The sequence below is a fragment of the Microbacterium sp. F01 genome (genome assembly GCF_056156365.1).
This window is the reverse complement of the sequence record NZ_CM149592.1, coordinates 3,361,439-3,476,781: the sequence shown is the minus strand read 5'-3', so window position 1 is coordinate 3,476,781 and position 115,343 is coordinate 3,361,439. Positions and strand designations below refer to the sequence as shown.

91 protein-coding genes and 3 tRNA genes (1 of these 94 cut by a window edge) are annotated in these 115,343 nt (G+C 68.5%); 67 read left to right on the top strand and 27 right to left on the bottom strand.

The features are described 5' to 3' along the window. Positions 1-51: 51 nt before the first annotated feature. From ACVN90_RS16000 to ACVN90_RS15990, 3 genes are all read right to left on the bottom strand, one after another. Entirely contained in the window at positions 52-552 is a 501-nt protein-coding gene (locus ACVN90_RS16000) for a nitroreductase/quinone reductase family protein (RefSeq protein ID WP_475099195.1), read from the bottom strand. A gap of 110 nt (positions 553-662) precedes the next feature. Further along, complete coding sequence (locus tag ACVN90_RS15995) at positions 663-2,690, bottom strand: YhgE/Pip family protein (protein WP_475099194.1); 2,028 nt, start codon at positions 2,688-2,690, stop codon at positions 663-665. Next, entirely contained in the window at positions 2,687-5,593 is a 2,907-nt protein-coding gene (locus ACVN90_RS15990; RefSeq protein ID WP_475099193.1) for an MMPL family transporter, read from the bottom strand. Before ACVN90_RS15990 ends, ACVN90_RS15995 begins: the two co-directional genes overlap by 4 nt. 135 nt (positions 5,594-5,728) lie before the next feature. Here ACVN90_RS15990 and ACVN90_RS15985 point away from each other — a divergent pair, with 135 nt between their 5' ends. Further along, a complete protein-coding gene (locus ACVN90_RS15985) occupies positions 5,729-6,367 on the top strand; it encodes a TetR/AcrR family transcriptional regulator (RefSeq protein WP_475099192.1) in 639 nt (212 codons plus the stop codon). Between the two features lie 4 nt (positions 6,368-6,371). Here ACVN90_RS15985 and ACVN90_RS15980 read toward each other — a convergent pair whose 3' ends face one another. Beyond that, positions 6,372-7,367 carry an o-succinylbenzoate synthase gene (locus tag ACVN90_RS15980; protein ID WP_475099191.1) on the bottom strand — a complete coding sequence of 332 codons (996 nt, stop codon included), beginning with the start codon at positions 7,365-7,367 and terminating at the stop codon, positions 6,372-6,374. A 138-nt stretch (positions 7,368-7,505) separates the two neighbouring features. Here ACVN90_RS15980 and ACVN90_RS15975 point away from each other — a divergent pair, with 138 nt between their 5' ends. The 4 genes from ACVN90_RS15975 (at position 7,506) to metH (ending at position 13,515) form a co-directional block, all read left to right on the top strand. After that, complete coding sequence (locus ACVN90_RS15975) at positions 7,506-7,859, top strand: PadR family transcriptional regulator (RefSeq protein ID WP_475099190.1); 354 nt, start codon at positions 7,506-7,508, stop codon at positions 7,857-7,859. A 1-nt stretch (position 7,860) separates the two neighbouring features. Further along, entirely contained in the window at positions 7,861-8,835 is a 975-nt protein-coding gene (locus ACVN90_RS15970; RefSeq protein WP_475099189.1) for a permease prefix domain 1-containing protein, read from the top strand. Between the two features lie 104 nt (positions 8,836-8,939). Beyond that, positions 8,940-9,737: an LLM class F420-dependent oxidoreductase gene (locus ACVN90_RS15965; protein ID WP_475099188.1), complete on the top strand. Its 798-nt coding sequence runs from the start codon at positions 8,940-8,942 to the stop codon at positions 9,735-9,737. 145 nt (positions 9,738-9,882) lie between these two features. Further along, positions 9,883-13,515 (top strand): methionine synthase, encoded by a 3,633-nt coding sequence (gene metH / locus ACVN90_RS15960; protein ID WP_475099187.1) that lies wholly within the window; start codon positions 9,883-9,885, stop codon positions 13,513-13,515. A 30-nt stretch (positions 13,516-13,545) separates the two neighbouring features. Here metH and ACVN90_RS15955 read toward each other — a convergent pair whose 3' ends face one another. The 4 genes from ACVN90_RS15955 to ACVN90_RS15940 are packed head-to-tail and all read right to left on the bottom strand — an operon-like array spanning position 13,546 to position 17,693. Beyond that, positions 13,546-13,941 (bottom strand): type II toxin-antitoxin system VapC family toxin, encoded by a 396-nt coding sequence (locus ACVN90_RS15955; protein WP_475099186.1) that lies wholly within the window; start codon positions 13,939-13,941, stop codon positions 13,546-13,548. Further along, positions 13,938-14,132 (bottom strand): type II toxin-antitoxin system VapB family antitoxin, encoded by a 195-nt coding sequence (locus ACVN90_RS15950; protein WP_475099185.1) that lies wholly within the window; start codon positions 14,130-14,132, stop codon positions 13,938-13,940. The genes ACVN90_RS15955 and ACVN90_RS15950 overlap by 4 nt, the downstream gene beginning before the upstream one ends. Positions 14,133-14,176: 44 nt before the next feature. Then, the gene (locus ACVN90_RS15945) at positions 14,177-17,146 is read right to left on the bottom strand and encodes an ATP-binding cassette domain-containing protein (RefSeq protein ID WP_475099184.1); all 2,970 of its coding nucleotides are present in this window, start codon (positions 17,144-17,146) and stop codon (positions 14,177-14,179) included. 1 nt (position 17,147) lies between these two features. After that, positions 17,148-17,693 carry a hypothetical protein gene (locus ACVN90_RS15940; RefSeq protein ID WP_475099183.1) on the bottom strand — a complete coding sequence of 182 codons (546 nt, stop codon included), beginning with the start codon at positions 17,691-17,693 and terminating at the stop codon, positions 17,148-17,150. Positions 17,694-17,769: 76 nt separating this feature from the next. Here ACVN90_RS15940 and ACVN90_RS15935 point away from each other — a divergent pair, with 76 nt between their 5' ends. Both ACVN90_RS15935 and ACVN90_RS15930 read left to right on the top strand, forming a co-directional pair. Further along, positions 17,770-18,684, top strand: a complete 915-nt coding sequence (locus tag ACVN90_RS15935) for a 1,4-dihydroxy-2-naphthoyl-CoA synthase (RefSeq protein WP_475099182.1) — start codon at positions 17,770-17,772, stop codon at positions 18,682-18,684. Positions 18,685-18,775: 91 nt separating this feature from the next. Then, on the top strand, positions 18,776-19,930 hold the full coding sequence (locus ACVN90_RS15930; RefSeq protein WP_475099181.1) for an AMP-binding protein: 1,155 nt from the start codon (positions 18,776-18,778) through the stop codon (positions 19,928-19,930). Positions 19,931-20,001: 71 nt separating this feature from the next. On the opposite strand, the gene ACVN90_RS15925 is transcribed toward ACVN90_RS15930, so the two are convergent. Beyond that, on the bottom strand, positions 20,002-20,385 hold the full coding sequence (locus ACVN90_RS15925; RefSeq protein ID WP_475099180.1) for a VOC family protein: 384 nt from the start codon (positions 20,383-20,385) through the stop codon (positions 20,002-20,004). 89 nt (positions 20,386-20,474) lie between these two features. Between ACVN90_RS15925 and ACVN90_RS15920 the strand changes: the two genes are divergently transcribed. Continuing rightward, positions 20,475-21,458 carry a 1,4-dihydroxy-2-naphthoate polyprenyltransferase gene (locus ACVN90_RS15920; RefSeq protein WP_475099179.1) on the top strand — a complete coding sequence of 328 codons (984 nt, stop codon included), beginning with the start codon at positions 20,475-20,477 and terminating at the stop codon, positions 21,456-21,458. A 19-nt stretch (positions 21,459-21,477) separates the two neighbouring features. Here ACVN90_RS15920 and ACVN90_RS15915 read toward each other — a convergent pair whose 3' ends face one another. Then, positions 21,478-21,786 carry a DUF4229 domain-containing protein gene (locus tag ACVN90_RS15915; RefSeq protein ID WP_475099178.1) on the bottom strand — a complete coding sequence of 103 codons (309 nt, stop codon included), beginning with the start codon at positions 21,784-21,786 and terminating at the stop codon, positions 21,478-21,480. Positions 21,787-21,888: 102 nt separating this feature from the next. Between ACVN90_RS15915 and ACVN90_RS15910 the strand changes: the two genes are divergently transcribed. The 7 genes from ACVN90_RS15910 (at position 21,889) to ACVN90_RS15880 (ending at position 28,343) form a co-directional block, all read left to right on the top strand. Further along, complete coding sequence (locus ACVN90_RS15910) at positions 21,889-22,383, top strand: PLDc N-terminal domain-containing protein (RefSeq protein WP_475099177.1); 495 nt, start codon at positions 21,889-21,891, stop codon at positions 22,381-22,383. Position 22,384: 1 nt separating this feature from the next. Next, on the top strand, positions 22,385-24,208 hold the full coding sequence (menD, locus tag ACVN90_RS15905; RefSeq protein WP_475099176.1) for a 2-succinyl-5-enolpyruvyl-6-hydroxy-3-cyclohexene-1-carboxylic-acid synthase: 1,824 nt from the start codon (positions 22,385-22,387) through the stop codon (positions 24,206-24,208). 27 nt (positions 24,209-24,235) lie between these two features. Next, on the top strand, positions 24,236-25,102 hold the full coding sequence (locus ACVN90_RS15900; RefSeq protein ID WP_475099175.1) for a polyphosphate kinase 2 family protein: 867 nt from the start codon (positions 24,236-24,238) through the stop codon (positions 25,100-25,102). A gap of 101 nt (positions 25,103-25,203) precedes the next feature. Then, entirely contained in the window at positions 25,204-25,557 is a 354-nt protein-coding gene (locus ACVN90_RS15895) for a PadR family transcriptional regulator (RefSeq protein ID WP_475099174.1), read from the top strand. Beyond that, the gene (locus ACVN90_RS15890) at positions 25,554-26,444 is read left to right on the top strand and encodes a permease prefix domain 1-containing protein (protein WP_475099173.1); all 891 of its coding nucleotides are present in this window, start codon (positions 25,554-25,556) and stop codon (positions 26,442-26,444) included. The genes ACVN90_RS15895 and ACVN90_RS15890 overlap by 4 nt, the downstream gene beginning before the upstream one ends. Before the next feature lie 67 nt (positions 26,445-26,511). Further along, positions 26,512-27,540, top strand: a complete 1,029-nt coding sequence (locus ACVN90_RS15885) for an ABC transporter ATP-binding protein (protein WP_475099172.1) — start codon at positions 26,512-26,514, stop codon at positions 27,538-27,540. After that, the gene (locus ACVN90_RS15880) at positions 27,537-28,343 is read left to right on the top strand and encodes an ABC transporter permease (RefSeq protein ID WP_475099171.1); all 807 of its coding nucleotides are present in this window, start codon (positions 27,537-27,539) and stop codon (positions 28,341-28,343) included. Before ACVN90_RS15885 ends, ACVN90_RS15880 begins: the two co-directional genes overlap by 4 nt. A gap of 178 nt (positions 28,344-28,521) precedes the next feature. Here the strand turns inward: ACVN90_RS15880 and ACVN90_RS15875 are convergent, their stop codons facing one another. After that, positions 28,522-29,820, bottom strand: coding sequence for an isochorismate synthase (locus ACVN90_RS15875; protein ID WP_475099170.1), 1,299 nt, complete (start codon positions 29,818-29,820; stop codon positions 28,522-28,524). 86 nt (positions 29,821-29,906) lie between these two features. Here ACVN90_RS15875 and ACVN90_RS15870 point away from each other — a divergent pair, with 86 nt between their 5' ends. Beyond that, positions 29,907-30,215: a hypothetical protein gene (locus ACVN90_RS15870; RefSeq protein WP_475099169.1), complete on the top strand. Its 309-nt coding sequence runs from the start codon at positions 29,907-29,909 to the stop codon at positions 30,213-30,215. 1 nt (position 30,216) lies between these two features. On the opposite strand, the gene ACVN90_RS15865 is transcribed toward ACVN90_RS15870, so the two are convergent. From ACVN90_RS15865 to ACVN90_RS15850, 4 genes are read right to left on the bottom strand one after another with little or no spacing between them, the layout of a single operon-like run. Continuing rightward, a complete protein-coding gene (locus tag ACVN90_RS15865; protein WP_475099168.1) occupies positions 30,217-31,536 on the bottom strand; it encodes a lanthionine synthetase LanC family protein in 1,320 nt (439 codons plus the stop codon). After that, complete coding sequence (locus ACVN90_RS15860; RefSeq protein ID WP_475099167.1) at positions 31,533-32,534, bottom strand: T3SS effector HopA1 family protein; 1,002 nt, start codon at positions 32,532-32,534, stop codon at positions 31,533-31,535. Before ACVN90_RS15860 ends, ACVN90_RS15865 begins: the two co-directional genes overlap by 4 nt. Continuing rightward, the gene (locus tag ACVN90_RS15855) at positions 32,519-33,586 is read right to left on the bottom strand and encodes a phosphotransferase (protein ID WP_475099166.1); all 1,068 of its coding nucleotides are present in this window, start codon (positions 33,584-33,586) and stop codon (positions 32,519-32,521) included. Before ACVN90_RS15855 ends, ACVN90_RS15860 begins: the two co-directional genes overlap by 16 nt. Beyond that, positions 33,583-35,343, bottom strand: coding sequence for a S8 family serine peptidase (locus ACVN90_RS15850; protein ID WP_475099165.1), 1,761 nt, complete (start codon positions 35,341-35,343; stop codon positions 33,583-33,585). The genes ACVN90_RS15855 and ACVN90_RS15850 overlap by 4 nt, the downstream gene beginning before the upstream one ends. Positions 35,344-35,435: 92 nt before the next feature. Between ACVN90_RS15850 and ACVN90_RS15845 the strand changes: the two genes are divergently transcribed. From ACVN90_RS15845 to ACVN90_RS15825, 5 genes are all read left to right on the top strand, one after another. Then, a complete protein-coding gene (locus tag ACVN90_RS15845; RefSeq protein ID WP_475099164.1) occupies positions 35,436-36,074 on the top strand; it encodes a DUF402 domain-containing protein in 639 nt (212 codons plus the stop codon). 10 nt (positions 36,075-36,084) lie between these two features. Then, positions 36,085-36,819, top strand: a complete 735-nt coding sequence (locus ACVN90_RS15840) for a demethylmenaquinone methyltransferase (RefSeq protein ID WP_311292474.1) — start codon at positions 36,085-36,087, stop codon at positions 36,817-36,819. 55 nt (positions 36,820-36,874) lie between these two features. Continuing rightward, entirely contained in the window at positions 36,875-37,930 is a 1,056-nt protein-coding gene (locus tag ACVN90_RS15835; RefSeq protein WP_056368931.1) for a polyprenyl synthetase family protein, read from the top strand. Between the two features lie 109 nt (positions 37,931-38,039). Continuing rightward, positions 38,040-39,413, top strand: coding sequence for an FAD-dependent oxidoreductase (locus tag ACVN90_RS15830; RefSeq protein WP_475099163.1), 1,374 nt, complete (start codon positions 38,040-38,042; stop codon positions 39,411-39,413). A 24-nt stretch (positions 39,414-39,437) separates the two neighbouring features. After that, positions 39,438-40,529, top strand: coding sequence for an alpha/beta hydrolase (locus ACVN90_RS15825; protein WP_475099162.1), 1,092 nt, complete (start codon positions 39,438-39,440; stop codon positions 40,527-40,529). A 160-nt stretch (positions 40,530-40,689) separates the two neighbouring features. On the opposite strand, the gene ACVN90_RS15820 is transcribed toward ACVN90_RS15825, so the two are convergent. Then, positions 40,690-41,166: a hypothetical protein gene (locus tag ACVN90_RS15820; protein WP_475099161.1), complete on the bottom strand. Its 477-nt coding sequence runs from the start codon at positions 41,164-41,166 to the stop codon at positions 40,690-40,692. Positions 41,167-41,213: 47 nt separating this feature from the next. On the opposite strand from ACVN90_RS15820, the gene ACVN90_RS15815 reads away from it, so the two are divergent. Then, positions 41,214-42,371, top strand: coding sequence for a MalY/PatB family protein (locus tag ACVN90_RS15815; protein WP_475099160.1), 1,158 nt, complete (start codon positions 41,214-41,216; stop codon positions 42,369-42,371). Between the two features lie 27 nt (positions 42,372-42,398). Here the strand turns inward: ACVN90_RS15815 and ACVN90_RS15810 are convergent, their stop codons facing one another. Beyond that, positions 42,399-42,887 carry a YajQ family cyclic di-GMP-binding protein gene (locus tag ACVN90_RS15810; protein ID WP_475099159.1) on the bottom strand — a complete coding sequence of 163 codons (489 nt, stop codon included), beginning with the start codon at positions 42,885-42,887 and terminating at the stop codon, positions 42,399-42,401. Positions 42,888-43,151: 264 nt separating this feature from the next. On the opposite strand from ACVN90_RS15810, the gene ACVN90_RS15805 reads away from it, so the two are divergent. The 10 genes from ACVN90_RS15805 (at position 43,152) to ACVN90_RS15760 (ending at position 53,537) form a co-directional block, all read left to right on the top strand. After that, the gene (locus ACVN90_RS15805; RefSeq protein ID WP_475099158.1) at positions 43,152-44,381 is read left to right on the top strand and encodes a sugar ABC transporter substrate-binding protein; all 1,230 of its coding nucleotides are present in this window, start codon (positions 43,152-43,154) and stop codon (positions 44,379-44,381) included. A gap of 82 nt (positions 44,382-44,463) precedes the next feature. Then, positions 44,464-46,080, top strand: a complete 1,617-nt coding sequence (locus ACVN90_RS15800; protein ID WP_475099157.1) for an ABC transporter permease subunit — start codon at positions 44,464-44,466, stop codon at positions 46,078-46,080. Between the two features lie 115 nt (positions 46,081-46,195). Then, the gene (locus ACVN90_RS15795) at positions 46,196-47,092 is read left to right on the top strand and encodes a sugar ABC transporter permease (protein ID WP_475102140.1); all 897 of its coding nucleotides are present in this window, start codon (positions 46,196-46,198) and stop codon (positions 47,090-47,092) included. 24 nt (positions 47,093-47,116) lie between these two features. Next, the gene (locus ACVN90_RS15790; protein ID WP_475099156.1) at positions 47,117-49,141 is read left to right on the top strand and encodes a glycoside hydrolase family 13 protein; all 2,025 of its coding nucleotides are present in this window, start codon (positions 47,117-47,119) and stop codon (positions 49,139-49,141) included. 65 nt (positions 49,142-49,206) lie between these two features. Next, positions 49,207-50,118, top strand: coding sequence for a bile acid:sodium symporter family protein (locus ACVN90_RS15785; RefSeq protein ID WP_475099155.1), 912 nt, complete (start codon positions 49,207-49,209; stop codon positions 50,116-50,118). A gap of 96 nt (positions 50,119-50,214) precedes the next feature. Further along, a complete protein-coding gene (locus tag ACVN90_RS15780) occupies positions 50,215-50,715 on the top strand; it encodes an FBP domain-containing protein (protein ID WP_374975415.1) in 501 nt (166 codons plus the stop codon). Then, on the top strand, positions 50,712-51,623 hold the full coding sequence (locus ACVN90_RS15775) for a PfkB family carbohydrate kinase (protein ID WP_475099154.1): 912 nt from the start codon (positions 50,712-50,714) through the stop codon (positions 51,621-51,623). Before ACVN90_RS15780 ends, ACVN90_RS15775 begins: the two co-directional genes overlap by 4 nt. Positions 51,624-51,712: 89 nt before the next feature. Then, positions 51,713-51,797: transfer RNA gene (locus ACVN90_RS15770), tRNA-Tyr, on the top strand. A 67-nt stretch (positions 51,798-51,864) separates the two neighbouring features. Further along, on the top strand, positions 51,865-52,422 hold the full coding sequence (locus ACVN90_RS15765; protein WP_475099153.1) for a YbaK/EbsC family protein: 558 nt from the start codon (positions 51,865-51,867) through the stop codon (positions 52,420-52,422). 113 nt (positions 52,423-52,535) lie between these two features. Beyond that, positions 52,536-53,537: a hypothetical protein gene (locus tag ACVN90_RS15760; RefSeq protein WP_475099152.1), complete on the top strand. Its 1,002-nt coding sequence runs from the start codon at positions 52,536-52,538 to the stop codon at positions 53,535-53,537. A 10-nt stretch (positions 53,538-53,547) separates the two neighbouring features. Here the strand turns inward: ACVN90_RS15760 and ACVN90_RS15755 are convergent, their stop codons facing one another. Beyond that, positions 53,548-55,140, bottom strand: a complete 1,593-nt coding sequence (locus ACVN90_RS15755; RefSeq protein WP_475099151.1) for a phytoene desaturase family protein — start codon at positions 55,138-55,140, stop codon at positions 53,548-53,550. A 103-nt stretch (positions 55,141-55,243) separates the two neighbouring features. On the opposite strand from ACVN90_RS15755, the gene ACVN90_RS15750 reads away from it, so the two are divergent. The 5 genes from ACVN90_RS15750 (at position 55,244) to ACVN90_RS15730 (ending at position 64,984) form a co-directional block, all read left to right on the top strand. Continuing rightward, positions 55,244-56,050, top strand: a complete 807-nt coding sequence (locus tag ACVN90_RS15750) for an inositol monophosphatase family protein (protein ID WP_475099150.1) — start codon at positions 55,244-55,246, stop codon at positions 56,048-56,050. A gap of 367 nt (positions 56,051-56,417) precedes the next feature. After that, complete coding sequence (locus ACVN90_RS15745) at positions 56,418-58,205, top strand: M23 family metallopeptidase (protein WP_475099149.1); 1,788 nt, start codon at positions 56,418-56,420, stop codon at positions 58,203-58,205. A gap of 62 nt (positions 58,206-58,267) precedes the next feature. Then, positions 58,268-58,339, top strand: a tRNA-Thr gene (locus ACVN90_RS15740). A 34-nt stretch (positions 58,340-58,373) separates the two neighbouring features. Beyond that, positions 58,374-58,447 (top strand) — tRNA-Met (locus ACVN90_RS15735). Positions 58,448-58,765: 318 nt separating this feature from the next. Next, a complete protein-coding gene (locus ACVN90_RS15730; protein ID WP_475099148.1) occupies positions 58,766-64,984 on the top strand; it encodes an Ig-like domain-containing protein in 6,219 nt (2,072 codons plus the stop codon). 81 nt (positions 64,985-65,065) lie between these two features. On the opposite strand, the gene ACVN90_RS15725 is transcribed toward ACVN90_RS15730, so the two are convergent. From ACVN90_RS15725 to ACVN90_RS15715, 3 genes are all read right to left on the bottom strand, one after another. Further along, positions 65,066-66,016, bottom strand: coding sequence for a glycoside hydrolase family 43 protein (locus ACVN90_RS15725; RefSeq protein WP_475099147.1), 951 nt, complete (start codon positions 66,014-66,016; stop codon positions 65,066-65,068). Beyond that, positions 66,013-67,779, bottom strand: coding sequence for an ABC transporter ATP-binding protein (locus ACVN90_RS15720; protein WP_475099146.1), 1,767 nt, complete (start codon positions 67,777-67,779; stop codon positions 66,013-66,015). Before ACVN90_RS15720 ends, ACVN90_RS15725 begins: the two co-directional genes overlap by 4 nt. A gap of 91 nt (positions 67,780-67,870) precedes the next feature. Next, positions 67,871-69,139, bottom strand: coding sequence for an IS256 family transposase (locus ACVN90_RS15715; protein WP_475098597.1), 1,269 nt, complete (start codon positions 69,137-69,139; stop codon positions 67,871-67,873). A gap of 393 nt (positions 69,140-69,532) precedes the next feature. Between ACVN90_RS15715 and ACVN90_RS15710 the strand changes: the two genes are divergently transcribed. After that, complete coding sequence (locus ACVN90_RS15710; RefSeq protein ID WP_475099145.1) at positions 69,533-70,534, top strand: aldose 1-epimerase family protein; 1,002 nt, start codon at positions 69,533-69,535, stop codon at positions 70,532-70,534. A gap of 62 nt (positions 70,535-70,596) precedes the next feature. Here the strand turns inward: ACVN90_RS15710 and ACVN90_RS15705 are convergent, their stop codons facing one another. Continuing rightward, on the bottom strand, positions 70,597-71,388 hold the full coding sequence (locus ACVN90_RS15705; RefSeq protein ID WP_475102139.1) for an AraC family transcriptional regulator: 792 nt from the start codon (positions 71,386-71,388) through the stop codon (positions 70,597-70,599). A 253-nt stretch (positions 71,389-71,641) separates the two neighbouring features. Here ACVN90_RS15705 and ACVN90_RS15700 point away from each other — a divergent pair, with 253 nt between their 5' ends. The 5 genes from ACVN90_RS15700 (at position 71,642) to ACVN90_RS15680 (ending at position 80,360) form a co-directional block, all read left to right on the top strand. Continuing rightward, positions 71,642-74,590, top strand: coding sequence for a DUF5107 domain-containing protein (locus ACVN90_RS15700; RefSeq protein ID WP_475099144.1), 2,949 nt, complete (start codon positions 71,642-71,644; stop codon positions 74,588-74,590). A gap of 222 nt (positions 74,591-74,812) precedes the next feature. Continuing rightward, positions 74,813-76,129 (top strand): extracellular solute-binding protein, encoded by a 1,317-nt coding sequence (locus tag ACVN90_RS15695; RefSeq protein WP_475099143.1) that lies wholly within the window; start codon positions 74,813-74,815, stop codon positions 76,127-76,129. Further along, entirely contained in the window at positions 76,126-77,121 is a 996-nt protein-coding gene (locus ACVN90_RS15690; RefSeq protein WP_475099142.1) for a carbohydrate ABC transporter permease, read from the top strand. Before ACVN90_RS15695 ends, ACVN90_RS15690 begins: the two co-directional genes overlap by 4 nt. A 5-nt stretch (positions 77,122-77,126) precedes the next feature. Further along, a complete protein-coding gene (locus ACVN90_RS15685) occupies positions 77,127-78,050 on the top strand; it encodes a carbohydrate ABC transporter permease (RefSeq protein ID WP_475099141.1) in 924 nt (307 codons plus the stop codon). A 105-nt stretch (positions 78,051-78,155) separates the two neighbouring features. Next, entirely contained in the window at positions 78,156-80,360 is a 2,205-nt protein-coding gene (locus ACVN90_RS15680) for a beta-galactosidase (protein WP_475099140.1), read from the top strand. Positions 80,361-80,425: 65 nt separating this feature from the next. Here the strand turns inward: ACVN90_RS15680 and ACVN90_RS15675 are convergent, their stop codons facing one another. Then, entirely contained in the window at positions 80,426-82,135 is a 1,710-nt protein-coding gene (locus ACVN90_RS15675; protein ID WP_475099139.1) for an acyltransferase, read from the bottom strand. A 34-nt stretch (positions 82,136-82,169) separates the two neighbouring features. Between ACVN90_RS15675 and ACVN90_RS15670 the strand changes: the two genes are divergently transcribed. The 6 genes from ACVN90_RS15670 to ACVN90_RS15645 all read left to right on the top strand — a co-directional run bounded on the left by ACVN90_RS15670 (position 82,170) and on the right by ACVN90_RS15645 (position 87,002). After that, a complete protein-coding gene (locus ACVN90_RS15670) occupies positions 82,170-83,297 on the top strand; it encodes a hydroxyacid dehydrogenase (protein ID WP_475099138.1) in 1,128 nt (375 codons plus the stop codon). Between the two features lie 24 nt (positions 83,298-83,321). Next, entirely contained in the window at positions 83,322-84,005 is a 684-nt protein-coding gene (locus ACVN90_RS15665; protein WP_475099137.1) for a ThuA domain-containing protein, read from the top strand. Continuing rightward, positions 83,995-84,150, top strand: coding sequence for a hypothetical protein (locus tag ACVN90_RS15660; RefSeq protein WP_475099136.1), 156 nt, complete (start codon positions 83,995-83,997; stop codon positions 84,148-84,150). The genes ACVN90_RS15665 and ACVN90_RS15660 overlap by 11 nt, the downstream gene beginning before the upstream one ends. Positions 84,151-84,193: 43 nt before the next feature. Then, a complete protein-coding gene (locus ACVN90_RS15655; RefSeq protein WP_475099135.1) occupies positions 84,194-85,363 on the top strand; it encodes a hypothetical protein in 1,170 nt (389 codons plus the stop codon). A 104-nt stretch (positions 85,364-85,467) separates the two neighbouring features. Then, positions 85,468-86,316, top strand: a complete 849-nt coding sequence (locus ACVN90_RS15650; RefSeq protein ID WP_475099134.1) for a 5-deoxy-glucuronate isomerase — start codon at positions 85,468-85,470, stop codon at positions 86,314-86,316. Beyond that, positions 86,313-87,002 (top strand): RraA family protein, encoded by a 690-nt coding sequence (locus ACVN90_RS15645; RefSeq protein ID WP_475099133.1) that lies wholly within the window; start codon positions 86,313-86,315, stop codon positions 87,000-87,002. The genes ACVN90_RS15650 and ACVN90_RS15645 overlap by 4 nt, the downstream gene beginning before the upstream one ends. A 69-nt stretch (positions 87,003-87,071) precedes the next feature. On the opposite strand, the gene ACVN90_RS15640 is transcribed toward ACVN90_RS15645, so the two are convergent. After that, entirely contained in the window at positions 87,072-88,160 is a 1,089-nt protein-coding gene (locus tag ACVN90_RS15640) for a glycoside hydrolase family 88 protein (RefSeq protein ID WP_475099132.1), read from the bottom strand. A gap of 182 nt (positions 88,161-88,342) precedes the next feature. Here ACVN90_RS15640 and ACVN90_RS15635 point away from each other — a divergent pair, with 182 nt between their 5' ends. The 8 genes from ACVN90_RS15635 (at position 88,343) to ACVN90_RS15600 (ending at position 96,528) form a co-directional block, all read left to right on the top strand. After that, positions 88,343-89,065 carry a FadR/GntR family transcriptional regulator gene (locus tag ACVN90_RS15635; protein WP_475099131.1) on the top strand — a complete coding sequence of 241 codons (723 nt, stop codon included), beginning with the start codon at positions 88,343-88,345 and terminating at the stop codon, positions 89,063-89,065. Further along, positions 89,062-89,838: an SDR family oxidoreductase gene (locus ACVN90_RS15630; RefSeq protein ID WP_475099130.1), complete on the top strand. Its 777-nt coding sequence runs from the start codon at positions 89,062-89,064 to the stop codon at positions 89,836-89,838. The genes ACVN90_RS15635 and ACVN90_RS15630 overlap by 4 nt, the downstream gene beginning before the upstream one ends. A 355-nt stretch (positions 89,839-90,193) precedes the next feature. Then, positions 90,194-91,408: a sugar ABC transporter substrate-binding protein gene (locus ACVN90_RS15625; protein ID WP_475099129.1), complete on the top strand. Its 1,215-nt coding sequence runs from the start codon at positions 90,194-90,196 to the stop codon at positions 91,406-91,408. Between the two features lie 183 nt (positions 91,409-91,591). Then, entirely contained in the window at positions 91,592-92,842 is a 1,251-nt protein-coding gene (locus ACVN90_RS15620; RefSeq protein ID WP_475099128.1) for a carbohydrate ABC transporter permease, read from the top strand. Next, a complete protein-coding gene (locus tag ACVN90_RS15615) occupies positions 92,842-93,684 on the top strand; it encodes a sugar ABC transporter permease (RefSeq protein ID WP_475099127.1) in 843 nt (280 codons plus the stop codon). Before ACVN90_RS15620 ends, ACVN90_RS15615 begins: the two co-directional genes overlap by 1 nt. A gap of 9 nt (positions 93,685-93,693) precedes the next feature. Beyond that, on the top strand, positions 93,694-94,563 hold the full coding sequence (locus ACVN90_RS15610; RefSeq protein ID WP_475099126.1) for a sugar kinase: 870 nt from the start codon (positions 93,694-93,696) through the stop codon (positions 94,561-94,563). Between the two features lie 10 nt (positions 94,564-94,573). Continuing rightward, positions 94,574-95,191, top strand: coding sequence for a bifunctional 4-hydroxy-2-oxoglutarate aldolase/2-dehydro-3-deoxy-phosphogluconate aldolase (locus ACVN90_RS15605; RefSeq protein ID WP_475099125.1), 618 nt, complete (start codon positions 94,574-94,576; stop codon positions 95,189-95,191). 56 nt (positions 95,192-95,247) lie between these two features. Continuing rightward, positions 95,248-96,528: a cellulase-like family protein gene (locus ACVN90_RS15600; RefSeq protein WP_475099124.1), complete on the top strand. Its 1,281-nt coding sequence runs from the start codon at positions 95,248-95,250 to the stop codon at positions 96,526-96,528. A 17-nt stretch (positions 96,529-96,545) separates the two neighbouring features. Here ACVN90_RS15600 and dgoD read toward each other — a convergent pair whose 3' ends face one another. Next, complete coding sequence (gene dgoD / locus ACVN90_RS15595) at positions 96,546-97,691, bottom strand: galactonate dehydratase (RefSeq protein ID WP_475102138.1); 1,146 nt, start codon at positions 97,689-97,691, stop codon at positions 96,546-96,548. A gap of 112 nt (positions 97,692-97,803) precedes the next feature. Here dgoD and ACVN90_RS15590 point away from each other — a divergent pair, with 112 nt between their 5' ends. The 5 genes from ACVN90_RS15590 to ACVN90_RS15570 all read left to right on the top strand — a co-directional run bounded on the left by ACVN90_RS15590 (position 97,804) and on the right by ACVN90_RS15570 (position 106,261). Further along, positions 97,804-98,550, top strand: a complete 747-nt coding sequence (locus ACVN90_RS15590) for a FadR/GntR family transcriptional regulator (protein WP_475099123.1) — start codon at positions 97,804-97,806, stop codon at positions 98,548-98,550. A gap of 40 nt (positions 98,551-98,590) precedes the next feature. Then, positions 98,591-101,575 (top strand): glycoside hydrolase family 2 TIM barrel-domain containing protein, encoded by a 2,985-nt coding sequence (locus ACVN90_RS15585; protein ID WP_475099122.1) that lies wholly within the window; start codon positions 98,591-98,593, stop codon positions 101,573-101,575. Between the two features lie 363 nt (positions 101,576-101,938). Next, positions 101,939-102,904 carry a hypothetical protein gene (locus ACVN90_RS15580; RefSeq protein WP_475099121.1) on the top strand — a complete coding sequence of 322 codons (966 nt, stop codon included), beginning with the start codon at positions 101,939-101,941 and terminating at the stop codon, positions 102,902-102,904. Between the two features lie 197 nt (positions 102,905-103,101). Beyond that, positions 103,102-103,440 (top strand): acyltransferase, encoded by a 339-nt coding sequence (locus ACVN90_RS15575; protein WP_475099120.1) that lies wholly within the window; start codon positions 103,102-103,104, stop codon positions 103,438-103,440. Positions 103,441-103,864: 424 nt separating this feature from the next. Continuing rightward, complete coding sequence (locus tag ACVN90_RS15570) at positions 103,865-106,261, top strand: polysaccharide lyase family protein (protein WP_475099119.1); 2,397 nt, start codon at positions 103,865-103,867, stop codon at positions 106,259-106,261. 86 nt (positions 106,262-106,347) lie between these two features. On the opposite strand, the gene ACVN90_RS15565 is transcribed toward ACVN90_RS15570, so the two are convergent. Next, positions 106,348-107,367 (bottom strand): LacI family DNA-binding transcriptional regulator, encoded by a 1,020-nt coding sequence (locus ACVN90_RS15565; protein WP_475099118.1) that lies wholly within the window; start codon positions 107,365-107,367, stop codon positions 106,348-106,350. A 121-nt stretch (positions 107,368-107,488) separates the two neighbouring features. Here ACVN90_RS15565 and ACVN90_RS15560 point away from each other — a divergent pair, with 121 nt between their 5' ends. Further along, positions 107,489-109,321 carry a substrate-binding domain-containing protein gene (locus ACVN90_RS15560; RefSeq protein ID WP_475099117.1) on the top strand — a complete coding sequence of 611 codons (1,833 nt, stop codon included), beginning with the start codon at positions 107,489-107,491 and terminating at the stop codon, positions 109,319-109,321. Between the two features lie 16 nt (positions 109,322-109,337). Here ACVN90_RS15560 and ACVN90_RS15555 read toward each other — a convergent pair whose 3' ends face one another. Next, complete coding sequence (locus ACVN90_RS15555; RefSeq protein WP_475099116.1) at positions 109,338-110,654, bottom strand: Gfo/Idh/MocA family protein; 1,317 nt, start codon at positions 110,652-110,654, stop codon at positions 109,338-109,340. 322 nt (positions 110,655-110,976) lie between these two features. Here ACVN90_RS15555 and ACVN90_RS15550 point away from each other — a divergent pair, with 322 nt between their 5' ends. From ACVN90_RS15550 to ACVN90_RS15535, 4 genes are all read left to right on the top strand, one after another. Beyond that, a complete protein-coding gene (locus tag ACVN90_RS15550) occupies positions 110,977-112,281 on the top strand; it encodes an ABC transporter substrate-binding protein (protein WP_475099115.1) in 1,305 nt (434 codons plus the stop codon). A gap of 194 nt (positions 112,282-112,475) precedes the next feature. Then, positions 112,476-113,471 carry a carbohydrate ABC transporter permease gene (locus ACVN90_RS15545; RefSeq protein WP_475099114.1) on the top strand — a complete coding sequence of 332 codons (996 nt, stop codon included), beginning with the start codon at positions 112,476-112,478 and terminating at the stop codon, positions 113,469-113,471. Then, positions 113,468-114,406, top strand: a complete 939-nt coding sequence (locus tag ACVN90_RS15540; RefSeq protein WP_475099113.1) for a carbohydrate ABC transporter permease — start codon at positions 113,468-113,470, stop codon at positions 114,404-114,406. Before ACVN90_RS15545 ends, ACVN90_RS15540 begins: the two co-directional genes overlap by 4 nt. Positions 114,407-114,459: 53 nt before the next feature. Continuing rightward, positions 114,460-115,343, top strand: the 5' portion of a protein-coding gene (locus tag ACVN90_RS15535) for a family 43 glycosylhydrolase (protein ID WP_475099112.1). It continues 16 nt past the right edge of the window; the window shows 884 of its 900 coding nt (coding positions 1-884); its start codon is at positions 114,460-114,462; its stop codon lies off the right edge, out of view.

Genomic DNA, 115,343 nt, shown 5'->3' with positions numbered 1-115,343 from the left:
GTCCGCAACGCGTGCGCGTACGGATGGATCGCAGCGATTCCCGCTGTCGGGTCAGGCCGCGGCGGGACTCAGGACGACCACGGGCGTCTCGCGGTTGCGCAGCGCCGCGTACGCGTCGAGGTCCGCGTCGCCCTCGAGGGTGCGCCACACCGCCCAGAGGCGTTCGCGCTCCGCACCCGTCGCCTCGTGCGCGAGCACGTCGCGCGTGCCGTCGGGAAGATCGACGGATGCCGCGGGCCGGGCCTGCAGGTTCAGCCACCACGCCGGCGGCGGGTCGCCCCAGCCGTTCATCGCGAGGGTGACGAGGTCGGGGCCGTCTTCGAAGTAGCCGAGGATCGCGACGCGGGGACTGCCCGAGCGGCGGCCGACCGTGTGCAGGCGCATCATCCCGTAGACGGTGGGGGACGGAGGCCGCAGCCCCACGCGCCCGCCGGTCACCCGGTAGAGCCCGCGATGGACGACCCATGCGGTGCGGATGAACCAGCGCGGCGGGATCCGGGCCGGGTTACGCCGCGCCTCGGACGGACGAGGTGAGGGGTCGGGGGCCTTCATGGCTCCGATCCTGACGCGCCGCCGCCCCGCGGGCAATCGGCCGATCGGCCAGGATCTCCGGCCGATCGGCCGAGGCGCCCGGCCGAGGTTGCGCCACCCGAAGCTGCAGGTCAGGCGGTGGCGGGGGCCGCCTTCAGCAGGGCCCGGGCCGACGTGCTGCGCCGACGTGCGACCGCCAGGATCGTTGCGCCGAGGCCGAGCAGCGTCCATACGGCGAGGCCGGCGATCGCGGCGCCGAGGCCTGACGCAGAGGTGAGCGCGGCGAGCATGCCGTTGTACGCGGGGCCGGTCGGCAGGAGGGCCGCGACGCTCGAGAGCACGCCCGGCACCGTCGAGACGACGCCGGTCGCGACGGCGAACACGCCGATGAGCGCGGCGATCCAGCGCCCGGCGCCGCCGAACAGGGCGATGAGCGCCTGGTTCACCGCGGCGAAGGCGATGCCCGCGACGACCGAGACCAGGGCGAACAGCCACCAGTCCGCCCACGCGTACGACGCGGCGAGCTGCACGACGCCGGCCACCAGCATGCCCTGCACGGCGCCGAGCGCCGCCGCGGGGGCGAACGAGCGCAGCGCGAGCAGCGCCGAGGGCTGGCGCGACGTGAGCGCGCGGCGCGACACCGCCTGCAGCGCGACGAACGTGCCGAGTCCGCCGAACCACAGCGCGAGGGTCGAGAGCAGCGGGATCGCGGAGGCGCCGAACAGGGACGTGCCCACGCCCTCGGCCTCGACGGGGTCCGCGACAACGGTCGCGAGGTCGGTCGCCTCGGCATCGGTGTACGACGGGAGGGACTCGGATGCTGTGGCCAGGCCGGTCGCGAGTTCGCCGGTGCCGTCCGCGAGCTGGGCCACGCCGTCGGCGAGGCTCGTGGCGCCGTCGGCGGCCTGGGTCGCGCCGGACGCCAGCTGGGACGCGCCGTCGGAGAGGCCGCTCGCACCGGTGGCGGACTGGGTGGTCGCCGACTGGAGCTGCACGAGACCGCCGGAGAGGTCGCGCGTGCCGTTCGCGGCCTGCGTCAGACCGGCGCTGGTCTCGTCCATGAGCTTGGTGAGGCCCGTCAGGGTGCCGTTCGCGTAGCCCGCGGCCGTGCCGGCGCTCGTTGCGACCTGGCCGGCGCTCTGTGCAGCGGCCCCCGCTGCTCCTGCCGCTGCAGCGAGCTGCCCGCAGAAGTCGGAACCCACGGGCGTGCACTGGGCAGCGAGCGCACCGAGCTGCTGCGTGAGGCCTGGTGCGCCCTGGCCCGAGTCGTTGTACAGCGCGCCCGCGAGTGCGATGGCCTGCGTCGTCGCCTGAGCCGCGTTGCTCGCGGAAGTGCTCGCGGCATCCTTCAGCTCCTGGCTCTGCACGCCCGCCGCCGCAGCGTCGAGCCCGGACGCGATGGTGTTCGCTCCGGTAGCGGCGCCGCCGATGCCCGATGCGATCTGGCCCAGCCCGCCCGCGAGCTGCGAGGCGCCGTCCGCAAGCTGCTCGTTGCCGTCGGCGAGCTGCGAGATGCCGTCGGGCAGCTGCGCCGCGCCGTCGGCGGCCTGGGTCGCGCCGTCGGCGAGCTGCTGCGCGCCGTCGGCCGCGGTGCCGAGCTGGTCGCCCAGCGTCGTGAAGCCGAGGAACACGTTCTCGAGGTAGACGGTCGACAGCTGCGTGCCCATGGTCGAGGCCGCGGCCGACGCGACCTGCGCGGTGATGGCGTCGTCGACGATGAGGCTGTCGGGCGGCGTCGTCACCTCGATCGTGGCCTGCTCGGGAGTCTCGCCCGGGCGGGTCGACAGGGCGGCTGCCGTGAAGTTCTCGGGGATCGTGATGACGGCGGCGTACGTGCCGTCGGCGAGACCCGCGGCCGCGTCATCCGCGTTCGACAGCGTCCAGGTGAGGTTGCTGTCGAGGTCGTCCGAGCCCTCGACGAGTCCGGCGGTGAGCTGACGGCCGAGCGGCACCAGCTGCCCGTCGACGGTGACCGGCTCGTCCTCGTTCACGACGGCGGCGGTCAGGTTGTCGAGCCGCTCAACGGGGTTGTACAGGGCCGCCACCAGGATGCCGCCGATGACGACAGGCAGCAGCAGCACGCCGATCAGCGTGAGCCACGTGACGGGCCGGGTCGAGCGGGCGCGCTCGACGGCCGTGGTGATCCAGTTCGGGGTCATGCGTTCACCTCTGCGGTGGGGGTGGTCTGGGCGGTGGCGGAGCGCAGCGTGATCGATGTCACGTCGGGGCGGTGCGCGTCCGCGAGGAGGGCGAGGGCGGCGCTCTCGGTGCGACCGGTCACGACGAGCGTCAACCGCTCGTCGCCGGCCGCGAGGGCGGCCGCGGCGTCGCGCAGCAGCGCGGCGGCCTGGTCGCGCTCCGCGTGATCGAGTGCATCGACGCCTTCGATCACCACGAGGCTCGCCTTGCCGGCGAGCGCGCGGCGCAGCGCCGGCACGCGATCGTCGGCGTCGGCGAGGAGCGCGAGCCCCACGTGCGCACGCACCCACGCCCCGCGTTCCGGGAGCAGGTGACCGGCGACGCGGAGGCGTCCGTCGGTGGGCGCGATTCGCGCGGCGATCGTCAGCGCAAAGGCTCGCGCCGCACGGGGGTCGCCGGTCGCGATGAGCGTGCCGCCCGGCTCCACCCGGAACGCGGCATCCTCGAACAGCACGACCTCGCCGGCCGAGCCGCCCGCGTCCGCGCGCACCGCGACGTCGTCGCCGACGACCACGGCTGTCGTGTTCGGCTCCGGCCACTCGGCGAGCGACAGCTCGCGCTCGACGGCCTCACCCTCGATGTCGAAGTGGGGGAGGACCCGCTCGAGCCAGCGCGGCATCCACCACGCCTTGTCGCCGAGGAGGGTCATCACGGCCGGGACGAGCGTCATTCGCACGAGGAACGCGTCGACGGCGATGCCGACGGCGAGGCCCAGTGCGATGGGCTTGATCGACGAGTCGCCCTCGGGCACGAAGGCCGCGAACACGGCGAACATGATGACGGCCGCCGCGGTGACCACGCGCGCCGAGGCCGTGAATCCCGAGCGCACGGCGCCGACCGCGATGTCGCGGCCGCCACGCGTCGTGTGGCCGCCGGCGGCGCGACGGGCGTGCACGTAGTCCTCGCGCATGCGGCTGACGAGGAACACCTCGTAGTCCATCGCCAGGCCGAACAGCACACCCATGAGGATGATCGGCATGAAGCTGATCACCGGGCCTGTGCGGTCGACGTGCAGCAGCTCGGCGCCCCAGCCCCATTCGAACACCGCCGCGACGACGCCGAACGCGGCCATCACCGACAGCAGGTAGCCGAGGGCGGCCTTGATCGGCACCCAGATCGAGCGGAACACGATCATGAGGAGCACGAGCGACAGGCCCACGACGAACACGCCGAACGGCAGCAGGGCAGCGCCCAGGCGGTCCGAGATGTCGATGCCGACCGCGGTGAATCCGGTCACCTTGAGGTCGACGCCGTACTCGTCCTCGAGCTCCGGGGCGAGCGTGCGCAGGTCGCGGACGAGCTGGGCGGTCGCCGGGTCGTCGGGCGCGGTCTCGGGCACGATCTGGATGAGCCCGGTGTCGGCCGTCTCGTTCGGCGTCGCGAGCGCGACCTCCTTGACGCCCGGCACCTTCTCGATCTCGGCCTTCAGGTCGGCCATGAGCCCGAGCGGATCCGTCGACGTCACGATCGTGCCCGTCATGATGAGCGGACCGTTCGACCCCGGCCCGAAGTGCTCGGCCGTGAGGTCGTACGCCTGCCGCGCCTGGCTCGACTCCGGCTGCTGGCCGGCGTTCGGCAGCGCCAGCGCGAGGCTCGCGGCGGGGATCGCCATGACGCCGAGGGTGAGCACGACGGCGATGGTGGTGACGATCGGGTGCTTGGTGACCAGCTGCACCCAGCGATTCGTCCGCTTCGCCGGCGCGTGGTCCGCGGGTGCCGCTTCGGCGCCGTCACCGGCCTCGAGGTCGGCGTCCGCAGTCCCCGCCTCGCTCTCGGTTCCGGGCGTCGTGGAGCGGCGGGCGCCGGGAAGCGGCATCCCTCTCCGCTTCTTGCCGTGGCCCCAGCCGGCGACGCGGTGCTTCGCGAAGCCGAGGAGGGCGGGCGTCAGGGTGATGGCGACGACGACAGCGATCGCGACGGCGACGGCCGCGGCGATGCCCATCGTGGTGAGGAAGGGGATGCCGGCGAAGCCGAGGCCGATGAGGGCGATGAGCACCGTGATGCCGGCGAACACGACGGCGGACCCCGCGGTGCCGGTCGCGCGCGCGGCGGACTCCTCGGGCTCGACCCCGGTGCGCACCTGGTCCTGATGTCGCGCGACGATGAAGAGGGCGTAGTCGATGCCGACCGCGAGCCCCAGCATGATCGCGAGCATCGGGGTCGTCGACGACACCGAGACGAACGCGGTGGCGACGAAGATGAGGGCGATCGCGAGGCCGACGCCGATGAGCGCCGAGACGAGCGGGAACCACGCCACCGCGAACGAGCGGAACGTCACGATGAGCACGAAGAGCGCGATCAGCACGCCCACCGCCTCGATGAGGGAGAGCGCCGGCACCGACGTCGAGAAGAGGTCGCCGCCCATCGCGACCTGAGAGCCCTCGGGGAGCGTCTCGCGAAGGTCGTCGGCGACGTCCTCGAGGCCTTCCTTCGTCTCGTCCGAGACATCCGTGGCCTGGCCGTCGAACTGGAGGCGGATGATCGCGGCGGACTCGTCGTCCGACACCATGCCCGTGACCATCTCGTTGAACGGATCGGTCACCGCGATGACCCCGTCGAGGTCTTCGAGGTGCGCGACGGTGTCGTCGATCGCGCCGGCGTAGGGTTCCTCGTCGATCCGGTCGCCGTCGGCCGTCACGATGACGAGCTGCGCGCTCGTGCCGCTCGCCTGGGGGAAGCTGCGGTCGAGCAGCTCGATGCCCTCCTGGGCCTCGGTGCCGGGGATCGAGAACGAGTTGTCGGTGCCGCCCAGGTGCGGGATCGCGAAGCCGAGGGCGATGCCGAGCAGCATCAGCCACGAGACCAGCACCCGCCAGGGGTGGCGGTAGGTCCAGCGGCCGAGGGCATACAGAAGAGTCGACAACAGCGCCTCCGGTTACGGGTGGAGAGTTCGGGAACCGTCGATACAGCGCTGTATCGGATACATGAGTGTATCGTAGGGCGGGTTTCCCGCCCGAACCTGAGTACTGCGTGTGAGACTGGACGAGATGGAGGACCGATGACCGACACCCCCGTGGCCGAAGCGACCGGCACCTCGCGGCGTCGCGAAGCGACCCGGCAGAAGCTGCTGGATGCTGCCGCCTTGGTCTTCGCGGAAGTCGGCCTGGACGCAGCATCCGTCGAAGCGATCTGCGAGCGCGCAGGTTTCACGCGCGGTGCGTTCTACTCCAACTTCGAGACCAAGGACGAGCTCATGCTCGCCCTCACCGAACGGGTCGCCGGCGAGAAGATCGACGAGGTCGCCGAGCGGGTCGCGGTGCTGCAGGAGCGCGGCGAGGACCTCGATCCCGGCGCCCTCGTGCGCCAGCTGCTCGACGTCGCGTTCGACAAGAAGCAGGGCATCCTGCTGACGAGCGAGATCCGCACGCGCGCCATGCGCGATCAGCGGCTCGCCGAGACCTACCTCGCATGGCAGACGGGCATGGTCGAGCGCGTCGGGTCGTTCATCGAGGAGCTCGCGCTCACCTACCGCTTCCGCTTGCGCGTGCCCGCGCAGGAGTTCGCCGGCCTCGTCCTCCAGACCTTCGAGGACACGTCGGCCTTCGCGATCATGTCGGGCCTCAGCACCCCCGAGATGCACCAGCTGGTGAACGAACGCACCGCCCGCCTCGCGACGGCGCTCGTCGACCCGCTCTGATCAATTAGGCACCGAGCACCTCGTAGCAGCGCGCCACGCGGTCGAGCCACCACTGACGGCGGTCGACGGATGCTGCGTGCTCGGCGAGCAGCGCCGGGTCGGGGGTGACCCGACCCACCGCGAGCACGCCTGCGCGCGGCACCAGTGGAGGGTCGACGACGTCCGCCGTGAACAGCAACGCCGTGCCGAGTCCGCAGTCGTAGTCGAGCTCGGGAAGCGCCGCGGCCAGCGCGACGCCCAGCGACAGCCCCACCGAGGTGTCGAGCGCGCTCGACACGATCGCGGGGAGCCCCGCCTCCTCGACGATCTCGAGCGCTCGCCGCACGCCGCCGAGCGGCTGCGCCTTGATCACCAGCAGGTCGGCGGCCCCGGCGCGGGCGACCGCGAGCGGATCGGCCGCCTTGCGCACGCTCTCGTCGGCGGCGATCGGGATGCCCATGTACTTCACGCGTCGCCGGAGCTCCGCGAGCTCCTCGACGCTCGCGCACGGCTGCTCGACGTACTCGAGGTCGAATTCGGCGAGCGCGTGCACCGCGTGCTCGGCCTCGTCGACGTTCCACGCGCCGTTGGCGTCGATGCGCACGCGACCCTCCGGCCCCATGGCCTCGCGCACGGCGCGCACGCGCGCGACGTCGTCCGCGAGCACCTGACCGGGCTCGGCCACCTTGACCTTCGCGGTGCGGCAGCCGTCGAACCGCGCGAGCACGGACGGGACGGATGCTGCGGCCACGGCCGGCACGGTGGCGTTGACGCCGATGAACTCCCGGCGGGCGGCGGGTCGCGGCATCCGTGAATCCTCGATGGCGGCAGCCAGCCACGTCGATGATTCGGCGTCGTCGTACTCGGCGAAGGGCGAGAACTCCGCCCAGCCCGCGGGGCCCTCGAAGAGCAGCGCCTCACGCACGTCGATGCCGCGGAATCGCGTCACCAGCGGCAGGGCCACGACGTGCGCGGTCCCGAGGATCTCGTCGAGGTCGGGCCAACCTGCTGCGCTGCTCACCCCTTCATCCTGTCCTTCCCTCGCTGACTTGGCGTATATGCGCGCGACACGCCAGCGTGTCGCGCGCATATACGCCAAGTCACCGGAATAGCAATGTGTCATTGACGATAGTGTGTGAGGCACAGTATGGTGTGAGACATGAGCGAATCCGAGATCCTCGAGACGCACCTGCAGGAGCTGCGGCGTGGCACGGTCGTGCTCGCGTGCCTGCGGCTGCTCGAGACGCCGGGGTACGGGTACGGGCTGCTCGAGGAGCTGGGGCAGCGCGGCTTCCCCGCCGACGCGAACACGCTGTACCCGCTGCTGCGGCGCCTGGAGAAGCAGGGCCATCTCACGAGCGAGTGGAACACCGACGAGTCCCGTCCGCGCAAGTTCTACCGCACCAGCGACGCCGGCCTCCGCCTGGCCGGCGCCCTCACCGACGACTTCCGCGCGATCGCCGTCGCGATCGACGCCCTCCCTGATTCAACGATCAGCACTGAGGAGAACTGACATGACCGCCACCGCCACCCTCACCGACCGCTACGTCGACGCCGCGATGCGCACCGTGCCCGAGGCGCAGCGCGCCGACCTTGCCGCCGAGCTGCGCGCGTCCATCGATGATCAGGTCGAGGCCCGCGTCGAGCAGGGCGAGCAGCAGGGCGACGCCGAACGCGCCGTGCTCACCGAGCTCGGCGACCCCGACAAGCTCGCCGCGGGGTACACGGACCGCCCGCTGTGGCTCGTGGGGCCGCGCTACTTCCTCGACTGGTGGCGGCTGCTGAAGCTCCTGCTCTACATCGTCCCCGCGTGCGCCGCGTTCGGCGTCTCGCTCGCGATGGTGATCGACGGCGCCTCGTTCGGCGAGATCATCGGCGCGCTCGTGCCGCTGCTGCTCTCGGTGGTCGTGCACCTCGCGTTCTGGACCACGCTCATCTTCGTCATCCTCGAGCGCACCGGCAACGAGGCAATGCGCGGCGAGCCGTGGACGCCCGATCAGCTCCCCGAGCCGCGGCAAAAGGGCGTCGGGCTCGGCGACATGATCACGTCGCTGGCATTCCTCGGGATCATGGCCGGGGTCGTGCTCTGGGATCTGTTCGTCGGCTTCGTCCCGACCGAGCCGGGGCTCTCGTTCCTCGACCCGGGCCTCTGGCCGTGGTGGATCCTCGCGCTGTTCCTCGTGATGGCCCTCGAAGCCGTGCTCGCGATCGTCGTCTACGCGATCGGGCGCTGGACCATCGGTCTGGCGACGGCCAACGGCATCCTGAACTTCGTCATCGCCGTGCCGGCGCTGTGGCTGCTGTTCGAGGGCCGGCTCATCAACCCCGCGTACTTCCCGACGATCATCCCCGACAGCGGCGACGAGGTGGGCCAGATCCTCTCGATCATCGTCGGCTTCGTGATCGCGGGCGTCGCGATCTGGGACACGGTGGATGCCTCGCTCAAGGCGGCGCGTGCGCGCCGGCGCTCGTCACCCGTCCTCGGCTGAGGAGCTCAGCCGAGATGCGGACCGAACCCCCCGGGTGCGATCCGCATCTCGGCGCATTCCCTCGATCGAGGCCGACCCCCTCGGGCCGGCCGTACGCTTTCCCCATGCCCCTCCTCGACACTCCCGTGCGCCTCGGCGTGCAGCTGCAGCCCCAGCACGCCCCCTACTCCGCCTTCCGCGACGCGGTGCTCCGCCTCGAGGAGATGGGCGTCGACATCCTCTTCAACTGGGACCACTTCTTCCCGCTGACGGGCGACTCCGAGGGGCTCCACTTCGAGTCGTGGACCATGCTCGCCGCGTGGGCCGAGCAGACCGAGCGCGTCGAGTTCGGCGCCCTGGTGAACTGCAACAGCTACCGCAACCCCGATCTGCAGGCCGACATGGCCCGCACCATCGACCACATCTCGGCGAAGGACGGCGTCGGCCGCTTCATCTTCGCCACCGGCTCGGGCTGGTTCGCCCGTGACTACGAGGAGTACGGGTACGACTTCGGCACCGCCGGCTCGCGCCTCGATGACCTCGCTGCCGGCCTCGAGCGGATCGAGGCGCGCTGGCAGAAGCTCACCCCGGCGCCCACGCGCGAGATCCCCGTCATGATCGGCGGCGCGGGTGAGCAGAAGACCCTGCGCCTGGTCGCCCGTCACGCCGACATCTGGCACAGCTACGTGCGCGCGACCGACCTGCCCCACAAGCTCGAGGTCATCGAGCGCTGGTCCGAGCGCGAACAGCGCGACACCTCGAACCTCGTCATCTCGAACGAGCTGCACCGCCGCGACGAGGCCCACGCCGACGGCCTCTACGACGCCGGCGTGCGCCTGTTCACCCTCGGTTTCCAGGGCCCCGACTGGGACTACGACCTCATCCGCTCGTGGCTCGCCTGGCGCGACGCCAAGAACGCCTGACCCCTCTTGCTGACGGATGCTGCGGCCCGGCGCACCGCGCCGGGCCGCAGCATCCGTCATCCCGTCTCTTGGAAGCGCGACAGGGCAGAGATCCGCATCGTCACGGGCGGGAACAGCAGGGCGACGCGGGACTAAAATCGCGGAGGTGACCGCAGCACCGCCCGCACCCCGGTTCAGCCTCGACATCGACGGGGTTGCGAGACCCGAGCGCTCGCAGCAGCTGCTCGACGGCGTGCGCGAGCGGGTCGTGATCGCCGACGGCGCGATGGGCACGATGCTGCAGCGGTACGACCTGTCGATCGACGGCGACTTCCAGGGCCTCGAGGGCTGCAACGAGATCCTCAACGTCTCGCGTCCGGATGTCGTGGGGGAGATCCACGACGCCTACCTCGCGGTCGGCGTCGACGCCGTCGAGACGAACACGTTCGGCGCGAACTGGTCGAACCTCGACGACTACGGCATCGTCGACCGTATCGCCGAGCTCGCCGAGAAGGGCGCCCGTATCGCGCGCGACCGGGTCGAGGCCGCGGAGGCCGCCGACGGCCGCGTGCGGTGGGTGCTCGGCTCGATGGGGCCGGGCACGAAGCTCCCGAGCCTCGGGCACACGACCTACGACAACCTCAAGCAGACGTTCGCGCTGCAGGCCGAGGGCCTCATCGACGGCGGGGCCGACGCGTTCCTCGTCGAGACGAGCCAGGATCTCCTCCAGACCAAGGCTGCCATCAACGGCTGCCGTCAGGCGATCGTGAGCCGCGGCATCCGTCTGCCGATCTTCGTCGAGGTGACCGTCGAGACCACCGGCACCATGCTCATGGGCTCCGAGATCGGCGCGGCGCTCACGGCCATCGAGCCGCTCGGCGTCGACGCCATCGGCCTCAACTGCGCCACCGGCCCGACCGAGATGAGCGAGCACCTGCGGCACCTCTCGAAGCACGCGACGGTGCCCATCGCCTGCATGCCGAACGCCGGGCTGCCCGTGCTCGGCGCGAACGGCGCGCATTACCCGCTCACCCCCGTCGAGCTCGCGACGGCGCACGAACAGTTCGTGCGCGAGTTCGGGCTGGGACTGGTGGGCGGATGCTGCGGCACCACGCCAGAGCACCTCGCCGCGGTGGTCGAGCGCCTGCGTCCCGTCGGCGGCGCCGCGGCGCGTCGTCCGGAGCTCGACGCGGGCGTCGCGTCGCTCTACCAGCACGTGTCGTTCCAGCAGGACGCGTCGTACCTCGCGATCGGCGAGCGCACCAACGCGAACGGCTCGAAGGCGTTCCGGGAGGCGATGCTCGAGGAGCGCTGGGACGACTGCGTCGAGATCGCCCGCGACCAGATCCGCGTGGGCGCGCACCTGCTCGACGTGTGCACCGACTACGTGGGCCGCGACGGCGCCGCAGACATGCGCGAGGTCGTCTCGCGCCTCGCCAGTGCGTCGACGCTGCCGCTCGTCGTCGACTCGACCGAGCCCGCGGTCATCGCGGCGGGGCTCGAGCTGATCGGCGGCCGTCCGGTCGTGAACTCGGTCAACTACGAGGACGGCGACGGTCCGACCTCGCGGTTCGGACGCATCATGCCCCTCGTGAAGGAACACGGCACCGCAGTCGTCGCCCTCACGATCGACGAGCACGGCCAGGCGCGCACGACCGAGGGCAAGGTGCAGATCGCCACGCGGCTGATCGATGAGCTGGTCGGCGAGTGGGGCATGCGCGTCAACGACATCATCGTCGACGCGCTCACCTTCCCGATCGCCACCGGTCAGGAGGAGACCCGCCGCGACGCCATCGAGACGATCGAGGCGATCCGGCAGATCACCGCGAAGTACCCGGGCATCAACACCACGCTGGGTGTCTCGAACGTGTCGTTCGGTCTCAACCCGGCCGCGCGCAGCGTGCTGAACTCCGCGTTCCTCCATGAGGCGGTGCAGGCGGGCCTCACGAGCGGCATCATCGACGCCGCGAAGATCGTGCCGCTCGCCTCGATCTCGGAGGAGCAGCGCAAGGTCGCCCTCGACCTGGTGTGGGACCGCCGCGAGTACGACGCCGACGGCAATGTCACCTACGACCCGCTGGCGCGGATGCTGGACCTCTTCGCCGGCGTCGACACCGCGGCCCTGCGCAACCAGCGCGCGGCCGAGCTCGCCGCGCTGCCGGTGGGCGAGCGGCTCGAGCGCCGCATCATCGACGGCGAGGGCAAGGGCCTCGAGGCCGACCTCGACCTCGCTCGCGAGGGCGGCCTGTCGCCGCTCGCGATCATCAACGACCACCTGCTCGAGGGCATGAAGATCGTCGGCGAGCGGTTCGGCGCCGGCGAGATGCAGCTGCCGTTCGTGCTGCAGTCGGCCGAGGTCATGAAGAACGCGGTCGCCCTGCTCGAACCGCACATGGAGAAGTCGGATGCCTCGGGCAAGGGCCGCATCGTGCTCGCGACCGTCCGCGGCGACGTGCACGACATCGGCAAGAATCTCGTCGACATCATCCTGACCAACAACGGGTACGACGTCATCAACCTCGGGATCAAGCAGCCGATCGCCGACATCATCGCGGCGGCCGAGGAGCACGACGCCGATGTCATCGGCATGTCGGGCCTGCTGGTGAAGTCGACAGTCGTGATGAAGGAGAACCTCGAGGAGCTCACCTCGCGCGGCCTCGGCAAGAAGTGGCCGGTGATCCTCGGCGGTGCGGCGCTCACGCGCGCCTACGTCGAGGACGACCTCGCCTCGCTGTTCGACGGCGAGGTGCGCTACGCCCGCGACGCGTTCGAGGGACTCGCACTCATGGAGCCGCTCGTGAAGATCGCGCGCGGCGCCGATCCGGCGTCGGTCGGGCTGCCCGCGCTGAAGAAGCGCCGCCACGCGGCCGGTTCCAAGCTCACGCTCACCGAACCCGAGGCGATGCCCGCGCGTTCGGATGTCGCATCCGACAATCCCGTTCCCGCCCCGCCGTTCTGGGGCACCCGCATCGTGCGCGGCCTCGCGCTGCACGACTACGCGGCGTTCCTCGACGAGCGCGCGACCTTCATGGGCCAGTGGGGTCTCAAACCCGGCCGCGGCGAGGACGGCGCCACGTACGAGCAGCTCGTCGAGGCCGAGGGCAGGCCGCGGCTGCGCTACTGGCTCGACCGCATCCTGGGCGAGGGCATGCTCGACGCCTCGGTCGCTTACGGGTTCTTCCCTGTCGTGTCGGAGGGCAACGACGTCGTGGTGCTGCACCACGGCGACGACCCCTCTGGCGCTCTCGGGTCCGCGGGGCTGCTCGCCCCCGACGGCGGCTCGGGCGGCACGCTCGGCAGCGACCGCCTGCGGTTCCACTTCCCGCGCCAGCGCCGCGACCGGCACCTGTGCCTCGCCGACTTCGTGCGCTCGCGCGAGTCGGGGCAGGTCGATGTGCTCCCGGTGCAGCTCGTGACGGCGGGCGCGAACATCGACTCGGTCACGGCGAAGCTGTTCGCCGAGGACAAGTACCGCGACTACTACGAGCTCAACGGTCTCGTGATGCAGCTGACCGAGGCGCTCGCCGAGTACTGGCACGCACGGATCCGCTCCGAGCTCGGCTTCTCGCACGAGGACCCGACCGACACCGCCGGCCTCTTCAAGCTCGAGTACCGCGGCGCCCGCTTCTCGCTCGGCTACCCCGCGTGCCCCGACATGGAGGACCGTCGCAAGGTCGTCGAGCTCCTCCGCCCCGAGCGCATGGGCGTCGAGCTCAGCGAGGAGCTGCAGCTGCACCCCGAGCAGTCCACCGACGCGTTCGTCTTCCACCACCCCGAGGCGAAGTACTTCTCCGTCTGACGGATGCTGCGGGCCGCGGCATCCGTGCATCTATGCAGTGAAGCCCACCCCGTGCTCGGCGGCGGCATCGGCGAGACGCTTGTCGCGCGTCCAGAGACGCGCGCCCGCCGTGATGATGACGGATGCGAGCAGATGCACGTCGACAGCGCTGAGCCCGCGCCCCCAGAGCGGGGTCGAGTCGACCAGATGCAGGACCTCGGCGTGGGTCGCGGAAGACAATCGGCGCAGGCTCTCAAGGGACTCGACCACGTGGTCGCGTCGGGAGAGTGAGCCGAGCGCGAGCTCTTCGATGACCAGGCTGTGCGACGCGACGAGGTCCAGCTCGAGCAGTGCGACGAGGCGGGCGTCGGGCCGATGGAGGTGGTCGATCCAGATCGACGTGTCGACGAGCACCGTCATCGCGGCAGGCGTGGCGCTCCCGCTCACGCGACGCGGTTGCGTGACGGGGCCGCTGCGGCTGGATCTGTGCCGCCGAGGGCGGCGAGGCGGCGCGCGCTTTCGAGTCTGACGAGGGCCTCGAGGCCCGACCTCAGCAGCGTCGTACGGTCGAGGATGCCCGTCAACTCGGACGCACGGGCGAGGAGCTCGTCGTCGAGTGTCACCGTCGTGCGCATCATGCCGCCTGCATCACTTCTCGCATCATTTGATGCACTCTGAGATTCTAGGCGCGAACCGCATCCGCGTCGAGGGGCTGCAAGGAAGCACCATGGGTCGCCGACGCTGCGAGCGGCTTGGTGCGGCGCAGCGCGGCGAGGATCGGGCGGCCGACGACGACCAGTCCGATGACGGTGGTGATCGCGCGGAGGGTGTCCCAGCTGAGGGTCGAGGTGACGAGCGAGTACAGCAGGAAACTCGAGAGGTTCACGTCGAGCGGCGCGCTGCCGTCGTACGAGATGCCGGTGCCGTAGCCGACGGCGAACGGCCAGAACCACAGGTTCATCAGCAGGCCGAACGCGTACGAAGCGACGACGCCGTACACGCTGAGCATCGCGATCTCGCCCAGGCGGGACACCCGCCGGGGGAGGAGCCCGGCGATCGCGCCGACCCACGCGCACGCGAACATCTGGAACGGCGTCCACGGTCCGAACGTGCCCGTGATGAGGGTGGAGAGGGCGATCGTCGCCATGCCGAGGAGCATCCCGAACCGCGCGCCGTAGGCGCGGCCGGCGAGGATCAGCAGGATGAACACCGCCTCGACGCCGCCGACGCCCGTGCCCGCGATGCGGACGGCGGCGCCGATCGCGGCGAGCGTCCCGAGGAGGGCGAGCATGTGCGCCGACCGCACGCTCCCGTCGAGTGTCGCGACCACGACGAGCGCGGCGAGCGGCACGAGCGCGAGCGCCGCGATCGGCACCGCCGCGTACGCCTGCTCCGGCACCGCCGTCGCGACGAGCGGCCAGCAGAACGCCCCGAGCGCGACGAGGTTCGCGGCGGCGAGCGCGAGGAGGGCGGCACGGCCTCGGAGGCGCGGCCCGCGTGCGGAGGGGACGGATGCTGCGTCCCCGGCCCGGATCGCGTGCCACGACTCCGCCGGGCTCAGCGAGCGACCTCCAGCCGTCACGACACGGGGTTCATCCGCTTGGCGGGCAACCGCGAAGTTCCGGGCCGTCGGGCCACCGGTCGTGCGCTCGGCGCCGTGCGCACGTGCGGGGTCGCCCATGTCAGGCGGAGTTGTGACCCGCTCGGTGAGGACGCCCGCGCGCATCGCGAGCTCGCGGTCCGCCCGGGCGGTGAAGTCGGGCTCGTGCGACGCCGCCAGCACCGCGGTGCCGGACGCGGCGAGCGATGTCAGCGCCGCCCAGACCATGTCGCGGGCCTCGGGGTCGAGGCCTCGCGTGGGCTCGTCCACCATGAGCACGCCCGGGGAACCCGCGAGCTGGATCGCCAGCGCGAGGCAGCGCCGTTCGCCCGCCGAGAGGTCGCGCGGGTGCCGTGCCAGCCGCGCCGCGAAGGCCGGACCGTCGGGGTCGAGACCCAGGAACCCCGCGAACATCGCGGCAGTCCCCGCGGCCGCACCCGAGTCGCGGCGGGCGGCCCGGCGGTCGGCCCGACGGCACTCGGCGGCGACGGTGTCGGAGACGAAGAGGTCGTCCGAGGCGTCGGGCACCAGCGCCACACGTCCGGCCGACTCGATCTCCATCCCGCGCGCCGGAAGAGCGAGCGCCGCGAGGAGGCTCGACTTGCCGGCGCCGTTGGGTCCGCCGAGCGCGACGATCTCGCCGGCCCGCAGCCGGACGTCCGCCCCGGCCACGGCGACAGTGTCGTGGTGGCGCACCGTGATTCCGCGAGCGCGCAGCACGACATCCCGCGGTTCGGGGCGCGTCCCGCACGTTCGGGGCGCACGCGGCGCGCCCCCAGCGTCCGTGGTGCGCCCCGAACCCGAGAGAGACTCCACGGCGGCGACCACCCCGTCGTCGATCCGCAGCACCGTGTCGGCGATCCCCGCGAGCGCGTCGACGCGGTGCTCGGCGACCACGACGCACATCCCGGCCTCGTGTGCCAAGGCATCGAGCAGCCCGGCGATCCGGATGCGCGCGTCGGCGTCGAGGTCGGCGAGCGGCTCGTCGATGAGCAGCAGGATCGGATGCTCGACGATCGCGGCCGCGATCGCCACCAGGGTCGCCTCGCCCGCCGAGAGCCCGCGCGTCGGGCGATCGAGCAGCGCCGTCACCCCGACGCGGTCGGCGATCTCGGCGACGCGCGCGGCGGTGATCACGGGCGCGACGCCGCGCAGCTCCAGCGACAGCCCGATCTCGTCGCGCACGCGCTCGGTGGCGAACGCCTCACGCGGGTGCTGCAGAACCACGCCCACGCGCTGCGCGAGGTCGCGCGGAGGCACGGCCGCGCGGTCGTGCCCGACGACCCGCAGCGACCCGGAGATCCAGCCGCCGTCGGTGTGCGTGTGCAACCCCGAGACGGCACGCAGCAGTGTGGACTTGCCCGATCCTGTCGGCCCCGACACGAGCGTGAGCGTGCCCGCCTCGAGCACGAACGAGGCCGGCAGACGGATGCCGCGTCCCGCAGCCCCGTCACCCGCAGCCCCGTCTGCTGCACCGCGGTCGCCGAACCCGACTCCCACGCCCTCCACCTCTACCGGCGCGAGGCAGTCCCCGTCGAGCCCGCGTCCCGCGAAGCCGCGCAGCTCGAGCGCCGCGGCGACGGCACCGGCGCGCTCGAGCGTGCGCTCCAGGAGGGGCAGCAGCATCCGTGCCCCGCCGCGCTCGCCGCGGAGTCGCTGCGCGAACCGCACCGCTCGGGCGCCGTCGGCCAGGGAGGGGAGGGTCGCCGCCGCGATCGCGAGCGCACGTGCGATGCCCCGCAAGGGTCCCCGTCGCGACGCCCGCGCGAACGCTCGATGCAGGTCGACGACGGCGTTGACGACCCCGAAGGCGAGGATCGCGAGCGCGATCGGCAGGGCGCTGGCCGCAGCATCCCACAGTCCGTCGACCGTGACGGGGCCCAGCAGCACCACATGCGCGAACGGTGACGGCAGTCGCACCGCCGGAAGATCCAGCAGGACGAAGCCGTCGCCGTCGGCGCCGTGGAAGAGGATGCGGTAGACGACCCGGGCCGCCACGAACCCTGCGGCGAGGATCGCCGCGGCTCGCAGGGGACCGGGTCGGAAGGTCATGTCAGGTCGTCGGCGCTGCCGGCTCTCCGTTCAGGGTGAAGAGCAGCTCGAGCGATTCGCCGGGCTCGAGCTGGAGGGTCGACAGTCCTTCCTCGGCGTAGCCCCACTCGCCGCCGGCGGGCTTGATCCACAGCGACCAGTAGGCGAAGGCGGCGGGCATCGACTCGCAGGTCTCGAAGTACTCCGAGCCGTCGTCCGCGGTGATCGCCTGGTCTTCGGCCGGGACGCCGTTGACACGGCACACGACCTGGTCGCCGTACTCCTCCGTGCCCTCCGTCTCGACGCCGACCAGCGTCAGCGCATCGGCGGCGGCGAGCGTTTCGTCGGTGTCGATGCACCACGCCTTGCTGTCCTCCTCGAGGGCCGACGCGTCGACGGCCACCGTGATGCCGGCGTCGTCCGCGCACGCCTCGTCGAGAACCTGCACGGCCTGCGTCTCGGAGGCCGTGGGCGATGCCTCAGGCGCCCCGGACGAGCAGGCGGCGAGGGCGAACAGCAGGGCAGCGGATGCCGCGGCAGCCGCCACGGTGCGAAGAGTCGAAGTCACCGATCCAGGCTAGGCCCCGGTCCGGGGTGTCCGGTTGCACATGACGCCCACGCGGAGCCCACCGTAGGCTGGCCGGGTGAACGTTTCGGAACTCTTCGACGACAGCGAGTGGCAGCAGGCCCCCGGCCGGCCCGAAGGTGGCTACACCGACATCACCGCCCACGTCTCGAAGGACGGCCGCATCGCGCGCATCGCGTTCGACCGGCCGGAGGTGCGCAACGCCTTCCGCCCGCACACCGTCGACGAGCTCTACCGCGCCCTCGACATCGCCCGCCAGGATCCGCGCGTCGGCGTCGTGCTGCTCACGGGCAACGGACCGAGCCCGAAGGACGGCGGATGGGCGTTCTGCTCAGGCGGCGATCAGCGCATCCGCGGGCGTGACGGTTACAAGTACTCCGAGGACGAGACCGCCGTCCCGGCCGAGGCGCAGGCCCGCGCGGGCCGGCTGCACATCCTCGAGGTGCAGCGGCTCATCCGGTTCATGCCGAAGGTCGTGATCGCCGTGATCCCCGGCTGGGCCGCGGGTGGCGGCCACTCCCTCCATGTGGTGTGCGATCTGTCGATCGCTTCCGCCGAGCACGGCCGGTTCAAGCAGACGGACGCCGACGTGGGCTCGTTCGACGCCGGCTACGGCTCCGCATACTTCGCCCGGCAGATCGGGCAGAAGTTCGCCCGCGAGGTGTTCTTCCTCGCCGAGGAGTACTCGGCCCAGCGCGCGTACGAGATGGGCGCGGTCAACCGCGTCGTGCCGCACGCCGACCTCGAGCGCGAGGCCGTGGCGGTGGCCCGCACGATCCTCACCAAGTCGCCGACCGCGATCCGCATGCTGAAGTTCGCCTTCAACGCCGTCGACGACGGCATGGTCGGGCAGCAGGTCTTCGCCGGGGAGGCCACGCGCCTGGCCTACGGCACCGACGAGGCGGTCGAGGGCCGCGACTCGTTCCTCGAGAAGCGCGACCCCGACTGGTCGCCCTACCCCTGGCACTTCTGATGCGCACCGACTCCTCCACGTCCCGTGCTCTGGGCCTGGGAGCGCGGCGAAACCGCCTGGGCCGGCCGGTTCTGGAGGAGTTGATGCCCGCATGAAGCTCGTACCCGTCGTCGGCGACGATCCCCGCGAGATCCTGCGGGGGCTCCGCGGCGCGCTCCACGGCGCCGGACCCGCGCTCGGGCTCGGGCTCGTCAGCGGGCTGCCCGGCGAGGTGCGGGCGGGCACCGCGGTCGTCGTGACGACCTCGGGCTCCACCGGCGTCCCGAAGAGCGTCGTGCTCAGCCGCGACGCGCTCACCGCGAGCGCGATGTCGACGGCCGACCGCATCGGCGACGGCGCGTGGCTGCTGGCGCTGCCCGCGAGCTACGTCGCGGGCCTGCAGGTGCTCGTGCGCTCGCTCGTCCAGGGTCGCGAGCCCGCGATCCTGGCGGGGGCGTTCACCCCGCAGGCGTTCACGGCCGCCGCGCTCACGATGGTGTCGACCGAGGGTGGGCAGCGCGTGCCCAGCTACACGTCGCTCGTTCCGGCGCAACTGTCGAAGCTCCTCGACGCGGCCGAGCACGACCCGTCGGTGCTCGCCGCGCTCCGCTCGTTCGAGACGATCCTCGTCGGCGGCCAGGCGCTCCCCGCCGCGACGCTCGAGCGCGCCGAGGCGGCGGGGGCGCGGATCGTTCGCACCTACGGCTCCACCGAGACCAGCGGCGGGTGCGTCTACGACGGCGTGGCCCTCGGCAACGTGCGGCTGCGCATCGAGCGCGGCGAGGTGCAGGTCTCCGGCCCGATCCTGGCCGACGGCTACCTCGGTGACGAGGAGCGGACGGATGCTGCGTTCCTCCGCGAACGCGACGGCTCGCGGTGGTACCGCACGGGCGACGCGGGGCTCCTCGAGGACGGGGTTCTTCGCGTGCGCGGCCGCCTCGACAACGTCATCGTGTCGGGCGGCATCAACGTCTCGCTCGACCGCGTCGAGCGGATCGTCAGGGGGATCCCCGGCCTCGCACTGGCCGTCGTCGTCGGAGTTCCGCACGAGCGGTGGGGCGAGGCATCCGTCGTCGTCGCCTCCCGGGGTGAGGCGCTGCGCCGGAGCGAAGCAGTCCAGCTCGAAGAGGCGCGCGCCGCCGTGCAGGCCGAGATCGGCCCCCACGCCCGCCCGGCCCGGCTCGTTCTGGTCGACGAGCTCGCGACGCTGCCGTCGGGCAAACCCGACCGCGAGGCGATCCGCCGCGCGGTGATGTCGCTGCACTGACACGCTCGAGTCGGCCCCCGCTGTCGTTTCCTGCGCCCGACGCGACGACGACAGCCGACTGCGGCGGCCGATCAGCCCGGCGGGTACGGGCCGGTGTCGACGACGCAGAAGCGGTTGCCCTCGGTGTCTTCGAGGACGACCCAGTCGGCGTCGTCGGGGTAGTCGTGCCAGTCGACCTCGCGCGCGCCGAGGCCGAGGAGACGCTGGACCTCGGCCGCTTGATCTTCGGCGTACAGGTCGAGGTGGATGCGCGGCGGGTAGTGCTGCGGGTAGCCCGTGACGGACAGCGCGAGGCTCGCGCCGGGCGCGGACCAGTCGGCCTTCCCCGGCGGATCGAGGATCACCCAGTCGTCGCCCGGTTCGCTGCGGTTCACGTACCCGAGGGCGGCGCGCCAGAAGTCGCCGGCGCGACCGATGTCTTCCACGGTGAGGACAGTGGATCCGATGCTCAGCATGCGCCCATCCTCGCCCGCGGCGCCGACATGCGTCAGGGGGGTTGACCGATGCGCGTGGCTCATCGACGCGGCCCCTATGATGTGCATTCGTGGCAGGAACCCCCAGCAAGAAGCGCACCAACGGCGCACGCAAGAAGCAGCAGTCGCGCGGAAACCCGCAGAAGGCGCATGTCTCGCGCGACCCCGCGCACGTCGAGAAGCCCACGGCGCGCGACTGGATCGGAGCCGCGCGGCTGCGCACGCTGCCGCTGGCGATCACGCCGATCCTCGTCGGCACGGGCGCCGCGATCCTCGTGGTCGACGTCTTCCACTGGGTGATCGCACTGTTCTGCCTCATCGTGTCGGTGTCGCTGCAGATCGGCGTCAACTACGCCAACGACTACAGCGACGGCATCCGCGGCACCGACGATCACCGCGTCGGCCCCGCCCGCCTCACCGCCGGCCGCAAGGTGAAGCCGCGCACCGTGCTGATCGTCGCGCTGGCGTTCTTCGCGATCGCGGCGCTCGCGGGCCTCGCGATCACGATCCGCACGCAGCAGTGGTGGCTCATCGCCGTCGGCGCCGTGTGCATCATCGCGGCGTGGTTCTACACCGGCGGCAAGCGCCCGTACGGCTACTACGGTCTCGGCGAGCTCTTCGTCTTCGTGTTCTTCGGCCTCGTCGCGACGCTCGGCACCACGTGGGTGCAGGCGTTCGCCCTCCCGCAGGAGGCCTGGTTCGGCGCCGTCGGGGTCGGCCTCATCGCGTGCGCGGTGCTGCTCGCCAACAACCTGCGTGACATCGACCAGGACCGCGCCGCGCACAAGCGGACGCTCACCGTGCTCATCGGCCGCACCGCGACGCGCTGGCTGTTCACGGTGTTCGTGTTGATCGCGTTCGCCATCGCCGCGTTCCTCGCGTGGATCGGGTACCCGATCGCGTGGCTGACGCTGCTGGCGCTGCTGGCCGGCGCGCCCGCGATCCTCATCGTGTGGACGTACCGCGACCCCCGCGAACTCGTCGTCGCCCTGGGCCTCACATCACTGACGTCGGTCGCCTACGGCGCCTTCCTGATGTGGGCCTTCATCGGCTGACGGATGCTGCGCCCCTGAGTCAGGCGCGGGAGTCCGGCGCGTCGCCGTCGGGCGTCGCCGGGGCGGCGGCGTCGGCCGCGGCATCCTCCGCATCCTCATCGCTCGCGGCGGCGCGAGCCTGGGCGCGGCGCTCCGCGAGGCCCGAGGTGACGTCGTCGAGGGGCTTGCGCAGGAACAGCACGGAGAGGCTGAGCCCGATGAGGGCGGCGAAGATGGCGGCGAGCCAGTAGTACTCGCGCATGATCGGGAACAGCATCAGGATGCCGAACGGCACGAGGAACGCCAGCAGCCGCAGCACCGAGTAGACGATGGCAGAGCGCGCTTTCACCCATCCATCCTACGTTCTGTGCCGAGGGCGGCTTCGGCGACGGTTGCGTCACGGAGCGCCCGCGACCACCCACTTGCGGCCCCGCCCGCCTAGGATGGGAAGATGCCTCGGGTGCTGCTGATTCTGGCCCTGGTGGCGACCGCGTTCTGGGTCTTCACCATCGTCGATTGCGCGGTCCAGCCCCCGACCCGCCACCGCGGCGTGAGCAAGCCCGTCTGGATCCTCATCGTCGTCCTGCTGCCCGTCCTCGGCGGTCTTCTCTGGCTCATCGTCGGCCGCGGGCGTGCGTCGTCCGTCGCCTCGCGCCGTGCCCCCGACGACGACCCCGAGTTCCTCGGCCGCATCGGCACGATCAGCGACCAGGACGAGCGCATCCGCCGCCTCGAGGAGGAGCTCGCGCAGCTCGACGCCGAGGGCGAAGACCCGCGGTACAACCCGCCGGCCGGGCCCGCGGCATCCGACGACACCACCGCACCCGGCAGCGCCGCCGCCGCGGGCGGCACCGCGACGCCGGGCACCCCGCCGCAGCCGAAGCCGCCGACCCGCCCCGCCGACGGCGACGACGACGCCCGCGGCCAGCGTGGGGTCATCGGCTGACGTGACCGACTCGGACAGCGCCGGGGGCGCGCTCGATCCCGCGCCCGCGACCGACGCCGCCGCGGCGCTGCTGTGCCGCCTCGTCGAGCTGGGCGTGCGCCACGTCGTGCTGAGCCCGGGCTCGCGCTCGCAGGCGCTCGCCCTGGTCGCCGCTGAACTCGAGCGGCGCGGCACCATCCGCCTCCACGTGCGCATCGACGAGCGCGTCGCGGGCTTCACCGCCCTCGGGATCGGGCGGGAGACACGGATGCCGGCGGCCGTCGTCTGCACGTCGGGCACCGCGGTCGCGAACCTGCTGCCTGCCGCGCTCGAGGCCCACCACGCCGGCGTGCCCCTGCTGCTGCTCACCGCCGACCGCCCGCCGGAGCTGCGCGGCGTCGGAGCGAACCAGACGACGCGCCAGCCGGGGATGTTCGCGCCCACCGTGCGGCTCGAGGCCGACGTGCCGGTGCCCGAGTGCATCGACCCCGACGGCACCCACGAGCAGAGCGCGATGCTGCGCCTGCTCGCCGAGGACGCCGTCGCCGCCGCGCTGGGCGCGGGCACGCGGTCGCCGGGACCGGTGCACCTGAACCTGCCGTACCGCGAGCCGCTGTCGGGGACCCTCCCCGCGTGGATGGGCGTTCCCGCCGCCGAGCTCGAGACCGCGGTCGTCGACGACCCCGACGGGCCCCCTGTGGTGGTCGACGCCGAGGACGAGGCATCCGGTGCGCTCTATCAGGGCGGTGGCGGCATCGGCGAGGCCGACCTCCCGACCGAGCCGGAGGACGCACCGCTCGTGCTGGAGCGCGGTCCCCTCACCATCGTGCTCGCGGGAGCCGACGCCGGTCCCGACGCCGAGGAGCTCGCCCACGTAGGCAACTGGCCGCTCATCGCCGAGATCGTGAGCGGCGCGCGCTTCGGGCGACACCTCGTGCACGGGTACCGCGAGCTGCTGCACGACCCGCAGCTCGGCGGCCGTATCGAACGCATCGTCGTGCTGGGCCACCCGACCCTCAGCCGGGAGACCGCCGCGCTGCTCTCCGACCCCGACATCGAGGTCGTCGCGGTGCGGGGGCCGGGCGAGCCGCTCAATCTCAACGGCGCGACGATCGCGGCCGACAGCATCGCCGTCGCGACCGGCGACCCCGATCGCGAATGGCTCGGGCAGTGGCTGCAGGCGTCGCGCGCAGCATCCGTCGATCTCACCCCACCCGCTCCCGACGCCGACGGCCTCTCGTCGGCGGTGCCGGGGGAGCGGCTCGGCGCGATCGCGGCGGAGCTCGGCGTGATCCGCGCGCCCGTCGACCGTGCCGCGCTCGTCGACGCCGTGTGGCGCGCGACGTGGCCGCACGACCGCCTCGTGTTCGGGTCGTCGCGCCTTGTGCGCGTGGCCGACCAGGTGCTGCCGGGCAAGAAGGTGCCGGTGCATGCCAACCGCGGACTCGCCGGCATCGACGGCACCATCGCGACAGCGACCGGCATCGCCCTGGCGAGCCAGTCGGGCGGGGGTGCGGGCGTCACGCGCGTGATCCTCGGCGACCTGGCACTGCTCCACGACGCGGGTGCGATGCTTCTGCCGCCGCAGGAGGACGAGCCGCGCATCCAGCTCATCGTCGGCAACGACGGCGGCGGCACGATCTTCGACGGGCTCGAGGTGGCCGCCGTCGCTGGCGCCGAGGTGATGGACCGGGTGCTCCTCACCCCGCACACCGTGCGCCTCGAGCAGCTCGCGCTCGCGTTCGGCTGGGAGTACCGCCGCATCACGACGCGCGCGGCCCTCGACCAGGCGCTCACATCGCCGGTCGGCGGGCGGCAGCTCATCGAGGTTCCGCTCGAGCGCTGAGCCCGCGGCATCCGCCATGATGTCTCCATGACAGCCTCGAGTCAGAAGCACTGGATCGGCGACGTCGCCGATCTGCTCTGCGTCCGCAGCGGATTCCTCCTCTCCCATGTCGACCCCCGCTCGACTCCGGGCTACGAGAAGGACAAGGTGCACGCGGCGGAGGATCTGAAGACGGGCGCCGCCCAGCTGGACGAGTATCAGGAGCGCTTGTTCGCGCAGAGCCGCGTGGATGCGACGGATGCTGCGGTGCTGCTGGTGCTGCAGGCCATGGACTCCGCGGGCAAGGGTGGGATCATCCGCCATGTGGTCGGATCGGTGGACCCGCAGGGGGTCGTGCTGGCGGCCTTCAAGAAGCCGACTCCCGAGGAGCTCGAGCACGACTTCCTGTGGCGGGTGGAGCAGCGCCTGCCGGCGCCCGGGCTCATCGGGGTCTTCGACCGGTCGCACTACGAGGACGTGCTGATCGGCCGCGTGCGGCAGCTGGCGCCCGTCGAGGAGATCGAACGCCGCTACGGCGCCATCAACGAGTTCGAGAAGCGTGTGGCGGAGTCCGGCACGCGCATCGTCAAGGTCATGCTGCACATCTCGCCAGAGGAGCAGAAGGGCCGCCTGATGGAGCGGCTCGACCGCCCCGACAAGCACTGGAAGTACAACCCCGGCGACGTCGACGAGCGCGAGCTGTGGCCCTCGTACATGGACGCCTACCAGACGGTGTTCGAGCGGACGTCGACCGAGCATGCGCCGTGGCACGTCGTCCCCGCGGATCGCAAGTGGTACGCGCGCCTCGCGGTGCAGCACCTGCTGCTGGAGGCACTGGAGGACATCGACCCGCACTGGCCTGCGGCGACCTTCGATGTCGACGCCGAGAAGAAGCGCCTCGCCGCGAGCTGGTAGTCCCGCGCCACTGACTGCAGCAGTCGCGATGTGGGAGGACAGTCCTCACGCACGCAAAGTAGTTGATGCTTGCGAGTACTTGACGTGATACAGTACTCGACATGACAAAGGACGACGCGTTCGCAGCCGACCTGCTGCGCGGCCACACCGACACGATCGTGCTCGGTGTGCTGCGGCGCGGCGACGCCTACGGCTTCGAGATCTACAAGGCCATCCGCGATGCGACCGGCGGCGATCACGAGATCAAAGAGGCGACGCTGTACGCCACGTACCGCCGCCTCGAGAAGGACGGGCTCGTCGAGTCGTACTGGGGCGACGAATCCCAGGGAGGCCGCCGCAAGTACTACCGCATCACCGACGCCGGCCGCGCGGTCTTCCGCAGCAACGTCGCGGCCTGGACCGCGACCCGGCGCATCATCGACGCACTGCTCGACGTGAAGGAGAGCCAGCAATGAACACCGACATCCATCGCCTCCTCGACGAGGCGTTCCAGGGCATCGAGATGACGCCCGACGCCCAGGACCTGAAGGAGGAGGTGCGCGCCAACCTCGTCGCCCGCACCGACGAGCTCGAGGCGGCGGGCGTGGCGCCGACCGAGGCCGCCCAGCGTGCGATCGCCGAACTCGGCGACGTACGTGCCCTTCTCGACGAGACGACGGATGCTGCGCCCCGCCCGCACGCGGACGGCTATGCCGCCCTGCAGCAGCGCCACCGCGTGCGTCCGAAGCCCGGTTTCGTCGTGCGAGCAGTGGTGTGGTCGATCGCGGCGGTGACAGGCATCACGCTCGGGATCCTCGGGGCGGCAGGGGTGTGGCCGATCCCACTCGGCGCCCAGATCGGCGCCTTCGGCTTCGCAGCCACCGCTCTCGGTCTCCTCGTGGGCGACTCGCTCTCGCAGGAGACGACCACCAACCATCCGATGCCGCAGAACCGCGCTGCCGGTTACTTCCTCGCCACGATACTCGGCGCTTTCGGGCTCGGCTTCGTCGCGCTCGTCGCCTTCGGTTCGATGCCGGTGTGGGGCGTGGTGTTCGCCGCGCTCGGGATCATCGCGTCGATCATCCTGTTCGCGTTCCTCGGGGCGAGTCAGACGAATCGCCACAAGGCCTGGACACGTCAGGCCCACACGAGTGAGCCGCCGCACCGGTTCGAGCGCGAGCCCGAGACCGCCGCGCGCTTCGGCATCTACAGCGCCGTCATCTGGCTGGTGACGTTCGCCGTCATCGCGGTGCTGGTCTTCACCGTCGGCTGGTGGTGGGCGCCGGTCGCCTTCGTCGGCGGGTTCGCGGTCATGATGCTGGTTCTCGCACGGATGCTCTTCAGCCCCGAGAAGAAGTCCTGAAACGTCGGGCGGCGCCCCGTGCCGCCCGACCCCTCAACAACCCATTCGCAGGAAGGGATGCTTCGCCATGCCTGAAAACCCCATCGCCGGCGATCGCGCGATCGTCGCCACCGATCTCGTCAAGGTCTATCCGGGGCGCGGCAGGAAGCCCGCGGTCCGAGCTCTCGACGGCCTCGGGTTCTCCGTGCCCGCCGGCCGCGTCTTCGGCCTCCTCGGCCCGAACGGCGCCGGCAAGTCCACCACGACCAAGATCCTCACGACGCTGTCGCGCCCGACGAGCGGCACGGCCGTCGTCGCGGGGCACGATGTCGCGACCGACCCGGCGTCGGTCCGCGCCGCCATCGGCTACGTGTCCCAGGGGGCGAGCACGGATCCGCTCCTCACCGCCCGCGAGAACCTCGAGATCGCCGCGCGACTGCGCGGAGTCGCACCGGGCGAGGCCCGGCACCGCACGGCGCGTCTGCTCGACGACTTCGGGCTGGCCGAGGCATCCCGTCGTCCTGTCGGGACGTTCTCCGGCGGCATGCGCCGGCGTCTCGACGTCGCTGCGGCGCTCGTGCACCGGCCGCGCGTGCTGTTCCTGGACGAGCCCACCACCGGGCTCGACCCCGAGGCGCGCGCCGCGATGTGGGCCGAGATCCGGCGGCTGTCGGGCGAAGAGGCGCTCACGGTGGTGCTGACGACCCACTACATGGAGGAGGCCGACCGCCTCGCCGACGAGCTGCTCCTCGTCAACCGGGGTCGCGCGGTCGTGCAGGGCACGCCCGACGAGCTCAAGGCGGCGCTGCACGGCGACTCGCTGCGGGTGTCGCTCGTCGAGCCCGACGCTGCCGCGGTGCGCGCGGCGATCGGCCGCGTTCCGGGTCTGCGCGACGTCGTGATCGAGGCCTCCGGTGTCGACGGCGTCCTCGCCGCCCGCACCGATGACGCCTCGGCCGCGGTCGGCGCGGTGATCGGAGCGCTGGATGCCGCGGGCATCCGCTTCGGCCAGGTCGCGGCATCCCATCCCACCCTCGACGACGTGTATCTGCACTTCGTCGGCCACATCTTCGGCGACGCGGCAGCGCCTGCCGTCACGGAAGGGGTCGCAGCATGACGACTGTCGCCCTCACCGGCACCGCACCACGCGCGGGCTGGTTCACGCAGGCCGGCCAGGTGCTGCGTCGCTGGCTGATCGCGACCCTGCGCCAGGTGTGGGGACCGGTCATGTCGTTGATCCAGCCGGTCATCTGGATCGTGCTGTTCGGGCAGGTCTTCCAGTCGCTCGGAGCCCTGCCGCAGTTCGGCGGCGCCGGCTACATCGACTACCTCGTGCCCGGCATCCTCATGATGACGGTCCTGTACTCGGGCGCGTGGGCGGGGACCGGATGCATCGACGACATCCACTCCGGCGTCATGGATCAGTACCTGACCTCTCCGATATCGCGCTCGGCGATCATCACGGGGCAACTGACGCAGCAGCTGATCATCAACGTCGCCCAGTCGCTCGTCGTGCTCGGTATCGGCTGGCTCGCCGGGGCGCGGTACCCCGGCGGCGTCGGCGGCATGCTCGCCGCGCTCGGCGTCGCGACGCTGCTCGCGACGATCTTCTGCTGCGCCTCGACGGCGGTGGCCCTGATCTCGCGCAGTCAGATCGCGCTGATCAGCTTGTCGCAGCTCATCGTGCTGCCGGCGACATTCCTGTCGACCACGATGATGCCGGCCGACCTGATGCCCGAATGGGTGCAGGACGTCTCGCGCTGGAACCCGATGACCTGGGCCGTCGAGCTCGGCCGCGGCGGGCTGACGGGCGACTATCCCGCGAGCGGGTGGTGGCAGCTCGGCGGCCTCACCGTGCTGGCGGGACTGGCTTTCGCCTGGGCGGTGCGGTCGATCCGCGCCTACCAGCGCTCGGTGTGACGGCCTCCGCACCGTCGGCCACTCCCTCCAGAGCCCAATGAACTTCCGGCTCACACATGACACCCTCTTGAGGTGTCGTGTGAGCCGGAACTTCATCGGCGTGCGTGGGGGGTCGTGTGAGCCGGAAGTTCATCGGGCACTTTGGAGAACGTCTGCCGGCGGCGCCGCGGGCACGACCTCAGGCGAGGGCGTCGACGATGGGGCGGAACTTGACCCGCGTCTCGAGCAGCTCCTTGTCGGGGTTGCTCTGCGCGACGATCCCGGCGCCCGCGTGGGCGACGACCGGGATCGTCGCGCTGTACGTCGCGACGTTGCGCGGTGGTGGCCCGCCGATCTGCGCGCAGCGCAGGGCGATGGCCCACTCGCCGTTGCCGTCGCCGTCGACCCACCCCACCGGGCCGGCGTAGCGGCCGCGGTCGAACGGCTCGAGCCGGCGGATCAGGTCGAGCGCAGCCTCCGTGGGGGTCCCTGCCACCGCCGCCGTGGGGTGCAGTGCCGCAACGAGGTCGAGGGCCGACGCGTGGTCGGCGAGGTCGCCCGCGACGTCGGTCGCGAGATGCCACAGGTTCGGGAGCTTCAGCGTGAACGGCTCAGGGTCGGCGCGCAGGTGGCTGACGTGCGGGCCCAGCGTCGCGAGCACGCTCTGCACGGCGTACCGGTGCTCGTCGAGGTCCTTCGTGCTGTGCGCGAGGGCGGTGGATGCCTCGGTGTCGTCGTGTGCGTCGGTGCCGCGCGGGATCGTCCCGGCGAGCACCCGCGCGGTCACGACGCCCCGCGAGGCGGTGACCAGCGTCTCGGGACTCGCGCCGATGAGTCCGTCGACCGCGAAGGTCCAGGTGTCGGGGTAGTCGTCGGCGAGGGCGCGGACGAGGCGGCGCAGGTCGGCGCCGGCGGGGATGGTGCCGACGAGGTCGCGCGCCAGCACGACCTTCTCCAGCTCGCCGCGCACGATCGCGTCGACCGCCTCGCGCACCGCGGCCTGGTACCCGGCGGGGTTGAGCGTGCCCGGGCCGAGCGTCGCCGACCAGTACGGGCCGTACGGCTGGGGCTCGATGGCCGCGTCGGGGCGTGAGACGTAGGTCTGTCGGATGCGCGTGACCCACGACCGGCCGCGGTGCCGTCCGATCACCGCTTGCGGGACGATGAGGCGGCTCGTGCCCGACGATCGCTCGTCGAACACGAGGGTGCCGAAGGCGACGAGGCCGGTGCCGGGCAGGCCCACGGGGTCGTCGATCTCCGCCGTCGCTGCGAGGTGTCGCCACTGATCGGCCGGCGACGGCAGCGTCGCCGGGTCGATCCCGGAGGCGCTGCGCGGTCCGCGCTCGTAGCCGCCCACCGAGCCGATGCCGACGATGCCGTCGCCGCGGCGCAGCCAGGCGAGAGGCTCGTCGGGAGAGGCGTAGGCGAGGAGGTCGTCGACGTGCTCGATCTCGCGAGTCTCGACCACCAGCTCAGGCGGGCGGTGCGAAGATGTCACGACTCCAGCCTAGACTCGCCCATCCGGCGTGGACGCCGGTCGCGGCCGCCCTTGTGCCCGCCGCGGCGCGGGGTGAGGATGGCCGCGTGAGCGCGCGCTACCTGATCACTGTCGACCCAGATGCCGACCAGGGCGCGGTCGAGGCGGGTCTCCGCGACGCCGGGGCCGAGTCGGTCGCGCCGCCCGCACCCGAGCTGCCCGGCGTGTTCATCGCCACGGTCGACGACTCAGTCGCCGACTATGCCGACCGCGCGCAGGCGGTGGACGGGGTGAGGGTCGCCGAGCCCGACGCCTGGGTGGGCTTCGGGGGAGAAGCCGACGCGGACTCCCGGGACATCGGTCTCATGCCCGTCGAAGAACCCGCCGAGGGCTCGCCCGCCGAAGACGGGCTCTGAGTCAGCGCAGCCGCACCGGCGGATGCGCGACGCTCGCCATCGGGCCGACGCAGCGCAGGAGCGTCAGCACGACGCCGGCGGTGCCGTCGAGGACCGCCGGCGACCGGCCGCCCCGGACGCCGTGGCTCCATGTCGTGGTCCCGTCGGCAGCGATGCCGGCGGCGATGACGGATGCCTCGTACCGTGCCGCGCGCCGGCGCTCCTCGCGGGCGGCGGCATCGGTGGACCACGCCGCCTCCGCGCCGGCGAGGTGCAGTTCGACGACACCGGAGCGGCCGTGGCAGAGGGTGGCGTCGTCGCCCTGATCGTCGGGGAAGTCGCGGCGTGCGCGCTCGATCGAGCGGAGGGCCCGGAGGTAGGTCGATTCACTCTCGATGGCATCGTCCTCGTCGCCGACGCGGGAGCGGAGCGTCGCCGCGATCCCGATCCCCGGAGCGCCATGGCACCACGCCAGACCGATCGCCGGCTCGTCGACGCGGAGGTCGTACCAGCCGCCGTCCTCGGCGGCGTAGCCCGCGTCGTCCCACGTCCAGGCGGCATCGGCCAGCGCCCGGTCCACCCCCGCGACACCCGCCGCGTGGGCGGCCCGCAGCGCCAGGCCGACTCCCGAAGAGCCGTGTGCGAGCCCGGTGACCGCCCGGTCGCCGTCCGCCATCGGCCAGCGCGCGCCGCAGATGTCGACGACGGCGCGGGCGCGCAGGTCGCGCACGAGGCGCTGGGCTGCGGCCGCCCGGTGCGGCTCGGCGGTCGCGGGCAGTGCCGCCGCGAGCACCGCGAGCAGGTGGCCCGCCGAGCCGTCGAGAAGGTCCGCGTACCCCGGAAGCCACGAGTCGTCCGCGGTCGCGAGCGCCGCGACCGCGCGGGCGGCGAGCCGGCGACCTCGGCCCGCGAGGTCCGGTCGGCCGAGCGAGTCCGCCATGCGTTCGGCGGCGATCGCGATCCCCAGGTCGCCGCTCTGCCAGCCCAGCTGTCCGCGCCGGGCGGTGCGGCGGGAGTCCAGTACGTCGGCGAGCGTCGCCTGCGCGAGCACCGCGAGGGATTCGTCGCCCGCGTGCCGCGCGGCCGCGGCAAGGGCGAGGGCGATGCCCGCGCGCCCGGTCAGAAGGCCGTCGTCGACGGGCCCCGTTCGCAGGACCGAGCCGTCGGTGCTCGCGGCCAGATCGATCTCGTCGCCGATCCACTGCGGCGCCCCGCGGCCGTCGACGATGACGTCGGCGGCGAGACGGCGGGCCAGGGTGACGGCCGCAGCCCCCAGTTCGGCGGGGGACCGCACCGCCGTCTCGGACGCCGGCGCACGAGGGTCCAGCTCGACGGCGGTCATGGTCGTGCCTTCCAGGGGCGCGTCACATCGAGCCCCACGGCGCTCGCGGCCGAGCGCAGACGGCGGGGCGCAGCATCCGTGTCCGTGATGGCGGCGGCGATCGCGGCGACCTGCGCGGTTCGCTGCTGACCGAAGCTGGTGCCGTCGGCGGGGTCCTCCGACATCCCGATGCCCGCAGCGATGCGGCGCGTGGTCGGCGGAATCGACGCCTCCACGTGCGGCGTGATGTCGCGGGCCCGGCGGCGAAGGCTCGCGGCCACGCGGGCCCGGGCAGCTCGCGGCGTGTAGACGACGAGCGCGTCGGGGCGGCCGTAGCCGCTGGGCGCCGGCAGGCATTTGAGGGAGAACGCGCTCGCGGCGTCCGCGAACGCGCCCATCAGCGGGGGCAGCAGGGCCGCGGAATCCTCGGGGGAGCGGGCGTGCGCGTACCAGCGGTCGAGTGGGCCGTCGGGCACCCCCTCGCCGGAGTGCGCCCACCACCATCCCGACGCCTGATCCCATCCCGACGAACCGCGGGCGATCGTCACGAGGTCGCCGGGCGCGGGGGTGCAGCCCGGTCGCGAGGACGAGACGATGCGGTCCGTCGCGATGCGGAGGTGGCCGGGCGGAGCGGAGGAGGGAGGCCGGGATGCGACGACCGTGACCGTCGCGTCGCCCACGGCGAGCACGATCCAGGCCGCCGAGGTGCCCGCCGCCCGGCGTCGGATCGTCTCCAGCAGGCCGACGCGGGGGAACATCGGCGCAGCGACGAGAGCGCGCGCAGGTTGACCGACGGCGTCGCGCGTCTCTCCGGTCCACCAGTTCGCATAGAGCCATTCCGCAAGCGGACTCTCGATCTCGATTCCCCTCGGTGCGTCCGCGCGCAGTGCGCGCGCTTCGTCGGAGTCCTCGACGAGCGCGAGCGCCCGGCCCAGCTCGCTCAGCGTCGCCGTCGCGGTGCGCTCGCCGCGGGCGGTGGCCGCCTCCGCCGCGGCCTCCGAGGTCATCGTGCGAGACATGAGCGCACCTCCTGCACGAGAACCGCGACGTGATCCCGGCGTGCGGTCGCGAGCGTGGCGAGCCCCTGCGCCTGCTCCTCGTCGCCGCCCTCACTCCGCTCGGCGACCTCGAGCGCGAACTGCGCGAGGCGCAGCACCGAGGCCAGCGCCACCCGCTCCGCGAAGAGTGCGGTGGCGCGCGACGAGATCCGCGCGGCCTCGCCGTATCCCCGCACGAGGGCGCGACCCGGTGACGGCAGCCCGGCCGCCGTCGGCGCGTCGCGCAGGAGATGCTCGGCGACGAGGCAACCGAGGTCCCATGCCGGATCGCCCGCTCCGGCGAGCTCCCAGTCGACGATGACGGGGGCAGGGCCCGGTGCGACGGCGATGTTGTCCCACTTGAGGTCGTGGTGCACGAGCGCACGCCCCGCCGGCGTGCGCAGGCGCGCGGCGGCGGCCATCAGGGCCGGCTCCGCGCGAAAAAGCGCGATGAGGTCGCGCGTCGCCTCGGCGAGGCCGAGGCCGGCCGAGGCGGCGTCCGTGCGCTCGTCCGGGCGCAGCACGTGGAGCACGAGGGGCGGACGCGCCGGCGGCACCGGGAGGCCGGCGGTCGCGCGATGCACGGCGCCCACGCAGGCGCCGAGAAGGCGGAAGAAGGCGTCCGCGTCGCCGATCGTGTCGGAGACGAGGGCGAGGGACGCCGGATGTCCCGCTCCGAGGTCTTCCACGACGAGGATGCCGCGCTCCTCGTCGACGATCGCGGGCGACGGGATCGCCTTCTGCAGGGGGAGGCACCACCGTGCCATGCGCTGCACGAACAGCTCTGCGCCGAGGCCTTCCTGCGCAGAGTCCGTCGATCCCGTGGCGGGTGCGGTGAACGCGCCGGACTTCACGACCACGCGGCGGTCGTCGGGCAGGTGCACGGCCCACACGCCGTGGGCGCGGGACAGGTCGGTCGGCTCGGCGCGCAGCAGCTCGGTGGGGCCGAGCAGCCCCACCGCGCGCAGCGCGGTGACGGACGGATGCGGGGTGGTGCCCGCACCCGTCCGCACCATGGTCGCGTCGGCGATCACTCGTCGAACAGCCCCTCGCCGTAGGCGTCGCCGCCGCCGGACTGGAGCTCCTCGATCGCTGCGGCATGGCCGGCGGCGAAGCCGGCCTCGTAGCCGCCCTGCTCGACGCCGAACGGATCGGCGCCGCCGGGCTGCGGTCCTGGCCTGGGGCCCGTCACGGTCGTCGGGACCTTGGTGACCGTCGTCGTCACGGGGCACGCGATGTGGATTGACCTGATCTTCTGGCACTGCAGCGGAAGGACCGTCTTGATCGTCCCGCACTCCGGCAGGCTGATCGTCCTGGGCAGGCATGCCACCACGGGAGTCCGCAGCTTGACCGTGATCGTCGGCTTGAGGACGATGGGTCCCCGCGCCTTCAGCACCGCCGCGCTGGCGTCGACGAGTCCCCAGCCGTACCGGTCGTTCGGCACGGGATCGCTCGCGACGTCGCGCAGCGGCTTCGCCGTCGAGCGGAGGATGTCGCCGATCTCGGTTGCCGTCAGGCTCGGCTTGACCGCCTTCACGAGTGCCGCGACACCCGCCACGTGCGGCGAGGCCATCGACGTGCCGGCCATCGTGGCGAGGCCGCCGGCGAGGTACGTCGACAGGATGCCGACGCCCGGCGCCGAGATGTCGATGTGCGGTCCGGTCTGCGAGAACGCCGCGCGCGACTCGTTCGACTGGATCGCGGCGACCGCGATCACGTCCGGGTAGGCCGCGGGGAAGCTCGGCGAAGAGCTGCCGTCGTTGCCCATCGCGGCCACGACGACCACGCCCTTGCTCACCGCGTACGCCACCGCGCTCGCCTCGACCGAGGTCGAGGACGGGCTGCCGAGGCTCATGTTGATGACGTGGGCGCCGTTGTCGGCCGCGTACCGGATGGCCGCGGCGACGTCGGCCGACGAGCCCGTGCCGCTCACGCGACCGTCGCTGATGCGCACCACGCGGGTGAGCGCCTTGATCGGCATGATCCGTGTCTGCCACCCGACGCCCGCGACGCCGACGGCGTTGTTGGACACGGCGGCGATGGTGCCCGCGACGTGCGTGCCATGGCCGACCTCGTCCTCGGGGATCGCGTCGCGCCCCGCGAAATCGCCCTCGAAGCGCCACCCCGGGTTCGGCGTCGGGTTCGGACCCAGATCGACCATGTCGAACCCCGGGACCAGCAGCGGCGCCAGCTCGGGGTGGTCGAGGTCGACGCCCGAGTCGATGACCGCCACGACGACGCTCGCGGATCCCTTCGTGACGTCCCACGCGTCCGGGGCGTTGATCTTGGTCAGCCCCCACTGCGCCCCGAACTGCGGGTCGTCAGGGATGACGCTGGCCTCCCGCCACCGGTTCGGCTCGGCGACCTCGACCTCATCGAGGGCGTCGAGCTCAGCCGCCGCCTTGTCGGGGGCGACCTTCGCGTCGATGCGGACACGGAACGAGCGACCGAGGATCGATTCCTCGGGCTCGGGCACGCCGTCCAGGGCCATCACGGAACGCGCGATGCCCTGCGAGGGCGGCGCGAGCCGGGTGATGTCGTAGGCACCGAGGCGCGCGAGCACGGCGTCGACGCCCGACACCCCCAGCGAATCGGCCATCGAGACGCCGCGGCCGCCGGGGTGGATGGGCACGGATGCCGTCATCGCATCGGCGGCGTCGGCTTTGAGCGTGACGATGACCTCGCCGGGAATGACGTCGTCGCCGTCGATGTAGAGCGGAGCGGAGGCACCCAGTTCCGCCCGAGGAGCGGACGTGCGCTTTCGCGACGAGCCGCCGGATGTTGCAGCCATTTTCGGACTTCTCTCCTCAAGGGCCGCGAGGTTGCGGCCACCGTGGAGGAGGGATGGCGGGAAGAGACTGATACAGCCCTACACTGAGGCGGGTGCCGACCCCGATGCACCTCTCAGGTCACCCGGATTCCGACCGCCCCGAGCCCGGAGCCCCGCTCCAGTTCCGCTGGCGCAAGTGGGACGGCGGCCCGCACTGGGTCAACGACTGCATCTACCTCGGCAGGGACCGGTGGGGCGACTGGGTCGGTCAGCCCTCCGGCTGGCGCAACGTCCGTCCGGGGCTCGAGTTCGTCGCCGACGGACCCAACGTCACCCTCATCCCGCCGAGCGGCGACTACGCGATGACGGTCCACGGGGCGCCGCGGCGCGTGCGCATCTACATCGACGTCGCGTGGGACATCCGCTGGGAGGGCCACGAACCCCGCGGCATCGACATGGACCTCGACGTCGTGAAGGCGATCGACGGGCGCGGGCTGTTCATCGACGACCGTGACGAGTGGGATGAGCACCGCGTCGCGTACGGCTATCCGCTCGACCTCGTCGACAGGCTCGAGGCGCTCGCCGTGGACCTCGAGCGCCGCGTCGCGGCGGCGGAGGCGCCGTTCGATGACGCGACGCCCGATGCGTGGCTCGCCCGGCTCGCGTCCTACGACGCCGTCGCGCCGCCCCCACCCGTCTCCTTCGCGGCCGCGGGCGACGGCGGCCCCGGCACAGACGGCACCGCCGCCTAGACTCGAAGCCGTGGCATCCCACCCCTCCGATCCCGAGCCGAACCGCGCCGACCTCCACAAGGACCCGTCGCGCGTGAGCGGCATGTTCGACCAGGTCGCGGCCGGTTACGACCGCACCAACACCGTGCTGAGCATGGGCAATGACCGGTTCTGGCGCGCCGCGACGACGCGGGCGGTGAACCCGCGCGCCGGGCAGCGCATCCTCGACCTCGCTGCGGGCACGGGCGCCTCGAGCGTCGCCCTCGCAGGCCGGGGCGCCACGGTGGTCGCGGCGGACTTCTCGCCCGGCATGATCGCCGAGGGGCGACGCCGGCACAGCGGCATCCGGAATCTCTCCTTCGTGCAGGCCGACGCGACCGACCTGCCCTTCGGCGACGACGAGTTCGACGCGGTCACGATGTCGTTCGGGCTGCGCAACGTGAACGAGCCGAAGAAGGCGCTGAGCGAGCTGCTGCGTGTCACGAAGCCCGGCGGGCGCCTCGTCGTCTGCGAGTTCTCGCACCCGCCGTCGAAGGCGTTCAACGGCTTGTATCGCTTCTACAACGACCGTGTGCTGCCGGTCGTCGCGAAGTCCGTCAGCTCGAACGCCGAGGCCTACGACTACCTGAACGAGTCGATCCGCGACTGGCCCGACCAGCGCACGCTGTCGGCGTGGATCCGCCAGGCCGGCTGGACCGACGTGGCGCACCGCAACCTCTCGATGGGCATCGTCGCGCTGCACCGCGCCACGAAACCCCAGGCCTAGCAGCGGTCGCCGCTCGGCGGACCGCGACGAAACGCGCCCCCGGTAGGCTGGGCGTGTGACACCGACAGCGCCGGGCTCGCATATCGCGGGCAAGCTGGGCCTCACCGACCGCATCTTCGCGGGCGCGCGATCGCGCGGCCTGCTCAAGACCGTCGAGGCGGGGCTCAAGCGCGTCGACAGCGCCCTCGAGCGCGAGCTGCGCGTGGCCGACACCCTCGCCGACGCGACCAGCCGGTACCTCTACGACGCCGGCGGCAAGCGCATCCGTCCCATGCTGTCGCTGTTGACCGCTCAGCTCGGCGACGGCGCCACCGACGAGGTGATCGACGCCGCGACCGCTCTGGAGATGACGCATCTCGGATCCCTCTACCACGACGACGTGATGGATGCCGCCGACAAGCGTCGCGGCGTCCCCAGTGCGCACGCCGTGTGGGGCAACAACATCGCGATCCTCACCGGAGACCTGCTGTTCTCCCGCGCGAGCCAGATCATGGCGCGCCACGGCGAGGACGCCATCCGGCTGCAGGCCGACACGTTCGAGCGGCTCGTGCTCGGGCAGATGCACGAGACGGTCGGGCCGTCCGACGAGGACGACCGCGTCGCGTTCTACCTCCAGGTGCTTTCCGACAAGACGGGTTCGCTCATCGCGGCGGCCGCGCAGTCGGGCATCGTGTTCTCCAACGGGCCCAAGCAGTTCGAGCAGCCGATGGTGACGTTCGGCGAGAAGGCCGGCGTCGCGTTCCAGCTGCTCGACGACGTCATCGACCTCTCGGCCGACCCCGACGAGACCGGCAAGGTGCCCGGCACCGACCTGCGGGCCGGCGTGCCGACCATGCCCTACCTCGTGCTCGGGCAGCGGACCGATGCCGCCTCCGTCGACCTGCGGGACCGCATCGACGAGGGCGTGGCGCGCATCGCCGACGGCGCCGACCCCGCGATCCTCGACGAGCCGCTCGCGCAGCTGCGCGACCACGAGGCCACCCAGGCGACCCTCGACCTCGCCAACGCGTGGTCGACCGAGGCGATCGAGGCGCTCGCGCCGCTGCCCGACGGCGCGGTGCGGGAGGCCCTCACCCGGTTCGCCCAGGCCGTCGCCGACCGCTCCAGTTAGACGTACCCGCGTTTCGTCTCGCGAAGACCCGGGTCGAGCGAGCGAAGCGAGTCGACATCTCGCTCAACGACCGGGGGACGCGACGAGCCGACCTCCCGAAAGGACCACCATGACCAAGCTCCGGCTGGCGATCGTCGGCGCAGGACCGGCGGGCATCTACGCCGCCGACATCCTGCTCAAGGCCGAGCGCAAGTTCGACGTGTCGATCGACCTGTTCGAGCAGCTGCCCGCGCCCTACGGGCTGGTCCGCTACGGCGTCGCTCCCGACCACCCCCGCATCAAGGGCATCATCACGGCCCTGCGCGAGGTGCTCGACCGCGGCGACATCCGCATCTTCGGCAACGTGCACTTCGGCGAGGACATCACCCTCGAAGACCTCAAGCACCACTACAACGCGGTCATCTTCGCCACCGGCGCCATCCGCGACACCGACCTCGAGATCCCCGGCATCGACGCCATCGGTTCCTACGGTGCCGCCGACTTCGTGAGCTGGTTCGACGGGCACCCCGATGTGCCGCGCGAATGGCCGCTGGACGCAGCATCCGTCGCCGTCATCGGCAACGGCAACGTCGCACTCGATGTGTCGCGCATGCTCGCCAAGCATGCGGAAGACCTGCTGCCGACCGAGATCCCCGACAACGTGCACCAGGGCCTCGTCGCCTCGAACGTGACCGACGTGCACGTCTTCGGCCGCCGCGGCCCCGCGAACGTCAAGTTCACGCCGCTCGAGCTCCGCGAGCTCGGCGAGCTGCGCGACGTCGACATGGTCGTCTACGACGAGGACTTCGACTACGACGACGCGGCGCGCGCCGCCATCGCGAGCAACAAGCAGGTCATGGTGATCGACCGCGTGCTGCAGTCCTGGCGTAAGCGCGACTCGGTCAACAACAACGGCGGCGCGGCGTCGCGCCGCCTGCACCTGCACTTCTACGCCAAGCCGGTCGAGGTGAAGGCGGATGCCGAGGGCCGCGTGTCCGCTCTCGTCTACGAGCGCACACGCCCCGACGGCGAGGGCGGGGTCGTCGGCACCGGCGAACTGCGCGAGGTGCCGATCCAGGCGCTGTACCGCGCCGTCGGCTATTTCGGATCGCCCCTGGACGGCGTGCCGTTCGACGACCGGCACGGTGTCATCCCGAATCGCGAAGGCCAGGTGCTGAGCAAGGACTCGAACCAGCGCGTCAACGGCGTGTACGCCACCGGCTGGATCAAGCGCGGGCCGGTGGGCCTCATCGGCCACACCAAGTCCGACGCCATGGAGACGGTCCGTCACCTCATCAACGACCAGGGCACCTGGTGGCAGCCGGCCGACCCGTCGGAGGCTGCAATCCCGGCACTGCTCGCCGAGCGAGGCGTGGCCTGGACCGACCTCGACGGCTGGCACCGCCTCGACGAGCACGAGATGGCGCTCGGCGCACCCCACGAGCGGGCGCGCATCAAGGTCGTGCCCCGCGACGAGATGGTGACGATCTCCCGGGGCGAGTGACCCCACGCCCCTAGGCTGAGGGGCATGGCCGGGCCATCCCTCACGTGGGTCCCCGACATCCTGGGGAAGCCGTTCGAGCAGCTGACGCTGTCGCTCGGCGTGGACGGCGAGCATGGGCCGCTCGTCGCCACGCTCGTGCGCAGCATCCCGAATCCGTTCCTGACGCTGTTCGCGCCGCTGCGCGACGTCGACGTGCTCTACGTGCACGGCTGGTCGGACTACTTCTTCCAGCGCGACCTCGCGCGCTTCTGGACGGGGCGCGGCGCGAGGTTCTACGCGCTCGACCTGCGCCGGTACGGCCGGAGCCTGCGCGACGGGCAGATGCCCGGGTACATCGACTCCCTCGAGGACTACGACCTCGACATCTCGGCGGCGCTGCACGCGATGGGACACACCGCGGGGTCAGCCGGACATGACCCGTCGGCCGAACCGGACAGACGCGCGAGCCGCCGCAAGCTCGTGCTGATGGGCCATTCGACCGGCGGCCTCACGCTCACCCTCTGGGCCGCTCGACACCCCGGCCTCGCGCACGCGGTCGTGCTCAACAGCCCGTGGCTCGAGCTGCAGCTCGGCACCCTCGGGCGTCAGGCCCTGGCCCCGCTGGTGGACATGCGGGCGCGGCTGGATCCGCGCGGCACGCAGCCCGCCGTCGACTTCGGGTTCTACACGCGGGCGCAGGATGAGATCGGCGCTCTGCCACCGGACGACCACCGCGCGCTCTGGCGGCCCGACCGCGGCTTTCCGACCGCTCCGGCATGGCTGTCGGCCGTGATGGAGGGGCACCGCCGCGTGGCAGCCGGCGTCGACGTCGGCTGCCCGGCGATGGTGCTGCTGTCGGCCGGATCGACGACACCGCTGTCGTGGAAGGAGTCCATGACCTCGACGGACTCCGTTCTGGTGGTCGACGACATCGCCCGGGCCGCGACCCGCATCGGCGGGCTCGTCACGATCGCCCGCGTCGACGGCGCCATCCACGATGTCTTCCTCTCGCGCCCTGCCCCTCGGGCGATCGCGTACGATGCTCTGGACCGATGGGCTCGCGCGTACGTCGCACCGTACGAAAATGTCCCCCGAAGAGGGGACAGCGCTCTTGTAGACACTCGGGTTAAGCTGTAGGGGAGATGTCCCCAGCATCTCAGGGAAGGCCCTCCCCAAGAATCCTTCCCATCCGTCGTCACGCGCCGCTAACCGGGGGGTTGGTGATGCGAGAGCAGACGACGACAGGCCCCGGGTGTCCCCAGCACCCGGGGCCTTTATCGTTCCCGGCCGCGGTCGGTCACTCCGCGCGGCGGGCGATCACGCGCACGAGGAGGACGTAGGTCGTGAGCGAGAGCACGTACCCCAGCAGGTACACCACGAGCTCCTGCGCGAGGAAGCGACTGTAGTCGAGCGTTCCGTCCGTGACCGCCGGCGAGCTCTGGCCCAGCAAGAACGCCGCGGTCTGCCCCGCCGCGAGGATCGCCAGGAGCGCCAGCACGGCGAGAAGGGCGAGCCAGATGCGAGTGCGCCACACCCGGCCGGCCGCGGCCATCGCGGTCGACGATGTCCAGTCCGGCACCTCGGGGTCGAGCCAGCCGTTCACCCTCGGGATCAGGATGACCGCGGCGATGAACGCCGCGTTGAGGATCGCGGTGCCGACCCCGACGGCCGAGCCCCCGTCGACATCGCTGCGGACGAGCGACGGGATGAGGAGGACGACCAGCACCGGCAGCGTCGCGACGACGGCCGACAACACGGCCCGGAGGAAGCGCATGGCCCGAGTGTAGGGTCGGATTCCACCGCGACCGAGGAGCAACGACGATGCCCATCACCCCCACGTCGGCCGACGCCATGGCGATTCTCCGCCGACGCACGAGTGAGAAGTGGGGCGTCTACGCCGACGACGTGCTGCCGATGTTCGTCGCCGAGATGGATTTCCCGCTCGCGCCGGCGATCCGGCGGGCATTGCACGAGGCGATCGATCTGGGCGACACCGGGTACGTCAATCCTGTCGATCCGGGCGCTCGGGCGGCATTCCGCGACTACGCCGCTGCCGCCTGGGGTTGGGAGCCGGATCCGGAGCGAATGGGCATCACGACCGATGTGAGCGTCGTGATCGTGGAGTCGCTGCGCCGGCTGATCGAACCCGGCGACGGCGTAGTGATCACGCCCCCGATCTACCCGCCGTTCTACGACCTGATCCCCGAGGCAGGCGGGGCGGTGGTCGAGGTGCCGCTGCATGACGACGGATCCGCGTACGCGCTCGACCTCGACGGCATCGACCGCGCGCTGGCAGCGGGCGCGAAGGGTGTGCTGCTGTGCAGCCCGCACAACCCCGTCGGACTGGTCCACGACCGGTCGACGCTCGAAGAGCTCTCCCGCATCGTGGCCAGGCACGATGGGTTCGTCGTCGCGGACGAGATCCACGCACCGCTCACCCATCACGGCGTGGCGTTCACCCCTTACCTCACCGTCTCGGACGAGGCGCGGGCGCACGGCATCGCCGCCGAGTCGGGGAGCAAGGCGTTCAACCTCGCGGGGCTGAAGACCGCACTGTTCGTGTCAGCGTCCGACCGCATGACCGACCTCATCCGCTCGCTGCCCGAGGAGGTCACCTTCCGAGCAGGCCAGTTCGGGCTGATCGCAACCCGGGAGGGATTCGCTCACAGCCGGGACTGGCTCGCCGGCACGGTCGCCGCCGTGGAGGCCAATGTCGACCATCTGCACGCCGAACTCGCAGCGCATCTGCCCGCGGTGCGGCTTCGTCGCCCGTCGGCGAGCTACCTCGCGTGGCTGGACATGTCCGGTCTGGGGTGGGGAGACGACCCCGCCGTCATCGGCGAACAGCGGGCGCGCGTCGCATTGTCGAACGGCCCCGCATTCGGACGGCAGGGCGCGGGCTATGCGCGCATGAACCTCGCCTGCGCGCCGGAGACCATCACCGAGGCGGTGAGGCGGCTCGCGAGCGTGACCGTCTGAACCGAACGCCCCCGCGTCGAGCCAGTGTCAGCGGTAGTTGACGAACTGGAGGTCGACCTCGAGGTCGGCGGCCTTGAGCAGGCGCTGCACCTCCTGCAGGTCGTCGCGCGACTTCGACTGCACGCGCAGCTCGTCGCCCTGGATCTGCGACTTCACCGACTTGGGACCCTCGTCGCGGATGATCTTCGAGATCTTCTTCGCGTTCTCGGACGAGATGCCGTCCTTGATGGTCGAGACGATCCGGTACTCCTTGCCGCTCGCGAAGGGCTCGCCCGACTCGAGGCTCTTGAGTGAGATGCCCCGCTTGATGAGCTTCGACTGGAAGACGTCGAGGACGGCCTTCGCGCGGTCCTCGGTGCTGGCCTTGATGAGCACGGACTCGCCGCTCCACTCGACGGAGGCCCCGGTGCCCTTGAAGTCGTAGCGCTGCTCGATCTCTTTGCGGGCCTGGTTGAGGGCGTTCTCCGCCTCCTGGTGGTCGACCTTGCTGACGATGTCGAACGAAGAATCTGCCATGCCGGGCAGTCTATCGGCGGGTGCCGTACGGCGCGGGAGAACGGATGCTGCTGCACGCGGTTCCCGTCGGAGCGCGGCGTGCAAGCGATTCCACATGAGCGGTGAAAGTCACGGCGAGATATCGATCCGAACCCCGTGTTGCCATATGGCTTCTGCTGAGTTACAAATGTAAGCGCTTGCAATCGCGAGCGAGAGTCGACCACGCACCGTCGCGACCGACAGTGCGGCCGGACTCACTCAGCACTCCAGAGAGGCACTGCACCGATGAAGGTGAACAAGAAGAGCTGGCTCGCGCTCGGCGGTCTCGCCGTCGCGTCGATCGTCCTCGCAGGCTGCGCAGGCAGCGGGAACGACACCGGTTCGACCGACGAGGGCGACGCGACGTCGACGCTGACCGTCTGGGTCGACTCCGAGCGCGTCGACGCGCTGAAGGGCGCGGCCGACGCGTACAGCGAGAAGACCGGCGTCAAGGTCGACCTGGTGGGCAAGGACACCGGCAAGATCAAGGACGACTTCATCCAGCAGGCTCCGACCGGCAAGGGCCCGGACGTGGTCATGGGGGCCCACGACTGGCTCGGCGAGCTGTCGACCAACGGTGTCGTGGCTCCGATCGAGCTCGGCGACACCGCCGGCGACTACCTCCCGGTCGCGCTGCAGGCCTCGACGTACGAGGGCACGACCTACATGCTCCCGTACGCGGTCGAGAACATCGCCATCCTCCGCAACGCCGACATCATCCCCGAGCCGGCCACGAGCTTCGACGACATGATCGCCAAGGGCCAGGCCGCCGGCCTCACCACCCCGTTCGTCGTCCAGCAGGGCGTCGAGGGCGACCCGTACCACCTGTACCCGTTCCAGACCGCGTTCGGCGCCCCCGTTTTCGGCACCGACGCCGAGGGCAACTACGACCCGGCCGACCTGCAGATCGGCAACGAGGGCGGCTTCCAGTTCGCGAGCTGGCTCGGCGCGCAGGGCGCGGCGGGCAACTTCAACACCGACGTCGACGGCGACATCGCCAAGACGAAGTTCCTCGAGGGTGAGGCGGCCTTCTGGCTGACCGGCCCCTGGAACGTCGGTGCCGCGACCGACGCGGGCATCAACGTCGCGATCGACCCGATCGCGAGCCCGACCGGGGCTCCCGCTCAGCCGTTCGCCGGCGTCAAGGGCTTCTTCGTGAGCTCCGAGTCCGACAACAAGGTCGCCGCGAACGACTTCCTCGTCAACTACATCGGCACCGAGGACGTTCAGCTCGAGCTCTTCAAGGCCGGCAACGTGCTGCCCGCCCTCACGGCTGCTGCCGACACGGCGGCCGCCGACCCGATCATCGCCGGTTTCCAGACCGTCGGTGCCGACGCCGTCCCGATGCCGGCCATCCCCGCGATGGGCGCCGTGTGGCAGTTCTGGGGCATCGCCGAGGCTGCGATCATCAACGGCGCCGACCCGACGGCGACGTGGCAGAAGCTCACCGACGACGTGAGCGCCGCCATCAAGTAACACCCTGCGGTCTCACGACCGTGACAGGCGACCGGGGCGGATGCCGAGGCATCCGTCCCGGTCCCGATGATGAGGATGATCGATGACCGATACTCTCTCCGCGACTGACGAGAAGGCCCCGCCGCAGACGCCGAAGCAGCGCAGTGCCGCCCGCATGGCCGATGCGGCCGGCGGCCGGCTGCGCTGGATCGTGCTCAAGATCGTGATGCTGGCGATCGTGGACGCTGTCGCGCTCTACGCCGTCTTCGTCCTCTTCCTGCACAACGAGTGGCTGGTTCTCACGCTGGTGACGGCCGTGACGATCCTCGTCAACTGGATCTACTTCTCCCGCAAGCAGATCCCCGGCAAGTACCTGACCCCCGGCATCATCCTGCTGGTCGTCTTCCAGATCTTCACCCTGAGCTACACCGCCTACATCGGCCTGACCAACTACGGCACCGGCCACAACGGCTCCAAAGACCAGGCGATCGCGTCCCTCATGCGGTCCTCGCTCGTCCGCGTCGAGGACTCCCCGACGTTCGATGTGACCGTGGTCGAGCGCGTCGGCGAACTCGGCCTGCTGGTGACCGACCCCACCGACGGCGAAGCGTCGCTCGGCACCAACCAGAAGCCGCTCGAGTCGGTCGAGGCCACCATGGAGGGCGGCAAGGCCGTCGCCGTCGACGGCTGGACCACGCTCACGTTCGCGGACGTGCTCGCGCGCAGCAACGAGGTCGAAGAGCTCGCGGTGCCGTACACCGACGACCCCAACGAAGGCGCGATCCGTACGCAGGACGGTCAGAAGGGGTACCTCTACACCTCCACGCTCGTGTACGACCCCGCCGCCGACACGATGACCGACACCTCCACCGGCACCGTCTACACCGACTCCGGCGAGGGCGCCTTCACCTCGGAATCCGGTGAGCAGCTGCTGCCCGGTTGGCAGGTCTTCGTCGGCTTCGACAACTTCGTGCGCGCACTGACCGACACGACCATCCGCGGCCCGCTGCTGGCGGTGACGGCGTGGACGTTCGTGTTCGCGATCGTCTCGGTGGCCACGACGTTCTTCCTCGGGCTGCTCTTGGCGATGCTCTTCCAGAGCAAGCGGATGCGGTTCAAGAACGGGTACCGGATCATGCTGATCCTGCCGTATGCGTTCCCGGCGTTCCTGTCGGCCCTCATCTGGGCCGGCATGATGAACAAGAGCTTCGGCTTCATCAACCAGGTGCTCCTGGGCGGGGCCGAGATCGGCTGGCTGACCGACCCGTGGATCTCGAAGTTCTCGGTGCTGCTGGTCAACCTCTGGCTCGGCTTCCCCTACATGTTCCTCGTCTGCATGGGGGCTCTGCAGGGCATCCCCGAAGAGGTCAACGAAGCCGGCGTCATGGACGGCGCGAGCCCGTGGCAGATCTTCCGCCGCATCAAGCTTCCGCTCCTGCTCGTGACGGTCGCGCCGCTGCTGATCGCGTCGTTCGCCTTCAACTTCAACAACTTCAACCTGATCTACATGCTCACCGGCGGCGGGCCGCGATTCGAGGACACGGCGATACCGGCGGGGCACACCGACCTGCTGATCTCGATGGTCTACAAGGTCGCCTTCACCGGGCAGAACCGCGACTACGGGCTCGCATCCGCGTTCACGATCCTGATCTTCATCGTGGTCGCCGTCATCGCGGTGATCAGCTTCCGCAAGACCAAGGCCCTCGAGGAGCTGAACTGACATGTCGGAATCCCAGGACCGTCTCGCCCACCCCGACAAGACCGTGACGCAGAACGCGACCCTCGCCGTCGCCGGCGGCAGCACCGCCGAGCAGTTCCAGACCGCGGCGCCCGGCATGGCGCCCTCGCCGCGTGCCGAGCGGCCGGCTCGCCGTCGCCCGTTCGGCAGGTGGTTCGCCGACACCGGCTGGCGTCACCTCGTCGCGATCGTCGTGTCGGCGTTCGCGATCTTCCCGCTGCTGTACGTGCTGTCGGCGTCGCTGAACCCGAGCGGCACCCTCACCGGCACCAACCAGCTGTTCTCTGCCGTCGGGATCGACAGTTACGTGCGCATCCTGACCGACCCGCAGATCCCGTACCCCCAGTGGTTCCTCAACACCATGATCGTGGCGCTGATCACGGGATTCACGATGGTGTTCATCGGCGCCCTCGCGGCGTACGCGTTCTCACGCATGCGCTTCATGGGCCGGCGCGTGGGCCTCATCACGATCGTGGTCGTGCAGATGTTCCCGCAGATGCTGGCGGTGGTGGCGATCTTCCTCATGTTCAGCGCGATCAGCGACTGGTTCCCGGCCATCGGACTCAACACGCTGAGCGGTCTGATCCTGATCTACCTCGGCGGCGCGCTGGGCGTGAACACCTACCTGATGTACGGCTTCTTCAACACCATCCCGAAGGAACTCGACGAGGCGGCGAAGATCGACGGCGCCGGCCATGCCCGCATCTTCTTCACGATCATCCTCCGCCTGGTCGCGCCCATCCTCGCGGTCGTCGGACTGCTGTCGTTCATCGGCATCGTGAACGAGTACATGATCGCGAGCGTCCTGCTCATCGATCCCGACAAGCAGACGCTCGTCGTCGGCCTGACGAAGCTCGTGTCGAACCCGCGCTACGCGGACTGGTCGGGCTTCGCCGCAGGCGCGGTGATGGCGGCGATCCCCGTCGTGATCGTGTTCCTGCTGCTGCAGAAGTACATCGTCGGCGGTCTCACCGCCGGCGCCACGAAGGGCTGATCCCGCGAGGCTGATCGCTCTGCCATGATCGGGGCGACCCCCGCCACCGCACGCCTGACGAAAGACCTCGCCTTGACGACCCTCCTTCCTCACCACGACGGCTCGCCGCTGTACGTGTCCGACCTCGCGCCGCAGCTCGGGGACGTGGTCACCGTGCGGCTCCGCGTGCCGGCGGGCTACGGACCCCTCGCCGCGGTGCGCACGCGCTCGAATCCCGATCACGAGCCGGAATGGACGGATGCTGCGCCCCTCGGCGCGGCGGACGGCTGGGAGTGGTGGGAGGCCCCCGTCACGGTGCGCAATCCGCGTCACGGGTACCGCTGGGTGCTCGTGCATGAGAACGGGCGCGTCGAGTGGCTGAATCAGACCGGCCTCCACGCGATCGAGACCCTCGACGCCGAGGACTTCGCGCTCGTCGCGTACCCGGAGCCGCCGGCGTGGCTCACCGACTCGGTGATGTACCAGGTGTTCCCCGACCGCTTCGCGCGGTCGGCGCGGGCCGACACGCATCCGACCCCGGACTGGGCGATCCCGGCGACCTGGGACGACCCCGTCGATCCCGTGGTGCCGGCGCGCTCGCAGCAGTTCTACGGCGGCGACCTCGACGGCGTCATCGAGAAGCTCGACCATCTCGTGTCGCTCGGCGTCAACCTCCTGTACCTCACGCCGATCTTCCCGGCCGCGTCGAACCACCGGTACGACGCGTCGAGCTTCGACCTGGTCGACCCGCTGCTCGGCGGCGATGAGGCCTACGTCCGGCTGATCGAGGCGGCGCACGCCCGCGGCATCCGTGTCATCGGCGATCTGACGAGCAACCACTCGGGCGATCGGCACGAGTGGTTCCAGGCGGCACTCGGCCGTCCCGGCGCGCCGGAGGAGGAGTTCTACTACTTCACGGATGCCGCGAACACCAGGTACGCCTCGTGGCTCGGCGTGCCGACGCTGCCCAAGTTCAACTGGGCGTCGCAGGAGCTGCGCGACCGGTTCATCGAGGGCCCGGACTCGGTGGTCGCGAAGTGGCTGAAGCCGCCGTACGCGGCCGACGGCTGGCGCATCGACGTCGCCAACATGACGGGACGCCTCGGCTCCGTCGATCTCAATGCCGAGGTGCGCCAGCTGCTGCGTCGCACGATGATCGAGATCAATCCCGACACCATCCTGCTCGGTGAGTCGACGAACGACGCCGCGAGCGACCTGCAGGGCGACGGCTGGCACGGCGCGATGACGTACCCGTCGTTCACTCGGCCGGTGTGGGGCTGGCTCTCCGAGCCGACCCACGCGCCGTACCTCACCCACGACGGCCGGGAGGCGACCGAGCCGTGGTTCTTCACGCAGCCGGTCGGCGGCATCCCGCGGTACACCGCGCGGCAGTTCGTCGACGCCGTGGTGCGCTTCACGGCCGGCATCCCGTGGCGCGTGCGCCTGGGCAACATGCAGCCGCTCGACACCCACGACACCGGCCGCTTCGCGACCAACGCGGCGCCGGGGACGGTCCCGGTCGCGGCGGGGCTCATGATGACGCTGCCCGGCCTGCCCGTGATCTTCGCGGGCGACGAGTTCGGCCTCGTCGGGGTCGACGGCGAAGCGAGCCGCACGCCGATCCCGTGGGGGAGCGAGGGCGAGCCCGAGGTGGCCGAACGGCTCGCCCTCTACCGTGAGCTCGTCGCTCTGCGTCACGCGCACCCGACGCTGTCGACCGGCGGTCTGCGCTGGGTCCACGTCGACGACGAGTCCGTGGTGTTCGTGCGCGAGTCGGCCGACGAGACGCTGCTCGTCCTCGCCGCCAGGGGCGACGCCGATGCCGAGATCGCGCCCAGCGCGCTGCCCCGAGCGGCCGCCGCGGAGGCCGTCTGCGGCGACGCGACCCTCGCGGTCGCCGGCGACGGTTCGGTGCTGCTGTCGGCCGACGGGCCGGCGTTCGCCGTCTGGCGGCTCGCGGGAGTCGACGTGCCGGCGCCCGAGCCCGTCTCCGCGACCGCGGACGAGGTGTCGCGGGGCGTCGTCTCGGCCGACGAGACCACCCCCGCGGAGCTGGTCGAGTCCGCCTGACCGGAAGGCGGCCACCTGTGGACAACCCGTGACACGGGGTCGCAGCATCCTGCACACTGAGTCCCATGTCAGCGTTGACCACCATCGGCCTGCCCGTGGCCCTCGGAATCATCATGTTCGGGCTCGGCCTGAGCCTCACCCCCGGCGACTTCGCCCGCGTCCTCAAGCAGCCGAAGGCGGTGATCGTCGCGCTGGTGTGCCAGCTGATCCTGCTGCCGCTCATCTGCTTCGGGCTCGTGCTCGCGTTCCAGCTGCCGCCGATCCTCGCGGTCGGCATGATGATGCTCGCGGCGTCGCCGGGCGGCACCACCGCCAACCTCTACAGCCACCTGTTCCGGGGCGACGTGGCCCTGAACATCTCGCTCACCGCGGTGAACTCGGTGATCGCCGTGTTCACCCTCCCGCTCATCACCAACCTCGCGATCCTCTACTTCAACCCGTTCGACGACCAGCTGGGGATGCAGTGGGCGAAGACGATGGAGGTCTTCGCGATCGTGCTGCTGCCGGTGGCGCTCGGCATGATCGTGCGGCGCTTCTGGCCGCGGTTCGCGGAGGCGATGGACAAGCCGGTGCGCATCGCATCCGTCATCATCCTGGTCGTCGTGATCGCCGGCGCCGTCGTGCAGAACTGGGCGCTCCTCGTCGAGAACTTCGGCAGGCTCTCGCTCATCACGATCGTGTTCTGCCTCATCAGCCTCACGATCGGGTATTTCGCGCCGCGCCTGGTGAAGGTCGGCAAGCGCCAGTCGATCGCGTCGTCGTTCGAGATCGGCATCCACAACGCGACGCTCGCGATCGTCATCGCGCAGACCGTGCTCGGCTCGGTCGAGCTGTCGCTGCCGGCGGCCGTGTACGGCGTGCTGATGTTCTTCATCGCGTTCGGGTTCGGCTTCCTGATCCGCGACCGCTCGGGAGCTGCCGAGGAGCCGGCATCCGACTCCGCGGACGACGCGGCCACGCCGGCGGCGTCAGCCTGACGACGAGGGCGACGGATGCTGCCGCCCCGGCGTGAACGAATACGCGGGGTGGCGGCATCCGTCGTCCTTCGTAGACTGGGCGGGCGAGGAGGTGCCATGCGCCCACTGACCGAGGATGAGTTGCGTTCCGCGTTCGTGAACGCCTCCGCCGACGAGCTGCGTCTCGTCACCCTGCCGCACGACTTCGTGCTCACCGACTGGGATCACCTCGATTTCCTGGCGTGGCGCGACCCGCGCACTCGTGGCCGCGGCTACCTGATCGCCGAGATCGACGGGGAACCCGCGGGCATCGTGCTGCGTGGAGCCGAGGGCTCGTCCCACGCGCGCGCGGCGCTCTGCAACCTGTGCCACACGATGCAGCCCGCCGATCAGGTCACCATGTACACGGCCCGCAAGGCCGGCGAGGCCGGCGTGCACGGCGACAGCGTGGGCACGTACATCTGCGCCGACCTGTCGTGTCACGAGAACGTGCGCCTCGCGCCGCCGCTGGCGCCGAACGAGGTGCGCGCGAGCGTCGACATGAAGATCGACGGCACGCGCCGGCGCACGGAGGCCTTCGTCGGCCGCGTGCTCGAGACCGCGGGGGTGCCGCGATGACCGTCGTCGTGGTGGGCGACGCGCTCATCGACGAGCTGCGAGACGACCACGGCGTGCGGGAGTTCGTGGGCGGGGCCGCGCTCAACGTCGCGGTCGGCCTCGCGCGGCTCGGCGTGCCGGCCACCCTCGTCTCGATGCTGGGCGACGACGAGCCCGCATCGCGCGTGAGGCGTTACCTCGCCGACTTCGGCGTCGACCTCCTCGCGACGCCGTCGCTCCTCGGCACCGCGCGCGCCGTGAGCACGCGGTCCGGAGCGGGGGAGCCCGTGTACGAGTTCAACGAGGCGTCACAGCGCCGGCGCATCCGCTTCGGCGAGGCCGAGCGGCAGGCGTTCGCCGACGCCGACCTCGTGGTCGTGAGCTGCTTCGCCTTCGACGACGCCGAGCAGGCGGCGGAGCTGGCCGACGCGATCGCCGGAGCCGAGGCATCCGTCGCGATCGATCCCAACCCTCGCACCGGCATGATGCACGACAAGGACGAGTTCGTGCGCGGCTTCGAGGCGCTCGCGGCCGGCTCCGCGCTCGTCAAGGTCGGCGAGGACGACGCCGCGCTGCTGTACGGCGATCGGCTCGACGCCTTGCGCGCTCGCTTGATCGACATCGGTGCCCGCGCGGTGCTGGCGACCGAGGGCTCCGCCGGAGCCACGATCGAGGCCGGCGATGTCGTCGTGACACGGCCGATCTCGAACCTGCCGGGCCGCATCGTCGACACGATGGGCGCGGGCGACGCGGCCTTCGCAGCGACGGTCGCCGCACTCGTCGACCGCACGCCGGACAGCGCCGAGGAGTGGGACGCCGTGCTGGTCTCGGCGATGGACGCCGCCGCGGCGACGTGCCGTTTCGAGGGGGCGCTGCTGCGCACTCCGAGCGCACTCGAGGGCCTCGATCTGGACCGCGTCGGCACCTAGAGCGGGCCGATTTCAGACCTCGGGCATCTACGCGTAATATGGTGGATCGCGCCTCCGGTCGTCTGGAAAAGTCGGACGGGTGCGCACCTGGCGAGTTACCCAAGCGGCCAAAGGGATCTGATTGTAACTCAGCTGTCATCGACTTCGGGGGTTCGAATCCCTCACTCGCCACCACCACCACCACACGAAGCGCCCCGCACCGCGGGGCGCTTCGTGGTTTCCGGGCGGCTACCCTGAGGCGATGACCTGGACCGCCACCGGCACCCTCACCGCGGAGGCCGCCACGCGGCATCCCGAGCTCGTCAGTCCCGTCGTCGCGAGCGGCCTCGCGCTGCTCGATCCGGCCGTTGCGGCAAGCGTGGGGGTCGCCGAGATCGACGCGGCGCTCGCCGACACTGCCGCGTTCTGCGAGCGGTACGGCGTCGCGCCCGAGGCCTCGGCCAACTGCGTCGTCGTGAAGGGCAAGCGCGGCGGTGACGTGCGGTTCGCCGCGTGCCTGGTGCTCGCGACGACCCGCGCCGACGTCAACGGCGTCGTGAGGCGACGCCTCGACGTGCGCAGCGCCTCGTTCGCGCCGATGGACGAAGCCGTCGCGCTCACCGGCATGGAGTACGGCGGCATCACTCCGATCGGGCTTCCGGCGGACTGGCCGATCCTCGTCGACGCCGCCGTCGCGGCGGCGCCCGAGGTCGTCATCGGCGGGGGAGTGCGCGGGAGCAAGCTGTTCCTTCCGGGCAGCGCGCTGCTCGCCCTCCCCGGCGCCGAACTGGTCGAGGGTCTCGGACGCGCCGTGGGCTGAGGCATCCGGTTCTTTCGAGGCTCGACACCGGCCCACGATGGCCTGCAGCGCCGCCGGTCGGCGTGTCAGGATGGGCGGTGCAGGCACTCCGCCCGCGTCACGAGAGGAACGCCATGACCGCGCCCGATCCGTATGCGACGCCCGTTCCGAGCGCGGAAGCCGGGCGGACGGATGCCTCGCCCTCGCCGTTGCTGCGGATCGCCATCTGGGTCGCGATCGGCGCCCTCGTCGCCGCCGCGCTGGTCTGCGTCGTCTGGGTGCTCATCGGCGGGCAGAACGGCCTCATCGGGCGGGCTTTCCTGACGATCCTCCTTCTCGCCGGCTTCGCCGGCGTCGCGATCCTCGACGCGCACCTCGCGCCGCGGCGCCCCGCGTGGTTCGCACTCGCGAGCCTGGCCTCGTGGATCATCGCGCTGCTGATCGGCGCGATCATGATCTGGATGCCCGACCGCTTCCCGTGGCTCGGGTTCTCGCGGGTCATCCAGTTCCTGCTGATCGTGCTCATCCTCCAGCTCGTGCTGCTGCACGTGCGGCTGTACATCAAGGCGTTCCAGCGCCACGACACGCCCTTCACCCGTACGGTCGTCGTCATCACGATCGCGCTCGTCGTCGGACTCGCGGCCCTCCTGATCGTCCCGCTGGCGTTCTGGGAGTGGCTGTACTTCGCCGACATCTACTGGCGCATCGTGGTCGCCGTCGCGATCCTGGCGGCGGTCGGCACGGCGCTCGTGCCGCTCATCAACGTCCTCCTCGCGCCGAAGAAGCCGCGTCCGTACGCCGCGTACCCCGCCCTCGCCGCCCCGGCCGCGGCTGCCGCCCTCGCGGCGCCGGGCACTCAGGAGCTTCTGCCCTGGCCGACGTACGTCGACGCGATGACGCCGCTGCCGATGCTTCCGGACGGCTCGCCGGACTGGAACGCCTACTACACGGGCTACCCGTCGCCGGGCGCGCACGTGTTCACGCGGGTCGAACCGGCAGCGGCCGCGGAGCTGCCCGCCGCGGCGCCGGAACCGGCGCCGGCGCCCACGCCCGCGCCGCCGGCTCCTGAGCAGCCGAGGATGCAGCCCGGGTACGAGGGGTACCCGCCGCCCCCGCCGCTGCCGCCGCGCCCCTGATCGCGCCGGGTCAGCGCGCGAGCAGCTCGAGCGCGGCCATCGCCGCGTTGTGCCCGCCGAGGCCGCTGACCGCGCCGCCGCGGCGCGCACCCGAGCCGCACAGCAGCACGTCCGGGTGCTCCGTCGCGACGCCCCAGCGCTCGGCGGGAGTGTCGAGCGGCTCGTCGCCGGAAGCCCACGGCCACGAGAGCGGGCCGTGGAAGATGTCGCCACCGACCATTCCGAGCGACTGCTCGAGGTCGGCGGTGGTCCGCGCTTCGACGCAGGGCGCGCCGTCCGGCGCCTCGTAGACACAGTCGGCGAGGGGCTCGCCCAGCACCGCGTCGAGCGAGCGCTGGGCCGCTTCGAGGAGCGCTGCGCGCGCAGCATCCGTGTCCCATCCGTCGAGGAGGCGGTGCGGTACCTGCAGGCCGAAGAGCGTCAGTGTCTGCGCACCCGAGCCGCGCAGCGCGGGCCCGAGGATGGTGGCGTCGGTGAGGGAGTGGCAGTAGATCTCGGCGGGGAGGGGATCAGGGATGCTGCCGCCCGCCGCTGCCCGGTACGCGTCGTCGAGCTGGGTCATCGTCTCGTTGACATGGAAGGTGCCGGCGAACGCGGCCTCGGGTGCGACGCGGTCGTCGTGGAGGCGCGGGAGCCGCTTCAGGAGCATGTTGACCTTCAGCTGCGCGCCCTCGGGTGTGGAGGAGTGGGCGAGCGGGGCGCCCGCGCCGCCGGCCTCGAGCAGGCGCGCGAGCACGGCGGGGCCGACGCCGCTCAGCACCAGTCGCGCGTGCACGGGTCCCCCCTCGGCGAGCGTGATCTCGCCGTCCGGCGTCACGGCGGTCACCTCGGTCGCGGTGCGCAGCTCGGCGCCCGCCTCGGTCGCGGCGCGCGACAGTTCGGCGGTCACACGGCCCATGCCGCCCACGGGCACGTCCCAGTGCCCGGTCCCGCCGCCGATGACGTGGTAGAGGAAACAGCGGTTCTGCCGCAGGCTCTCGTCGTCGGCCGCGGCGAACGTGCCGATGAGGCCGTCCGTGAGAGCGATGCCGCGGGCGATGTCGGTGTCGAAGGAAGACCGGAGCACGTCGCCCAGGGGGCGCTCGAAGAGGTCGGACCAGAGCCGGTCATCGCCGAGCTCCGCCCGCACCTCGCTTTCGCGATGAAGGGGCTGCGTCATCGTGGGGAAGAGGAGCCGCGCGACGGGGGCGACCCGGTCGGAGAAGTCGGCGAACCGCCTCGCTTCGCCGGTGCTGCCGGTGACGCGGGCGAACGAGTCGGCGGTGGCCGCAGCATCCGCCGTATCGATCAGGATCCCGCGCGACGGGCTCGCCGGATCGGGCGTGTAGGAGGAGTAGCGGCGTCGGAGGAGGCGGATGTCGAGTCCGAGGTCGTCGATGATGCCCTGCGGCAGCAGGCTGACGAGATAGGAGTAGCGCGAGAGCCGTGCGTCGACGCCCGCCCACGGCCGCTCCGACACCGCGGCGCCGCCGACGTGGTCGAGTCGTTCGAGGACGACGACCGAGCGTCCCGCGCGGGCAAGGTATGAGGCGGCGACGAGCGCGTTGTGACCGCCGCCGACGATGGCGACGTCGTAGCGGGAGGGGCGGGCGGCAGCGACCATGCGCACCACGCTACCCAGCCGGTCGCCCGTCCACGCGATGTCGTGTGTCGTCCGCCCCCGCCCGGAGGTCGGACGTCGCCGCCGGTTCGTTACCGTGGAGGGCATGAGCCTCGAGCACGACCTCGAATCCCTTGCCATCGACATCGCCCGCGAAGCCGGGGAGCTCGCGCGGACGCGCCGCGAGGCCGGCGTCGCGATCGCCGCGACGAAGACGGCACTCGCCGACATCGTGACCGAGGCCGACCGCGAGGTCGAGGCGCTGATCCGCGCCCGGCTGATGGCGGCCCGGCCCGACGACGGGTTCCTCGGCGAGGAGACTGGCGGCGACCGCGGGGCGAGCGGTGTGACGTGGGTCGTCGATCCGATCGACGGCACCGTCAACTACGCCTACGGGGTCCCGTCGTACGCCGTCAGCATCGCCGCGGTGCAGGGCGAGCCGACGCCGGACCAGTGGGAAGCGCTGGCCGGCGTCGTCTACACCCCGGTGCTCGGCGAGATGTTCCACGCCGCACGGGGCGAGGGCGCGTGGCTGGGCGTGAACCGGCTCGCCGTCAACCCCGAGGTCGGCGGCGCCGGCGCACTCCTCGCGACCGGGTTCGGCTACGACCCGGCGACGCGGCCCGGCGACATCGAGCTCATCGGCCGCGTCATGCCCGCGGTGCCCGCGCGCGACCTGCGCCGCGGCGGGTCGGCGGCGAGCGACCTGGCGTACGTCGCCGCCGGGCGCCTCGACGGCTACTTCGAGCGCGGGCTCGCCCCGTGGGACCTCGCGGCCGGGTCGCTGCTCGTCACCGAGGCGGGCGGCCGATTCGGCCGCGCGCAACCCGACGGCGGACCGCGTGCGCCCCTCGTCGTGGCCGCGACGCCGGCGATCTTCGAAAGGCTTGCGGAGGCCGCCGGACTCTCGTGATGACGGCGTTCTCATCGAATCCTCATGCGACGCGCGTCATGAAATCCGAGCCGCACATGGCATTCCCAGGACCCCCGGGGTAGGGTTTACCCGATCGTTACCTTCGCCTCCCGAACGGCGGAGGGGTCCTTTTGCCCGAAGACCGCCTTGCCGCGAACACCCCCCTCGCGGCACGACCTGAGAGCCCGACTCCGCTTTGCCTTTTGACGCCCCCCAGGCCGGTTCTGCGCCCACGCGCCGCTCCAGCCGACCCTCCGCAGCGCCTGCTCAGGCGACCTCGGAGGCTTCGGGGGCAGGCCGTGCGACAGCACGGCGGCAGGCTGCGAGCACAGCTCCCGAGCGTCCCGCGGTCGTATGGGGTCGTCCCGTGGACGCGAAGCGGACGGATGCTGCAGCCGGCGCTGTCGCGGTGAAGCCCGAGGCGACGACGTACCGGGGCTCGGCTCCTGAGGCTCCTGCGCCGCAGGCGGCTGCTCCGGCTCCGGCCGCGGCTCCCGTGGCCCCCGCGCCGGCGGTCACGCCCGTCGAGCCAGTCGCCCCGGCGCCGTCGTCGGTCGAGCTCCCGGTCGCGCCCGGCCAGGTCATCGCGCCCGTCGCACCTCGAGCCCGCGCCCGTTCGTCCGCGGCCGGCTCGTCCTCGGCCGCGCCCGTCGAGCAGGTGAGCCGACGCGCACGTCGCTCGCACACCGGCGAGCAGCCTGTCGCGGTCGTGCCGCCGATCGCCCCCGTCGCTCCCGCCGAGCCCGAGCGTCCGGCCGCGGCGTTCGAAGCCGAGCTGCCGACCCGCGAGGAGCCGGCGCCGCTGCTCGACGCCGTGCTCGCTCCCGCCGAGCCGTTCGAGCTGCTGGAGCCTGTCGCGATCGCCGAGTCGCCCGCCTCCACCACCGCGGTCCCGGCGCCCGCCTCGAGCGCGACGCCCGCCGAGGCCGCCTCGACGTGGATGGCCGACACCTTCGCGAGACTCCTCGCCGCCGAGACCGCGTCCGCCACGGTGCCCGTCGTCGAGGCCGCCGCACCGCAGCCGACAAAGGCGCCGGCGGAATCGCCGGCGCCCGCCCCGAAGCAGGCCGAGCCGCAGACGACGGCCGCGCCCCGGGTCGCAGCGCCGTCGCAGACCGCCACCACGGCGCAGCCCGCGCAGCCCGTCGCCGACTCCGGTGACTCGCCGACTGCCGAGCCGAAGGCGTCGCGCCCGCGCGCGGAGCGCCCCCGCACCGAGCGGATCGAGCCCCTCACCGGCCCGATTCCCGCGCCCGCAGCATCCGGAGTCGACGAGTTCGAAGCCGCATCCCGCCTGTTCGCGTTCACCGGCGAGACCCCCGTCCAGCAGCCCGCGCCCGAGGCGGAGGCGGAGGCCGAGCCCGAGGCCGCCCCGCACGCGGCGCCCCGCCGGGCCCAGACACGCCGCGGCTCGGCGTTCAAGCGCGTCGCCACCGCGTCATTCTCGGTGGGCGTCTTCGGCATCGTCGGTCTCATGGCGGTCGGCATGACGACTCCGGCCGAAGCGGTTGCGGCCGTCAACGGAACGGATGCCTCGCTCTCGGTGCTCGCGGCGGGCGACGATTCCGTCCCGCTCATCGACGAGGCCGAGATCCAGGCGTACGTCGCGCCCGGCGACGCGCAGAGCGATCAGCTGCAGCGCACCGAGAACTACTCGACGACGACGACGGCGCAGCTCGCGTCCGAGGCCGGCATCCGCAACTTCTCGAACCTGTTCCGCAACAACCCGAACTCGAACATCCAGTGGCCGTTCGCGGTCGGCGTGACGATGTCGTACGGGTTCGGCATGCGCTCCGGTCGCATGCACGAGGGCATCGACTTCACACCCGGCAACGGTGCCCCGATTCAGGCGATCGCCGACGGCACCGTCCGCGTCGCGTCCGAGGCGGGCGGCGCGTACGGCGTGCACGTCATCATCGACCACATCGTCGACGGGCAGATGGTCTCGAGCCACTACGCGCACATGCAGTACGGCTCGCTGCAGGTCAGCCCCGGCCAGCACGTGACCGTCGGCACCATGCTCGGCCGCACCGGCAACACGGGGCGCTCCTACGGCGCCCACACGCACTTCGAGATCCTCGCCAACGGCACCACCGCCATCGACCCGTGGCCGTGGCTGCAGAAGTACACCGACGGGACCCACGCGGTGGGTTGAGTGGTTCGGAAGGATGCCGCGCCTCTGGTATCCTCTTCTAGTTGCCTGCTTGCAGGCAGCACGCCCCGATAGCTCAGTGGCAGAGCACTTCCATGGTAAGGAAGGGGTCGTCAGTTCAATCCTGACTCGGGGCTCGCAGCATCCATTTCGTGACCGTTGGATGTGTTCGGCAGGGTAGCTCAGTTGGTGAGAGCGCACGACTCATAATCGTGAGGTCGCGGGTTCAAGCCCCGCTCCTGCTACAGACAAAAGGCCCGGTAATTCGGGCTTTTTGCGTTGCATCGGTGCGGGCGGATGCTGTTGGAAAGCGCCTTCTGCCCACATCTGCCCACGGAATCCGACCTCACGATTCCAGGGACTGAGGTCGAGGTATCGGCCCCGGTTCTCTCCGCCGCGGTCACTCGCCCTAGTGAGCGTTTCATCAGCGTTTTGTGCCGGTACCTCCATTCTTTTGTCCTGTGGCAGGCGAGGACAGCGGCAATAGCGTCGGGCAAGCGTCGCACTGAAGTGCGGCCGGCCGACCGCGGCAGTGTCACCTGCTGATGTCGCGTCCCTGCGGCGTGCACCCCAGCCGTAACGACCTCGGAGCGACCCCCCCCGATCGGCCATCACCACAAAGGAGTGAGATGTCAGTCAAAAGTGCTCTCAGGGCGGGTGTGACCGCGGTCGGACTCGCGCTCGCATCTACCTTGGTCTTCACATCCGTTGCCGTCGCAGACAGCACTCCAGTGCCCGCGGCCTTGACTGTGCCCACTGTTGCAGTCGGCGATGCGAACCTCGGATTCGAGAGCGGCCTCACTTCGTGGGAAACGACCGGCACTGTCTCGGCTCCGACTGGTGGCGCTCAGAATGGCACTCGCTCCGCTGCTCTCTCAGCCGGCGCGACGGCGAAACTGACCATCACAGGCCTGAAGCAGGGCAGCTACAGCCTCGCGGGATGGTTCCGCGGAGCGGCGAGCAACAACGCCGCAAACGTCACGGTCTCGGCCACCGGCGGACCCGACTCCGTCATGCTCCTCGACGCGAATCTCAGCAGCGGTGCGTGGAAGCAGACCGCTCACCGGAATGTGCTGGTGTATTCCGGTCAGATCACGCTCACCATCACGGCGGGCAGTTCTGCTCTGAGCGTGGACAGCATCACATTCACACTCGATTCCGCAGACGACTCGGTGCCTAACTGGGGATTCGAGTCGGGCCTTGACGAGTGGGATGCCAGCGCCGGGGCGAGCATCGTGTCAGCAGGCGCAGACACCGGCCGGAACGCCGTCAAGCTGGCGGCAGGATCGCAGATCTCCCAGGAGGTCGCCGTCGAGCCGAACACTCGGTACGGATTCACTGTGCGCGCAAAGGTCGACGAACAGGACACATTCTCCACCGAGAAGGTCAAAGACTCGAAGGATCGCATCCGCGGCGAACTCGTGCACCGCGAGTCGACAGGCGACCGGGTGAACATCGGCGTACGGTCCGTCGACGGCACCGTGATCCGCCAGGCGCCGTCCGGAACGGAGGGTTACTCGCTCGTCTCGCTCACCTTCGAGACGGGACCGAACGATCACTCGGTCGTGCTCTACGCCAACACGACCAAGGACGCCGCGTATGACGCATCCGTCACGCTCTGGAACTCGAACGGCACCTATATCGAAGATCCTTGGAGCGGAAATGACGACCACTTCGCGTATGTCGACACCGTCGACCTCTTCAAGATCCACGACGACGAGAACATCCGCGGCGCTGACGTATCGTTCATGCCGGCGATCGAGGACAAAGGCGGGAAATACTTCGCCAACGGTGTGCAGCAGGACGGCCTGAGGATCCTGTCCAATCACGGCGTCAACTCGATCATCTCGATGATCTTTGTGCAGGCCGGCAACACGGTCTACGACAACAACACCCTTGAGCCGATCTACAGCGCGGAACTCGACGACGCCGGCAATCCGATCGAGTACCGGATGATCGACGGCTATTTCGACAAGGTCCACACCACGAAGCTCGCCGAGCGTGCGACCCAACTCGGGATGAGCTACATGCCGAGCTTCCACTACTCCGACGCGTGGATCAGTGCCGGGAAGGCCTATGCGCCGGCGTCGTGGATCAACGTCGATTACGCGGGCAAGCGCACCAACACCGATCTCGCCCACATCAAGTCCATCGTCTACAACTACGTCTACGACTTCATCTCGGGGCTCGTCGACGCGGGCGTCGAGATCGCCGGCGTCAAGCAGGGCAACGAGCAGGACGGCGGACTCATCTGGCCGATCGGGCGCGGCGCCACCTCGGTCGGCCACGCGTCGATCATCGCAGCGACCTGGGATGCCGTCGAGGCAGCCGCGCCCGGAACGGCGCGTTCGGTCCACACCAACAACGGCTACGACACCGCCTACGTGGACAACATCTTCAACGGGCTCGCCGCGAACGGCGCAAAGTTCGACGGAGAGTCGCACTCGCTCTACGGTGGTCGCTCCAGCGGCAACATCATCAAGATGGCGAACGTCCTCAACGCACATCCCGAGCGCCGCTATCACGACTACCTCAACGTTGAGACCGGGTTCGCGTTCACCAAGTACCTGGCGAGCTGGAGTCAGCAGACGGCGTCGATGGGACAGTCGGCCTATTACCGCAACAGCCCCAACGGACAGTACAACTGGCTCCTCGACTACCAGCAGGCAGCGCTGGACACCCCGAATCCGTACGGGCAGACCCGAGGCTTCTACTACTGGGAGACGGACTGGATCCCGACCCCCGGGGCAGGGAGCAGTCAGACCAGCAACGCGACCGTGGCGGGTCGGATCATGTTCAACAACGGCGACACCAGCATCAAAGAAATGGGAAGCACGCGCGCCGGAAAAGCCGGCGACATGATGGACTCGATGTACGCGCACCTCTGGCGCGGACTTCCCAAGGCCAAGCCGGCGAGCGCCTACACGGCCCTCAACTCCGACAACGGGATCTCAGGCGGTGCATACGAGGTGACGCCGACTGCGCCCACGGGGATCTCGCTCGCGGAGGACACCGTATCTCTGACCACGGGGCGGAGCCAGCGCCTCAAGCCGACCATCACACCGGTCGACCAGGTTCTCACCGACAGCACCATCCGCTGGTCGTCCGCTGACCGCGACGTGGCGACGGTGACCCACAACGGATATGTCAAGGCTCAAGGACCCGGGACCACGACAGTCACGGCGAAGGATTCCGCGGGCCACGCTGCGACCGTGACCGTCATCGTCACCGCTCCCTCGCAGGCCACCGACCTCGCCGTCACCGCGGGGGGCACCGCTGTTGCCGATACCGGAACGGTCACGGCAGCAGTGCTCTCCCGCGTCGACCTCACCGCGACGCTGACGGGCGCCTCGGACAAGTCCGTGGTCTACACCTCCTCGAATCCGACGGTCGCGTCGTTCTTCGGCGAGACGTGGCAGACCCCCGTCGGGACGATGCGGCAGCGCACAGACGACTCGTCCAAGGTCCAGGTCAACGTGAAGCGTGCGGGGACGACCACCATCACTGTGGAGTCCGCCGACGGCAGCGCGAGGAAGTCGTTCACACTCAACGCCACCAAGGTGGGGATGACTTCGGTCACGCTCAACAAGACGTCCGCGACCGTGAGCAACAGCCGCACACTGCAGCTGACCGCGACCGTCGCTCCCGCCAATGCGACCCTGTACAAGGTGGCTTGGTCGTCATCCGACACTTCGGTCGCGAAGGTCGACAAGACCGGCCTCGTCACGGCCGTCGGCGTCGGCACGGCGACCATCCGGGCCGAGTCCGACGACGACCCCGCGATGGCAGCGACAGCGGCCATCACCGTGGTGCCCGTGCAGGTGGAAGGCATCGTGCTCAACAAGACCTCCCTCACGGTTCAGACCGGATCGACGAAACCCCTGTCCGCGCTGGTGCTGCCGGAGGACGCCGACAACAAGTCGGTGACCTGGACGAGCTCGGACGACTCGATCGCCACCGTCAGTTCGGCAGGCGCCGTTACCGGCATCCAGGCAGGCAGTGCGACGATCACGGCGACGACGGCGCAGGGCGGATTCACCGCGAGTGCCACCGTGACCGTCCAGACGGAGGAAGTGGCGGTGACCGGGATCACACTGGATCGACACGAGCACTACTTCCGCTCCGACTACTTCTCGTCGGTCAATCCGTCGTCCGTCCCGCCCACCTTGGCAGTCTCGGCGACCATCGCACCGGTCGAAGCGACGAAGGACACGGTCATGTGGAGCTCTGACACTCCGTCTGTGGCGACCGTGAACTCGTTCGGAATCATCACCGCGGTCTCGCCCGGTGTGGCCACGATCACCGCATCCTCCGAGGACGGCGCGTTCACGGACTCGATCACCGTCTACGTCCCGACGATCAGCGACTCGTTCGACAACCGGGCGATCGGCGACACCTGGAACACCGGGCGGGCCGTCAACTACAGCGGCGTCATGGGTACCGCTGTCGCCGACAACGGTGGAGACCAGGTGCTCCGTGCCGGGGTGAGCGGACAGACGGGCGGCCGAGGGGGTGCCAGGTACTTCAACCCCTCGCTGAAGAACGACCTCGTCATCTTCGACTTCGACTGGCACGTCGGAGAGCCCGCTGGATCCAACGGCTCGTTCATCACCATCAACGACAGTTCAGAGAATCGCTACCTCGCCCTCCAGTACGACTGGACAACCGAGCTCGCCTATGCGAGTGGAGGAAAGTCGACCACAACGACCACGAACGTGCCCCTCACCGGCACGACGCCGGTCGGCACCGGCTTCAACGTGAACAACGTCTGGTACACGGTTCACGTCGAACTCGACATGAAGGCGAAGGAGTCCACTTTCACCATCACGCGCAAGGACGACCCCTCCATCACCGCAACGCACACGGTGCCGTTTGCAGCCGAATCGACCTTCACCGGCAACGTCGCGTCCCTGCAATGGTGGACGACCCGCACTCAGGGCGTGTCGATGTCGTGGACCACGATGTTCGACGACATCAACGTGTACAAGGGGGCCCCGGTCGCCAAGAAGGTCGACGTGAACTCGGCCGGCATCCGCTTCATCCCGATCACCGACACCCTGATGACGCAGTTCCAGCTCACGGCATCCGTGGAGCCCGCCTCCATCGATCAAGGGGTCACGTACACATCGAGCGATCCGAACCTCGTGACGGTCAATAGCGACGGACTGGTCGCTCCCGCCCACCTGTACGAATCGCTGAACGATGTCGTCGCTGGCACGACCACGGTGCGGGTCGCCTCCAAAGCCGACCCGACGGTCTATGTCGACGTCCCCGTGACAGTGACTAACGAGATCCGCGCCTCGGAATTCTTCTGGGTCGAGAATGCCGCAGGTGACCACGTCTTCGAGGAAGGCGAGTCCGGCGGGACCGTACCACTCGAGGTGGGTGACGAAGATGCGCTCGTCGCGCATCTCACCGGTGGCGACGGAGATACTGACGTTGCCAACATCGAGTGGACGTCGAGCAACCCCGACGTACTGGAGATCGACCCTGAGACGGGCGAGCTGACCGCGGTGGCGAATGGCCTCGCAACGGTGGATGTCACCGTAGGCCTCTACTCCGGCGAGCCTAAGAAGGCGGCGATCCGGTTCCGGGTCGGACCCGAGCCCACCATCGCCTCGCTCGCGGTGACCAATGCGCCGACGAAGGTGGAGTATGTCGTCGGGGATGAGTTCTCAGCGGACGGACTGGAGATCACGGCTTCGTGGACGGACGGGACGACGACGGTTCTCGCCCCCGACGCCTACGAGCTCACCGGGTTCACGTCCGAGACCGCCGGCACCGTCGAAGTGCAGGTCGCTCTCAAGGCGGATGACTCCAAGAAGACGACCTTCACGGTCACGGTCGTCCCGCCGGTGACGGTCGCCACGTTCTCGAACACAGCGCTGACCAATGCCTTCAGCCACGAGCGCGGTGATCAGGAGATCCGAGGTGACCTCGAGTGCAACTCGCAGGTGCATATCACCGGGACAGTTCGAGTGACGGGCAACGCTCACCTCACCAACAACTGCCGCATCGACGGTGACTTGCTCGTGGGCGGAAAGGTAACCCTGGATTCGACCCCCGTGGTCCTCGGCGACCTCACGGCAGTCGGTGACATCGCTTTCCAATCGACGGCGCGTGTCGGCGGCGACGTGACGACCGGGGGCATGTTCAAGGTGACGGACGGTGTGACGCGCGCGGTGCTGAAGTCGCGGGGCAGCATCGGCGGCGACATCACCGACGGGCAGATTGTCACACCGGTGGCCATCGCGGAATACACGGCCCCTGAACTGCCGTCGGCCACCGCGACATGGGTGCAGTGGCTGAACGGCACCGCAGCGGCGGCGAACGCGCCGTCATGGATGTCAGGGCGGACGCCGGCGCCGGGTTGCACGCTGTCCACGTACAGCGTCAACACATCGAGCATCTCCGTCAGCGGCGACTCCGTGATCGACGCGCGCAAGGCCGCGACTGGCTCGAACTGCAGCGTGGTCACTCTCCAGGCAGTGACGATCGCCCTGTCCGGCGACCTGACGATCGTTGCGGACGGAATCACGACGGTCAACGGCGCGCGTTTCGTGAGCGCTGACGGCAAGGCGCACCGCGTGCGGATCCTGGTACCCGGTGCGCCGCGCGCGGGAGCGGGGGGAATCTCACTCTCGAGCGCGACCACTGCCGACCCGAATGTGACCGTCGATCTCGTGGCTCCGGGGCGCGTCAGCTTGCAGAACGGCGATGACCTCATCGGCTCGGTCTACGCAGGCAGCTTCGCATCTTCTGGGACGGTGCGGCTGAGGTAACCACCTGGAAGGAGGGCGGCCCGGACACACGACTGTCCGGGCCGCGCTCGCTTCCGCAGGAAGGGATCGCCGCCGCTCGCGTCAAGCGCCCCCGCCGAAGACGGTGAGGAGTCGCTCGCGCTCATCGTTGTCGATCAGGAGGACCGATCCGTGTCGCGCGTCGCGAGGCAACGACGCGGTGGTGTCGTGCACCCACTGACCGGAAGCAAGGTCATCGGTGACGTAGAGCTGATAGCCGCTGTACCCGTTCTCGTCGATCAAGAGGTACCAACGCTCGCCCGTGTGGTCGGGAAACGCCGCAGGGCCCTCCGCGTGCCGCAGCTCGGGCTTGCCGATGTCCTCGACGACGGGGACGAAGGTCGGATCCTCGAGTGCACCACCACGCTCCATATAGATGTGCTTCCCGCGGTGGACATCGGAGTCCGCCGTGAGGGAATTGGCCGAGAACCGGTACCAGACGCCCTGATCCTGAAGGAACGTAGCGTCAATCACCGAATGACCCGGGTCGAAGTAGGTCTCTGTCGGGCCGAACGTGCGAAAGTCCGTCGTCGTCGCCGCGAGAAGCCGCTGATGGGCGCGTTTCCCTTGCGGATCGGTCGAGTCAGCGGACCGCGAAGCCCAGATCATCAGCCACGCCCCGCGCGGCTCGGACCAGAAGGCTTTCGGAGCCCACGTGTTGCCGGCATCCGCGGGAGCAACCTCTATGAGGTCCGGCCGGGACCAGGAGACCAGGTCGGATGACTCCCAGATCACGACTGACAGGCTTCCCGATTGCGTAGCGCGCGCCCAGTCCTGATCGGGGAACACCCGCAGGTCTGTGGCGAGGACGACGAAGCGTCCGTTTCGTGTGTCTCGGATGAGGAACGGATCGCGTGCACCTCGTTCGCCGACATCGTTGACGAGGATCGGTCGTCCTGCGTTTAGTTCGGTCCACGTCGTGGGGTCGTCGACACCGCTCACGGCGAACCGGATCTGCTCGCCGTCGTCCGTGGTCTCGGGGGTGAAGTAGGCGAGAAGGTAGGCGCCGCTCATCGGTACTGCATCTCCCAAAGCTGCTGATATCGCCCGGCCCGGGCGAGAAGCTCGTCGTGTGATCCGGCCTCCACGACCCGACCCCGGTCGAGCACGACGATGTGGTCGGCGTTGCGGATCGTGGATAGGCGATGTGCGACGACAAAGGTTGTCCGGCCGAGCATCAGACGATCGAGCGCTTCTTGGACCTTGCGCTCGGACTCCGAGTCCAGCGCGCTCGTCGCCTCGTCGAGGATCAGGATCCGAGGATCGCGGATGAGAGCCCGGGCGATCGAGATTCGCTGGCGCTGCCCGCCCGACAGGCGCGCGCCGCGCTCGCCGACGACCGTGTGCCACCCCGCGGGCAGTTCGTCGACGATCTCGAGTGCGTTCGCCTGCACCAGCGCGTCGCGGACCCGCTCGTCGGACACATCGCCCAAGCCATACACGATGTTGTCGCGGATCGAGCCCTCGAAGAGGACCGACTCCTGCGGCACGACGGATACCCGCCGACGCACCGTGCGGAGGTCGAGGTCATTCATGTCCTGGCCGTCCAGCAGGATGCGACCTGACGACGGCCGGACGAACCCGAGCATCGCGTTGACCAGAGTCGACTTGCCGGACCCGGAGGCGCCCACGAATGCGATGGTCTGCCCAGGATCGACCTCGAGAGTGACGCCGTCCACGGCCGCTCTCGGCTCACCTGCGAAGCGGACGCGAAGGTCCTCGAGCCGATAGCTGCCGCTGACGTCAGAAACCTGCTTCTTTCCCGCGTTCTGCTCTAGATCGGGTTCGTGGAGCACCTCGGCGATCGATCGCACTGACTCGCGTCCACGCGCGACGATCGGCATGAAGCTCAGCACCGTCAGGACGGTGCCGGTGAGCGTGGTGAAGTACGTTCCGAGGAGCACGACGTCCCCCGCGCTGATGGGGAGCACCTGTGCGACGGAGAGAGCGCCGGCGCCGAGCAGGCAGCCGATCGCGAGTAGTTGCATGGTGACCCAGCTGAGCGCGCCGAATTGGCCGTTGACCAGATCGAGGCTCAGTCCGCGCGCACGAACCCCTTCGGCGTCGTCGGCGACGCGCTCGTACGCGACATTCTCAAGGCCATGCGCGCGGGTGATCGGCATCAAGGTCGCCATCTCGCCGACGCGCTTCGAGTACTGCTCCATTTGCAGCCGGAACGCCTCGTTCGTGCGGTGGGAGCGGCGTCGCATGATCCACCACACCCCGATGCCGCACGGGATCGTCAGGACGTATACGGGCAGAAACTGTGGGACCGTGAGCGCCGTCATCGCGATCGCGCCGCAGAAGACGACGACAGCCGATCCGAGCGGGTTGCCGATCTGCCCATACATGAGCTCGATGTTCTCGACGTCACGCACCACCTTGCTCTGCATGACCGCCGCGCTCGTGCGGCCGTAGTAGCCGATCGACAGCGTCTGCAACCTGGCAGTGACAGCATTGCGCAGCGTGACGGCGATTCGGCGCACGATGCCCATGTAGAGGCGGGTGAAAAGGATGTGCATCGGATAAACCTGCACAAGCAGTGCCGCACTCACGAGGGCGAGCACACCGATCGATGCCAAGGGGCCTCCCGCGACGACGATGTCGATCGCCTGGGCGGTGATGACCGGAAGCAGCCAGATGGGGCTGTCCTTGACGAGGAAGATCGTCGAGATGCCGAGGAGTCGCCAACGGAACGGGCGAAGCAGGCCGAGCAGGGCCGAGCCCGGACGGGTGGGGTCGAGCTGGACCTCCGCGGCGAGGGATGACGTGGTCATCTTGGGGCTCCCGGTCGGCGTGACTCACCGTCACGAGGGTCAAGTCCCGTGGCGTGGTGTCACTTCTGTTGTTGCCGATGGTGGGTGATGGTCAGGCGGTGAGGTACAGCTCGGTGCGGGCGGGCTCGGTGTGTTCGTGCAGGGAGTGGATGAGCTTGCGCATTGAGATGTCGGAGAAGTAGCGGCGTTCGCCGTATTGCCACTCCTCGTGCTGCTCCTGCAGAACAGCGCCGATGAGGCGGGTCACGGAGTCGCGGTCGGGGAAGATCTGGACGACGTCGGCGCGGCGTTTGATCTCGCGGTTGAGCCGTTCGATCGGATTGTTGGACCAGACCTTCTGCCAGTGCTCTCGAGGGGTCGAGGCGAAACCGGTGAGGTCTGGCTCGGCGGTTTCGAGCATGGCGGCGATCTCGGGGAACGACCCGCGGAGGCTGTCGGTGACGGCCTGGTACTGGGCGAGCACGGCCTCCGGCGTGGTCTGCGCGAAGATCGTGGTGATCAGCGCGTTGACCGGCTTGGAGCGCGCGGATCCGATCTTCTGGGTGACGTTGCGGGCGAAATGGACTCGGCATCTCTGCCAGCCAGCTCCGGGCAGGATCGCCTTCACCGCTGCTTTCAGGCCGGCGTGCGCGTCGCTGGTGACCAGGGCGACCCCGAGCGGGTCGGCGTCGGTGGCGACCTTCAGTCCCCGGTCGCGGAGGCTGCGGAGGAACTCGGTCCAGAAGTCGGTGGTCTCCGCGTCTCCCAGCGCCATCCCGAGGATCTCCCGGCGGCCCTCGCCGCTGACGCCGGTGGCGACGACGAGGGCTTGGGAGACGACCCGGCCGCGGTGGCGGACGTCGAGGTAGGTGGCGTCCAGGAAGAGGTAGGGGAACCACGTGTGGTCGATCCGGCGGTGCAGGAACTCCTGCACGGCCTCGTCGATCTCACTGCAGATCCGCGACACCGTCGACCGGCTGATACCGGTGTCGTTGCCCAGCGCCCGGATCAGCTGGTCGACCTTGCGAGTGCTCACCCCGTCGATCCAGGCCTGGCAGATCACGGCGTAGAGCGCCTTGTCGACCCGGCGGCGCGGGTGCAGCAACGACGGGAAGAACGATCCCTCCCGCAGCTTCGGGATCGCCAAGTCCACCTCCCCGGCCGGGGTCGCGAGCGTCTTGGGGCGGGTGCCGTTCCGCCGAGTGGTGCGCTCCGGGGTGCGTTCGTGCGGCGCCGCGCCGATCTTCACCGTCGCTTCCGCGTCGATCAGGTCCTGCAAGCCGGCCTGCAGCATCCGGCGGAACACGTCCGAATGAGCGAGCTCCGGCTCGGCGAGGACTTCGGCAATCAGGGTCGTCAAGGCAGACTGGTTCTGGGTCATCGTGGGATCACTTCTTTGCTTCTTGGCGGAAACAACTGGTCTCCCACGATGGCCCTCCTACGTCAACGACGACGAGGACCCCGTGGGAAGTGACACCACGCTATGAGACGCACCCGTCACGAGTGTGTGGCGTACCGCGGAGGCGACGCGGCTTGGGAGGGGCGGGATGCTGCATGCTGGGGGTTCCGAGCCAACGCGCGGCTCCGGCGATCCACGCTATGCCTGTCAATGCGCGCCCGACATGGCGAAACAGTCGAAATGCATGGACGTTCCGCTCGATGTGGCGGCCACTGCGGCGGCGTCGTCCGGCGCGATCGTGGCGTCAGCGGATCGTCCTCACATCTCGTCCGATCGTGCTTCGGCCCGCCGATGCGACCGACTAGGTTCATCAGGGTGACTGCGAGGTTCGATGCCGCCGCTGCCGACCCATCGCCGCGTGCGGAAGAGAGCGCTACGACGCCCGTGTCCGGCGCTCAGTATCAGCTCAGGGCCGGCGATGCGGAGGCCGTCATCGCCTCCGTCGGGGCATCCATCCGTGTCCTCCGCGACGCCCACGGTGATCTGGTGGTTCCTTACGAGGCCGGTGAGATGCGGCCGGCCATGCGTGGTGCCCTTCTCGCGCCTTGGCCCAACCGCACGGATGGCGGCCGCTACGAATTCGCCGGCGTTGTTCATCAGCTGCCGATCAACGAGCCCGAGCTCGGCAACGCCGCTCACGGGTTTGCCGCATGGCTGGACTTCACCGCGGTGGAGCACCGCGAGAGCAGACTGACTCTGGTCGGCACGATTCAGGCGCAGGCCGGCTACCCCTGGCGGGTACGACTGGAGGTCTCCTTCGTGCTCGACTCTGACGGTCTCACGCAACGAGTGACAGCCGTCAACGAAGCACTCGATGCGGCTCCAGTCGGACTGGCCGGACACCCTTACCTTGCAGCCGGGGCCGTCGCGGCGGGTGCGGCCGATGAGTGGTATCTCGAGCTCCCGGCTGATGATGTGATGCTCGTTTCCGCTGATCGGCTCGTGCCGATCGGGGTCGAGTCGGTCACGGAGCGCGACGGAGCGCTCGACTTCCGCGCGGGACGGATCATTGGACAGGCCGAGCTCAACCACGCCTTCGGAGGCCTCCGGCGTGACTCCGACGGTGCGGCGCGCGTCCGCCTGACGGACCCCAGCGGATTCGGAGTCGAGGTGTCAGTAGGTCGATCGTGCCGATGGATCCAGGTCTACACCGCGGACGCCGCGCCATCGGCCGACCGCCGCCACGCTGTCGCTGTCGAACCCATGACCTGCCCGCCCGACGCGCTCAACTCGAAGCTCGATCTGATGGTGGTCGAGCCGGGGGCCAGCTTTGAGGCGGAGTGGGGCATCCGCCGCCTTACGGCGCATGCGCCATGACTGACGGCAGATCGTCGACCCGCCGGGGAGCGGGGCGGCTTCGCGAACCACGCCCGCACCGGTCAGGCGGGCGCGAGAGACTCGAAGTCTGCCTGCTGCCGGAATTCTGACGGGCTGACGCCGTTGACCGCCCGAAACTGCCGGGAGAAATAGAGCGCGTCGTCGTAGCCCACCGCTGCAGCGATCTGCGTAACCTTCATGTCGGTGGTGAGGAGCAATTCGCGCGCGCGCGCGCTGCGGAGTCGCTTCAGGTAGTCCACCACTGACGTCTTCGCCGACGCGCGGAAGAGCGCCGAGAAGTGCGAGGTGCTCAAGCCGGCCATCGCCGCGAGTTCGGGGACCGAGAACGTCGTGTCGAGGTTGTTGCGGAGGTACTCCTGCACCTGGCGGATCCGGTCGTGTGTGGCACCCGCGCCTCCCAGGCGGCTCGCGGTGATCATCGCGAGAACACGCCACGCGGCGCCGGCAGCGATGACCAGCATCGGCATCGTCTCGTCCTCCTCCAAGGCGGTGACCACCTCCTCGAGCGACTGGACGGCGGAGTACACGTCGCGCAAACGGATAACGTGCCCATCGTCATCTCTGAGGATCGCGGCAACGAAGTCGTCCGCGTCGTCGCCGGCGACGTGCACCCACCAGATCGTCCATGGGTCTTGGCGATCGGCCTGGTAACGGTGGCGGATTCCCGGAGCGAGCACGACGGCATCTCCGCGCTCCACCCGCTCGGGACTCTGGCCATCGACCTGAACCCACCCCACCCCGTCCGTGCAGATCATCACGACCGCCTCTCGCGCGCCGTGTGCCCGCGCGCGACCGTGCATCGCGGCGTGAGGGAAGTAGCCCGCATCCGTCACGAGGAAGCGGCGAACGACCAGCTCGTTCCGCACCGCTTTCACGACAGGTCGGGGTAGGACGCGCAGACGCTGGCCGAGAAATCCTTCGTGGACGTACACAGCCACAGAATAGCCGAACTCTCCGTCATCGTTTCGTCTATCTGATGCGCGCAGATCGTCCTACTGGGAGCGGGTTCTCTCGTCGTAGCGTCGGACATATGTGCTCGTCGTCGCGCATTCGCGTCGACGACGTCGTGTCAATCTGAGGGAACCGATGACCATCGATACCACCACTCGTCCGGCGACCGAGACCGAGACTTCGCCGTTCGTCCTGCCGGAGACGCCCGAGGAGCTGCGTGCTTCGCTCGAGGCCGGAAACGCCGTCGCCTGGTATGAGCCAGTCGAGATCGCGACGTACGAGCCGCACGATCCGTCGACGTTCCCGATGTACCTGGATCAGCGCGTCTATCAGGGCTCCAGCGGCCGGGTCTACCCGCTGCCGTTCACGGAGCGCATCGCCTCTGCTCCGACGATGCGGCGATGGAACGCGATCCACATCGAGAACCGCTACATCCGGGTGATGATCCTCCCCGAACTCGGCGGTCGCATCCATGTCGCCTACGACAAGTCGACAGGCTACGACTTCTTCTACCGCAACAACGTGATCAAACCCGCGCTGGTCGGTCTCGCCGGAGCGTGGATGAGCGGGGGAGTGGAGTTCAACTGGCCCCAGCACCACCGCCCTGCGACCTTCCTCCCCGTCGAGTCGACGATCGAGCCTCACGACGACGGAAGCGTCACGGTCTGGTGCAGCGACAACGATCCGTTCGCGCGGATGCGCGGCACCCACGGCGTGCATCTCGGACCCGACAGCTCGACGATTCGGCTGGACGTCCGACTGCACAACCGCACCAGCCTCTCCCAGACGTTCCTCTGGTGGGCGAATGTCGCCGTCCGCGTGCACGACGACTACCAGTCCTTCTTCCCTGAAGACGTACGGTTCGTCGCAGACCACGCCCGGCGGGCGATCACAGCGTTCCCGCGTGCCGACCGGCCCTACTACGGCGTCGACTATCAGGCACGCGCCCTCGATGAGCCGGGGGCCGATCGCATCGACTTCTACCGCAACATCCCTGTGCCCACCTCGTACATGGTTGTCGACACCGACCACGAGTTCTTCGGTGGCTACGATCACCAGGCAGCCGCCGGGTTCGTCCACTGGGCAGATCGACGTGTCGCCCCGGGCAAGAAGCAATGGACATGGGGCAATGCGCCCTTCGGTCACGCGTGGGATCGGCTGCTCACCGACGCGGATGGGCCATACGTCGAACTGATGGCCGGCGTCTACACCGACAACCAGCCCGACTTCTCCTGGCTTGCGCCGGGGGAGTCCAAGCGGTTCAGCCAGTACTGGTATCCGATTCCCGCGATCGGCGTGGCACACGAAGCCTCGCCCGATGCAGCAATCCACGTGGAGCGGGGCGCGACCTTCGCGGCGGCCGTGGCGGTCACTTCCCCGCAGCCCGCCGCCCGACTCGTCGTAGTGAGCCCAACATCCGGTCAGGTCTTCGAGGCATCCGCGGATCTCACCCCCGGTGTGCCGTGGCAGGTCCCGATCCCTGTCTCCTACGAGGCAGGGACGGCCGTGAAGCTCGTCAGCGTCGATGGGACCACCCTCGTCGAATGGCGAGCTCCCATGGTCGTCGACGAGCCCTCCGAGCCGTGGACCGCGACCGCGCCGCCTCGGCCCTCCGACGTATCGAGCGTGGACGAGCTGTTCTTCATCGGTCTCCATCTCGTCCAATACCGGCACCCGAGCCGGTCGCCATTGCCGTACTGGAAGGAAGCTCTCCGACGCGATCCCTCCGATTCACGCGTCCTCACCGCGCTCGCCGAGCTGGAGCTGCGCGCAGGCGAGTACGAGACCGCTCACGCCTACGCCGAGCGAGCGCTCGCGCGCATCACCGGCCGCAATGCGAACCCCCGTCACGCCGAGACGCTCTACCTGCTCGGGTTGATCGAATCTCGACGGGGGAACGAGCACGCCGCGCGCGCGGCCTTCGCGAAGGCCTCGTGGGACGCCGCCTTCGTCGCTCCGGCGGGCCTCGAAATGGTGCGCCAGTCGACGCGCAACGGACATCTCGCGGAAGCCCTCCACGACCTCGACGACCTCGACGCCGTCGCCGCCGACGACCGCCGCCGCGGGCCACTTCGCGTGGTGATCCTTCGACGGCTCGGCCGTCATGTCGAAGCGGATGCGGCCCTCGCCGGGCTTCTCGCGCAGGAGCCGCTGAATCCGACCCTGCGCTATCTGTCCACAGGCGTGCTCCCGACCGATGGTCATCTCGTGCTCGATGTGGCGCTCGAGCTCGCGCAGGCCGGCGAGTTGGAGAGCGCCCTTGATGTGCTGGCCGCCGCAGTCGACCTCGGTGCGAGCGGGGCAGGCAACGTGGGCCCTATGGCGCGCTACCACCGTGCGGCGATCCTCGATCGGCTGGGTCGCACTGCGGATGCCGCGTCGGAGCGCGCGGCCGCCCGCTCGGCCGACCGGCGCTGGTGCTTTCCGGCTGGACTCGACGACCACGACGCGCTGGTCGCTGCGGTCCGGGCAGAGGATGATCCGGTCGCGGCGTCGCTTCTGGGAATGCTGCTCTACGACGTCAGTCGTCGGCGGGACGCCCTGTCGCTATGGGAAAACGCGATTCGTGCAGGTGTCGAAGACGCGTTGCTGCATCGAAATGCCGGTCTCGCCAGCTACAACGTCGCGCACGACGATGCCAGAGCGGTCGCACACTACGAACGCGCGCTCGAGATCGACCCTGACGATGCCCGCCTCCTGTTCGAACGCGATCAGCTCGCAGCACGAGTCGGCGAGACTGACGGCGAACGCGTTGCCCGACTCGGAGAACGCTTCCACGTCGTCGCTCAGAGGGACGACCTGGTCGTCGAGTACGCGGAACTCCTGATCCGCACGGACCGGGCTGTTGAGGCCCTTGCGCTCATCGAAGGACGAAGCTTCCAACCGTGGGAAGGCGGTGAGGGCAGAGTGCTGGGAGCATGGGACCGTGCCCGCGCCGCGCTCCGGCTCCCGATCGCGGACCCGCCGCTGAGCCTCGGCGAGGCGCGCCCGCTCTACGAGGCGCCTGTCGCGCGTCGGGCGGACGGCGAGATCGACTACTTCGCGACCAGCCTCCCTGACCTGCTTCTGTTCTCGAGAGGCTGAGTCGTGTGAAAAGCGATTCATCCATACGCGGGCGCAGAATCGTTCTGCCGGACGCCCTCGCGGCCGCCGTATCGTCACAGTGTGTTCGAAGCGGAACAGAGGGTGCGCAGCAGCGAAGAAGTTCGTGCACCGCAGTGGTTCCACCTCCCACGCGCACGTCAATTCACACCTGAGCATCGACCCGAAGTGCCCGTCACAACCACTACTGGAAAGAGGACACCGATGTCCGCACACCCTCGCGCTCGCCTTGCTGGTGGCGCTCTCGCCCTGACGACGGCGATCGTCCTCGCCGGCTGCACCGCCGGCGGCGGTGCAGCCGGAGACGCCGACGGTGCCACCACCGTCACCGTGATGTATGCGACCAACGAGTTCACGCCCGAGTACATCGCCGCGTTCGAGGAGGAGAACCCCGACATCAAGATCGAGTTCCTCGAGTACGACGAGAACCGTCTGAACGCCATGCTCACCGCCGGCGACCCGCCGGACTTCGTGCGTGGTAGCCCGAGCGCCAACCTGTTTGCTCGCGGTCTTGCCGCGCCGCTCGACGACTACATCGCCGACAGCGACGTGATCAAGGAAGACGACCTCCTCCCCGTCAACGACCTGTGGCGCTGGGACGGGAAGAAGCAGGGTGAGGGCGCCCGGTATGGCGTCGTCAAGGACTTCAGCCCGGACAACACCCTCTGGCAGAACGAGGCCCTTTACCAAGCCGCCGGTGTGGAGCCACTCAGCACCACAGAGCCCGCTGACTGGGACGACGTGCTGGCGACCGCAAAGGAGTTGAAGGCAGGCGGCGTCGAGATGCCGCTCGGCATCGAGTGGCAGTGGGGCATTGCAGGAATCCTCAACACCATGGTGCAGCAGCAGGGTGGGCAGGTGTTCTCCGACGACTTGACGACGATCGACCTGCAGTCGCCGGCAGCGCTGCGTGCCATCCAGTGGTTCATCGACTACGGCCAGGCTGAGGTCGGCCCCACGTCGCTCAACCCGCTCCCCGACAACCAGGACGCGCCGTCCTACCTCGCCGGCAAGATGGCCACCACCAAGGACGGCTTCTGGTTCGGCGGCAACCTGGCATCGGAAGACGGGGCGACCGTTGCCGAGACCTCCTCGCTCGTACCCGCTCCCACGTTCGGCGAGCGGCTCAGCCCTGCCCTGGGCGCCGTCGGCGCATGGATTCCGGTCGGCTCTGACGCCAAGGACCAGGCGTGGAAGGTGATGGAGTACTTCATGGCCGGCCAGCCCGCGATCGATCGTGCCTCGAGCGGCTGGGGTCTCCCGGCTCTGGATTCGCTGTGGGAGTACATCCCTGCTGACGAGCCCTACCAGCAGCAGTCCATCGAGGTCGCGCGGGAAGAGGTCCAGCACATCGCGCCCCTGCAGGACTCGCCGTACATCACTGCTTCGCAGTGGAACGGCATCCTCGATCGTGAGATCCAGGCGGGCATCCAGGGGACCAAGACCGCCGAGGAGATCGCCAAGACCGTCGAAGCCGAAGTGAACCCCCTGCTCGCGCAGGGCAAGGACCAGCTCGGATGACTACCGAAGCGATGACCACCGTGTCGTCGTCAGCGGCGGCCGCGGCCGCGGGTACTTCTACCCGCGGCCGCGGCTGGCGCCGCTATCGTGCGCGCACCTTCTACCTCTTCGCGTCGCCATGGATCCTCGGCTTCGTCTTCCTCACACTCGCGCCGATCCTCTATGCGCTGGCGGTCAGCTTCACCAACTACGACGGGGCATCACCCCTGTGGCGCTGGGTCGGCTTCCGCAACTACGTCGAGCTGTTCACCTCGAGTCCCGCGGTATGGGAGAGCCTCCTGCGGACGTTCGTCTACGCGCTCATCGTCGTTCCGCTGAGCGTCGCGGGCGGACTGTATCTGGCCGTCCTGGTGAATCGTCGCATCCGCGCGCGCGGAGCGATCCGAGCCATCTTCTTCCTGCCATCCGTGGTCCCGATCGTTGCCACGGCCATCATGTGGCGCCTGATGTTCAACCGCGACGCCGGATTCATCAACGGCGTGATCGTGCTCCTCGGCGGTCAGAAGCAGGCGTGGCTTGCCGATCCGCTCTCCTTCTACGCCCTGATCATCATGTCGCTCTGGGGCCTCGGCGGCGGCATGATCATCTGCTTGGCGGCTCTGCAGGATGTACCGGCCGAGCTCGAGGAAGCCGCCAGGATCGACGGCGCCGGAACATGGCGCGTGATCTGGAACGTCACGATCCCGATGATCTCACCGGTGCTGTACTTCCTCGTGATCACCGGCATCATCGGTGCCCTGCAGGTGCTCGTGCAGCCGCTGCTGCTCGTCGAGACGAACAAGATGGCCCAATCGGCGCTCGTGCCGCAGAGTTCGACCCTCTACATGGTCCACGTCTACAACGAGTTCTTCACCAACCATCGCTTCGGCTTCGGTTCCGCGATGCTGTGGGTGTTCTTCATCCTCATCCTCGTCCTCACGCTCGTCATCCAGAAGATGAGCAAGCGATTCGTCTACTACAACGTCGACTCCGACAACTCGAGCGAGCGCTGAAAACCATGAGCCAGCAAGACACACTCAATCCGATCGCCCCCGTGGAGGCGCCCGCAGCCGTGCGCGCACCGCGCCGCCCCCGGCGGACCCGCACCCCCCAGGAAGGCCAGAAGGCCTCCGTGTGGGTGTACATCGCCGTGGTCATCGCGCTAGCGCTGTTCGGCATTCCTTTCATCTGGATCCTGCTGACTGCGTTGGCCACCCCGCAGCAGTTCGCGGAAGGCGCGCTGGCGCTCCTCGACCTCAGCGCACCCGCGTGGTCCAACTTCGTCGAGGCGGTGACCCGCATCGACTTCGGTGCCTACACAGTCAACACGATCTTCCTGTCGACCATCACCGCGGTTCTCACGACACTGAGCAGCGCCACCGTCGGCTTCGCGTTCGCCCGACTGCGCGCTCCCGGGAAGAATCTGCTGTTCACGATCATCCTGGCCACGATGCTGATCCCATCGATCGCGACCCTGATTCCGACCTACATCCTCTTCGCCCGCGTCGGTCTGGTGAACACCTACTGGCCATGGGTGCTGTGGGGGATCGCCGGCACTCCGTACCTGATCTTCCTCTTCCGGCAGTTCTTCAGCGCGATCCCGATCGAACTCGAGGACGCAGCGATCATCGACGGGGCCGGATGGATACGCAGCTACATCTTCATCTTCCTCCCGCTCGCCCGTCCGGCCATCCTCACGTCGCTGCTGCTGTCGTTCACATGGACATGGGGCGACTACCTGGCTCCTGCGTTGCTGCTCAATCTGAAGAACACGACGCTCGCGGTCGCGACGGCCGCGGGATATCTGGATCCTCGGGGTGAGGGCATCGTGACCGTGCAGGCGGCGGGGGCGATCCTTTACCTGCTTCCCGTCGTCGTCGTCTTCCTCTTCACACAGAAGTACTTCATGGGTTCCGGTCTGGGCTCATCCGTCAAGGGCTGACCCGCCGGCCGACCCCGTTCACGAGAAAGCGTCATGTCAACTACGACCTTCACCCCTCGCACCGTTCGCCTGGACGACTCGCGACCTCCGCAGACCGTGCCCGCCATGAGCAATCAGATCGACCGGCACCCCCGGATCCGGCTGAACAGTCGCTGGATCGAGGTCGAGGGCTCGCCCGCGATCCCGGTGACCGGCGAGCTGCACTTCAGCCGAATCCCGCACGAGCGGTGGGAGGAGACGCTGCGCCTGATGGTGTCGTCGGGCCTGACGTCGGTGTCGACCTACCTGTTCTGGATCCACCACGAACCCGAACGCGGCGCCCTCTCGTTCGATGGCGACCTCGACATCGCGCGATTCCTCGAGACCGCCGAACGTGTCGGCGTCGACGTGATCATCCGCATCGGGCCGTGGTGCCACGGCGAGGTGCGCAACGGCGGACTGCCGGACTGGGTGGTCGATGCCGCGCCCGGCGCGCGCACGAACGACCCGGACTACCTGGCGCTCGCCGCCGGCTGGTACGCCGCCGTCGCCGACCAGGTCGCGCGGTTCTGTCGTCCCGACGGCCGAGTCATCGGCATCCAGATCGAGAACGAGCTCTACGACCAGCCCGACCACATCGCGACACTCAAACAGCTCGCGCGTGACGCGGGTCTCTCGGCCCCGCTGTGGACGGCCACCGGCTGGGGCGGCGCGATCCTTCCCCCTCACGAGGTGTTCCCGCTGTACAGCGGTTACGCGGACGGATTCTGGGCCGGACAGGGCTCGACGTGGGATGACAGCTTCCGCGACCACTTCCGTTTCACGCACGAGTGGGACGACCCTGGCGTGGGTGGCGACTTCCGTGAGGAAGGAATCGAGATCGTCGTGCGCGCCGTTGATCCGGAGTTCCCGCCGGCCACGTGCGAGCTCGGCGGCGGCATGGCCACCGCGTATCACCGCCGGCCGATCGCGCGGGGCCGTGATATCGCCGCACTTGCGAACGTGAAAATCGGCAACGGATCTGCGTGGCAGGGCTTCTACATGTACGCCGGCGGGATCAATCCCGCCGACAATCTGCAGGAGACGCACGCCACCGAGTACCCCAACGACCTGCCTCGGTTCGACTACGACTTCCAGGCCGCAATCGGCGCGACGGGTCGTCCAGGGGCAAGCCTCGGACTCCTCCGCGACCACAACGCGTTCCTCTCCGCTTTCGGTGGTCGTCTCGCCGACATGTACAGCTCGCTGCCCGACGATGCGCCGGTCGACATCCACGACCTGGAATCGCTGCGCTGGGCGGTCCGCACGGACGGCGACAGCGGGTTCCTCTTCATCAACACCCATCAGCCGCACGAGCCGCTCGCCGGCAGCCCCGGGGTCCAATTCCGGATCCCCCTCGGCGGTGGCGACGTCATCGTGCCCGATCGGCCGACCGACATCCCCAGCGGCCTCATCGCGCGCTGGCCGCTTCGTCTCGAGATCGCCGGCGCGCGAATCGAGTGGGCGACGGCATCTGTCGCAGGGGTCGTCGACGGTGCCATCCCCACCCTCGTGCTGCGCGCGCACGATGCTGTTCCCGCCCGTATCCGATTCGCGGCCGGGTCGCGGGTTGTCACGGCGCACACGGAGACCATCGCGGACGAACCGTTCGACCTCGTTCCGGGGGAGTCGGTTCTCGTCGACGATGCCTTGCGCGTCCTTGTGGTCGACGAGAAGCAGGCGGAACGACTCTGGTACCTGGGTGAAGACCTCATCGAATCCCCGGACGCCGTCTGGCGCGAGCCTAGCGGGCTCGTTCTCCGCGCCGAGCACCGCCCCACCGCTACCCGATGGACCGGCGATCGCTTCGCACCGCTCGAGGTCGAAACGGCGTCCCTCCCCAGAACCCGGAGGGTCGATCTCGTGAGCCTCCGCGCAGCGGGCGAAGCGCCGCACCGCTACGGCGAGTTCATGGGTCGATCTTCGGCGCCCACGGATGCTCAGATCGACCAGGTCGCAGCGGTCTGGAAAGTCGTTCTGCCCGCCCCGGGGGCGCTCAACGCCGGCGACCTCGTCGAACTCGTTATCGACTGGGAGGGGGATGTCGCTCAGCTTCGCGTCGACGGCGTCCCGATCCGGGACAAGTTCTGGGATGGTCTGCAGTGGCGCGTCGACGTCACGAATCTCAACCCCTCGGTCGAGTTGACTCTGCACATCGCGCCGATCACGTCCGAGAGCATCATCGACCTCGACGCGGCCGCCCGCGCGCGCGTCGATGCTACCGGCCGGTTGTGTGCGGTTGACAATGTCGAGCACGTCGTGTCGACGCGGTGGGTCGAGACTCCGCGCTGAGTCCGCGCACAGGAGATGAGGGCGCCGGTCGGGTTCGACCGGCGCCCTCATCGCGTTCACCCGCGTCAGCGCCGGGTGATCGACGGGATCGTGATCAGCGGGGCGGGGTTGTGGACGCCGTTCGGCCGGAAGGACAACTCGCCGGCCAAACCGAGGTAGTCGGCAAGCAGCCACACGATACTGAGCCACATCTCGGTCCCCTGAAGACCCGGCACCGCGTCTGTCCCTCCGGAGCGAGGCGCGAAAGCGAAGCCCTGCCCCGGGACCCAGTTGTCCAGTGCGTTGTCGAGCTGCCCACGTGCCCATCCTTCCCCTTCCGCGCGACGATGCGACGTCTGCTTCGCCGAGAGCCAAAGAGGATGAACGATGTCAAGGATGTTGCACGCCGTGTACCCGGGCCCCGTGGCGAGGAACGGGTCCTTCGTGTGCTCGAGGACGGTGTCGATCGTCTGCGTCGGGTACGGAAGCGGCAGACCGAACTGCGCGTATGTGCCGCGTGTGAGCCGATAGAACCCGTTGACCGCCTGGAGCCAGGGTTGCTCGACCTGGCGGGACCCCCACAGTCCGCTGTCGCGGTCCGCCCTCGCGGTGAGCCAGCCAGTGAGGCTGTACAGCGGGCCGACTCCGCCGTCGTCGAATCGATCCGCGAAGTCGAGCATGTTGAAGGCGCAGGCGGTGCCGATCGCATCGACTGCCGCGCCGGAAGCCCAAGCCTGCGTGCCCCAGTCTCGTGACTCGAGCAGTCCCGTCAGCTGGCGATCGGACAGCGAATGCACGATTGAGATCGGGTGCGGGAAGCTTCTGCCGAGCTGCTTCAAGGCGTAGCCGACGCTGAGGATGTGATAGCTCGCGCTCCCGTCGAACGGCGCGTCCTCGAGCACGTACTGAGGGGGATTCTCCAGCCCGCGATCGGAGATGTCGCCGTCGGGGATCAGTCCTGTGCCAGGATCCTGCAGGGCGGTGAGGCGTCGCGCAAGGTCGTCGGCGTCGAACCCCGGGGGGACCTCGCCGAGCAGCATCTGGGACAGTTCGATGGCGTCGCACCACGGCCGGATCGCGGGGGCGAGGCGGCCGCCGGCAGCAAGTGGGCGGTCAACGAAGCGTCCCTCGTCGAAGCAGCGTGCGAGGAGCTCTTCGGTCTGCGGGTGAAGTGCGGTCGCGAAGGCGGAGAGTCGAGGCTCGAGCGCACGCACAGGCGCGGAAGTGGTCTCGGCCCGGCGATCACGGATCTGGCGTGCGGGGTTGCCTGCGACGACCGCCCAGTCGGCGACATCTTTCGTCACGATCGCTCCTGCCGCGATCACGACATGACTTCCGATGCTCACGCCGTCGAGAATCGTCGCGTTGGAGCCGATCCAGACGTCGTCGCCGATCGTGATGCCCTTGCTGAAGATGCCCTGGGTGAAGACCGGGGCATCGATCGACATGCGATGGTTGAAGCCGAGGATCGACGTGTGCGCTCCGATGCGCACGCCGTCGCCCATCCGGATCTCGCCGCGGATCACGGCGAACGGATTCACCGAGCAGTCCGACCCGAACGTCAGGTCCCCTGTCAGGTAGGCCAGCGCCGCAACGTAGGTCCGGTCTCCCACTGCCAGTTGATCGCAGTAGACGGCCGCATTGGGGGCGATGAAGACGTCGGTGCCGATGGTGGCGCCGTCCCGGGAGAGCCGGCTTTGCCGTTCTCGCTGACGACCAGCCTCCTCAGAGTCGGTCTCATACTCCCAGGGGAGGAAGTCGACACGGCGGACAGATGCATCTTCGGACTGTTCCACGCCCCAACGCTAGCCAGCGTTCTCTTTCAGAGGAATGGAAGGCACCTCGGAATACATGGACGATCCGCTCGATCGCGGGTATGTCCAGGAACGTCGCCGAATGCTCCATTCTGTGACGACCGTTCGCTGGGTACGGTGGCGGAAGCGGTCATGGGCGACCGCACGAGAGGATGACATGTCGAGCAGTGGCACGCGGCTTCGCGCTGCGCTGTCCATGGATTCTGGTCTTGAGACGCGGATCTTCAGCGTCCCGCAGCGCGATCGACTTGAGAGCCACCTCGACTTCGGGGTGTCAGGGTGGGACGCGGCCGAGGTCGATGTGCTCATCACAGGGTGGGGTGCCGCGGCGATCACGGAGGGGGACCTCGACCGGATGTCGTCGCTGCGCGCGGTGTTCCACTCGGGCGGGACTGTCAAGGACTTCCTCACCCCGCAGACGTGGGATCGCGGCATCCTGGTGACGACGGCCGGCGCATTGAACGCCCTGCCGGTTGCCGAGTACACGCTCGGGGCCATCCTGTTCGCCGGCAAGGACGTCCTGCAGATCGCCGCCGAGTATGCGCTCAACCCTGGGATCGATCGCGAGGGGGCTCGATTCGCCGAGATCGGGAACTACGGTCGCACAGTGGGGATCGTCGGCGCGTCTCAGATCGGTCGACGGGTGATCGAGCTGCTCCAGCCGTTCGATTTCTCCATCCAGGTCTACGATCCGTTCCTCGCCGACGACGATGCGCAGCGGCTCGGTGTGACTCCCGTTGATCTCTCGGTGCTGTTTCGGACGAGTGACATCGTGACCGTGCACGCCCCTCTTCTGCCGAGTACGACCGGCATGATCTCGACCTCCCTGCTGGAGTCGATGCCTGCCGGAGCAACGTTCATCAACACCGCCCGCGGTGGCCTCGTCGACCAGAGCGCACTGGTGCGGGCGCTTCAGGACGGGCGGATCAGGGCGGTCCTCGATGTGACCGATCCCGAACCATTGCCGGCCGGCCACGTGCTCTACTCGCTTCCCAACGTGCTGCTCACGCCGCACCTGGCCGGCGCGCGCGGCAACGAGTTGCGCCGCCTGGGCGAATCCGTCGTGCGGGAAGTCGAGGCTTTCGCCTCGGGCAAGCCCCCGCTCCATCCCCTGACTATCGAACAGCTGGCCGCGTCCGCGTGAGCCGAACCGAGAGTAGCCGTGAGCATGACGAAGGTTCTTATCGTGTCCGGCGCAGGCGCGTACAGCGACCCTTGGCATCCGTTCCCCGACACGACTGAAGCGTTGCTCGGCATCCTCTCGGCGCGCTACGAGGTGACGGTGACCACCGATGTCGCGGACGCGCTGACCACTCTGGATGCGGGGGAGTGGGACCTCGTGGTGCTGAACTTTGGCAGCGCGGCGAAGGAGGTCCCGACGGACGCGGCCTGTGTCGACGGGGTGAGTGGCTATCTCGCGGCCGGCGGAGCGCTGCTCGCATCGCACGTCGTCGCGACTGCTTTCCCCGCGGACCCTCGGTGGGAGGACATCCTCGGCGGCCGGTGGGTCCGCGGCACAACCATGCACCCGCCGAAAAGCGACGCTCGGATCGCGATCCTCGCGGCCGAGCACCCTGTGCTTCGAGGCATCGCCGACTTCACGCTCCACGACGAGCGGTACAGCTACCTTCGCGTCGCGGACGACAGCGTCATTCTCGCCACACACGAGCACGATTCGCTGGTGCACCCAGTCATCTGGACACACGAATGGGCCGCGGCGCGCGTCGTCTACGACGGCCTCGGGCACGACGCGCAGTCGTACCAGTCAGCAGAGCATCGGACGCTGGTGCTGAACGCTGCCGAGTGGCTCGTCGCACCGTCCGACGGACGGGACGCCACCGATGACAGCTGACGGCCCCATCCCGCCGATCGGGACCACGTTCAACGAATCCTCGGTGTTCCTGGACGAGGTGACCATGCGGCCCACCCGGCGGCTCACGACCTCACGCGACCGCAACCAGACGCCGACGATGGAAGAAGACACCCGTGCGCAGTGATACCCCGATCCCTCCGATCGGAACCACATTCAATGAATCGACCGTGTTCCCGGACGAAGTCACCGGCCGGCCCACGCGGAGACTGACCCAGTACCGCGACCGCAATCAGACTCCGACCTACCACCTAAACAACGGATTCTCCGCCGACGGACGATATTTCGCCCTGATGACGCGCAACTACGACGGCGGCTCCGCGATCCTCCGTGCCGACACTTCGACCGGCGACATCACGGTCGTCGACCGCACTGAGCCGAATGATGAGCACCACTTCGTCGAAGGCAACGACATGACATTGTGGCAGCAGGCGGGGCTGATCGTGACGAAGAAGGAAGAGACCTCGCTCCTTGCTTACGACGTCGAGACGCTCGACAAGCGTGTGGTCATCGAGAGGTTCGAGGACGACTACTTCTACGGGCACCCGGCAGGATCAGCAGATGGTCGGCATCTCTACATCGCGAAGCACCACCTGCCCAAGGACGAGTCCACCCACACGGTCTACCTGCGTATCGACATGGCCACGGGCGAGGTGGAGGAGATCTTCCGCGATGAGGGATCGGCCAACGTGCATATCCTCGCCCACCCGACGAACCCCGATCTGATCCTTTTCGACCGGAATCGCTCGCCGCGATGGCACGGAGGCGGTGACGGCGTGATGACCCGCGCGTGGCTGCTCGACGCACGCAGCGGCGCCGTGACGGAGTTCCGGCCTCGGAACTCGAACAACTTCCAGATCCACACGAACTGGAGCGCCGACGGGCAGTTCGTGTACTACCACGGCACGTCCGGCAATTCTGATCAGCTGCCCCCCGATCAGAAGCGCGGACTGCTCTATGACTTCACCGATCGCGACTGGTTGCTGGGTATGCGTGGTATCGATCACTACATCGGCGTCTCGGATCTCCGAGGCAATGTGGTGTGGGAGTCGGACTACTCCTTCTTCCACTACGGTCACGTGGGCTCGCACGCTACGCAACAGGCGATCGTCATCGACGGTCTGCTCACGCCTGACCTTCTCATTGCTGTCCGCTGGCAGGAGCTGGATTCGCTCGGGACGCCACGGATCGAGATCCTCGGGCGCCATGGGACCTACTGGCACGACGGTCAGCACTTCGACCCGCATCCGATCATGTCGCGGGACGGGAAGTACCTCAGTTACAACCGCGGCGACGTCGATGGGCGTTCGGACGTGTACCTCCTGCAGCTCGAGGCGTGATGCGCACGTGTAAAGCTATCCACCTATTTGACAGGTGGCGCGGATGAGTCGAGACTAGAAGGGCGACGCTCCCGCGTCGGCACGCGCGGATCACGAGGAGAGAAATGACGACCGACGCCCCCTTGCAGTACTTCGAACCCATCGACGTCTCGCCCGGCTCACACCGCCCCGCTGTCAATCCGTTCGAGATCCTCGAGTTCGAGCTTCTCGTCCTGGGAGCCGGCGAGCGCCACGACGTCGAAGCCGTCGGACGCGAAGTCGCGTTCGTCGTCCTCACGGGCTCGACCGACATCGTGGTCGACACGCAGCGCTTCGATGCTGTCGGAGGCCGATCGAGCGTGTTCGACGGCCCCCCCGACAGCGTCTATGCGCCAGCGGGATCCACCACAACGATCACCAGCATCGACGGCGCGGAAGTGGCCGTCTGCTCTGCGCGCGTCGATGCCAAGGTCGACGCATCGTTCGAGCCCTATCGGGTATCGCCGACCGAGGTCGCGCAGGGCGCGTGGGGCGCGGGAAACACGACCAGGACGTATGACTTCGTGATCGACGGAACGCGGCCGAGTCGGAGCCTCTTTCTCGCGGAAGTCACCGTACGGGACGGGAACTGGGCGACCTATCCGCCCCACAAGCACGAGGAAAGCCCGGACCCGGCACAGGAGATCTTCCAGGAGGAGTTCTACTTCTACCGTGTCGATCCCGCGCAGGGCTTCGGGTTCGCCGGACTCTACGGTGGGCAGGTCGAAGCGGAGAACGCATTCGTGATCCGCAACAACACCCTGCACAAGATCCCGTTCGGATACCACACGCTGACGGCGGCTCCGGGCTACACGGTGTGGTACCTCGCGGCGTATGCCGGGCGCGCCAAGAGCGCGCAGCCGTTCATGGATCCCGCTCACCGCTGGCTCGCGCCCGGTGCACCGGCGCCCGCACCGACTGAGGACGACGAGTGAGTGGCACGGCGCACCTCGAGGAGGCCGCGTTCATCGAGACGATCCGGCGCGAGCTGTTCAGCGCCGTCATCGGTGATGTGCTCGATGTCGCCGGCTACCGCAATCAATTCCTACCCCCGACGATCCGACCATTCGATGCGACGATGAAGGTGGTCGGACGCGCGATGACCGTCCTCGAGGAAGACATCGAACCGGGCCAGGCGGATGCCGCAGACCATCGTCCCTTCGGTCTGATGATGGAGGCACTCGACGACTTGAAGCCCGGCGAAATCTACGTCTGCACCGGATCACGGGGTGACTACGCGCTCTTCGGCGGACTCATGGCCCGACGGGCCATGCATCTGGGTGCTGCGGGCGCGGTGCTCGACGGCTACAGCCGCGACTCGAGCGAGCTGCAGGAACTCGACTTCCCTCTCTTCAGCGCGGGTCGCTACGCACAGGATCAGGGCGTGCGGGGACACGTCGTCGCCTTCCGATGCCCCATCGAGTTCGCCAACGGCGCGCGTGTCGAGCCGGGTGACATCCTGTTCGGAGACGTCGACGGCGTCGTCGCGATCCCCCGGCACTGCGAGCGGGAGATCGTCGACGCGGCCCTCGCCAAGGTGCACGGCGAGACTCGCGTGCGCGAGGACCTGCTCAAGGGCGTGAGCGCGCAGGACGTGTTCCGCGTGCACGGCATCCTCTGACGGGGAGGCAAAAAGACACTGCCCCCGCGCTCGTGAAGCGCGGGGGCAGTGTCTGCTGCAGTCGGGCGGTCAGATGACGTCGATCTCACTGACGGCGGCCATGAGGCGCAGCAGGCTACCCGTGCCGTAGGTGGTCTCGCCGAGGACCGAGCGCTTGTGGCTCTCCCAGCCGCCCGGACCGGCCGGCTTCTGAGAACCCAGGAGGTGACCACCCGCATCGATCCACGTGATGATCTCGTTCCACGAGCGCCCGACAGACGAAGCGGCCGACTCCTCGAGGAAGCCAGCGGCCACTCCGCCGGCGACGCCTGTCGCGATCATGGTGGGTCCGCTCGTCTCGAGGTGCGACTCGGGATTCTCGGGCACGATGCGCCAGAGGCCGGACGGGTGCTGAAGCCGCAGCAGCCCGGTCGCGAGCGAGCGGTAGATCTCGAGGAGCTCGGACCATCCCGGCGTCGAGGGCGGGCAGTCCCGCAGCACATCGATGAACGCCATGATGACCCAGCCGTTGCCGCGCGACCAGAACCAGTCGGTGCGCCGGAGCGTCTCGACGTTTGCGTCGTGGAAGAACAGCCCCGTACGCTCGTCGCGCAGGTACTCGGCATGCAGGAGGCACTGCTTCACGGCTTCGTCCGCGTAGCGCTGGTTCCCCGTTGCTGCGTACGCGCGAGCGAGCGGTGACGCCGCGTAATAGAGAGTGTCCACCCAGGGGCTGCGCACGTACTCGCTGTGCGCGATCACACCGTTGCCGATGCGCACGCTGCCGTCGATGATGTGATCCGCGATCTGCGTGATGAGCGCTGAAAGCTCCGGCTGATCGAACCCCAGGCGCTGCGCTTCTGTGAGCACGGACAGGACGCCCCACTCGCCGCAGTACGACGTGAGGACGATACCGCGGTGCGGAACTCCGCTGAGCTGGATCTTCGAGCCGTCGGGGTCGGGATTGTCGAACGAGACTGGGACAGCGACGTGGTAATCGACCCACGTATGGGCCCAATCGAGAAGGCGCTGGTCTTCCAGTGCACCGCCCGCAAGCAGCGCGCCCAGCGGCAGAAGCACGTCCTCCCAGCCGGAATTCACCGTCGCCACATCGCGCGCGACGACGTCGTCGCGGAAGGCGCTCACCGCGCTTTCGTACCTCTTGTTCGTGAAGCTCACGAGACTCTCGTTCCTCTCCTCGCGGCTGCGCCGCTGTGATCGTTGATGCCGGGCATGGCCACAGCTTCCGAATTCTTGAAGCCTAACTTACTATATGACAGGTTCGTTTGGCGAGAACCTATCTGCCTATCAGGCAGGATGGCTATCTGGATGTAGAATGGGAGCCGTCGAGCGGAGGCAAGATGAGTGCGATCATCCGTCGCAGCCTGTCTGATCAGGTAGCAGATCAGATCCTGAACCACATCGAGACGGCTGGCCTCGGCCCGGGCGACCGTCTGCCGGCCGAGGGGCGTCTCGCCGATCAGTACGGCGTGAGTAGGCCCGTCGTGCGGGAAGCCATGCGCTCGCTCCAGGCGAAAGGCGTGACCGAAACGGTCAACGGGAAGAGCGCCGTCGTTCGGCAGCCGGACGCGGCGGGGCTCGAGTTCTACTTCGCCTGGGGCTCGCGACTGCGGCCCAGTGACGGTCTCATCGAGCTCATGGAGGTCCGACGCGGTATCGAGATGCAGGCCGCGTTCCTTGCCGCTACCCGTCGAACCGATGACGAGGCTGGGGATCTCCAGCGGATCGTCGAGGAGATGGCCCAGCACGTCGACGATCCCGACGCTTACGCCGAGCTCGACCTGCAGTTCCATCTGGTCGTGGCTCGGGCGAGCCGCAATCAGACGATTCAGTTCCTCGTCGAATCCATCCGCAGCGTTCTGAGGGACAGCATCGTCGAGGGCCTCAAGGTACGCCAATCACGGGCCGAGACCGAACAAGTGCAGCGGTTGCACGAGGACATCGCGCGGGACCTCGTTCTCGGTGACTCCGACGCGGCGATGCGTTCGATGCAGAGCCACTTCGATGATGCGGTGACGGCAATGGTGCGCCGATCCGGCGGCTCAGCAGCGGGTGTCGCGTGAGTCTGGATTCCTTCTCCCTCCAGGGTCGCGTTGCACTGGTCACCGGTGCGCGCTCCGGCATCGGTCAAGCGCTCGCGATCGCCCTGGCCGGAGCGGGCGCGGACATCGTCGGCGTCGGCCGCAATCCGAGTCCGGAGACGGCCGAAGCGGTGCGCTCTGCGGGGCGCCGTTTCGTCGACCTGGCGGTCGACCTTGCGGGGCTCGACGATGCGGGCGCAGCGGGACTCATGAGCCGGGCACGTGACGAAGTCGGTCGCGTCGACGTTCTGGTGAATAACGCCGGGCAGATCCATCGAGCCCCCGCCATCGACGCGGACTTCACCACTTGGAATCACGTGCTTGGCCTGAATCTGACGGTGCCGTTCCTCCTCGCGCAGGCGTTCGCGCGCACCATCGTCGAGGATCAGGGTCGTGCGTCGAACGCCAAGATCATCAACGTCGCTTCGTTGCTGAGCTTTCAAGGTGGCATCAACACCGCGAGCTACACCGCGAGCAAAAGCGGACTCGTCGGGCTCACGCACCTGCTCTGCAACGAATGGGCACCGCGCCGCATCAATGTCAACGCCATCGCCCCCGGCTACATCGACACGGATGCTACGGCAGCGCTGCGTTCGGATCCCGATCGATCGACGCAGATCCTGGAACGCATCCCCGCCGGGCGCTGGGGGCGCCCAGAGGATCTCGCCGGAGCGGCCACCCTCCTTGCGTCGCCCGCATCCGACTACATCAATGGCATCGTCCTGCCAGTCGACGGTGGGTGGCTGGCGCGGTGACGGTGCCCGCCCCCGCATGAGTGACTGAATCCCCGGGATACCTACAGTGACCGCCTCCCCAGGAGGCGGCATCAAGTGTACCCATGCCTGTCTTACAGGTCATCGATTTGTCCATATCTCGCATCGGATCGCCCATCGTGCCTCGCCTGCTGCGGGAGTTAGCGTGAATCGAGGCTCAAGGCAGAGTCGATGACTCGGAAGCCAATCGCCTCAGACGGCTCCGCTCGACGTTTCGACCACGACGACGAGCCTGAACCACCCCGCATGACCCCGACACACACCGCGCACCGCCGTGTGTCGGGCCGAGACGAGCCGAAGAAGGCTCGGACACAGCACGAGACCAAAGGAGAAAATCGTGAAGAGATCCGCACTCGCAGCATTCGCGGTGCTTGGCGTCGCGACCATGGCACTGGCCGGCTGCACCAACGGCGCAAACGGTGGGGGAGACGCCGGGGGTGACGGCGAGCAGATCACCCTCACTGTCTGGGAATCGCTGGAAGGCCGCAAAGACTTCATCGAGCAGGCCGGCGCCGCCTACACCGAACTGCACCCGAACATCACCATCGAGTACAAGAACGTCGAACTCGGGGATGCGCCGGCGCAGATCGCCCTCGATGGGCCGGCCGGAGTGGGAGCCGACGTGTTCGCCGGTGGCAGCAACGTTGTCAGTGGTCTCGTGGCGGGTGGGCACATCCTTCCTGTCGCCGATCCTGAAGCGCTCACCGAAGCACTGCTGCCGGGCGCCATCAACAACGTGACGTACGAGGACAAGATCTGGGGCGTCCCGATCACGATGGACACGATCGCGCTTTTCTACAACAAGGCCTACGTGACGGATCCACCCAAGACCTGGGATGAGGTGCTGGACTTCTCCAAGGAGTTCGCGGCATCGAACCCCGGCAAGTACGGCATCGCCTTCGCCCCCACGGCCTACTACGCGGCACCGTTCATCTTCGAATCGCCGGACAGCCTCCTGTTCGGACCGGACGGCACCGATCCCAGCACGCCCAACATCGACACCGACGTGGCGGCCGAAGGACTGGCCGAATACCGAGAGCTTCGCCAGTATCTCGACGTCCCGTCCGACGACATCGACAGTGCGGTGAGCGACACCCTGTTCGAGAGCGGACAGTCGGCGATGTCGCTGACTGGCTCGTGGAACATCGCTCCCTTCCAGGATGCCGGCATCGATCTGGGCGTGACGACGATTCCCGCCGTGCGCGGCAGTGACACCCCCGCCGGAGCCTTCGCGAACTCGCGAACGATGTACGTCTCGGCCTACTCGAAGCACCCGGACGAGGCCCAGGACTTCGCGGCCTTCCTCGCCAGCCCGGAGATGCTGGAACTCGCGATGGAAGTGACGCACTCGATTCCCTCGGCCGACATTCCTGTCGACGACGAAGCGACCGCCGGTCTCATCGCGCAGGGCGAGTTCTCGTTCGTCTCACCCTCGATCGCCGAGGCGAACCTGTACTGGACCACGGTCGATGCAGCGGTCGCCAACATCTGGAACGGCGCGGACATCGCCACCGAGCTCGCGACTGCCGAGCAAGTCGTACTGGACCAGTGATCGACTAGATCGCCCACCGCTGTGACGTCGCGGCGAAGCGTGCCGCGACGTCACAGCGAGCAAAGGTAACAAATCATGACTGCAACGATCTCCACACGAGCGGTGGCGACGCAATCTCCCAACGGCAGCCGTCGCGACCGGAATCCCGAGGAACGCTCCGTCCGGCGCCGCGCCATGTTGTTCATGGGGCTGGCACATCTGACGGTGCTCAAACAGCGGTACAAGGGTGCAGCGTTCGCCGCGGTGGAGGTCGCGTTCCTCATCGCGTTGCCGTTCCTCATCGGCCAGATCATCGGTCTGATCACGCTCGGCAGTCCGCAGCCCGAGCTGCCGGTGACCGAGCGGGACAACTCGGTCTTCATGCTCATCGATGGCGTCATCGCCCTCGCGATCGTCGCCGTCTTCGCTGCCATCTACGGCATTTCCGTTCGCGGGGCAGTGACCGACTACCGCGCAGGGGTCCAGAACGAGCCCACGAGCGCGCGGAAGCAGCTGAATCAGATCGGCGGACGTGCATTCCCCGTCGTCGGACTCGCCCCCACCCTGATCCTCATCCTCTTCTTCGTCTTCGTTCCGCTCGTCTTCTCGGCCGCGGTAGCCTTCACGAACTTCTCGGCGCCCTTGCATCTTCCCCCGGGCAACACCGTGGACTGGGTCGGGTTGGACAACTTCGCCGAGGTGTTCGGCGGCAACCAGAACTACACCGAAGCGCTGTTCCGCGTGTTCACATGGACGGTGATCTGGGCGTTCCTGGCCGTCGCAACCTCGTACTTCGGAGGCTTCATCCTCGCCGTCTTGCTCCGCGAGACGAAGATCGTGATAAAGCCCGTCTTCCAGGCGATCTTCATCCTCCCGTACGCCGTTCCAGCCGTTGTTTCGCTCTTGGTCTGGCGCAGCATGCTCAACGGGGCTTTCGGGACGGTGAACAAGGCGCTGATGGATCTGGGCCTCATCGATCAGGCAATACCGTGGCTGACGGAACCGACGCTCGCGCGATTCAGCGTCGTCATGATCAATCTCTGGGTTTCGTTTCCCTACTTCATGCTGCTCACGATGAGCGCGATGACCGCGATCTCATCGGATGTCAACGAGGCCGCCGCGCTCGACGGTGCTACCGGATTCCAGCGCCTCCGATACATCACATTCCCGCTGGTCAACTATCAGGTCGGGCCGCTCCTGGTGATGTCGTTCGCTGCGAACTTCAACAACTTCGGCGCAATCTTCTTCCTCACCAACGGGGGGCCGAACCTGCCGGATACAACGCAGACGGGTGCAGGGGCAACCGACATTCTCGTCAGCTGGCTGTACCAGATCACCGTCGGACTGGCGGAGTACAACATCGGCTCCGTGATCGCCGTGATCATCTTCCTGGTCCTCGCGCCCTTCGCGATCCTCCAGTTCCGCCGCACCAAGGCCTTCCGAGGAGAGATGTGATGCGCCTCGACAATCTAGCCACCATCGTCTGGCGGTTCATGGTCTTCATGGGCTGCATCCTGCTGTCGATCGTCGTCCTTTGGCCGATCACATTCGTCCTCAGCAGCGCGTTCGCCCCAGGCCGGTCACCGGCGGGACTGTCCGCCGTGCCGTTCGCAAGCGGATTCACGCTGGACAACTTCGAATACCTGTTCACTCAGACGCTCTACCCGGTCTGGTTCCTGAACTCGTTCATCATCGCGGCCGCCACGACGGTGCTCACGCTGCTCATCTCCACGATCGCGGCGTACGTCTTCTCGCGATTCCGGTTCACGTTCAAGGGGTCTCTCCTGACGAGCATGATCGTGCTGCAGATCTTCCCTTCCTTCGTGGGAATGATCGCGATATATGTTCTGCTCGCACGCATCGGTGCGCTGGACAGCCTGTGGGGACTGGTGCTGGTGTACCTTGCCGGCAACCTTCCGTACAGCATCTGGCTGATCAAGAGCTACCTCGACACGATTCCGATCGCCCTGGACGAGGCGGCACGCATTGACGGCGCATCGCACTTCCGGATCTACGCGACAATCGTTCTGCCGATTGCGAAGCCCATCCTGATCTTCCTCGCCGTGACCACGTTCGCTGGGCCGTGGATGGACTTCATCTTCCCGAAGCTCATTCTTCGAAGCCCCGAGAAGCAGACCATCGCGCTCGGCCTCATCAGTTTCATGTCGGAACGCAACATCAACTTCACGGCGTTCGCCGCGGGCGCGATTATCGTGGCCATCCCGTTCATGATCTTCTTCCTGCTGACCCAGAAGTCGCTCATCGCGTCTCTCTCGGCAGGCGCGCTGAAGGAATAGGGGTCCCGCGTGACCACGCTGCTAGCGGTCGGCGAGACGATGGCACTCGTTGTTCCTGCGACGCGCGAGCCTGTGGAGACGGCGGTGGACTTCCGCGTCGACGTCGGCGGCGCCGAGTCCAACGTCGCGATGCACGTGGCGGCGCTCGGACACCGTGCGCGGTGGTTCAGTAGGCTCGGCGACGATGAGCTCGGTCGCCGGGTGCTGACGCGGATCGAGTCGGTCGGGGTCGACGTTGACGGCGTAATCCTCGACCCGGCGCGTCCTACCGGACTGTACGTCAAGTCGCCAGGGTTCGGCGTCAACTACTACCGGCGGGGATCGGCGGCGTCCGCCCTATCCCGGTCGGATGCCGAAACCCTCTCTCTCGACGATGTCGACATCCTGCATGTCACCGGCATCACCGCCGCCCTGTCCGCCGATGCCGCCGGCTTTCTTGACAAGCTCATGGACTCTGCGCGTGCGGCGCGTGTCCTCGTGAGCTTCGATGTCAATCACCGTCCAGCTCTCTGGGAGCGCGGTGCCGACATGGCACTGCTCGGACTTTCACGCGCCGCCGATCTTGTCTTCGTCGGCCGGGACGAGGCCGAGAGCCTGTGGGGAGCAGACTCGCCTGCCGCGATCAGAGCGTTGCTGAGCGCGACACCTGAGCTCGTCGTCAAAGACGCCGACGTCGGTGCGACCGTGTTCACCAATCTCGGCACCGAGTTCGAACCGGCGCTCCGAGTGGACGTGATCGATCCGGTCGGCGCCGGCGACGCCTTCGCGGGCGGCTACCTCTCGGCACGGATGAGCGGCAAAGGCCTCTCAGCCCGCCTTCGCGCGGGACATGCACGGGCAGCCGTGACGCTCTCAACGACTTCGGACTTTCCGAGATAGGACATTGAACATGGCTATGTTCGTCGACGAGTTCGACGCGATCTTCGCCGGTGCACCGCTCATGGCGATTCTCCGAGGCATGGGCGTCGAGCGCTCCATCACGCTGGCCGAGACCGCGTGGGATCTGGGGATCGAAGCGGTCGAGATACCGCTGCAGACTGCGGACGACGCGCGAGCACTCGAGGCTGTCGCAGAGCGAGCATCGGTCCGCGGAAAGCTCGTCGGGGCGGGGACGATCATCTCCGCACCACAAGTGGTCCAAGCCAAGGACCTCGGCGCCCGGTACCTCGTATCGCCGGGCTTCGACTCGCGCCTCATCGGTGCGGCGCAGGCGGCCGGTGTGCCGCTGCTTCCCGGCGTGGCGACCCCGAGCGAAGTGCAGGCGGCTGTGGGGGAGGGCCTGCGCTGGTTGAAGGCTTTCCCTGCGAGCTGGCTCGGCGCTAGCTGGTTCTCGCTCATGAAGGGCCCCTTCCCTGACGTCCGCTTCGTGGCTACGGGCGGGATCGGCGCCGACAACGCACACCGCTTCCTCGATGCCGGAGTACGCGTCGTCGCGGTGGGCTCCGCGCTCGAGATATCCGATCAGCTTCCCCGACTCGCTGCGATCGTCGCGCGCCGCGGCCACTGAACCGACCATTCGCTCCTTGAACCGCCCAGTTGCAGGACACTCACAATGGAGATGACGTGACGTATTCCCCCGTGCCCATCCCGAGTCACTTCCCGAGCAAGCTCAAGATCTCGCTGTGGGACTTCTCGTGGTACACCCGCACAGGTCCCGGCGAGCCGTTCGAAGACCTGGATTCCGCGTTCACACAAGCGGTCGAGCGCGGGTACAACACCGTCCGCATCTGCGCCATGCCGTTCCTTCTCTTCCGGTCCGGTCTGGACACGTCGGCAGCGTCCTTCGGGCCGCTCGGTGGCCAGTACGGCCAGGGCACCCGCTGGTACGACGTCAAGCATCGGGTCGTGATGGATGCCCGTGAGCATCTTGTCCGCCTCTTCGAGGCGGCTGCTCGACACGATGTCCGAATCATCGTGTCGAGCTGGGAGTACCAGCAGAGCTCCTCGTTCTACGGCGATCGCTCCTGGTTCGATCGGTTACTCGCCGTTGCGCCGGAGGAGCGAGCGATCATGCTGGCCGACGCCCATGCTGACCTGTACGAGTTCGTCGCGGAAAAGGGCCTCGCGGACCGGGTCGCCTTCGTCGAACTTCACAACGAGGTGCAGTACGGCATGCTCACGGAGGGTCTGTCGCCGCTCGACGTGAATTTCGTCGTGCCCCTGAAGGAGCGTCTGACGGCAGGCCTCGATCGCTTTCACACCCGTCAGCCAGCCGTTCCCGTCACGGTGAACTACGCGCGTGTTCCCGTCGACGGCATGCGCGGCATCCCCGACAACATCGACGTTGCCGTCTTCCACCCGTACGTGTACGGCGTCCTCGGCGATCTCGCCGAGCGACTCGCGCTGCGCGACGAGATCGCCTTCAGCACTGAGCGTGCTCGGCCGTTCCTTCGATCGGGCGCACCGAGTTACGAGGAGTGGCAACCCCCGGCGGAGGACCTCTGGCGCAAGGACGCGACGATCGTGGGTAAACCCGAGATCTACGTCCACGACTGGTGCGACGCCGACGCCTGGGATCGATTCCTCTACGAGAATCACCAGCAGTTCCATCACATGATGCGGGCGAAGCTTGAGATCTGGCTCGATGTCGCGCGCGATTTCGCGGAATCGCGGGGTATCCCACTGGTGTTCGGCGAAGGATGGATCGGTTACACGCCGCTCAATACCTGGTACGAGGAGGGTCCGATCGGAACCGACTTGCATCGTGCCGCCGCCCGCAAGGCGCGCGACGTGGGAGCGTGGGGATCGGTCGTCAGCTCGAATGCGGCGCCGCAGCATCCGATGTGGGCGGAGGCCGACTTCCAGCGAGAATGCAACGCGATCTTCGCGTCACAGGTGAGCTGACACCGCTTCGGAGGGGGTCACCACTCCGCGAAGCTCCCGTCGTCGTGTCGCCATACCGGGCTGCGCCACGCGTGGCCTTTCACAGATGCCCGACGTACCTCCTCTTCGTCGACCGCGACCCCCAGCCCCGGGGCGGTGAGTCGCTCGATGTAGCCGGTGGAGAAGTCGAACGGGCTGGGATCGAGGACGTAGTCGAGAACGTCTGCTCCCTCGTTGTAGTGGATGCCGATGGAGTGCTCCTGAATCGCGTAATTCGGTACCGCGAATCCGATCTGGAGGCAGGCGGCCAGGGCGATCGGACCGAGAGGACAGTGTGGGGCGAGCTGCACGTCGAAGAGTTCGGCCAGGCTCGCGATCCGGTGAACTTCTGAGATGCCGCCGGCGTGCGACAGGTCGGGCTGTGCGATCGCGATACCCGCTTCGAGCACCGGCAGGAACTCGCGGCGGCCGTATAGGCGCTCGCCGGTTGCGATGGGGATGGTGGTCCTCTCCACGATGCGCTTCAAGAGACCGCTGTTCTCCGGGGTCACCGGCTCCTCGACGAACATCGGACGGAATGGCTCGAGCTCGGGGAGAAGGCGGCGCACGTCGGGGTAGCTGATACGCCCGTGGAAGTCGAGGCCGACGTCGTCCGTCGGCCCGAGCGCATTGCGCGCCGCGTCGACCCGCTGGACGACTGCATCCAGGTCGGCCAGGCCCGCGAGCGGTCTCATCCTCCCCGATGCGTTCATCTTCACCGCGGTCAGTCCCTGTGCGCGGCGCGCGGCGATGGCATCGGCGAGCTCCGCTGGCTCATCGCCGCCGACCCAGGCGTAGACCCGAACGCGATCCCGGACCGGGCCGCCGAGCATGGCGTGCACGGGGAGGCCGGCACATTTGCCTGCGATGTCCCAGAGCGCCTGATCGAGGCCCGCAACCGCTGAGGACAGGACGGGCCCGCCGCGATAGAACGAGCCTTTCGTCATGACCTGCCAGTGGTCCTGGATACGGAGCGGGTCGCGACCGATCAGGAGCTCCGCCAGCTGATCGACCGCCGTGCGCACTGTCTCCGCACGGCCCTCAACGACCGGCTCTCCCCATCCGACCACGCCGTCGTCGGTCTCGACCCGGACGAAGAGCCAACGCGGGGGAACCATGAACGTCTCGATCCTCGAGATCCGAATGATGATCGCTCCTTCTCGCCCACCCACCTGAGGCCCGACCCTGTCGCTCTTTCTAACTTGACAAGGTAATTCGTATGATTATATCGACTATGGGCGCTGATATGGTGATCTCGTGATCTACCCCGAACAGTCCCAAGGCTCCGACTCGCCGCTCGGCCAGCACTCGCGCGCGCTCGACGAACTGGGTGCCGCGATATGCGGCGGCGCGCTTCGCGAGGGAGAGAGCCTTACCCTCGAGGAGATCGAGGAGCGTTGTGGGGTCTCGCGGTCTGTCGCACGAGAGTCGGTGCGCGTGCTCGAGGCGTTCGGGCTCGTCGCATCCAAGCGGCGCGTCGGAGTCGTCGTGCGCGGGGAGGGTGAGTGGAACCTCTTCGATCCGAACGTGATCCGGTGGCGTCTTGCATCAGCTGGGCGCGCCGCCCAGCTCGCCGCACTCGTCGAACTTCGGGCCGCGATCGAGCCGGAAGCGGCGCGGATGGCGGCCGCGCGGGCGAGTCCCGGCGATGTCAGCGAGCTGATCGCGCTCGCAGGTCGGCTCTGGGCTGCGGGCGAGCAGGGCGATGACGCGCGTTTCCTCGAACTCGACGTGCAGTTCCACGCCATGGTCTTGGACCTCTCCGGCAACCCGATGTTCTCGCGGCTATCGGCGATGATCGGGCAGATGCTCGTCAGTCGGACCGAACACGGGCTGGTGCCCGACAGGCCGGCGCATGTCGCATTGCAGCTCCATGTGGACGTCGCGTCCGCCCTGCAGCGCCGCGACGGCGACATGGCATATGCCGTCATGCGTTCCCTGCTCGCTTCGGCTCTCGATGAGATCGATGCTCTGGCAAGCGATGAAGAATATGCGAGCAAGTAAAAGCATACGTATTTGAGATCGAACTTGATAACGTATCCTCATGAAGGATCTCGGTGCATCACTCGATCGTCCGACCTGCGACCTCGCGGCGGGTGACCTCCAGCGCGCGCCGAGTGCTCCGCCTCCGCTGAGCCGGCCCCTGCGCTACTTCGAGGAGTTCTTCCCGCTGCGGGGCGTCCTGCCTCCCCGCGCTGATGCGCGCTCCGATGCCCCTGCACTCTCGCTCGACGGCGAGTGGAGCTTCAGGCCTTCGTCGCGCGTCGACGCGGCAGTCGACTTCCTCGGATCGGTGGTGGACGCCCCGGGGTGGCGGCCCATCGTCGTTCCCGGTCATTGGCAGCTTCAGGGTTTCGGCGCTCCGATCTACACGAACCGCCTCTATCCTTTCCCGGTCGAGCCGCCGTACGTTCCGACGGAGAACCCGACGGGTGACTATCGCCGCTCGTTCGAGGTGCCAGCTGACTGGGATGTCGAGCGCTTCCTGCTGAGATTCGACGGCGTCGACTCGATCGCACGCATTTGGCTCAATGGCGACGAGATCGGCGTGCTCGCCGGCAGTCGACTTCGCAACGAGTTCGATGTGACCGAGAGCGTGCGCTCAGGCGTGCCGAACATCCTCGCCGTCCGTGTGCATCAATGGTCATCGGGGAGCTATCTCGAGGATCAGGACACGTGGTGGCTATCCGGAATCTTCCGCAGCGTGACGCTCCTCGGTCGTCCGGCCGGGTCCATCGACGACCACTTCGTCCATGCCGACTTCGACCATTCGACCGGTCTCGGAACACTCCGGGTTGACGCATCGACGGTCGCGCGCGTTTCCATTCCGGAGCTCGGCATCGACATGCGAGCCGGCGAGACCGCGTGCGTGCGTGTGGAGCCCTGGTCGGCCGAGATCCCGCGACTGTACACAGGAACGCTCGAGGCGGACGGTGAGTCGATCCGCCTGCGGATCGGCTTCCGGCGGATCGAGGTCATCGATTCGGTCATTCTGGCGAACGGTTCCCCCATCCTCTTCAGGGGCACGAATCGGCATGACTTCGATCCTGATCACGGTCGGACCGTGGCATCCGACGTCCTGCGAGCGGACGTCATCTTGATGAAGCAGCACAACCTGAACGCCGTGCGTACGAGCCACTACCCGCCGCCTGCTGAGTTCCTCGATCTGTGTGATGAACTCGGCCTGTGGGTCATCGACGAATGTGATTTCGAGACGCACGGGTTCTTCCCGATCGACTGGTTCGATCGGCTGGAGGGGAACCCGACCGAGGACCCGCGGTGGCAGTCTGCGCTCGTCGATCGGATGGCCAGGATGGTTGAGCGGGACAAGAATCATCCGAGCATCATCATGTGGTCGCTCGGCAACGAGAGCGGTACTGGCCCTAACCTCGGAGCTATGGCGCGGTGGGCCAAGGAACGCGACAGTTCGCGCCTGATCCATTACGAGCGAGACTGGTCGTGTCAGTACGTCGATGTGTACAGCCGCATGTACACAACACACCGCGACCTGGACCAGATCGGACGCGGCCAGGAGCCGCCCTTCCCCGACGACCGGCTCGACGCGCGACGTCGGGGCCTGCCGTTCATCGTCTGCGAATACGCCCACTCCATGGGGAACGGGCCGGGCGGCCTCAGTGAGTATCAAGAGCTCTTCGAACGGTATCCACGCCTGGCCGGAGGGTTCGCCTGGGAATGGATCGATCAGGGGCTGCGCCAGCGAACCGAAGGTGGGCAGGAGTATTTCGCATACGGCGGAGACTTCGGCGAAACCCGTCATGACGGCAACTTCATCGCCGACGGCGCCATCTTTCCGGACCGGACTCCCAGCCCGGCTCTCGTCGAGATGAAGAAGGTTTACCAGCCCCTGGATTTCAATATCGAGTCCGGCCAGGTCTGGGTGATCAACAAGCACGACCACCGCGGTCTCGACCATCTTGCGGTCGAGTGGGCGGTGAACGACGACGGTCGGGAGATCGCGTCCGGGACGTTCGATCTGCCGGAGGTTCGCCCAGGACAGCGGGTGCGAATCGGAGGCGTTCCCCGGATCGAGGCCACGGACGGGGAAGCGGTTCTCCAGGTCCGCGCGCTGCTGGCCAGGGACGAGCCCTGGGCAGCCGGTGGGCATGAGATCGGGTGGGCGGAAGTCGTGCTCGCACCGCGCTCCCTGTGCAAGCCGGCGACCGGTGCGCGTCCCGTACGGGCGGAGCGCTGCGGCCGGAAGGTGCTTGAACTCGGCCCGCTGCAGCTCGACGCGGTGACCGGCGACGCGACGATGATCGGCCATGTTGAAGTGGGGGCGCCACGCCTCGACACCTGGCGCGCCGTCATCGACAACGACCGTGCGTTCTCTTGGGTGCCGAACGAGCCGAAATGGCGTGAGATCGGTATCGACGCGCCCGTTCAGTCCGTCGCCGAAATATCCCTCGGCGACGACTTCGTCGAGGTGTCCGGTCGATTGGGATTCGCGGGCACCGATGCCGCGTTCATCACCTCGCTGCGCTGGACGTCTGACGGCGAAACCGTATCCCTTCAACTCCGCGCCCGCCCCACAGGGAGGTGGGATGTTCCATTGCCGCGATTCGGCCTGCGGCTGTCGATTCCCGCCGACTTCGCGCACGTGGATTGGTACGGCCCGGGCCCGGGCGAAGCCTACGCGGACAGTCGCGCCGCCGCCCGCCTCGGCAGGTGGACGAGGACGGTGGACGAGCTGCAGACTCCGTACGTGATGCCCCAGGAGAACGGCAATCGGATCGATGCACGTTCGCTGGTGATCCGACGTTCCGACGGGACCGGGCTGGAGATCCTGGGACATCCGGTCTTCGATTTCACAGCTCGACGGTGGACCACCGAAGACCTGGATCGGGCGAGTCACACGTCCGACCTCACGCCGTCCGATCGGGTCTGGTTGAATCTCGACCACGCCCAGACCGGCCTCGGATCGGGATCGTGCGGACCGGGGTCACTGCCCGAGCACCTGCTCCTTCCTCGTCCATTCGACTACACGCTGAGCTTTCGCGCGCTGGGGTGAGACGATCGCGCAGTAAGAGGGGGGATCGTCCGCGTCCCGACGGATCGTCCATGAAGGACCCGGATTCCCCCATGGCGCTAGCGGGAATCAGGGGAGAGACTGGTCGAACCGCTCTCGGAGGCGGGGCGACAGAAGAAGCCGTCGCGTTGGCGAGCTTCAGGCCAATCAAGGTCAACATGACAGGAACGGATAGCTCGGGTGTCAGACGAGGCGCGACTGGCGACTACGTGGCGTCCAGATTTTGACTCCGACGCGGCGTCGGTGCAGTCATTACTGAGCCGCATCGCCGAACGGGCAGCGTCCTGGCTGAGGTCCCGCCGCAACCCGGACGGGCCGGGGTTCGGCCTGTGTAGCGGCGCTTCCGTGCCGGTCGAACTCAACGCCACCACGGGCGGAGTCGAACTCTGGGTCATGCTCGGTATGCCACTCGGTGCCAGTGAGCGCGACGAGTGGATCGCCCACCTCGCCGCTCATCAGGTCGAGGAAACGGGCCTCGTGGTCGATCCGTCCTGGCGAGGCCGGCAGTTGACCGAGAACCTGGATCAGCTCACCCGAGGCGACAGCTTCTTCACGATGACGACCGCTGCCGCGCTCGAGGCGCTCGGCGCCCAGCTGTCGTATCCCGTGCGCTATCTCGCGAGATCGTCGATCGCCGACCTCGAGCAGCGACTCGACTGGGAGTGGATCGCTCACACACCCGACGGCGTCGGAGACTTCGCGCCCTTGGTGCGCCACAACGCTCACATCGATGTCGCGGGGGCCGACGTGCAGTGGGAGTGGATCAATCGGATGCTGGTGCCGGCGCAGGACTCCTCTGGCTTCTGGCCGAGGGGGCACGTCGGCGGCCCCCTCACTCCGCACATCAACCGCGCCTTCCACGTCCTGCGCTCGACGTGGAATCTGTCGGGACAGCCGATCGAGCATGCGGACGCCCTCGTCGACGCCTGCTTGTCGGCAGCGGGTGACGAGGACTACTACGGCTGGGACACCGGCTTCGCGTGCAATGACCTCGACCTTGCCCACGTGGCATACTCGGCCGCGGCGTGGACCGGTCACCGGCGCGAGGAGCTCGGCGACTGGGCGCGACAGGCACTGCCGCGCATTCTCCCGGTGGAGAAGCCCGGTGGAGGATTCTCGTTCCACCATCAGACCGCAATGCGGGAGCACGCCGGTATCCGCATGAGCTCAGGACGGGCCGAGGCCGACACGTGGGGCACGCTCATGTACCTGGGAGCCATCAAGATGATGGTCGAGATCGGATGGCCGGAACTCGAGGCGCCCTGGGCGTTCAGCAGAGTTCACGCGGTCCCAGTGGGAGGTCACAAGTGACGAACGCATACGAGTGGTGGAGCAACGCCCGAACCGGAATAGAGTCCGTTCGAGTGGGCACCGGGACGCGGATCGCACCCGGGGCGCGACTGGACGGAGCCTCTGGCCCGATCGAGCTAGGTGAGAACTGCGAGATCCATGAGGGGGCCCTACTCCTCCCGTATGGAGGCTCGATCAAGTTCGGCAACAATTGCACGGTGAATCCCTACACCGTCGTATATGGCCATGGCGGAGTGACGATCGGCGACAACGTGCGTATCGCGACCCACACCGTTATCGTCCCGGCCAATCACGTCTTCGAGGATCCCGACCGCCCGATTCATGAGCAGGGTGTGACGCGAGAGGGGATCACTATCGAGGACGACGTGTGGATCGGTGCAAACGTGACCATCCTGGACGGATCGCACATCGGTCGAGGCTGCGTAGTCGCTGCCGGCAGCGTGGTGCGGGGCACTCATGCAGCGATGTCCATCATCGGGGGAACTCCCGCGCGACTGCTCAAGGTCCGCGGACACGCCGCCAACCTCCGAGACTGAGGGGGAGCGCACGTCAGCCGGGCTGGCGGCGCACCAGCGCGCGTCGGGCCGTCGAGGCCAGCGGACATCGCGTCGGCGAGGTGGTGTGCGCGGTGAACCGTCGGCAGAATGCGCACCTGCGCGGACAGCTCTCGGCGTGACCTGAGAGTGCGCGTGCGTCATCAGTAACGCCCTGGGCCACACGGGACAGAGCTTTCCCTGATGGCGGTCGGGAAGCCGTCGACCGTTGACGCACAGTTGAAACTGTGGATAGCTGTGTGGGACAAGGCTTGCAGGAATCCTGCCTGAGCATCTACACTCGGGCTATCCCGCATGGGGGAAACGCTTTCCTTAGTGTGGGATACGTCACATTTCGAGCAGTGCGGCTCGAGGGGGCCTGAATATCAGGAGCCCCTTCGATCCCGATCGCGCCAAGGGAGGCACGATGACCGCCATCCACCCCGCATCACCCCGCGTTCGAGACGGGAATCACGAAGGGTATGGGCGTCTGAGGACGGCGATCCTCGTAGTTGTTGCGCTCGTGATCGGCCTGCTCGGCGCCGTCACCGGGCACTCACCTGCCTCGGCTGCGACGTCGAGCTACTCGTTCGACTTCGGTCCTGGGCCCGTGGCCACCGGCTACACGGGAGTCGCGTGCACAGCGGCCTATGACCAGACCAACGGCTTCGGATTCACGTCGTTGGTGGGAATCGACGGCAAGAACCGCAACACCTCGGATCCTTTGCTCACAGACTTCTGCTTCGGCAACTCGATCGACTTCGCTGTCGATCTGCCGAATGGCAACTATACGGTTCGCCTGATCGCTGGCGACCCAACGGCCACGCAGGGTCGAATCACCGCGACAGCCGAAGGCGAGACGGTTGTTTCGGGTGTCGGTGCCGCAACCGGCACCTATGTCGATCGGACTTTCAACACTCACCTGGAGGATGGGCAGCTCTCGCTGCACTTGGGATCGACTCCTGCGCGCATAAACGCGCTGATCATCACTCCGTTCGTCTGGGAGCCGGGACTGAGCCTCACCGACGATGGAAGTGGCTCCGTCGTGCTGAAGAACTCGAGTGTCTCCCTCCGCATCGCGACCAAGACAGCTGCGATCACCGCGCTCTACCACAACGGTGAGAACCCCACGCTCAACTACCTTCGAGGCGGGGGCGGCGAGTACCTCGCAAACTGGAGCATCGATGGTGTCACCAAGCAGCAGACGGTGAAATCCGCCACCCTCGGGGTGGTTCAGCAGAACGCCGAGCGGATCGAAATCGTACTCACGCAGGATGATCCAGCGATCTTGCCGTTCGCGCTCGAGATCCACATCGCACTCGACAAGGACTCTCAGGGGCTCTACTACTACACGGTGTACAGGTACACCGACGACATGCCTGCCGGTCTCACCATCCAGCAGCTGCGCTACGCGTTCAAGACGGACGCGAAGCTCTTCGACTCCTACGCGATCGACGACCAGCGCCAGGGTGTGGCGCCGCTGCAGGCAGACTTCGCACCCGAGGAGGTACAGGACGCCACATACCGTCTTCCCGATGGATCGGTGTACTCGAAGTACCAGCAGATCAGCGACGACGAGGGCTCGAACAGTGTGTTCGGCATCTATGGCGACGGGGTCGGACTTTCGCTGGTGCAGCCGAACAAGGACTGGATGCCGGGCGGGCCGACGCGGCAGGAATTGACGACGCACACCGTCGCCAGCGGTCAGATCCTGAACTGGCACGAGAACTCTCGCCACTATGGCGCAACCGACATCGTGCCGCAGCGCGGGTGGGAGAAGGTGTTCGGTCCGTTCTTCCTGCACGTGCAGGAGGGGGACTCGACCGCCAGCATGTGGGCGGATGCCCAGGCGAAGCTCGCTGAAGAGGTGGGTAAGTGGCCATATCGCTGGATCTCGGAGCCTCTCTATGCCGCCGAAACCCGGTCCGACGTGACTGGTCGCCTCAACCCCACGGCTGGAGCCAGCGCTAGCGGTGCATGGGTGATCCTGGCCGACCCGGGCGTCGATTGGCAGAGCTCCAACGGGTCGTATCTGTACACGGCTCAGGCGGATGCGTCCGGAACGTTCCGCATCCCCGCCGTCCGTCCCGGCAACTACACCCTGCACGCTTTCGTGGACGGCGTGCCCGGTGAACTCACCAAGGAAGGCGTCGTCGTCGGCGCATCGACCACACTGGCCTTGGGCAACGTTCAATGGAAGCTTGGAGCCCCCGGCCAGACGGTCTGGCGAATCGGCGTTCCGGATCGCTCTGCGGGCGAGTTTGCCGTGCCGGAGGGTGTCGCGTCGCCGGTTGCCGGACTCGAGCCGTGGCGTGAGTACGGCACGTGGCTTCAGTATCCCCTCGACTTCCCGAACGACGTCGACTTCCACGTGGGTGCCGATGACCCCGCGACGGACTGGCCGTACTTCCAGCCGATGATGAAGACGCCGGGCAATCCAGAGGAACTCAAGGTGCCGTACGACTCCTCGCCGACCACGCGCAAGATCACCTGGGAACAGAACGGCAACCCCAAGAAGGACGCGACACTCACGCTCGGCCTCGCCAGCGCCGTGTTCGCAAGCCTGGCAGTCGAAGTGAACGGCACGCGCGTTGCGACGTGGGAGACGATCCCCGGTCCGTCAGGCGACAACGCGCTCTATCGCCAGTCGGATCGAGGTCAAGCGCGAGAACTGCAGGTGCAGATCCCCGCGAACCTCCTGAAGAAGGGCACGAACGTGATAGCGCTGACACCAGCGGTCGTGCCGAACGCCGAGGGCTGGACGTCCGTGTATGCGAACGTCATGTATGACTTCGTGCAGCTGGATTGGAGTGCCGCCCGCTGATGAGCCGAGGTGAGTGGGCGCCGAGTATGCTCGGCGCCCACTCACCCGATTCGCGGTCGGAATCGGCGCCAGGGGCCCGCGCAATTTCACGGAGCCAGAGCGTCAACAGCGACAGCCGCTCGGCGACTGCTGCCCCGCACGACCAAAGTCCCCGGGAGGACATGGTGGTCCGCGCCGGAAGCGCCGCGCAACGCCAGTTCGACGACGAGCCGACCCGCGGCGCTGAGCGGGTGGGCGATCGTGGTCAACGCGGGATCCAGATCGTGTGCGATGGGCAGATCGTCCATCCCGCTCAACGCGATGTCGTGGGGGATCCGCAAACCGAGCCCATCGATGGCAGCGTATGCGCCCAGTGCCAGCCTGTCGTTGACGCAGAGGATCATCTGCGGCGCCGCACCGGTGACGCTCGCCGCGACGGCTGCCTCCGCGTCGTCGCTCTCATTGAGCGAGTGGATCACTCGGATGTCGGCTACTCCGGCCTCCTCGAGCCCGGCGACGATCCCTGCTGCCCGCAACCGGAAACTCTCGTTGGATTCTGGCCCTGCGAGCACAAGCGCCGTTGTGCCACCATTCGTAGTCATGTGACGGGCTACCGTCAGTCCGTCCTCGAAGTCATCGAAGCTCACCGTGGGGTACGGGAACACCGCGGGACCCATGACGACGACATCACCGGCGTCTTCGCGAACGAAGTCCCGGAGTTCGCTCTCGACCGCACTTCTAATCGTCGGTTCCGAGATCCATCCGCCCGTGAGGACGAGGGCGCGCGGCCTGAGCGAGCGCAGTACTCGCAGTGCCAAGAGCTGCTGTTCTGGCTCGACTCCCGCAGAGGAGACGGTCGTGGTCAATTCGGCTACCGTCGCAGCCTCTCCCGCGGCGATGGCAAGTTCAGCGAGAGCTTCCACCCCGAGTTCATCGGTGAGGATCGCAAGCAGAGTCTTCCGGCCGCGCATCGCGCTCGCGGCCGCATTCGAGACATATCCCACGCGCAACGCCGCTTCCCGCACGCGAGCATCCAGGTCCTCGCTGACGGGCTTGCCCCCGTTGAGGACGCGCGAGGCGGTCGAAGGTGAGACGTCGGCGGCCGCTGCGACATCGCTCAGCGTCACAGTCGATCTCGGTGTGCGAGCTTTCAGAGTGCCCTCCTGAACGGGGCGAGTAGGCGTGTGTCAGGATACCGGAGTGACCTCCGCTGACCTACCGCTGAGCCCGTCGGGACGGGCAGCGCGGGTGAGCCTGGAAGAGGTCGCAATCGAGGCCGGCGTCTCGGTCGCGAGTGCATCACGGGCCCTCAGCGGCGGTCCCGTCCGAGCGAGCCTGCAAGAGCGCGTCCAGATCGCGGCGCGGCGTCTCGGATACCAACCAGACCTCGCGGCCCAGGCCGTGGCACGTGGGGCGACGAAGACAGTCTCGCTGATCGTCGACTACCTCCGAAGCCCGTTCGGCGTCGAAATCACTCGCGGAGTCGTGGACGCCGCATCCCGGCACGGTCTGGTCGTCAACGTGACAGGCGGTGAAACCCATCCGGGCGACCTGCTGGAGATGATCGCGAGCGCACGCGCGCTGCGCCCACGGTCCCTGGTGCTCGCCACCGGGCGGGTGCAGGATCCGTCGATCCGCGCAGACCTGATCAAGTCGTTGGAGTCGTATCAGGCATCCGGCGGATCGGTGGCGATCGTGGATGGGCTCGACCTTCCGTTCGCGAGCTGCGCGTTCGATGAAGTGACTGCGGCGCACGCTCTCGGGCGTGAGCTTGTCCGCCTGGGCTACCGCCGGCCGCTTGTCTTCAATGCGTCGTCCGAGCGGTCCGACCTCGCCGGACGAACTCACGCAATCATCGAGGGATTCGTTCTTGCCGGACTGGAAGAAGCAGCAGTCCGTTTGTCCGAGCTCACCAGCGATCAGTCGACGCTCTCCGCAGACAGCGAGCTGCTCGAGCTCGGCGACGCGGACGTCGTGCTCTGCGTCGAGGGGACGATCATCCCGGCGGTGTATCGGCACATCCGGTCGAGAGGACTTCGGGTCGGCGCGGACGTCGCGGTCACGGCGTTCGGTCAGTACGGCTTCGCCAGCGCCCTTCGGCCGCACCTGACCACGGTGATGCTGCCGCTGCGGCGAGCCGGCGAGCTTGCACTCGAGCACGCGCTCACCGACACGCGGGGCGAACACCTGTCACTGCCCTGCAACCTCCGGATCCGGGCCAGTTCCCCGCAGCGAGTGGGAGTCATTGCTCCACCTGCTGGTGCTGGTCCTCACCCGCGGCCGAACTCGCACCGCCGGGGTATCGTCGCCATCGCGGTACCGCCGCTTCCCGACGCGGAAACGGGGGAGATCATCCGGGTACTGTCCGCGATGGCCGGCGACAACGGGTACGAATGCGTGATCGCAAGCCAGCAGATGCTCCTGGCAACAGATGGTGCGGTAGATCCGAACGTGATCGACGCCGTGCTGGTCTGGGGGCCGCTGAGCGGTGAGCTCGCAGGGCGTGCGCGCGCCGCCGGTATTCCATGCGTCGCCGTCGATCAGCCGAGCACGATCGACGCTGTCCAGCTCTCCGTGGAAGCAACCGAGGGCTTCCAGCGACTCCTGGAGCATATCTATGCGCTCGGTCACCGTCGGATCGCCTACGTCCCAGGAGCGGACCTGGATCCGCTGGAGACGCAGCGCCGATGGGGCATCGACCTCTTCACCGCAACCCACGGCGACGTAGCAGTGCGAACGCTCAGCCACAGCGGGGAGGTCGCTGCAATCACGGTGAGCAACGTCCTCGAGGAGCGTGAGACCGTTGTCGTCGCGCACAGCGATGTGATGGCTGCCCGGCTCGTGCGGAGCCTCTCGGAGCGCGGACTGCACGTGCCTCGAGATCTCAGCGTGGCCGGGTTCGGCGGTGGATGGGCTGCGGAACTGAGCGATCCCCAGCTGACCACCGTCAAGGTTGATAGTGGGGCCATCGCCCGTGCAGCGTGGCGCATGCTCGACGACGGCGCTGAGCCGGGAGAAGCTCGGTCGGTCAGCGCCGCGCTTCTCGTCGGAAAGAGCACCGGACCCGCACCAGTCGTCTGATGTGGTGCCGGCCCGGCTACCTCAGGAGCTGGATGCCGAGGTCAGAGACGAGAACCGGCCACCCGGTGTCCAGGGAGCGGTTGCCCGCAATCCCGACGGCGATCGACTGAATACCGTCGCGCCAGCTCGCCGGCCTCGCGAGAGGGTCATCGCCCGCGCCGATGAATACGTCTGCGAGCAGGATCGCATCGCCGCCGCCATGTCCTCCTGCCTCCGACACGATGGGCACCTCTACGGCCGCCTCCCAATGGCGCTGCAGAAGCAGGCGTTCGCCCTCGGGCCTCAAGGAACCAGAGGCATCCGCTGCCGTCGCGCTCGGGTCCAGAAGACCCTCGCCCTCGAAGACCACACCTCGCTCGACGACATCCAACTCCACGCGCCCGGCTGTGCCGTTCACAGCGACCCGATAGCCCTCCCACGGTGCATGTGCATTCAGGGAGTAGCTGAGCGTTGCCCCGGAGGTGTAGTCGACGATGAGTGCGAGGTTGTCCTCGATCGTGATTCCCTCACCGAACACGTCGAGGTCGCGAATGTATCCGTCGTGTGCCTCGGCGTCGAGGTACAGGCTCTGCAGAAGGGGGTGCTCGCGAAGGTCGAGCTCGAACGCGCCACGAGCGCCATCGTGGGTCCCCCGAGCGGGGCTGGGAGCCAGCCCACGAGCTGCCGCGTTGCGGTCGCCGTAGAAGCGGAGCCCACCCGACGCGAAGACGCGACGCGGGGTAGACCGGATCCACCAGTTCACCAGGTCGAAGTGATGGCTCGACTTGTGCACCAGCAGGCCGCCGGAGTTCGCCTTCTGCCGATGCCACCGCCGGAAGTAGTCCGCCCCGTGCTTGGTGTCCAGCATCCACTGGAAGTCGATCGAGGTGACCTTCCCGATCAAGCCGTCCTGGATCACCTGCCGCAGCGCGCTGTTGCGCGGCGAGTAGCGGTAGTTGAAGGTGAGCAGGACCTCGCGGCCGGTACGCCCGACTGCCGCTTCGATCGCTGCAGCGCTCTCAGCATCGATGGTGAGGGGCTTCTCGACGATCACATCGACACCCGCCTCGAGTGAACGGATGATCAGCGGTGCATGGAGATCGTCGCGCGCCGTGATGATGACCCGGTCGATCCGATCGGCCCGGATCATCTTCTCGAGGTCGTCGGGATGCCACACGGTCGGCGCGGGCGCACCCGCGCCGACCACGCGAGACACAGCATGCTCGGCTCGCACGGGGTTCGGTTCGCAGATCGCGACGAGCTCAGCGACATGCGCGTACGTGTTGCCGATCGCGTCTGCGTACAGCTGCGATCGGCTGCCAGCACCCACGATGGCGTAGCGGCGAATACTCACGTGACATCCTAACGATTTGGGGACAGCGTTCTCAGGAAACGTTTTCTGAAGTCAGTATATGTGAGACTGAGCGTCTCGCAAGAGAGTGCAGACGTGGTCATCCTTTTGGGTCACCCACGTGATTCAGCCAGAAAGGCTGCCAAGATCACGATGACGCAACGGCTCGGACAACGATTTCAGAATCTGGTTGCCAACTTGCGAGGTCGTGGTGTACCGTAACCAGGCAAGCGCTTTCCATCCGGGGAAGCGTCAAGACCGCAAACACAGCAAGACGAACGTGCAGCGGGCATAGCGAACGCAGACGTTCCAAGAGAGGACAAGGATGTTCAGCAAGAAGCGGGCACTGGCCGTCGCCGCAATCGCGGCCGGCACTGCCCTGGTGCTCGCCGGCTGCGCCGGCGGAGGAAACGATGACGCCCCGGCGACGGCCCCGACGCTCGATCCCGACGAGAAGGTCACGCTGACCCTCGCGTTCTGGGGCAACGACGTGCGCGCGGGCCTGTACGACGAGGCCATCGCCGCGTTCGAGGAGGAGTACCCGAACATCACGGTCAACTCCTCGTTCCTGGACTTCCCCAGCTTCTGGGAGAAGCGTCAGACCGAGGCCGCCGGCGGGAACCTCCCCGACGTGATGCAGTTCGACTACTCGTACCTGCGCCAGTACTCCGAGAACAACCTGCTGCTCGACCTCGACCCGTACCTCGGCAACATCATCGAGACCGACCCGCTGCCGCAGAACATTCTGGACATCGGCGTCGTCGGTGGCGTGACCACCGCGATCCCGACCTCCACGAACGCGTGGGGGCTGTTCACCAACCCGGTCTTCCTCGAGAAGGCGGGCGTCGACGACTTCGCCGGTGGCAGCTGGGAGGACTACGCCGACTGGATGGGCGAGGTCACCGACGGTGCCGGCGGCGAGTTCTACGGCGGTACGGACTACACCGGCCGCATCCAGAACTTCGAGATCCAGCTCCGCGCGGAGGGTTCGTACCTGTTCAGCGAGGATGGCGAGCCCGGCTTCGACGAGAAGCGCCTCGCCGAGTTCTGGGAGTCCGGAGCACCGCTGCGTGATGGCATCACGGTTCCGCAGCAGCAGCTCGAGGAGGTCTTCCCGAAGGGCGGCTTCGAGACCGGCAAGACGGCGAGCGAACTGTCCTGGGACAACTTCGGCGCGGGCTACCTCGCCGGCCTGGGCGAGGGCTACACCGAGCTGAATCTCATCGCTCCGCCTGTGACCGAGGAGGGCGCGAAGGACCTGTACCTGAAGCCGTCCATGCTGCACGCGATCTCGGCTAACTCCGAGCACCCGGAGGCGGCGGCGACGCTCGTCAACTTCCTGATCAACTCGCCGCAGTCGGGTGAGATCTTCGGCACCAACCGGGGCCTGCCGGCCTCGGAGACCGCACTCGAGGCTGCCGCGCTGGATCCGATCAGCACGCAGATCAAGGACTACGAGGCCTCGATCGCCGACCGCCTCGGCGACGCCCCGCCGGTGCCGATCGTCGGCGCCGGAAGTCTGGAAGAGAAGTTCCGTCAGCTGGGCGTCGAGCTCGGATTCGGAACGATCACGGTGGATGACGCGGTCTCGCAGTTCTTCTCCGAGATGGACGTCGTCCTCAACCAGTAATAGACGGCACCCGAAGGGGGAGGCCCGCCCTTTGTCCCGGGCCTCCCTCGCCGCCGAACGGCCCGTGTGTGTGCGGGTGTGGTGCCCCGAAGTGGACCGTTCGGAACGGGGCGTGGGGGTTGTCCGTAGCCCCCACGCCCTTCTTCATCCCATGTCGAGGCCCTCGGTCTCGGCCCTATCGCAGGAGTGTCGACGTGAGTACCACAGCGACCAGAGTCATCGTGACCGGTGAGAAGTCCTCACGTCGGTCCCTGTTCCGCAAGCGCCGCTCGGAACAGGCAACTCGTCCCGGCGCCCGAGGGCGCGCAGTGCGGGAGACGCTGACCGGCTACGGCTTCCTCATCCCGTGGCTGGTTGGGTTCTTCGGTCTCACGCTGATCCCGATGGCGTACTCGCTGTACCTGTCGTTCACCAGCTACAACATCTTCAGCCCGCCGAAGTGGATCGGGCTCGACAACTACATCCGGATGTTCACGAACGACCCGGCGTTCATCCAGTCCGCGCAGATCACCCTGATCTACGTGCTGGTGGGCACCCCGATCATGCTGGCCGCCGCGCTGGGGGTCGCGATGCTGCTGAACTACCGCGACAAGGGCGCGGGGTTCTTCCGCTCCGCGTTCTACGCCCCCTCGCTCATCGGCGGCTCGGTCTCGGTGGCGATCGTGTGGCGGGCGATGTTCGCCTCCGACGGTCCGGTCGACACCGCGCTGTCGTCGATCGGGATCGACCTGGGCGGCTGGGTCGGCAACCCTGCGCTGGTGCTGCCGATGATGATCCTGCTCGCGGTGTGGATGTTCGGCGCCACCATGGTGATCTTCCTCGCCGGCCTGAAGCAGATCCCCAAGGAGCTGTACGAGGCGGCCGAGATGGACGGCGCCGGCCCCTGGTACCGGTTCCGTGCGGTCACTCTGCCGATGCTGTCGCCGGTGATCTTCTTCAACCTGCTGCTCGGCCTGATCGGCGCGTTCCAGGTGTTCGCGTCGGCCTACATCATCAGTGGCGGTACCGGCGGTCCCGCCGGCATGACGAACTTCATCACCCTCTACCTCTACAAGCGCGGCTTCAGTGACGGGCAGATGGGCTACGCGGCCGCCATCGCGTGGGTGCTGCTGATCGTCGTCGCCGTCATCGCCTTCATCCTCTTCCGCACCCAGCGCAGCTGGGTCCACTACGCCGGAGACAACCGATGAGCACCACATCCTCGTTCGGCGAGAACGCCCTCGTCCTCACCGAGAACCAGGTCGACCCCGACCAGAAGAACGCCCCCGCCGTCGCCCGTCGCCGCGTGAAGCGCAAGACGTGGCAGACCGTGATCTGGTTCGTCGTGCTGATCGCGGTCACCGCGGTCGTGCTCTACCCGCTGGTCTGGCTGTTCCTGTCCACGTTCAAGCCCAACAGCGAGTTCGGCTCCAACATGGGCCTGCTGCCCGAGAACCCCACCATCGCCAACTACACGAAGGTCATGGAAGGCATCGCCGGCGTGCCGATGTGGCGGTTCTTCCTGAACAGCTTCATCATCGCCGCGGGCTCCGTGATCGGCATCCTGCTGTCGTCGTCGCTGGCCGCGTACGCGTTCTCCCGCATCCAGTTCAAGGGCCTCAGCATCCTGTTCGCCGCGATGATCGGGACGCTGCTGCTGCCGTTCCACGTCGTGATCATTCCGCAGTACATCCTGTTCAACAATCTGGGGCTAGTGGATACGTTCTGGCCCATCCTGCTGCCGAAGTTCCTCGCCACCGAGGCGTTCTTCGTGTTCCTGCTGGTGCAGTTCATCCGCCAGATGCCGCGCGACATGGACGAGGCCGCCCGCATCGACGGCGCCGGGCACTTCCGGATCTTCTGGTCGATCATCCTGCCGCTGATCAAGCCCGCCCTGATCACCTGCTCGATCTTCGCGTTCATCTGGGCCTGGAACGACTTCCTCGGACCCCTGCTGTACCTGACGAGCCCCGAGAACTACCCGCTGCCCATCGCGCTGCGCCTCTACAACGACCAGACCAGCGTCAGCGACTACGGCGCCACCGTCACCGCGTCGTTCATCGCCCTGATCCCCGTCCTGCTCTTCTTCCTCGTGTTCCAGCGCTTCCTCGTCGACGGCGTCGCCACCCAGGGACTCAAGGGCTGATCGTGACCGCACCTTCCACTCCCACCACAGCCACCCTTTCGAAAGGAACAGAATTGTCAGAGCCGACGCAGATCATCCCCGGACAGCTGTTCGTCGATGACCGCGGTCACGTCGCGCAGCTGCACGGTATCGGTCTGCAGCGAGTCGGAGACCGATGGTTCGCATGGGGCGAGGACAAAGCGGCAGGAGATCGCTTCACGGCCATCGCGTGCTATTCCTCGCACGATCTCGCATCATGGCGCTATGAGGGCGACTCGCTCGTGGCCAGTGCCGGCGAACTCGCTCCTGACCGCATCGTTGAACGCCCCAAAGTCCTCCCTCATCCGGACGGCTACTGGGTCATGCTGGTGCACCTCGACACCGCCGAGTACGAAACCGCGCGAGTCGGCTACGCCGTCGCCGACAACCCCGTAGGTCCCTACGAGTTCCGCGGCAGCGAGCGTCCTCTCGGCAACGAATCGCGTGACATCGGCGTCTACCAGGAGGGATCCACCGCATACCTCCTGTCTGAGGATCGGCAGAACGGACTCCACATCTACCGGCTGCGCGAGGACTATCTCGCCGCGGCCGAGATCGTGGCGACTCTGCGTCAAGAAGATCGGCCCGAATGGGGATATGAGTCGCCGACACTCGTCAAGCACGATGGCACCTACTTCTTCTTCGGCTCCGACCTCACGTACTGGAACATGAATGACAACAAGTACGCGGTCGCGCCCGAACTGAAGGGGCCCTGGTCTCGCTGGCGCAACATCGCGCCGGCCGGCACCAACACCTGGGAATCGCAGGTGAGCGTCGTTGCGCCGGTGGGCGACGGCTATGTCTACATCGGCGATCGCTGGACCCCGGACGACCTCAAGTCGTCGCCTCCCGTCTTCCTTCCGCTGCGCATCACCGGTGACCGCGTCGACCTGGAATGGCGGGATCAGTGGAGCATCGC

What these genes read in the sequence shown, in the direction of transcription:
- ACVN90_RS16000 (WP_475099195.1), bottom strand. Translation starts at nt 552, where the DNA reads ATGAAGGCCCCCGACCCCTCACCTCGTCCGTCCGAGGCGCGGCGTAAC.
- ACVN90_RS15995 (WP_475099194.1), bottom strand. Translation starts at nt 2,690, where the DNA reads ATGACCCCGAACTGGATCACCACGGCCGTCGAGCGCGCCCGCTCGACC.
- ACVN90_RS15985 (WP_475099192.1), top strand. Translation starts at nt 5,729, where the DNA reads ATGACCGACACCCCCGTGGCCGAAGCGACCGGCACCTCGCGGCGTCGC.
- ACVN90_RS15975 (WP_475099190.1), top strand. Translation starts at nt 7,506, where the DNA reads ATGAGCGAATCCGAGATCCTCGAGACGCACCTGCAGGAGCTGCGGCGT.
- ACVN90_RS15970 (WP_475099189.1), top strand. Translation starts at nt 7,861, where the DNA reads ATGACCGCCACCGCCACCCTCACCGACCGCTACGTCGACGCCGCGATG.
- ACVN90_RS15965 (WP_475099188.1), top strand. Translation starts at nt 8,940, where the DNA reads ATGCCCCTCCTCGACACTCCCGTGCGCCTCGGCGTGCAGCTGCAGCCC.
- ACVN90_RS15950 (WP_475099185.1), bottom strand. Translation starts at nt 14,132, where the DNA reads ATGATGCGCACGACGGTGACACTCGACGACGAGCTCCTCGCCCGTGCG.
- ACVN90_RS15945 (WP_475099184.1), bottom strand. Translation starts at nt 17,146, where the DNA reads ATGACCTTCCGACCCGGTCCCCTGCGAGCCGCGGCGATCCTCGCCGCA.
- ACVN90_RS15930 (WP_475099181.1), top strand. Translation starts at nt 18,776, where the DNA reads ATGAAGCTCGTACCCGTCGTCGGCGACGATCCCCGCGAGATCCTGCGG.
- ACVN90_RS15925 (WP_475099180.1), bottom strand. Translation starts at nt 20,385, where the DNA reads ATGCTGAGCATCGGATCCACTGTCCTCACCGTGGAAGACATCGGTCGC.
- ACVN90_RS15910 (WP_475099177.1), top strand. Translation starts at nt 21,889, where the DNA reads ATGCCTCGGGTGCTGCTGATTCTGGCCCTGGTGGCGACCGCGTTCTGG.
- ACVN90_RS15900 (WP_475099175.1), top strand. Translation starts at nt 24,236, where the DNA reads ATGACAGCCTCGAGTCAGAAGCACTGGATCGGCGACGTCGCCGATCTG.
- ACVN90_RS15895 (WP_475099174.1), top strand. Translation starts at nt 25,204, where the DNA reads ATGACAAAGGACGACGCGTTCGCAGCCGACCTGCTGCGCGGCCACACC.
- ACVN90_RS15890 (WP_475099173.1), top strand. Translation starts at nt 25,554, where the DNA reads ATGAACACCGACATCCATCGCCTCCTCGACGAGGCGTTCCAGGGCATC.
- ACVN90_RS15885 (WP_475099172.1), top strand. Translation starts at nt 26,512, where the DNA reads ATGCCTGAAAACCCCATCGCCGGCGATCGCGCGATCGTCGCCACCGAT.
- ACVN90_RS15880 (WP_475099171.1), top strand. Translation starts at nt 27,537, where the DNA reads ATGACGACTGTCGCCCTCACCGGCACCGCACCACGCGCGGGCTGGTTC.
- ACVN90_RS15865 (WP_475099168.1), bottom strand. Translation starts at nt 31,536, where the DNA reads ATGACCGCCGTCGAGCTGGACCCTCGTGCGCCGGCGTCCGAGACGGCG.
- ACVN90_RS15860 (WP_475099167.1), bottom strand. Translation starts at nt 32,534, where the DNA reads ATGTCTCGCACGATGACCTCGGAGGCCGCGGCGGAGGCGGCCACCGCC.
- ACVN90_RS15850 (WP_475099165.1), bottom strand. Translation starts at nt 35,343, where the DNA reads ATGGCTGCAACATCCGGCGGCTCGTCGCGAAAGCGCACGTCCGCTCCT.
- ACVN90_RS15830 (WP_475099163.1), top strand. Translation starts at nt 38,040, where the DNA reads ATGACCAAGCTCCGGCTGGCGATCGTCGGCGCAGGACCGGCGGGCATC.
- ACVN90_RS15825 (WP_475099162.1), top strand. Translation starts at nt 39,438, where the DNA reads ATGGCCGGGCCATCCCTCACGTGGGTCCCCGACATCCTGGGGAAGCCG.
- ACVN90_RS15820 (WP_475099161.1), bottom strand. Translation starts at nt 41,166, where the DNA reads ATGCGCTTCCTCCGGGCCGTGTTGTCGGCCGTCGTCGCGACGCTGCCG.
- ACVN90_RS15815 (WP_475099160.1), top strand. Translation starts at nt 41,214, where the DNA reads ATGCCCATCACCCCCACGTCGGCCGACGCCATGGCGATTCTCCGCCGA.
- ACVN90_RS15810 (WP_475099159.1), bottom strand. Translation starts at nt 42,887, where the DNA reads ATGGCAGATTCTTCGTTCGACATCGTCAGCAAGGTCGACCACCAGGAG.
- ACVN90_RS15805 (WP_475099158.1), top strand. Translation starts at nt 43,152, where the DNA reads ATGAAGGTGAACAAGAAGAGCTGGCTCGCGCTCGGCGGTCTCGCCGTC.
- ACVN90_RS15800 (WP_475099157.1), top strand. Translation starts at nt 44,464, where the DNA reads ATGACCGATACTCTCTCCGCGACTGACGAGAAGGCCCCGCCGCAGACG.
- ACVN90_RS15795 (WP_475102140.1), top strand. Translation starts at nt 46,196, where the DNA reads ATGGCGCCCTCGCCGCGTGCCGAGCGGCCGGCTCGCCGTCGCCCGTTC.
- ACVN90_RS15790 (WP_475099156.1), top strand. Translation starts at nt 47,117, where the DNA reads ATGATCGGGGCGACCCCCGCCACCGCACGCCTGACGAAAGACCTCGCC.
- ACVN90_RS15785 (WP_475099155.1), top strand. Translation starts at nt 49,207, where the DNA reads ATGTCAGCGTTGACCACCATCGGCCTGCCCGTGGCCCTCGGAATCATC.
- ACVN90_RS15780 (WP_374975415.1), top strand. Translation starts at nt 50,215, where the DNA reads ATGCGCCCACTGACCGAGGATGAGTTGCGTTCCGCGTTCGTGAACGCC.
- ACVN90_RS15775 (WP_475099154.1), top strand. Translation starts at nt 50,712, where the DNA reads ATGACCGTCGTCGTGGTGGGCGACGCGCTCATCGACGAGCTGCGAGAC.
- ACVN90_RS15765 (WP_475099153.1), top strand. Translation starts at nt 51,865, where the DNA reads ATGACCTGGACCGCCACCGGCACCCTCACCGCGGAGGCCGCCACGCGG.
- ACVN90_RS15760 (WP_475099152.1), top strand. Translation starts at nt 52,536, where the DNA reads ATGACCGCGCCCGATCCGTATGCGACGCCCGTTCCGAGCGCGGAAGCC.
- ACVN90_RS15755 (WP_475099151.1), bottom strand. Translation starts at nt 55,140, where the DNA reads ATGGTCGCTGCCGCCCGCCCCTCCCGCTACGACGTCGCCATCGTCGGC.
- ACVN90_RS15750 (WP_475099150.1), top strand. Translation starts at nt 55,244, where the DNA reads ATGAGCCTCGAGCACGACCTCGAATCCCTTGCCATCGACATCGCCCGC.
- ACVN90_RS15725 (WP_475099147.1), bottom strand. Translation starts at nt 66,016, where the DNA reads ATGAGCGGCGCCTACCTTCTCGCCTACTTCACCCCCGAGACCACGGAC.
- ACVN90_RS15720 (WP_475099146.1), bottom strand. Translation starts at nt 67,779, where the DNA reads ATGACCACGTCATCCCTCGCCGCGGAGGTCCAGCTCGACCCCACCCGT.
- ACVN90_RS15715 (WP_475098597.1), bottom strand. Translation starts at nt 69,139, where the DNA reads ATGACCCAGAACCAGTCTGCCTTGACGACCCTGATTGCCGAAGTCCTC.
- ACVN90_RS15700 (WP_475099144.1), top strand. Translation starts at nt 71,642, where the DNA reads ATGACCATCGATACCACCACTCGTCCGGCGACCGAGACCGAGACTTCG.
- ACVN90_RS15695 (WP_475099143.1), top strand. Translation starts at nt 74,813, where the DNA reads ATGTCCGCACACCCTCGCGCTCGCCTTGCTGGTGGCGCTCTCGCCCTG.
- ACVN90_RS15690 (WP_475099142.1), top strand. Translation starts at nt 76,126, where the DNA reads ATGACTACCGAAGCGATGACCACCGTGTCGTCGTCAGCGGCGGCCGCG.
- ACVN90_RS15685 (WP_475099141.1), top strand. Translation starts at nt 77,127, where the DNA reads ATGAGCCAGCAAGACACACTCAATCCGATCGCCCCCGTGGAGGCGCCC.
- ACVN90_RS15680 (WP_475099140.1), top strand. Translation starts at nt 78,156, where the DNA reads ATGAGCAATCAGATCGACCGGCACCCCCGGATCCGGCTGAACAGTCGC.
- ACVN90_RS15670 (WP_475099138.1), top strand. Translation starts at nt 82,170, where the DNA reads ATGGAAGGCACCTCGGAATACATGGACGATCCGCTCGATCGCGGGTAT.
- ACVN90_RS15665 (WP_475099137.1), top strand. Translation starts at nt 83,322, where the DNA reads ATGACGAAGGTTCTTATCGTGTCCGGCGCAGGCGCGTACAGCGACCCT.
- ACVN90_RS15660 (WP_475099136.1), top strand. Translation starts at nt 83,995, where the DNA reads ATGACAGCTGACGGCCCCATCCCGCCGATCGGGACCACGTTCAACGAA.
- ACVN90_RS15650 (WP_475099134.1), top strand. Translation starts at nt 85,468, where the DNA reads ATGACGACCGACGCCCCCTTGCAGTACTTCGAACCCATCGACGTCTCG.
- ACVN90_RS15635 (WP_475099131.1), top strand. Translation starts at nt 88,343, where the DNA reads ATGAGTGCGATCATCCGTCGCAGCCTGTCTGATCAGGTAGCAGATCAG.
- ACVN90_RS15620 (WP_475099128.1), top strand. Translation starts at nt 91,592, where the DNA reads ATGGGGCTGGCACATCTGACGGTGCTCAAACAGCGGTACAAGGGTGCA.
- ACVN90_RS15615 (WP_475099127.1), top strand. Translation starts at nt 92,842, where the DNA reads ATGCGCCTCGACAATCTAGCCACCATCGTCTGGCGGTTCATGGTCTTC.
- ACVN90_RS15605 (WP_475099125.1), top strand. Translation starts at nt 94,574, where the DNA reads ATGGCTATGTTCGTCGACGAGTTCGACGCGATCTTCGCCGGTGCACCG.
- ACVN90_RS15585 (WP_475099122.1), top strand. Translation starts at nt 98,591, where the DNA reads ATGAAGGATCTCGGTGCATCACTCGATCGTCCGACCTGCGACCTCGCG.
- ACVN90_RS15570 (WP_475099119.1), top strand. Translation starts at nt 103,865, where the DNA reads ATGACCGCCATCCACCCCGCATCACCCCGCGTTCGAGACGGGAATCAC.
- ACVN90_RS15550 (WP_475099115.1), top strand. Translation starts at nt 110,977, where the DNA reads ATGTTCAGCAAGAAGCGGGCACTGGCCGTCGCCGCAATCGCGGCCGGC.
- ACVN90_RS15540 (WP_475099113.1), top strand. Translation starts at nt 113,468, where the DNA reads ATGAGCACCACATCCTCGTTCGGCGAGAACGCCCTCGTCCTCACCGAG.